Here is a 115,077-nt window from a genome sequence, read left to right as displayed (position 1 = left end):
AGCAGGAGCGTTACACGCAGGTTGGCGTCATCAAAGACGAAACCATTGCTGCGCTGCTGGCTGAAGATGAGACGCTGGATAGCGCTGAAATCAGCGACATCGTCCATAGCCTGGAAAAGAACGTTGTTCGTACCCGTATCCTGAACGGCGAGCCGCGTATCGATGGCCGTGAAAAGGATATGATCCGTGGTCTGGACGTGCGTACTGGCGTGCTGCCACGTACTCACGGTTCATCCCTGTTCACCCGTGGTGAGACGCAGGCACTGGTAACGGCAACGCTGGGTACCACCCGCGATGCGCAGAACCTGGATGAGCTGATGGGCGAGCGCACTGACAGCTTCCTGTTCCACTACAACTTCCCTCCGTACTCTGTCGGTGAAACCGGCATGGTCGGTTCGCCGAAGCGTCGTGAAATTGGTCACGGTCGTCTGGCGAAACGCGGTGTGTTAGCGGTTATGCCGAAAGCGGAAGATTTCCCTTACACCGTGCGTGTGGTGTCTGAAATCACCGAATCTAACGGCTCCTCTTCAATGGCCTCTGTCTGCGGTGCCTCACTGGCGCTGATGGATGCAGGTGTACCAATCAAAGCCGCTGTTGCAGGTATTGCAATGGGTCTGGTGAAAGAAGATGAGAAGTTTGTGGTTCTGTCTGACATCCTGGGCGACGAAGATCACCTGGGCGACATGGACTTCAAAGTGGCCGGTAGCCGTGAAGGTATCACCGCGCTGCAGATGGACATCAAAATCGAAGGCATCACGCGTGAAATCATGCAGGAAGCGCTGAACCAGGCTAAGGGTGCGCGTCTGCACATCCTGGGCGTTATGGAACAGGCTATCAGCACGCCACGTACTGAGATTTCTGAATTCGCACCGCGCATTTACACCATCAAGATCAGCTCTGACAAGATCAAAGATGTGATTGGTAAAGGCGGCTCAGTGATCCGTGCACTGACCGAAGAGACCGGCACAACGATCGAAATCGAAGATGACGGCACCGTGAAAATCGCTGCGACCGATGGTCTGAAAGCGAAAGAAGCGATCCGTCGTATCGAAGAGATTACCGCAGAGATCGAAGTGGGCCGCATTTACAGTGGTAAAGTGACCCGTATCGTTGACTTCGGTGCCTTCGTCGCCATCGGCGGTGGTAAAGAAGGTCTGGTTCACATTTCGCAAATCGCCGATAAGCGCGTTGAGAAAGTGACTGACTATCTGCAGATGGGTCAGGAAGTGCCGGTGAAGGTGATGGAAGTTGATCGCCAGGGCCGCGTACGTCTGAGCATCAAAGAAGCGACAGAATCTAAGCCGCAGGCTGAAGAAGCTGCAGCGGTGACCACACCTGCCGCTGAATAAGTCGTTGCTGATTTGCCCCTCTTTGCCTGGCAGAGAGGGGCGTTTGTGTCATCGCGAGGGCGGGAATCCTTGTGCACAGCAGGCGGATGACAGGATGGTTATCCCAATGTTTGTATTCGGGAGTGGGAAATGAAGCCTTTTCTGCGCTGGTGTTTTGTTGCGACAGCTTTAACGCTGGCAGGATGCAGCAACTCCAATTGGCGTAAGAACGAAGTTCTTGCAGTGCCGTTACAGCCCACACTGCAGCAGGAAGTGATACTGGCGCGCATGGAACAAATACTTGCCAGTCGCGCTCTCACCGATGATGAACGCGCACAGCTGTTATATGAGCGCGGAGTGTTGTATGATAGTTTAGGTCTGCGGGCATTAGCGCGGAACGATTTTTCGCAAGCGCTGTCTATAAGACCAGATATGCCCGAAGTGTTTAACTACTTAGGCATATATTTAACGCAGGCGGGCAACTTTGATGCCGCCTATGAAGCGTTCGATTCTGTACTTGAGCTTGATCCAACTTACAACTATGCGCATTTAAACCGTGGTATCGCCCTCTATTACGGCGGTCGATACAAGTTAGCGCAAGATGATCTGCTGGCGTTTTATCAAGACGATCCTAACGATCCTTTCCGCAGTCTGTGGCTCTATCTGGCTGAACGTGAGATGGATGCCGACAAGGCAAAAGTCGCGCTTCAACAGCGTCATGACAAAGCGGTCAGAGACCAATGGGGATGGAATATTGTCGAGTTCTACCTTGGAGATATCAACGAGAAAACGTTGATGGAAAGTCTCAAGGCGGACGCAACGGATAACACCTCGCTCGCTGAACATCTCAGTGAAACCAACTTCTATTTAGGTAAGTACTACCTAAGTCTGGGGGAGAAGGACGACGCGAAAGCGTTGTTCAAACTGGCGGTGGCCAACAACGTCAATAACTTTGTTGAACACCGATACGCATTGTTGGAACTGGCGCAACTCGGCCAGGCACAAGACGATTTATCAGAATCTGACCAGCAATAGCTGACGAACTAAATTTGCCCGTAACACCTGTAAAGTCATCATCTTCAGGGATGAGGGCTTTTCTGTTCGTCAAAACTTCTAATTTGAGCCGGTTCACACTTTTTGATGAAAATGACTGAAAGTTTTCACGACGAGTTATGTAGACTGGCCGCCGCAATCTAAGAGGCACGTGTACTACATGACTGATATTCAAACCACTTTTGCTGACCTTGGCCTGAACGCCGACATCCTTGAATCACTGAATGGCATGGGCTACGTAAAGCCTTCCCCAATCCAGGCTGAGTGTATTCCTCACCTGCTGGCGGGCCGTGACGTGTTAGGTATGGCGCAGACCGGGAGTGGTAAAACTGCGGCGTTCTCTCTGCCGCTGTTAAACAACATTGACCCTTCTGTAAAAGCACCTCAGATCCTGGTGCTGGCACCGACCCGCGAGCTGGCGGTTCAGGTTGCTGAAGCTGTCACCGAATTCTCTAAACACATGCGTGGCCTGAACGTGGTTGCCCTGTACGGCGGCCAGCGTTATGACGTGCAGCTGCGTGCACTGCGTCAGGGACCACAGGTTGTTGTGGGTACGCCAGGCCGTCTGCTGGACCACCTGAAACGCGGCACGTTAGACCTTTCTAACCTGCGCGGCCTGGTGCTGGACGAAGCAGACGAAATGCTGCGTATGGGCTTCATCGAAGACGTTGAAACCATCATGGCGCAGATCCCGGAAGGTCATCAGACCGCTCTGTTCTCTGCCACCATGCCAGAAGCGATTCGTCGCATCACGAAACGCTTCATGAAAGATCCACAGGAAGTGCGTATTCAGTCAAGCCTGACCACGCGTCCTGACATCAGCCAGAGCTACTGGACCGCTTACGGTCGTAAAACTGACGCACTGGTTCGCTTCCTGGAAGCGGAAGATTTTGATGCGGCGATTATCTTCGTACGTACCAAAAACGCGACCCTGGAAGTTGCAGAAGCGCTGGAGCGCAGTGGCTACAACAGCGCCGCGCTGAACGGTGACATGAACCAGGCACTGCGTGAGCAGACGCTGGAGCGCCTGAAAGATGGTCGTCTCGACATCCTGATTGCGACTGACGTTGCGGCCCGTGGCCTGGACGTTGAGCGTATCAGCCTGGTGGTTAACTACGACATCCCGATGGATGCAGAATCTTACGTTCACCGTATCGGCCGTACCGGTCGTGCCGGTCGTGCTGGCCGCGCGCTGCTGTTCGTTGAGAACCGCGAGCGTCGTCTGCTGCGCAACATCGAACGTACGATGAAGCTGACTATTCCGGAAGTTGAACTGCCAAACGCAGAGCTGCTGGGTCAGCGTCGTCTGGCGAAGTTTGCCGCGAAAGTTCAGCAGCAGCTGGAAAGCAGCGATCTGGATCAGTACCGTGCTCTGCTGACTAAAATGCAGCCAGAAGACGAACTGGATCTGGAAACGCTGGCCGCGGCACTGCTGAAGATGGCACAGGGCGAACGTCCTCTGATTCTGCCACCGGAAGCGCCACGTCCGCCACGTCGTGAATACCGCGATCGTGACGATCGTGATGGCCGTCGTGACAGCCGCGAAGCGCGTGGTCCACGTGACAGCCGCGATGGCGACCGTCCACGTCGCGAACGTCGTGACGTTGGCGAGATGCAGCTCTACCGCATCGAAGTGGGTCGCGATGATGGTGTTGAAGTTCGTCACATCGTTGGCGCGATCGCTAACGAAGGCGACATCAGCAGCCGTTACATCGGTAACATCAAGCTGTTCGGTAACCACTCGACTATCGAGCTGCCGAAAGGCATGCCAGGCGATGTGCTGCAGCACTTCACCCGTACACGTATTCTGAACAAGCCGATGAATATGCAGTTACTGGGTGATGCTCAGCCAAACGAAGGTCGTGGTGACCGTCGTCCGGCCGGTGGCGATCGTCGCAATGGCCCAGGCGCTGGCAACCGTGAAGGTGGTCGTCGCTTCTCTTCTGAGCGCCGTGACGGTGGTCGTGAAGGCGGTCGCAGCTTTAACCGCGAAGGCGGCCGTGGTCCACGTCGTGAAGATGGCGCAGCCGCACCACGTCGTCGTGACGCATAACGACCTCATGTCGTAACAAAAAGGGAAGCCACTGGCTTCCCTTTTTTTATGCCGATCAGGCTCCGCCGCTGATGATGACGCGCTCGCCGCTGACCCAGGCGGACTCCTCCGAGGCCAGAAACAGCGCCACCTGTGCCACATCTTCCGGCAGACCAAAACGCCCCAGCGGCGTGGCGGCCAGCAGTTGCGCTTTAAGCTGCGGGCTCATCCTCTTCGCCGCCAGCAATCCCTCTGTCATAATCATTCCCGGTGCCAGGGCATTAACCCGAATGTTTCTGGCACCCAGTTCGCGCGCCAGCCCCTGTGTCAGCGTATCCACCGCGCCCTTGGTCGCCGCCCAGAGCACGGAACCCGGCGTGCTGTTCTGGCTGCTCAGGGCGCTGAGGTTGATAAGGGTACCGCCGTGGGCAGGAAAGTGATGAATTGCCTGCTGACAGACTAGCAGCGTGCCAAGCAGGTTAACGTTGATCTGCTGCTGTATCTCCTCCTGGGTCAGCGCCTCAAAAGCGCCGTGATGAAAGCGGCCCGCGTTATTCACCACAATATCTGGCGCGCCGAAACAGGCGACGGTGGTTGCAAACAGCCGCTCCACGTCCTGCTGCACAGAGATATCCGCCTGCACCGCCACCGCGTCACTGCCCAGGGCAAGAATGTCGCTGACCACGTCAGCCGCACCCACCTCGTCCTGTTGATAATTGACGATTACCCGTGCGCCCGCCGTCGCAAAGGCGATGGCGATAGCAGCACCAATGCCTTTTGATGCTCCCGTTACCAGCGCGATTTTATTCTGTAGTGCCTTCATTATCCTGATCTCCGCCGTAATGATTGCGTTGACAGACTATGCGCGCCGGTGACCCATCCGGGTAGCGCAATCCTGCAAGCTTTTTGCCCGATCCTGCAAAAGTGTCGCTGCGACACAGGCATGGCGCACCGGCTCAGGTAATATCGGCTGAGATGATGAAGGGAGATGACCTGGTGACAGAGAATGATACGTGGCAGGCGCTGGCCCGGTTGATTGCGCGGCATGCGCCGGAGGATGGACGGCACGCGAGTGCCATTGACTACCTGTTCTTTGGGCGCAGCTCCGCACCGACAAAGCCCGCGCACTTTGCCCAATGGGCCAGTTTCGCGCTGGTCGCACAGGGCAGCAAGGCGCTGCACATCGGTGATGAGGTGCTGCATTATGGCCCGGGCGATCTGCTGCTGGTGACGCTGGATATGCCGGTGCGCGCCTGCGTCACGGTCGCCACGCCGGAAAAACCTAACCTGGGGATTGGCATCGCCATCAATGAATCCCGGCTGATGCGCTACCTCGACCAGTTTCCCCCGACGCTGTCACCCGCCACGGCCCGCAACGAACGCGGCATTACCGTGCACAAGATGTCGCCGTGGCTGGTGGAGGCGGTAACGCGGCTGGTGCGGCTGCTTGACCATCCTGAGGATATCCCGGCGCTCGCCCCGCTGATCGAGCAGGAGATTTTCTACCGGCTGCTGACCGGACCGGAAGGGTCGCGCATTCTGAATATGGCGCTGGCTGAGCGGCCGGGTAACCGGGTGGCGCAGGCGGCCCGCTGGCTGCGGGAGAATTTTCATCAGCCGCTGAAGATTGACCAGCTCGCCAGCAGTGTCGGCATGAGCATCTCTTCGCTGCATCATCACTTCAAAGCGGTCACGGCAATGACGCCGATGCAGTATCAGAAACAGCTGCGGCTGAATGAGGCGCGACGGCTGATGATGGTGGAAAAGCTGGATGCCGGGACGGCAGGTTATCGGGTAGGGTATCAGAGTGCGTCACAGTTCAGCCGGGAGTATCGCCGCCTTTACGGGCAATCCCCGGCCAGGGACAGTCGTCAGCTGGCGGTGAGCGCGGAGACCGTGCCCCCACCGCAGAACTGACTACAGGCTGCTGGCGGCTTCCATCGCAATGGCGAAGGAGCGCAGGCGCGCCGCGGAGTCAAAAATCTGGCCGTTGACCATGATCTCATCCGCCTGGGTTTCACGCATCAGTGACGCCAGCCCGTGGCGCACCTTGTCCCCATCGCCGACCAGCGACATGCTGAGCGCCTGCTGAACCCCATACTGCTCTGACGGTGACCAGAGGTTATCCATGTTCTCAACCGGCGCCGGTAACGGGCCCGGTTTGCCGCGGCGCAGGTTGATAAACTGCTGCTGCTGCGAGGTAAACAGGAAGCGTGCCTCACGCTCGCTGTCAGCGGCGACCACGTTGATGCAGACCATGGCATACGGCTTGTCGAGTCGCGCCGAGGGCTGGAAGTTTTCGCGGTAGACGTGCAGCGCCTGGAACAGCTGATCCGGCGCAAAATGTGAGGCGAAGGCAAATGGCAGACCCATCCGGGCTGACAGTTGTGCACTGTAGAGGCTGGAGCCGAGCAGCCAGACCGGGATCTTCAGGCCGAGGCCCGGCACCGGTTGCACCGGCGGCTGTGCATCCGCGTCCGCATCAAACCAGTTAATCAGTTCAGCCACATCTTCAGGAAAGGTGTCGGCGTGCATGCTGGCCTGATGACGACGCAGCGCCATCATCGTGCGCTGGTCAGAGCCGGGCGCACGACCCAGGCCGAGATCGATACGGCCGGGATAGAGAGAAGCCAGTGTGCCAAACTGCTCGGCAATGACCAGTGGCGCATGGTTAGGCAGCATGATGCCGCCCGATCCCAGCTGCAGCGTCTCGGTATTGGCCGCCAGATAGCCGATCAGCACCGACGTCGCAGCACTGGCAATCCCCGTCATGTTGTGATGTTCAGCCAGCCAGTAGCGTTGGTAGCCCAGTTTTTCAGCCTGGCGCGCCAGCGCCAGCGAATTGTGGAACGCATCCCGTGCGGTCGCACCCTGAGGGATCGGCGCGAGATCCAGCACGGACAGGCGAAGAGGTTTTTTATCAGACATGACTACTCCCGTTGTATGGCGCAGGCATTAAAGTCTGCATCATTTAGTATTACGCATCATTCCTTATATTAAAACTGCTAACCTCAGCAGGAATATAGCCGGTATGTGCTTTTACTCAGGATGCCAGCGTCATACCCGCCAGTTTGCGCCAGTAACCATTGCAATCGCAGCCTTTCGCGACCATTAACGGAGCCTGACCATTCTCATTGGCCCGGAAACGGTCTATCTCTGCCAGCGTGGTGCTGTCCTGCGGAGAGAGCCGGACGCAGTCGACCCACTCCCGCATCCCCGCCAGATCGTTCCCCAGGTTGTAACAGTAGCCGCTCATGGTCTGAATGCCGTTGAGCACGAACACCGGCTGCCCCTCCTGCGAGCTGACGCGGCGGCCTGTCGGATAGTTGATGCAGCAGGTTTCGCAATCGTCCTTCGCGCGGTTTTCCGAGCGGGCGGTAAAGCAGCGCGCCGAGAGCGCCAGCGGCAGATGACCGTAGCCCATCACCTCCACCTCAAACTGCTGCCGGATACCGCGCGTTTCGCACTGTTCCAGCAGCTGCAGCAGCCAGTCGCGTGACATCTCAACCGGCATACACCAGCGCGTCATTCCCTCCCTGACCAGCAGTTGCAGGGTGTCAGCGTTGTAGACGTTCAGCGTCGGGCCTGCCACAAAGGGCAGGCGGCGCTCAGCGGCCATGTTAACCGTGCCGATATCATTCGCTTCAATCAGGAACTCGCCGTTTTCGACATAACGCTGCAGCTCTTTCAGTTCAGAGGGGGACTGCAGCAGCGCCAGGGTGCTCAGCACCACCTGTTTGCCGCTGGCCGCGACGTCACGGGCCATCTCCATCCAGCGGCCATAAGGCGTCGCGCGGCGTTTACTGCACACCGCTTCGCCGAGGTAAATAATCTCCGCGCTACTGCGGGCAGCCTGCTGGTAAAACTCCTCCAGCGTGGGGGTTGGCCAGTACCAGAGCACCGGCCCGACGGCATATTGCATCATGACTCCTTATTGCCATTCACGGTGATAAGCACCCAGCGTGGTTTGCGTGCCTTCAGAGAGATCGCCCAGCGTCTGCATCCACGGGGGCGCCACCTCAAACTGTTCCGGCCGGGCCTGACAGCGGTCGATCGCCTGACGCCAGACGCGCGCGACATCAGCAACATAGGCGGGACTGCGCTGGCGACCCTCGATCTTGACCGAGGCGACCCCGGCCCGCAGCAGTTCCGGCAGCAGCTCCAGCGTGTTCAGGCTGGTGGGCTCTTCCAGCACGTGATAACGCTGGCCGCTGACCTCATACCGTCCTTTGCACAGTGTCGGGTAACCCGCGCTTTCATCCGCCGCGTAGCGATCGATCAGCACTTCGTTCAGGCGGGATTCCATACCCTGCGGCGTCTGCTGCCAGCGCACAAATTTCGCCGGAGAACAGGCACCGGCGCTGTTAGGCGACTCACCGGTCAGCCACGAGGAGAGGTAGCAGCGGCCTTCCGCCATAATGCACAGGCTGCCAAACGCGAACACCTCCAGCGGCACCGGCGTGCTGCGCGCCAGCTGCTTTACCTGATGCAGAGAGAGCACCCGCGGCAGCACCACACGCTGCAGGTTAAAATGGCGATGATAAAAGCGAATCGCCTCCAGATTGGTGGCTGACGCCTGCACGGAGAGATGGCGCTCCACCTGGGGATAGTGCGTCGCCGCATACTCCAGCGTGGCGATATCGGCGAGGATCAGCGCGTCGGCCCCGTTCTGCGCCGCCACATCAATAGCCCGCTGCCAGCGTCCCATGCCGTCCGGATGGGCGAAGGTATTGATTGCCACATGCAGTTTGCGGCGATGCTGATGCAGATAGCGAGCCGCTTCGGCCAGCTTTTTGTCGGTGAAGTTCAGGCCCGCGAAGTGGCGGGCGTTGGTGTCATCTTTCAGCCCCACATAGACCGCATCCGCGCCATTCTCGACGGCGGTGCGCACTGCGGGCAGGTTGCCTGCCGGGCAGAGCAGTTCCATAGGTGTTCCTCTCAACATGCAGATGGGCGTCGAGTCTAGGCATCTGCGCCGGGAGGCGTATTGATTTGGGGCAGTGAATTTTCCGTTCCTCCCTGCCGGCGCGGCTTTTTTTTTCCTCCCGGGAGCGCGATTTTTATTGATCCCGGATGAGGTGTGTCGAAACGGATATGGCAATATACGTAAAATTTTCTGAAGGGAGGGACAAAAGTGTTAAAGCGGATTCATGCCCATTTTGTAAAAAAGGCTCCGGAAATCTTAGGTTTACCCGCAGCGCTTACCCCATTCCCGGTCAAGAAGCGGCTTCTGCAACAACTCTTAAACTGGCAATTTCGTCATGCTTTAGCTGAAGGTGAGTTAGACTTTCTGGAAGGTCGCCTGCTGGGTATCGGGATTGCCGATCTCAATCTGCAATGGATTACCACGCTGCAGGACGGCCGGCTGGTGGTATTGCAACAGTCCGAAGCGGATGTCTGGTTTCGGGGCAATGCCAATGATTTGTTGCTGGTGGCAGCACGTAAAGCAGATCCCGACATGCTCTTCTTTCAACGCCGTCTGGTGATTGAAGGGGACACTGAACTGGGACTTGAGGTGAAGAACGTAATGGATGCTATTGAACCCGAGGCTATGCCCACCGCGTTACGCACGGCAATTCAGCAGATGGCGGCCTTTGTCGACGCCGGGATGAAACAGGACGCGAAGGCCGGACAGGCTCGCGCAGGTGCCCTATGTTGATCCGTAGCGAAATTGGCGTGGATGCCGCAGGCATCGACACGCTGCTCAAACGCTGTTTCACGTCGCCCGCCGAGGCGGAACTGACGCAGTCGCTGCGCGAAGATGGCCTGTTAACCTTAGGCGTGGTCGCCACTGATGATGAGGGACAGGTGCTGGGTTATGCTGCATTCAGTCCGGTCAGCGTTAAAGGTGAAGATCGTGGCTGGGTGGCGCTGGCCCCGCTGGCGGTGGATGAGACGCTGCGCGGGCAGGGCATTGCCAGCAAACTGATTTATGAAGGACTGGATACCCTCAACGAGTTCGGTTACAGCGCGGTGGTCGTGCTGGGCGATCCGGCGTTCTTCAGCCGCTTTGGCTTTGAACCGGCAGCCCGCGTCGGCCTGCACAGCCGCTGGCCGGACAGCGAGGCGACGTTCCAGGTCTATCGCCTGGCAGAGACGGCGTTTGAGGGCGCAGACGGGGAGATCGACTTCGCCGAGCCCTTTAATCGCCTGCTGTAATACCCAGCCAGCTCTCCAGGCTGACCGGCTGACCCGCCACTAACTGTAGTTTCTGCTGACGGGTCAGCTGCTTGACCTGATACTCCAGTCTGGAGGCGCTGGCACGGTCACCTGCATCACAGTGAAACACCAGCGCCAGTGGACCTTTGCCGCGCAACGCGCGGGCGCCGCGTCCGGTCTGGTGCTGATCAAACCGGCGCATCACATCCGTGGTGATGCCGGTGTACAGGCTCCCTTTCGCCGTACGGACGATGTAGAGTTGCCACTGCTGACTCATTCGCAATCATTTCCCAAAAAAAAGTGCCGGGCAGTGTAGCGCGCTTCACGCTCCGGTGCATCGCCAGGAGTTTACCTTGTCCGATCACGCCCATCTGGTTCGCTATCTCCGAAAGCAACATGTGCTTTCTCTCTGCTCTGCCGCCGACGATCAACTCTGGTGCGCCAACTGCTACTACGTCTTCGATGAAGCGCGCATGGTGTTCTGGATTATGACTGAGCCTGACACCCGTCACGGGGCATTGATGCTGAAGAACCCGCAGGTCGCGGGCACCGTCAATGGCCAGCCCAGAAGCGTGCTGCTGATAAAAGGGGTGCAGTATCGTGGCCGGATTGTGCGGCTGGAGGAGGAAACGGAGAAGGTCGCCAGAGCCGCCTATCAGAAACGGTTTCCGGTGTCGCGCAAAGTCTCAGCACGGCTGTGGGAGATTCAGCTTGATGAGGTGAAGATGACCGACAATGCGCTGGGATTTGGTAAGAAGATCAGCTGGCTGCGGGAAAGCTGAAACGCCCTTTTCAGCGAAAAGGGCGCAACGGATTTACAGTGCTTCGAGGATACGCAGAGATTCGCGATTGAAGGCAGGTAAATCGGCCGGGGTGCGGCTGGTCACCAGCTTATCGCCGTCAACCACCACTTCCTTATCATGGAAGTCGGCACCGGCGTTGATCAGGTCGATGGCAACGGCTTTTACGGTGGTCATCTTGCGACCACGCACGCCATTGGCGCTGATCAGCAGCTGGGGGCCGTGGCAGATAGCAAAGATAGGCTTGCCGCTGGCAACGAACTCTTTGGTGAAGGCGACAAAGCGGTCATCGCCACGCAGCGAATCCGGTGAATGACCGCCTGGCAGCAGCAGCGCATCAAACTCAGCCGGGCTGACGTCGTCAATGCTGCGATCGATGGTCACTTCGGCTTCGCCTTTTTTGCCTTTTACGACATTTCCGGCCTGGTGCTCAATGGTCACTACCTCAAACCCGGCGCGTTTGTAGACCTCAGCAGGTGACGTAAATTCTGAGTCTTCAAATTCATCGGTAATCAAAACCGCAACTTTCTTGCTCATTTTGTTTCCTCCTTAAAGCAGTGGAGCGCGAGGCGCGCTTTCCGGATCAGGATTTAAGCCTGGTCGCTATGGGCGAGAACGCAAGCCAGACCGTTAAGATCAGCTATCTTTTAAGCTGTCAGCAGTGAAATAAGGATGAATCTGAGATGAATCGCGTATTACTGACCGGAGCCACCGGCTTAGTCGGGTCGCATCTGCTGCGCTTACTGATTGAGGATCCGCGCGTCGATGAGATCATCGCGCCAACCCGTCGTCCGCTGCCTGTCCTGCGTAAGGTCGTCAACCCGGTGGAGGCCGACCTGACCGATGTACTCGGGCCATTGCACTCTTCGCTGGATACGGTGTTCTGCTGTCTGGGCACCACGCGCCGGCAGGCGGGCAGCAAAGCGGCGTTTATTCACGTCGATTACACCCTGGTGGTGGACAGCGGATTGAGCGGACTGCGGCTGGGGGCAAAACAGATGCTGGTGGTGAGCGCCCACGGTGCCAGCCGTCACTCACCTTTCCTGTACAGTCGCGTGAAAGGCGAAATGGAAAACGCATTGCGCCATCAGGGCTGGCCGCACCTGACGCTGGTACGGCCTTCGTTACTGCTGGGCGAGCGGGCGCAGACGCGTCCGGGGGAACGCCTGATGGCCCCGCTCTTTTCTCTGCTGCCGGGTCACTGGCGGGCGGTGAACGCACGCGACGTGGCCCGCTGTCTGCATCAGCAGGCGTTCACGCCGGCGGGCGAAAGCGTCACTATCATTGAGTCGGGCGACATCCCGCGTCACTCAGCGTAACTGCCAGAGGATCTGATTGCGGCTGCCGCGCCAGGGCAGCGAGACATCCTTCTCCTCTTCGACAAAACGGCCATCAATCAGCACGTCGAGATAGATCAGCACGGCGCGCTGCGCGGCATTCAGCTCCTGCATCCGGTAACCGGTCCAGAGCCAGATATCTTTACCGGGACAGCTCTGGCGCACCCGCTTCACCAGACGGCGAATGTGTGGCACGTTGTGCGGATGCAGCGGATCGCCGCCGCTCAGCGACAATCCCTGACGTGGAATGCGCGTGTCCTGCAAATCCGCCAGCAGCTGCTCCTCCATCGCCAGCGTGAAAGGCACGCCCGAGTCGGTTCGCCAGGTACTCTGGTTGTAGCAGCCGCGACACTGATGTTCACAACCGGCGACAAACAGCGTGCAGCGGGTGCCGGGGCCATTAACGATATCCACATCGTAGTAGCGATGGATATGCATCATCCCAGCGGTCCTTCTGCCAGATGTTTCACCCGGCGCTGTACTTCCTGCTGTTTTCCGGCGTTAAAGGGCCGCGCATCCGGGCTGCCGAGATAGCCGCAGACCCGCCGGGTGACGGAGACGCGCGCCGGATCGTGATTGCCGCACTGCGGACAGGTAAAGCCGCGGCTGGTGCAGGTGAACTCGCCGTTGAAGCCGCAGTCGTAGCACTCATCAATCGGGGTATTGGTGCCGTAATAGGGCACGCGGTCGTAGCTGTAGTCCCAGACATCCTCCAGCGCCCTGAGGTTGTGCTGCACGTTCGGGTATTCGCCGTAACAGATGAATCCGCCATTCGCCAGCGGTGGATAGGGCGCTTCAAAGTCGATTTTATCGTAGGGATTCACCTTCTTCTCAACGTCGAGATGGAAGCTGTTGGTGTAGTAGCCCTTGTCCGTCACGCCCGCCACCAGACCAAACTGCGCCGCGTCCAGACGGCAGAAGCGGTCACAGAGATTCTCACTCGGCGTGCTGTAGAGGCTGAAGCCGTAATGGGTTTCGGCTTTCCAGCGATCGGTGGCAGCGCGCAGATAGGCGATGATCTCCACCCCTTTGGCGCGCAGCGCCGCGTCATCATAGGGGTGCTTCTGGCCGCCGCTGAGGGCATTCAGGGTTTCATGCAGGCCGATGTAGCCCAGCGACAGGGAGGCGCGGCCATTGCGGAAAATCGGCCCCACCTCATCATCGGCGTTGAGCCGGACACCGCAGGCCCCTTCCATGTAGAGGATGGGGGCCACGCGCGCTTTGGTTTTCTCCAGCCGCGCCACCCGCGTCATCAGCGCCCGCTTCGCCAGCAGCAGACGCGCATCCAGCAGTTGCCAGAAGCGCGCTTCATCGCCGCCCGCTTCCAGCGCGATGCGCGGCAGATTGAGGCTGATCACCCCGATATTGTTGCGGCCTTCATGGATCTGTTCGCCGTTCTCTTCGTAGACGCCAAGAAAACTGCGGCAGCCCATCGGGGTTTTAAACGAGCCGGTGACTTTCACCACCTGATCGTAGTTGAGGATGTCGGGATACATCCGCTTGCTGGCACACTCCAGCGCCAGCTGTTTGATGTCATAGTTAACGTCACCTGCACGCCGGTTAACGCCTTCGCGAATGGTGAACACCAGTTTGGGAAAGACGGCGGTTTTACGGTTTTTACCGAGTCCGGCCAGGCGGTTGCGCAGAATCGACTGCTGGATCAGGCGGGCTGCCCAGTCCGTTCCCAGACCAAAACCAAAGGTGACAAACGGAGTCTGTCCGTTGGCGGTGTGCAGGGTATTCACCTCATACTCCAGCGACTGAAAGGCGTCATAGCACTCTTTGTCGGTGCGCTGGCGCGCATACGCTTCTGCCTGCGGGATCTGCCACTGTTCCGCGATCGCCAGATGCCGGGCATAGCTCTGCTTAACAAACGGCGCCAGCACCTCATCGATGCGATTGATGGTGGTGCCGCCGTAAATGTGGCTGGCGACCTGCGCGATGATCTGGGCCGTCACGGCGGTGGCGGTGGCGATCGATTTGGGCGGCTCGATCTCGGCATTGCCCATTTTGAAACCGTTGGTCAGCATGCCTTTGAGATCGATCAGCATGCAGTTGAACATCGGGAAGAAGGGGGAGTAGTCGAGATCGTGGTAGTGGATCTCGCCGCGCTCGTGCGCCAGCACCACATCGCGCGGCAGGATCTGCTGCTGCGCATAGTGCTTCGCCACGATCCCGGCCAGCAGGTCGCGCTGCGTCGGGATCACTTTGCTGTCTTTGTTGGCATTCTCATTCAGCAGCGCGGCGTTGGTCTGATCGACCAGCCCGCGAATGGCGTGATGCAACTGGCTCTGCCGATCGCGGGCCACATCGCGATCGTGACGGTATTCAATATAGGCGCGAGCCAGTTGCGGCCAGGGGCCCGCCATCAGCGTCTCTTCGACCGCGCACTGAATCTCACCGATATCCACTTCCGGACGATTGGCCAGCTGCGCCGCGACGCGCTCAGCGACCTGCGCGCACCAGGCGCTGTCATCGACCTTTACGGCCCGTGCCGCCGCCAACACCGCATGCTCAATACGCTGCGCATCGAAGCCTGTCCGGCACCCATCACGTTTGATTACCACCGTCGCCATTTTTCTCTCCATGAACCACATATTGGGGTTCTGAGAATTCTATTCCCTACATGTAGTGATTTCCGGAAATTAATGCGCGCGGTTTTGACCTGAAACAAAGAAGGCTCTACATAGTGGATCGTGCTGGCGGGTATAAAAAGAGAGGGCAGGTTATCGTCTGGTGCGGGGGAGCGGCGGGGAGCGCGGATGCGCCGGACCCGCCGCCGTGACGTCAGGCGGGGCCGCTTACCGAATGGCGGCGCACCAGCGTCGGGCTGAACATATGGGTGACTTCCGGCAGCGGCTGGTCGTTGGCCAGCGCCAGCGCCAGCTGAGCCGCCTGCTGCGCCATGGTGACAATCGGATAGCGCACGGTAGTGAGGCGGGGACGCACATAGCGCGACACCAGCACATCATCGAAGCCAATCAGCGACATCTCTTCCGGCACGCGCACGCCGTTGTCGCTCAGCACCGCCAGCGCGCCTGCCGCCATGGAGTCGTTGTAGCAGGCGACAGCGGTAAAGTTCCTGCCGCGCCCTAACAGTTCCGTCATCGCCTGCTCACCGCCCACCTCATCCGGTTCGCCCCAGGTGACCAGCCGATCGCTGCAGGGCAGGCCATGCTCCTTCAGCGCATCGTAGTAGCCCTGCAGGCGATCTTCGGCATCAGAGATGGTGTGGGTCGAACAGATAAAAGCGATATTCTGGTGGCCAAGCTGGATGAGATGGCGGGTCGCCAGCCAGGCGCCGTAGCGGTCGTCGAGCGCAATACAGCGCTTTTCAAAACCTTTTATCAGCCGGTTCAGCAGCACCATACCGGGCACCTGCTTCATCAGCACTTCCAGCTCCGCATCGGGAATTTTCTTGGCGTGAACCACCAGCGCCGCACAGCGGTGGCGCATCAGCTGTTCAATTGCCTGCCGCTCTTTTTGCTCATTATGGTAACCGTTACCAATCAGCAGAAAGTTACCGGTGTCGCCTGCGACCTCATCCACGGCTTTCACCATGGCGCCAAAAAAGGGGTCGGAGACGTCGCCCACAATCAGACCCAGCGTTTCGGTCGATTGCTGCGCCAGCGCGCGTGCGTTGGCATTCGGGTGATACTGAAGCTGCTCCATCGCCTGGCCTACGGCCTGTCGGGAGCTGTCGCTGGCTTTGGGAGAATTATTGATTACACGGGAGACTGTGGCGACAGAAACGCCAGCCAGTCGCGCAACATCCTTTATGGTAGCCATGCGTTGACCTGTCCGGGGGAAAACGTTTACACATCGCATCAGTGTTACGGAAAAGGGCAGACACATCAACCCGACAGAATGCCAGCGTCGTCGCAAAAAGGGGCAAAATCGGACCCGCAGGCACATCTTCTGCTGAGAGGCCGCCCCATGTTATGCTCCCTGTCCCCCCTGGCTACCGTGAAAAACAACGATGAAAACCAAAGTGCCACACCTGGCGCACTGGGGCGCCTTTACCGCCGTCACTGAAAACGATCGCCTGACGGGCTGCGAACCTTTCTTCGCCGATGCCGATCCGTCACCGATGATCCACACCATTCCAGAACTGGTCTATTCCGACAAACGCATCCGTCAGCCGATGGTGCGGCGCTCGTGGCTGAAGTCACGCGAAAACAGCGACCGCACGCTGCGTGGCCGCGAAGACTTTGTTGCCGTTGACTGGGAGACCGCGCTGGACCTGGTGGCGGAAGAGAATCGCCGCGTCCGTGAGCGCTACGGTGCCTCAGGCATTTTCAACGGTTCCTACGGCTGGTCATCGGCCGGTCGCGTTAACCACGCCCGCACCCTGGTGCGCCGCTTCTATTTTCAGGGCGGCGGCGGCGTCGATCAGCAGGGCAACTACAGCTGGGGAGCCGCGCAGTTCTTCCTGCCCTATGTGATTGGCACCTACATGCCACTGACCGGCCGCGTGACCGAATGGCCGCAGGTGGTCGAACATGCTGAGATTTTTGTCGCGTTCGGGGGACTGGCGCTGAAAAACGCTCAGGTCGCCTCCGGCGGAGCGGGGCAGCACAGCCTGAAACCGGCGCTGCAGCAGCTGGCGGCCAGAGGCACGCCGGTGATTAACATCAGTCCGATGCGCGATGACTGCCCGGAATTTGTAAACGCCGAGTGGATTCCGATTCGCCCTAATACCGACGTGGCACTGATGCTGGCGCTGGGGTATGAGATCAACCAGCGTGGCGCAGTGGATGAGGCGTTTCTCGCCAGTCACTGCACCGGCTGGCCGCAGCTGCGTGCCTATCTGCTGGGCGAGACGGATGGCGTGGCGAAAACCGCCGGCTGGGCCAGCCGCATTACCGGCATTCCGGCCGATCGTATTGTGCAGCTGGCGCAGCAGCTGATCGGCAAGCGCAGCTTTATGACCTGCTCCTATTCGGTTCAGCGCGCCCATCGCGGCGAGCAGCCTTACTGGATGATGATTGCGCTGTCGTCGATGCTCGGTCAGCCGGGTCTGCCGGGGGCCGGTTTCTCATTTGGTCACGGCTCGATGAACAGCGTCGGTAACCCGCGTCAGGAGGGGCCTGCCCCGATGATGAGCACCGGTCCTAACCCCGCCGGGCTGTCGATTCCGGTGGCCCGGATCAGCGATATGCTGCTCAATCCCGGTCAGCCTTACCGTTTTCAGGGCGAGACGCTGCACTATCCCGACATTCACATGGTGCACTGGGCGGGCGGCAATCCTTTCCATCATCATCAGCAGCTGAACCGGCTGGTGGCGGGCTGGCAGCGGCCCGATACGGTGGTGGTGCAGGATATCGTCTGGACGCCTGCCGCCCGGATGGCGGATATCGTCCTGCCCGCGACCACCACGCTGGAGCGCAACGACATCGGCGGCTCTTCACGCGACCGCTTTGTGCTGGCAATGCATCAGGCGATTAAACCGCAGCATCAGGCGCGTAACGACTTCGATATCTTTGCTGACCTGGCGGAGCGCCTGGGCTACCGCGACACTTTCACCGAAGGGCGCAACGAGATGCAGTGGATTGCGCATCTCTATCAGCAGTGCGCCACGGCACATCAGCGTAAAGGGATCGATTTTCCGGAATTTGATGAGTTCTGGCAGCGCGGATTTGTGGAAATTCCCGAAGGCGGCAAGCCTTATCAGTTTATGGAGGATTTCCGTGCCGATCCGCAGGCGAATCCGATTAAAACGGCCAGCGGCAAAATCGAGCTTTTCAGCCAGACCATTGCGGATTATCAGCTGGACGATTTCGCCGGGCATCCGGAGTGGCGTGAGCCGCAGGAGTGGCTGGGATCGCCGGTCAGTCGCGACTATCCGCTGCACATGATCTCCATTCAGCCTGCCGACCGGCTGCACAGTCAGCTGGACGCCACCGATACGGTGCAGAGGAATAAAACCGCCGGCCACGAAACGCTTTACATGCATCCGCAGGATGCGGCGGCACGCGGGCTGGCAGAGGGCGATGAGATCGAGGTGAGCAACGCTCGCGGGGTGATGCTCGCGGGTGTGCAGATCACCGACGGGGTTACGCCGGGCGTGGTGATCATCGCCACCGGGGCCTGGTTCGATCCCGGCTTCGGCCAGGCGTGGCAGCCTTACGATCGCGCAGGGAACCCTAACGTCCTTACGCTCGACATCGGTACCTCGTCGCTGACTCAGGGGCCAAACGCCATGAGTTGCCTGGTGGAAATCAAAAAACATCAGGATTGCAGAATAGCGTAAAGATCTCATGGCTGGTTACATTTTGCCGGTAACTGTTGCGTTTGAGTGATGGCAGCCGATCAATCGCCTTTGCTACAGTCAGGGTCCCAGAGGTATTGATGGGTGAACATCAATAGATTTTCTTGATTACACCAACCTGCGCAGATGCGCAGGTTTTTTTTTGCCGCCAACCGGTGTCCGATAACGAACTGATACACAGTTTTCCTGTTATCCGGACCGCGCTTTCTTTATAACTGCTGGCTTAGCCCCTTTTCTTTATTTTGCGCAGCGGAACGCCATGCCCCGGATTAAAAAACTACTGGGAAAAGACCAGATAAAAGCCCCCTTTAACCCTTTCCGATTCCGGCTGATCTGCCTGGGTGTGATGACCTGTCTGGTGGTGCTGCTGGCGCGCGTCGCGGACCTGCAGTTCCTGAATCAGCCGATGCTGGAGCACGAAGCGGATCAGCGATCGCTGCGAACCGTCACGCTGCCCACCAGTCGCGGCACCCTGCTGGATCGTAACGGCGAAGCCCTGGCGCTCAGCGTGCCGTCGCGCGATGTGATCGCCGATCCGCAGCGCGTGCTGGAGAGCAACCCCGATTTTACCAGTGCCAAATGGGCCTATCTTGCCGCGGCGCTGAATACCCGTCCCGAAGTGCTGGCCGCGCAGATCACCGCCAACCCGAAACGCCGCTTTCTCTACCTGGGGCGCAAAATCGAACTGGGGATCGCCAAAGATATTAAAGAGCTGAAGCTGAAGGGGATCAGCGAAGTCTATGATGACAGCCGCTTCTATCCGATGAGCGAAGCCTCTGCGCCGCTGATCGGCATCGTCGGGGCCGATAACGTCGGTCTGAACGGGCTGGAAAAAGGCTTTGATAAGGTGCTGCAGGGCGAGCCGGGCAAAGAGGTCTATCGCCAGGATGCGGCGGGCAACATTATCTCGATGATTAACTATCAGCCGCCAACGCAGCCGCCAACGGTGCAGCTCAGCATCGACAAATACGATCAGTACACCCTCTACAGCAAACTGCGCGACGGCGTGCTGCTCAACAAGGCGGATTCCGGCGCCGCCGTGCTGGTGAAGATCGACACCGGCGAGATTCTGGCGATGGCCTCCTATCCGTCGTTCAACCCCAACAACTATGAAGGGGCAACGCCGGCGCAGATGCGTAACTCGGCTATCAACGACAGCTACGAACCGGGGTCGACCGTCAAACCGTTAGTGGTCATGGAGGCGCTGGAGCGCCATCTGGTGCGGCCTGACTCGGTGATCGACACCACGCCTTATCGGGTTAACGGGCACCTGATCCGCGACGTCGGCCACTGGCCGCGCCTGACCATGACCGGCATCCTGCAGAAGTCGAGTGACATCGGCGTCTCGCATATGGCGCTGGCGATGCCCGCCGAAGCGCTGGTCAACACCTATCATGCGTTCGGACTGGGTAAACCGACCGGCTTAGGCCTGACCGGCGAAAGCGTGGGCTACTTCCCGCTGCATCGCGCCCGCTGGGCCGATATCGAACGTGCCACCTTCTCGTTCGGGTATGGTCTGCGCGTCACGCCGCTGCAGATTGCCCGTGAATACGCCACGCTCGGCTCCTATGGCGTCTACCGTCCGCTGTCGATCACCCGCGTGACGCCGCCGGTTCTGGGCAAACAGGTCGCGAATCCGGAAACGGTCAAAGAGGTGGTGCATATGCTGGAGAGCGACGTGCTGCCGGGCGGCACCGGGGTGAAGGCGGCGGTGCCGGGCTACCGGCTGGCAACCAAAACCGGTACGGCGGAAAAGATGGGCACCAGCGGCAAATATGATGGCGGCTACGTCAACTACACCGCCGGTCTCGCGCCCGCCAGTCATCCTGAAGTGGCGCTGGTGGTGATGATTAACCATCCGACGGCGGGCGATCACTTCGGTGGCTCGGTGGCCGCACCGGTGTTCGGCAACATCATGGGGCCGGTGCTGAAGCACATGAACATCGCGCCGGACGCAATCTACAGCAAGCCGGTCACCGGCGCTTCAGATAAATCCTAGAAAAATCAGAGTGTAAGCGCGGGGTGGCTAATTTTCACACCTCGTTGCACTTCCCCGAATTCGGTTGCGTTTTCACGCTGTCACCGCAGGGCAAATCAGTGCGACGATAGCGATCCCAGAGGTATTGATGGGTGTGAAAACAACACCGCTTCGGCGGTGAGACCCTGTTATTACACCAACCCACGCAGAAGCGTGGGTTTTTTTTTTGCCTGTCCGGCGTGCCTCTGACGGATATGGTCAGGCACGCAGTGGGCCGCCCTTGGCGGCGGCTGGCAGGCACCCTGATGCGGTGTCGGTGTGGCGATAATTCTGTTGTCGAACTGCCTCAAATCCTGCATCGTGAGGGCCTATTTTTCCCCAATGCTAAGGAGCCGGCATGGTTTTCACACTCTTGCGCCTCATCTTCCGCCTGTTATGGCGGGTCGAACTGCGTGGCGACGTCGCCGAACTGCATAAACAGAAGGTATTGATCACGCCGAACCATATGTCGTTTCTCGACGGCATATTGCTGGCGCTATTTTTGCCGGTCAGACCGGTCTTCGCCATCTACTCGACCATCGGCGAAAGCTGGTTTATGCGCCTGGTCAGGCCGTTTATCGATTTTGTGCCGCTGGACCCGACCCGGCCGATGGCGCTGAAGCAGCTGGTGCGGCTGATCGACAGTGGCCGTCCGGTGGTGATCTTCCCGGAAGGGCGGATTACCGTCACCGGCTCGCTGATGAAGATCTACAGCGGGGCGGGCTTTGTCGCGGCCCGCTCGGGTGCGAACGTGGTGCCGATGCGGATTGAAGGCGCAGAGTTCACGCCGTTTGGTCGCCTGGCGGGCGTGTTTAAACGCCGCCTGTTCCCGCGCATCACCCTCTCTGTGCTGCCCGCCACCCGCATTCCGATGCCGGAGGCGAAACGGGCGCGCGACCGGCGTATGCTGGCCGGGGAGCATCTGCACCATATCATGATGGAAGCGCGCATGGCGGTGCGTCCGCGTGAAACCCTGTTTGAGGCGCTGCTCTCCGCCCGGACCCGCTACGGCGCGTTTAAGCGCTGCATCGAAGATGTCAGTTTCAAACCTGACAGCTACAACGGACTGCTGAAAAAGTCGCTGGGCGTGGGCCGGATTCTGGAGCGCTACAGTCAGCCGCGTGAAGTGGTGGGGCTGCTGCTGCCGAATACCACCGTGACGGCCGCAGCGATTTTCGGTGCCTCACTGCGTGGTCGCGTTCCGGCGATGCTTAACTACACCGCAGGCGTGAACGGCATGCGGGCGGCGCTGACCGCCGCGCAGATTAAAACGGTCTTCACCTCACGGCAGTTCCTGGAGAAAGGCAACCTGTGGCATCTGCCGCAGGGGCTGGACGATGTGCAGTGGATTTACTTGGAAGATCTCAAAGATACCGTCACCAGCAAGGACAAGCTGTGGATCCTCGCCCATCTGCTGATGCCGCGCCGCGCCCAGCTGCCGCAGCAGCCGGAAGATGCCGCGATGGTGCTGTTTACCTCCGGCTCGGAGGGCAATCCCAAAGGGGTGGTGCATTCGCATAAAAGCCTGCTGGCGAACGTCGAACAGATCCGCACCGTGGCGGACTTCACGCCGCGCGATCGCTTTATGTCGGCGCTGCCGCTGTTTCATGCCTTTGGCCTGACCGTCGGCCTGTTTACGCCGCTGATGACCGGTGCGCAGGTCTTTCTCTATCCCAGCCCGCTGCACTATCGCATCGTGCCGGAGCTGGTCTATGACCGCAACTGCACCGTGCTGTTTGGCACCTCCACCTTCCTGGGCAACTATGCGCGCTTTGCCGCGCCGTACGATTTTGCCCGCCTGCGCTATGTGGTGGCGGGGGCCGAGAAGCTGCAGGAGAACACCCGCCAGCTCTATATGGAGAAGTACGGCATCCGCATCCTTGAAGGCTATGGCGTCACCGAGTGTGCGCCGGTGGTCGCCATCAACGTGCCGATGGCGACGAAGGCGCACACCGTCGGACGGATTCTGCCGGGCATGGATTCACGGCTGATGTCGGTGCCGGGCATCGAGAACGGCGGACGGCTGCAGCTGCGCGGGCCAAACGTGATGAAGGGTTATCTGCGCGTCGAAAACCCTGGCGTACTCGAAGCGCCGGTTGCCGACGATGGTGAAGGCAATATGGAGGCGGACTGGTATGACACCGGCGATATCGTCAGCTTTGATGAAGGCGGTTTCTGCCAGATTCAGGGCCGTGCCAAACGCTTTGCCAAGATTGCCGGTGAGATGGTGTCGCTGGAGATCGTTGAGCAGATCGCCCTGAAGGCGTCGCCGGACAAACAGCACGCCGCCTCACTGCGTCCCGATGGGCAGCGCGGCGAAGCGCTGGTGCTCTTCACCACCGACGCTGAACTGGCGCGCGACACGCTGCAGAAAGCGGCACGCGAGCTGGGCGCGCCGGATCTGGCGCTGCCGCGCGACATCCGGGTGGTGAAACAGCTGCCGCAGCTCGGCAGCGGGAAACCTGACTATGTGACGCTGAAAAAGATGGCGGAAGAGGAGCAGACATGAGCCCTGATCGCACTGCACCGCTGATGTCACGCGGCATGATCGCCGTGATTGTCGCCCAGTTCTTTTCCGCCTTCGGCGATAACGCGCTGCTGTTTGCCACGCTGGCGCTGCTGAAAAGCCAGTTCTATCCCGACTGGAGCCAGCCGATCCTGCAGATGCTCTTTGTCGCGGCCTACATTCTGCTGGCGCCTTTTGTCGGTCAGGTGGCGGACAGCATGGCAAAAGGGCGGGTAATGATGCTTGCCAACAGCCTGAAGCTGCTGGGGGCGCTGACCATCTGCTTCGGCTTCAATCCGTTCATCGGCTATACCCTGGTCGGCGCGGGGGCAGCCGCCTATTCCCCGGCCAAATATGGCATCCTGGGTGAGATTACCCACGGCGAGAAGCTGGTGAAAGCCAACGGGCTGATGGAGGGCTCGACCATCGCCGCCATTCTGCTCGGCTCGGTGGCGGGCGGAATGCTGGCGGACTGGCATCTGCTGGCGGCGCTGGGGATCTGTGCGCTCACCTACGGTATTGCGGTCGCCGCGAACCTCTTTATCCCGAAACTGCAGGCGGCGCGGCCAGGCCAGAGCTGGCGGCCGGGCGTCATGGTGCGCCGCTTTTTCGATGCCGTTGGGCTGCTGTGGCGCGACGCAGAGACGCGCTTCTCGCTGCTCGGCACCAGCCTCTTCTGGGGCGCTGGCGTGACATTGCGTTTCCTGCTGGTGCTGTGGGTGCCGGTGGCGCTGGGCATCAGCGACAACACCACTCCCACCACCCTGAATGCGATGGTGGCGATCGGGATTGTGCTGGGAGCGGCGGCGGCGGCGAAGCTGGTGACGCTGGAGACGGTGCGCCGCTGCATGCCCGCGGGCGTCCTGATTGGCGTGATGGTCGTCGTCTTCTCGCTGCAGCATTCGCTGGTCAGCGCCTATCTCCTGCTGATGCTGATTGGCGCGCTGGGCGGTTTCTTTGTGGTGCCGCTGAACGCGCTGCTGCAGGCGCGGGGCAAAGAGAGCGTGGGTTCCGGCAACGCGATTGCGGTGCAGAATCTCGGTGAGAACAGCGCGATGCTGGTGATGCTGGGGCTCTATACGCTGGCGATAAAGGCGGGTGCGCCTGCTGTCGCAACGGGCGTCGGGTTTGGCGTACTGTTTGCGCTGGCGATAGCCGTACTGTGGCTGTGGCGACCGGCTAAGCGTTAAGCGCGTCACCGCCTCTCTCCGGCCTGCGCGGCGGAGAGAGGCGGATGGACGAATCAGCGACGGACCGCGATCGCTTCGATTTCAATCTTCACATCCTTTGGCAGACGCGCCACTTCGACACAGGAACGCGCCGGGAAGTGTGCGTCATGCTCGGTGAAAAACGCCTCATAGGTGGCGTTGACCGTGGCAAAATCATTCAGGTCCTTCACGAACACCGTGGTCTTCACGATATCGCCCACCTTCAGGCCCGCCGCTTCCACAATCGCCTTCACATTCTCCAGCGACTGACGCGCCTGTGCGGCAATGTCATCCGCCACCTGGCCGGTGACCGGATCGACCGGGATCTGACCTGAGGTGATGATCATGCTGCCCAGATCGACACCCTGAACATAGGGACCGATCGCGGCAGGGGCTTTCTCAGTACTGATTTCACGGGACATCATGGCTCCTTTAATTATGTCGTCAGGCGGCGGTGCCGCCGGTGTTGCCCATTATAAGGTCGGGCAGGGCGATTACCAGTGACCCAGCACCACGTGGCGGGCGAACTCTTTTTCGCAATATTTGCATTTGAGATGCACATCGTCGGCGCGCTGCTTCACGGCAAAACTGGAGAAGACCGGCTCGCTGCGGCTGATGCAGTTGCTGTTGGGACAGGTCAGCACCCGCTCAATGCGATCCGGCAGCGTCGGGGCGATCTTGGCCACCACTTCATAGTCGTCGATGCGGTTAACCGTGGCATCGGGCGCATAGACCGCCAGCTGATTGATCTGATCGTCGGTGAGAAAGGTGTTTTCAATCTTGATCAGATCTTTGCGGCCCATCTCGCCCGACGGCAGATTCAGGCCGATGGTGATGCGCTGGTCGGTTTCGGTCAGCCGGAACAGAGAGAGCAGCTTAAAGCCGATCTGTGCCGGAATGTGGTCGATGACCGTGCCGCATTTGATCGCTTCGACCTGCAATTTGTTGTCCTGCGTCATGATGAGATCTCCTTACAGGGCGAGTTCGCTGTTTAAAACCAGTGCCAGCAGAGCCTGGCGTGCATAGATGCCGTTACCCGCCTGCTGGAAATACCAGGCGTAAGGGGTGCTGTCGACATCGGTGGTGATTTCGTCGATGCGCGGCAGCGGGTGCAGCACTTTCATGTTGTCCCGCGCCGTGGCGAGATCGGCGGCGCGGAGGATGAACTGCGCTTTGACGTTGGCATATTCAGACGGATCGAGCCGCTCTTTCTGCACCCGCGTCATGTAAAGAATATCGAGCTGCGGCATGACCTCTTCAAAGCTGTCGTGACGTGACCAGGGGATACTCTTCTCGTCCAGCATGTCGGTGATATAGGCGGGCATCGCCAGCGCATCGGGCGCGATAAAGAAGAAGCGGTTGCCATCAAACTTCGCCAGCGCCTGGGTCAGGGAGTGCACGGTACGGCCATATTTCAGATCCCCCACCATCGCCACGTTCAGGTTATTCAGGCGGCTCTGGGTCTCCTGGATGGTGAAGAGGTCGAGCAGGGTCTGGGTCGGATGCTGATTGGCCCCGTCACCGGCGTTCAGAATCGGGATGCCGCCGGAAAACTCCGTCGCCAGCCGCGCCGCGCCCTCCTGCGGATGACGCATCACAATCGCATCCACATAGGTGCCGATGACGGAAATGGTGTCGGCCAGGGTTTCGCCTTTTTTGCCCAGTGACGTGTTGCTGCCGTCAGCAAAGCCCACCGCTGAGGCACCCAGACGGTGAATGGCGGTTTCAAACGACAGGCGGGTGCGGGTCGAGGCCTCAAAGAAGCAGCTGGCAATCACCTTGTGCTTCAGCAGTTCCGGCTGCGGATGGGCTTTCAGCTGAGCGGCGGTGTGCAGCGCCAGCTCCAGCTCTTCACGACTGAGGTCGTTAATTGAAATGATGTGCTTGCGGTATAGCGGGTTAGCCATAACTCTCTCCTCTGCGCGGCCGGATTGCGGACAAAAAAAAGCCCCTGCTTAAGGGGCTTTTTTATGATCGGGTCGATGACCGAAAGAAACAGCAGCACCGCCTGCGGTCAGGCGTGATGGCGCGTCAAATTGTCCGCTGTGCTGTCGCATATTTCCTCCGGCAAATTGGGGCGCATTATACCCGTTCGCGGTGGCGCAGCAAGGGAAAACGTTTGCGCTGCGTAGAGGGCCGGGGCGGCAGGCGGGCGACAACCTGTGGCGTCAGTCCGCCTGCCGCCGGACGATCAGCGCTGGCCCAGCGTGGCCACCATCACCGCTTTGATGGTGTGCATCCGGTTCTCGGCCTGGTCGAAGACAATGCTGTGCGCCGACTCAAACACCTCGTTGCTCACCTCCATGCCGTTAGGCAGATCGTACTGTTCCGCCATCTGCTGACCCAGCGTGGTCTGATCGTCATGGAAAGCGGGCAGGCAGTGCAGGAATTTCACCTGCGGATTGCCGGTCAGATCGAGCATCGCCCGGTTAACCTGATAGTCACGCAGCAGGGCGATACGCTCTGCCCAGACCTCTTTGGCTTCGCCCATCGACACCCAGACATCAGTGTAGATGAAGTCTGCGCCTTTGACGCCGTCGGCAATATTGTCGGTGAGGGTGATGGTACCGCCGGTCTGACGGGCGACCTCACGGCACTCTGCCACCAGTTGCGCCTCGGGCCAGCAGCTTTCCGGGGCCACCAGGCGCAGATCCAGTCCGGTCAGCGCCGCCGCTTCCAGCATGGTGTTACCCATGTTGTTGCGTGCGTCACCGACATAGACCAGCGTCATGTCGCTGAGTTTTTTGCCCGGCAGGTGCTCCTGCATGGTCAGCAGGTCGGCCAGCAGCTGGGTCGGGTGAAATTCGTCTGTCAGGCCGTTCCAGACCGGCACACCGGCATGTTCCGCCAGCGTTTCAACCAGCGCCTGACCGTAACCGCGATACTGGATGCCATCGTACATCCGGCCCAGCACCCGCGCCGTGTCGCGCATCGACTCTTTATGGCCGATCTGGCTGCCACTCGGGCCGAGATAAGTGACGTTAGCACCCTGATCGTAAGCGGCAACTTCGAAAGAGCATCGGGTACGGGTCGAGTCTTTTTCGAAGATGAGCGCGATGTTTTTGCCTTTCAGGTACTGCACTTCGCTGGCGCTTTTTTTCGCCTGCTTTAATTCAGCGGAAAGGGTAAGCAGGTGATCCATTTCGGCGGGGGTAAAATCCAGAAGCCTGAGGAAATGGCGCTGATACAGCTGACTCATACAACACTCCGGTAATCATTAAAGTGAATTAAAATTCAATCTAACCGTATGAATATGCATTTTCAAGAGCGGGTGCCAATAAACTTGTCGTTTTGTGTAGTGGCGCGACAGGCAGTGTGGGAAAATAGCGGTTTGTTGCCGAACTCAGAGAGGAACATCGTTATGGCATATGAAGCATTGCTGGAAGAGCAGCGTGAAGAGACGCGGCAGATTATCGAAGAACTGCTGGAGGATGGCAGCGATCCCGATGCGCTCTATACCATCGAGCATCATCTCTCATGCAATAATTTTGATTCGCTGGAAAAAGCGGCCGTTGACGCCTTTAAGCTGGGTTATGAAGTGACCGAGCCGGAAGAGCTGGAGCTGGAAGATGGCACGACCGTCATGTGCGTTGACATCCTCAGCGAATCGGCGCTGAAAGCGGAACTTATCGATGTGCAGGTTGAGCAGCTGGTTAACCTGGTCGGTAAATACAACGTCGATTATGACGGCTGGGGCACCTATTTCGAAGATCCCGATGCCGAAGAGGAAGATGACGACGCTATCGACGATGAAGATGATGATGGTGTTCGCCACTAAGTCGCCCGGGCGGAGCCCTCTCCGCCTCTTACCTTCTCCTGCTCTGTTCTGACATCATGAATTACGCACCGCTACTCGAACCGATCTGTCAGTTTCTGCACTGCCGCACGCCGCAAGCCTGGATTGATGAGGCGCGCAAGCCGGAAAACCTGACCCTGCTGCTGACCGACCATCTGGTGTGCGAACTGAAAGCCGCGCAGACCGCGGTGTGGTTAATCCGTAAGTATGTGGCCGACAAGCCGAGCGGCGAGGCAATTCTCGCCTGGCTGAAACCCTATGAAGACTTCATCTTCCGCGAAGATGGTGACAGCGACTTTATCAATGCCCATAAAAATCTGACGAAACGCATCATCGTGCGCAATGCACTACCCTGGGCCGATGAGCTGGTGGAAAAGATGGTGCTGCTGATTAAAGAGGAGCTGCATCACTTCTATCAGGTGTGGGAGATTATGCAGTCACGCGGCCTGGTCTATCAGAAGATCACCTCCAGCCGCTACGCAAAATCCCTGCTGCGTGAGGTGATCACCCATGAGCCGGAAACGCTGGTGGATAAGCTGATTTGCGGCGCTTACATTGAGGCGCGCTCCTGCGAACGTTTTGCCAGTCTGGCTCCCTGGCTGGATGATGAGCTGGCGAAGTTCTATCTGTCGCTTCTCCGCTCCGAGGCGCGCCACTATCAGGATTACCTGACGCTGGCCGCGCAGATCGCGGCAAAAGATATCGCGCCACGGGTGCAGGCGATTGGCCGGGTCGAGGCGAAGCTGATTAGCGAGCCGGACACGGAGCTGCGTTTTCACAGCGGCGTACCCGCCTGGTGAATCCCTGTGGGCACCCTGATCGGGGTGTCTCTTTTTCTGGTTGGGTGATCGCGTTTATATTTTCTGCGTGGCGCTGTTTTAAATAACGCGCTGTGTAACGCTTTATTTTAAATCACGCTGGCAGACAAAGATATTTTGTGCCACCTATCACATAACGGCTTTTTTACGCTGACTTTGCATCCTTAAATAAATATAGTCCCGGAGTCAGTGCGGGATTGTTATTTTTTTAAGCAAAACCCGACTCGCTGCCCTTTTTAACAGAGGGCAGTGGGTCGGGTTTTTTTATGGGTTAACGGCACCAGGTCACCCTTATTGTCATGGGGTGACGGATTTTTAATATCGCCAGGTGAGGGACTTCATAATGAAAGGAAAACGTTATTCTCTGTTATTTGTTTCGCTATTTTTGACCCTTTGCTGGGGAAATGTTAATGCGTCCGGCATTCAGACCTCCTCCGGATTATGGCGTGACGCTGCGCTCGATCTCAGACTGCGCAACCACTGGAAGTATCTCAAGGAGAACGAAGCGCAGCCCACAGCGGTTCACAACGCCTGGGGCCAGGCCGCGACGTTCGATTTTCGTTCCGGTTATCAGTGGGACCTGCTCGGGTTTGATGCGACCTATACCCGCGCCGTACGCCTGGGCGCCAGCGACTACTTCTCCACGCGTGGTCTGCTCTATGACAGCGGCGGGAACATGGAAAAGCGGGATGCGCACGGCTTCAGCAAGTTCAGTCAGCGCTATCTTAAGCTGAAGCTCGGCAACCGCGCGCTGCGGTTCGAGGGGAAGGCAGGCTGGCAGGAACTGAAAAATATCGGTGTGCTGACGACCACGGATCGCCTGTCGCGCAACAGCTATGCCGGCTACAGCGGTGCCGTGACGTGGCAGAATGCCCGGCTGGATCTTGCCATGGTTAACAAAGCCATACGGCACGACTCAGGTAAAACGCTGGCGCTGCAAACCCAGGCCCGGCAAAAAATCGACGCCATTTACACCGCGGCGCTGAGCTACAAAGATAGCGGTCACGCGCTGGCCTATGCGTTTGGTGAGGCCGAACGCTATCAGCGCCGCCATGTCATTGAGGCAGGCTATTCCCTCTCGCCACACTGGTCACTGGCTTCGCAGATCTATGGCAGCCAGGCGCTGGAAAAGTATAAAAGTATGCCCGCCAGCAAAAGAACCTTTGATCACCAGGCATGGCACTATGTCGGGGAGGCCATCTGGAAGCAGGGCGCCTGGACGCAGAGGCTGGCTGCTGGCTGGACCTCCGCCCCTAAAAAGCAGGCGGTGGGATATTATGCCCGACCCCTGACTAAAAATACCCGGGGACGTTTCACTTCACTGACCTCCGCGGGCAAAGATTATATGCGTGACAGAGAGCTGGCGCTGGTCTCTCTGAGTCAGTATGAAATTGCAAAAGGGATCAGCAGTGGAATACAGCTTAATTATGGTCAGTTCCATTATCGTAATAATCTTGTACGAACCGGCGAGGTTTCATTAATTAATCAGTTCAGTAATCAGCATCCTTCCTTTAAAAATCTGACGCTGTTTACGCTGACCGGTTATGGCTGGTCATATAAAAACAGTAAAGAGACTCCGCGCCTGAATAGTCAGGGAAAATTTCAGCGCTCCCGCAGTTTATCCGCCGAAGTGGTCATTCAATATAAATTCAATCTTTTTTAACCCGGAGAGTAAAATGAAAACGAAACTGAAAACCCTGATGTTAATTGCCCTCATCTCCGTCAGCACTGCCGGCTCCGCCTGGGCCGCGGATGTGATGCTCTATGTGACCCGGCATGGCAAGACCATGTTTAACACGGTGCATCGCGCCCAGGGATGGGCCGATACGCCGCTGACCGCTTCCGGCGCCGCGGTTGCAGAGCAACTGGGGCGGGGTTTACAGCCGTTGCCCTTCGTCGCGGCCTGGTCCAGCGATTCGGGTCGGGCGAGAGAAACCGCGCAGCTGGTGATGAAGAACTGGAAAAATCCGCCTGTACTGAAAGAGATGAAAGGGCTGCGCGAGGTGGGATTTGGCCTTTATGAAGGCGATCTGGATAAAAATCTGATTACCGCTGCCGCCCTTCAGGCGGGTTACCCCTCCGACACGGCGCTGCTGGAGGCATTCAGCGCCGGTAAAATTCAGATGGACAGGATGATCGATGCGATTCATGAGGCGGAAGCCGCAGGCACGCCATCGCTGCCAGGGGTTAAATCCTCCGGCCAGGCCGAAACCTATCAGCAGGTAGCTAAGCGCATGGTGGAGAGTATCACGGCAATCGCGAAGCAGGCGCAGCAGCAGGGCGGAGGCAATGTGCTGGTGGTCAGTCACGGTATGGCTATCACCACGCTGCTGCAGGCGCTGGGCGATACTTCGTTACGCGAGCAGCTTAAGAATGCCAGCGTGACGCTGCTGCGCTACACCGATAACGGGCAGTTCAAAATCGAGTCCATCAACGATATGCGTTACGTGGAGCGCGGTTTATAAAGTCTTCAGCATGCGTACTTCGCAATCCACATGGCCGGTGCAGCCCATCGCGCCTTCGATGTGCGCAAAGCCCAGCGACTCATAGAGTCTGATGGCGCGGGTGAGGCTGGCGGTGGTTTCAAGGTAGCAGCGACGGAAGCCGTGGCTGCGTGCATGATCCATCGCCCGCAGCGCCAGCTCGCGCGCCAGGCCCTGGCCGCGCACCACGGGCAGGAAGTACATTTTCTGCAGTTCGCAGATGTCTGGCGCACTGCAGGCGAGAGGCGCCACGCCTCCGCCGCCCACCACCCTGCCCTGATACTCAACAATCCAGTAGGCGCTCTGATCGGCACTGTAGAGCTCAAACAGCTGGTCGAGCTGGGGATCGGAGACGGTATAGCCCTTGTCAGCCGTCAGCCCAAATTCCGCCGAAACAACGCGGATGACATGAGCGATATGCGGATTATCGGCGGCAGTAATCGGCCGCACCTGGAGGTCAAAAAGCGGAGTGGCGCTGGTCGTCATCATCTCTTCCGGATTTGTACGAGAACAATAAAAAAGCCGGGCAAGCCCGGCTTTATGAATAAGCTGTCAGCTAAGACGCTTACAATGCCGCAATGACCGCCTGCTGTTCAATCAGTTTTGCTTTTGATTGTTGCAGGTCTGCCACGCGCTCGCGCTCTTTCGCCACCACGGCTTCCGGCGCGCGTGAAACAAAGCCTTCGTTCGCCAGCTTGGTCTCGATCTTCTCGATTTCCACATCCAGCTTAACCAGCTCTTTCGCCAGACGCTCCAGCTCAGCGGTTTTGTCGACCAGATCCGCCATCGGGATCAGCAGCTCTGCGCCTTCCACAATTTTAGTGACCGAGACCGGACCTTTCTCGCCTGCCGTCAGAATGGTCAGGCTTTCCAGACGCGCCAGGCGTGACAGGAAGTTACGGTTCTCTTCAACGCGGCGCTGGGCAGCCGGTGAACAGTCACGCAGCAGCACGTCCAGCGGCTTGCTCGGCGCAATGTTCATCTCTGCACGGATATTACGCACGGCAACGATCGCCTGCTTCATCCACTCGATATCGGCTTTCGCTTCCGCATCTTCCTTCGCGGCATCAAACTGCGGGAACGGCTGCAGCATGATGGTGTCATCGCTGATGTTTTTCAGGCCTTTCACGCGCTGCCAGATGGTTTCCGTGATAAACGGAATGATCGGGTGCGCCAGGCGCAGCAGCGCTTCCAGTACGTGAACCAGCGTGTGACGGGTGCCACGCAGCTCCGCTTCACTGCCACTGTTCATGACCGGCTTGGTCAGCTCCAGGTACCAGTCACAGAACTGGTTCCAGGTGAAGTCATACAGGATGTTCGCCGCGATATCGAAGCGATAGGTATCCAGCGCTTCACGGTAGGCTTTCACCGTGTGGTTGAACTCGGTCAGGATCCAGCGATCCGCCAGCGACAGCGTCATCTCGCCGCCATTCTGTCCGCAATCCTGCTCTTCGGTGTTCATCAGCACAAAGCGGCTGGCGTTCCACAGCTTGTTACAGAAGTTGCGATACCCTTCCAGGCGCTTCATGTCCCAGTTGATGTCGCGACCGGTTGAGGCCAGTGCCGCCAGCGTAAAGCGCAGCGCATCGGTGCCTGATGGCTCGATGCCGTTCGGGAACTGCTTCTCGGTACGTTTGCGGATCTTTTCGGCCAGCTGAGGCTGCATCATGTTGCCGGTACGTTTTTCCAGCAGCGCTTCCAGCGAGATGCCATCAACCATATCCAGCGGGTCAATCACGTTGCCCTTGGATTTTGACATCTTCTGACCCTCTTCATCACGGATAAGACCGGTCATGTAGACGGTTTTAAACGGCACCTGCGGTTTGCCATTTTCATCTTTGATGAAGTGCATGGTCAGCATGATCATGCGGGCAATCCAGAAGAAGATGATGTCGAAGCCGCTGACCAGCACGCTAGTCGGATGGAAGGTGCGCAGCGCTTCGGTGTTCTCCGGCCAGCCCAGGGTAGAGAAGGTCCACAGGCCTGAGGAGAACCAGGTGTCCAGCACGTCATCATCCTGACGCAGCGCCACATCGGCGGCCAGGTTGTTTTCCGCGCGCACTTCGTCTTCAGTGCGGCCGACGTAGACGTTGCCGTCGTTGTCATACCACGCCGGAATGCGGTGACCCCACCACAGCTGACGGGAGATACACCAGTCCTGAATATCGCGCATCCAGGAGAAGTACATGTTTTCGTACTGCTTCGGCACGAACTGGATATCACCGTTCTCAACGGCTTCAACCGCCACTTTCGCCAGCGGGGCGGTACGCACATACCACTGGTCGGTCAGCATCGGTTCAATCACCACGCCGCCACGGTCACCGTAAGGAACGGTCAGGTCGTGGGGTTTGATCTCATCCAGCAGGCCCAGTTCATCCACCGCGGCGACAATTGCTTTACGCGCGGCAAAGCGTTCCATGCCCTGGAAGGCGGCCGGGATGTCGTCGGAGCAGACATCGCTGGCTTCGCCGTTGGTGTCATACACCTGAGCGCGGTCGCGGATATCGCCGTCAAAGGTCAGGATGTTGATCATCGGTAAGCGATGACGACGGCCGACTTCGTAGTCGTTGAAGTCATGAGCCGGGGTGATTTTGACGCAGCCGGTGCCTTTTTCCATGTCCGCGTGTTCGTCGCCGACGATCGGGATCAGGCGGCCAACCAGCGGCAGCATCACGAATTTGCCGATCAGATCTTTATAGCGCGGATCTTCCGGGTTCACGGCCACGCCGGTGTCGCCCAGCAGGGTTTCCGGACGGGTGGTGGCGACGACCAGATAATCTTTGCCGTCAGCGGTTTTAGCGCCATCCGCCAGCGGATAGCGGATATGCCACATCGAGCCTTTGCTCTCGCGGTTTTCCACTTCCAGATCGGAGATCGCGGTGCGCAGTTTCGGGTCCCAGTTCACCAGGCGTTTGCCACGGTAGATCAGGTTCTCTTTGTAGAGGCGAACAAACACCTCTTTAACGGCGTTGGAGAGGCCCTCGTCCATCGTGAAGCGCTCGCGCTCCCAGTCAACGGAGTTACCGAGGCGACGCATCTGGCGGGTAATGGTGCCGCCGGATTCCGCTTTCCACTCCCAGATTTTTTCGATGAACGCATCGCGGCCATAATCCTGGCGCGTTTTGCCCTCTTCAGCCGCAATCTTGCGCTCAACCACCATCTGCGTGGCGATGCCCGCGTGGTCCGTTCCCGCCTGCCACAGGGTGTTTTTGCCCTGCATGCGCTGGTAACGGATCATGGTGTCCATGATGGTTTGCTGGAAGGCGTGACCCATGTGCAAGCTACCGGTGACGTTCGGCGGCGGGATCATGATGCAAAAGCTTTCCTGGCTGGTGTCGCCATTCGGTTTGAAGTAGCCCTGCTTTTCCCAATGCTCGTAAAGCGGCTGCTCGATATCTTGCGGGTTATATGTCTTTTCCATTTCTGCTATGTCGTTTGCGGCTGTGGTGGCGCTGCCGTATTCAATTGGAAACCCACGCTGCGATACGCTTTGTAGCGGTCGCGCGCGAGTTGTTTGAGAGCGTCTTCGTAAGGAACGAAGTCTATCACTTCATGGAAAGCAGTAGCAAAATCTGCGAAGTGGGGCAGCAGGCTAATCAGCAGGTCGCGCGGTGAACTGCCGCGACGCTGTGGCCAGGCCAGCTCAACCGGCGCCCCGTAGCGCGGGCCTTCACCCGCCAGGTTGTGCGGCACGAAGGCATTGGCCGGTCGTTGCCACAGCGCTTCGTCGAGACGAATGGCTTGCTGTTCATCTTCGCAGGCAATCAGCACCCGCTTTCCGGCCCGCCAGCGTGTTTCCGCCAGATTGCACACCAGCGCTTCAACAGCGCTCAGGCCATCCTGGGTGGCATCGGTTTCCAGCACGTAGAAGGTTGCGTTTTTCATCGGTTTGCTCATCAGAAGATCAAGGGCGGAATCAGATCCGCCCTTGCTGTCAGAAAAGAGGGCGCTTAATCGTCGCCGTTCAATCCTGCCCGATTCAACAGAAACTGTGACAGCATCGGCACCGGACGACCGGTGGCGCCTTTGGCCTTGCCGGAGCGCCAGGCGGTTCCGGCGATATCCAGGTGCGCCCAGTTATATTTGCGGGCGAAACGCGCCAGGAAGCAGGCGGCGGTGATCGCGCCGCCCGGACGGCCTCCAATGTTGCCCATATCGGCAAAGTTGGACTCCAGCTGCTCCTGGAACTCATCCGCCATCGGCAGACGCCAGGCGCGATCGCCGGACTGCTCGGACGCGCTGATCAGCTCATGCGCCAGCGGATTGTGGTTCGACAGCAGGCCGCTGATGTGATGGCCCAGCGCAATCACGCAGGCACCGGTCAGCGTCGCGACGTCGATCACCACTTCCGGGTCGAAACGCTCGACGTAAGTCAGTGCATCACAGAGTACCAGACGGCCTTCGGCGTCGGTGTTCAGCACTTCGACCGTCTGGCCTGACATGGTGGTCAGCACGTCACCCGGACGCATCGAACGGCCATCCGGCATGTTTTCACAGCCCGCCAGCACGCCGACCACGTTCAGCGGCAGGTTCAGCTCGGCCACCATACGCATGACGCCATAGACCGCGGCGGCGCCGCACATGTCATACTTCATCTCATCCATGCTGTCGGCAGGCTTGATGGAGATGCCGCCGGAGTCAAAGGTCAGCCCTTTACCCACCAGCACAATCGGGCGCGCTTCGGCGTCCGGATTGCCTTTGTATTCAATGACCGACATCAGCGACTCATTCTGCGATCCGGCGCCGACGGCGAGATAGGCGTTCATGCCCAGCTCTTTCATCTGCTGTTCGCCGATCACGCGGGTGGTCACATTTTTGCTGAAGGCATCGGCCAGCTGGCGCGCCTGTGACGCCAGATAGGCGGCGTTACAGATGTTAGGCGGCATGTTGCCGAGATCTTTCGCCGCTTTCATACCGGCGGCAACCGCCAGCCCGTGCTGGATCGCCCGCTCGCCGCTGGTCAGCTCGCGACGGGTCGGCACGTTGAACACCAGCTTGCGCAGCGGGCGACGTGGCTCGGCTTTGTTGCTCTTCAGCTGATCAAAGTTGTAGAGCGCCTCTTTTGAGGTTTCCACCGCCTGACGCACTTTCCAGTAGGTATTGCGACCTTTGACATGCAGCTCGGTCAGGAAGCAGACCGCTTCCATGGAGCCGGTGTCGTTCAGCGTATTAATGGTTTTCTGAATGACCTGCTTGTACTGGCGTTCGTCCAGTTCACGCTCTTTCCCGCAGCCAATCAGCAGAATACGCTCAGACAGGATATTTGGCACATGATGCAGCAGCAGTGTCTGGCCCACTTTTCCTTCCAGCTCGCCGCGGCGCAGCAGGGCACTGATGTAACCGTCACTGATTTTATCCAGCTGTTCGGCAATCGGTGACAGACGACGCGGTTCGAAAACGCCAACGACAATGCAGGCACTGCGTTGTTTTTCCGGGCTTCCGCTTTTTACACTGAACTCCATGCACTCTCCTGAATCTTAAAGACAACGGCCGCTGCTGCCGCTAGAATGTAGCGCGCTCATGACCCATTTATTCATTGTCGCAGCATGACATTCTGCTGCTGGAGGTCATAATGAATCAGGGTGACAAGATGTTGTTTTTTCACCACCCGGACGCGTTTTTCATACAATTTTAGCTACGACGACGGCCATTGATGAAGAAAAATGGCTGATAAGCGTTGAAACTAGCGATTTTCCTGCAAAAAGACAAGTTTTCACAGGCGTACTAAGCGTGATCATCATTAGATATCTGGTTCGGGAAACGCTCAAAAGCCAGCTGGCTATCCTGTTTATCCTGCTACTCATCTTCTTTTGCCAGAAGTTAGTCAGGATCCTGGGAGCCGCGGTGGATGGCGAAGTGCCGACAAACCTGGTTCTGACACTGTTAGGACTCGGCGTGCCTGAAATGGCACAACTTATACTGCCCTTAAGTCTGTTTCTGGCGATCCTGATGACGCTGGGACGGCTTTACACGGAAAGTGAAATTACCGTGATGCACGCCTGCGGCCTGAGTAAGGCCGTGCTGGTTAAAGCGGCGATGGTATTGATGCTGTTTACCTCGCTGGTGGCGGCGGTGAACGTTATCTGGCTCGGCCCCTGGTCATCCCGTTATCAGGATGAGGTAACGCAGAACGCCAAAGCGAACCCGGGAGCCGCGGCGATGGCCGCTGGCCAGTTCCAGACCTCCAGCGACGGCAGCGCCGTGCTGTTTGTCGAGGATGTGAAGGGCAACCAGTTTGGCAACGTTTTCCTGGCGCAGCTGCGGCCTAAAGGCAATGCGCGTCCGTCAGTGGTGCTGGCCGACAGCGGCCACATGGAGCAGCGCAAAGATGGTTCGCAGGTGGTAACGCTGGATAAGGGCACCCGCTTTGAGGGCACGGCCCTGCTGCGTGACTTCCGCATTACCGACTTCACCAACTATCAGGCGATTGTGGGCTATAAGGCGGCGACGCTCGATCCGAATGATGCAGAGCAGTCGAGCTTTACCGGCCTGTTCAGCAACAACACGCCTGAGTTTAAAGCCGAGCTGCACTGGCGTCTGACGCTGGTGTTCGCGGTGCTGGTGATGGCGCTGATGGTGGTGCCGCTCAGCGTGGTGAACCCCCGTCAGGGACGCGTGCTGTCGATGCTGCCCGCGATGCTGCTCTATCTGATCTTCTTCCTGCTGCAGAGTTCGCTGAAGTCGAGCGGAGCAAAAGGCCGCCTCGATCCGGGTGTGTGGATGTGGGTGGTGAATATCAGCTATCTGCTGCTGGCGATAGTGCTTAACCTGTGGGATACGGTGCCGATGCGTCGGGTTCGCGCCCGCTTTACACGCGGAGGGTCAGTCTGATGTTTCGCGTTCTTGACCGTTATATCGGTAAAACGATTTTCAATACGATAATGCTGACGCTGTTCATGCTGGTGTCGCTTTCCGGCATCATCAAGTTCGTCGATCAGCTGCGTAAGACCGGGCAGGGGAGCTACAGCGCGCTGAGCGCCGGCTATTACACCCTGCTGAGCGTGCCCAAAGATATTGAGATTTTCTTCCCGATGGCGGCCCTGCTGGGTGCTCTGCTGGGACTGGGCGCGCTGGCGCAGCGCAGTGAGCTGGTGGTGATGCAGGCGGCGGGCTTTACCCGCATGCAGGTGGCGCTGTCGGTGATGAAAACGGCGATTCCGCTGGTGCTGCTGACCATGGCGATCGGGGAATTTGTGGCGCCGTCAGGTGAGCAGATGGCGCGTAACTACCGGGCGCAGCAGCTTTACGGCGGCGCACTGGTGTCGACGCAGAATGGTCTGTGGGCGAAGGATGGCAACAACTTCATCTTTATTGAGCGCATTAAAGGCGACAATGAGATTGACGGTGTCAGCATCTATAACTTTACCGATCAGCGCCGTTTACAGAGCGTGCGTTATGCAGCGACGGCGACCTGGGATAAAGACAAAAAGCGCTGGATACTGTCACAGGTCGATGAGTCGAACCTGACCGATCCGAAGCAGATTACCGGCTCACAGAGTCTGAGCGGCGAGTGGAAAACCAATCTGACGCCCGACAAGCTGGGCGTGGTGGCGCTCGACCCGGATGCGTTATCGATTCGCGGTCTGTACAATTACAGTAAGTATCTGAAGCAGAGCGGCCAGGAGTCAGGACGATACCGGCTGAATATGTGGAGCAAGATTTTCCAGCCGCTGTCGGTGGCGGTGATGATGCTGATGGCGCTGTCGTTTATTTTCGGTCCGCTGCGCAGCGTGTCGATGGGGGTACGGGTCGTGACCGGTATCAGCTTCGGCTTCCTGTTCTACGTGCTGGATCAGATTTTCGGCCCGCTGAGTCTGGTTTACGGACTGCCGCCGGTGCTGGGGGCGATCCTGCCAAGCTTCGCGTTCTTTGCGATCAGTATGTTTATGCTGATTAAGCGGCGCTAAGCACCGTGAATGAAAAAAGGCCGCGCAAGCGGCCTTTTTTATGGCGGTCTCCGTGCGCCCCTTTGTTCGTCCAGCCGTCTGAGGCACCCCTCTATGACCTCATCCAGTCGTTAATCAACGCACCATACAACAGCTCCGCTTCCGCTAACCGGCTCAGCAGGCAATATTCATCGGTCTGGTGTGCCATGGATGGCTCGCCGGGACCAAGGATAATGCAGGGCGGCGTACCCAGTGCGGGCAACAACAGTGACGCATCAGTAAAGTAGGGCACAATGCGCGGCGTCAGCGGAGCGTCATGTAACGCCTGACAATGCTGATAAACAGAATGAATCCAGGCCTGATTCTCTTCGCTCAGTACGGCCGGCAGATCCACCAGCGTCGTCACCGTTACGCTCTCTCCCAGTAAGGTTGTCAGTTGCTGTCGAATGGTGGCGTGCTGCAGATTGGGTGCGCTGCGGATATCCACATCAAATTGGGTGCGATCGGGCACAGAGTTAATGTTCAGGCCGCCTGAAATGCGTCCGACGTTAACGGTCGGCTGCTTCATCAGCGGATGTGGCGCGCCAGGCGAGAAGTGCTGGATCCTGCCCAGAGCCTCCGCCGCCAGATAAATGGCATTAATGCCCAGTTCCGGCATCGCGCCATGGGCCGTTTTCCCGCGCGTTTCACAGCGTAGCCAGAGTGCGCCTTTGTGGCCGATAACCGGATAGTTGGCGGTGGGCTCGCCGACAATCAATGCGCCGACATCGGGCAGGTCAGCGTCAGCAATCAGCGCCCGCGCGCCGTCACAGCCCGTCTCCTCCCCGCCGGTGATCACCAGTACAACGCCGGAGCCCTGCTGAATCGCCTGCTGATGCGTCACGCAGGCCACAGCAAAAGCCGCGACAGCGGCCTTCATGTCACTCGAACCGCGACCGTAAAGCCGGTCACCCACGATTTCACCAAACGGATCGAACTGCCAGTCAGCATTGCCGAGCGGGACCGTATCCAGATGGCCGGTAAATGCCAGCTGCGGGCCGGGCTGACGGCCAGGGAGACGGGCAATCAGGTTCAGGCGATTTTCACCGAAGGGGGACAGGGTGACCTCAAAGCCCCGTTCCGCCAGCCACTCTGCCAGAAAGTGCATGCAGGCCGCTTCGTTGCCCGGGGGATTAATGGTGTCAAAGCGCAACAGCTGCTGCGCCAGCGTCTGGCTCTGGCTCATCATCCGCGCACCGTTAACCAGTCCAGGCAGTTGATCCACAGCTGGCGGTAACCCGGCCACTGAGCAAATTCCTGCGGCAGCCAGTGCGCAGACATATCGCTGGTCCAGACCAGTGAGCGACCCTGCTGATACTCGCGCACCGCCAGCAGCGGATGTGAGGTGCTGGCGATGGTCGCCAGCAGTTTACCTTCCGGGTGCATCTCCACTTCGTTATAGCCCAGTAGCCATGGCCAGTCGTCTGGCATACCGGCGAACAGCGCGTGAGATTCGGTCACGCAGGGATAAACGCCTTCGGGCGTTTCGATGCGGTCATCCCAGGCCAGGCAGCGCACCGGCAGGACTTTCTCGACCGCCGTGTTGCGATAGCGCGCGCCGCCATTGATACCCTGAAAACTGAAGTAGCCGCCAATCATCATCAGCGCGCCGCCCGCCGCCACATAGTCGTGGATCAGCGTCAGGCGATTTGCCGTGCGCTGGCTCTTCAGCCAGGTATCCGGGTGCAGCAGCAACGTATTGGCGCCGATGTCGGACAGAATGATCGCATCCCACTGCTGAAGCCCGTCCGGGGTTAAAGGAAAGTCGGTGGCGGCAGCATGGGCGGGCATGTAGGTGATGGCATAATCGCTGTCGGCCAGCGCCGCCATAAAGTCGGTCGCGCCATTATGCCAGGTGGCGGTGGCAAACTGATCGAAGCCTTTGACGTGAACAGACGTGCTGGTCCAGGACTCGCCGACCAGTAAAATTTTCTTCTGCATTCAGGTTCTCCCTTACCCACCAAAAACGCGCTGTGGGTTAGCAATCAGTAAGGTTTCAAGTTGTTCGCCGCTGACGCCGTGGCGTTTCAGGCGCGGGACAAAATGTTTAAGGATGTAGCCATAGCCGTGACCGCCGTAGCGGGTCAGCATGGTTTTCAGGAACACGTCCTGCGACAGCAAAATCTGTTCGATAAAGCCGTCATCGATCAGCTCACGAATGGCGCGGGCATTTTCCTCATCGGACGGTGACTGCGCGGTCTCATCGGCGTAGTAATAGCTCATGCCGATCATGTCATATTCCAGAAAGGCGCCGCGCTGTGCCAGATCGCGCTGGTAGCGCTTATCGGCAAAGCTGGGGTTCATGTGGCACAGCACCACATGACGCAGGTCAGCGCCTTCTTCTTCCAGGATATCCAGCACCCGATGGCCTAAGCGCTCCCAGCCGGGCAGATGCACCTCAACCGGCACACGTGTCGCGGCACTGGCGCGGCCCGCCGCCCGCAGGGATTTCTCCTCGTCAGGGGTAAAGCGGCTGGACACACCGATTTCGCCGATCAGGCCAGCCAGCACCTCGGGTTTCTCCTCTCTGCCGCCCAGATCGTAAATCAGCCTGTCAGCAAGCGCGTCGATGCTGATCGTTTTGACCCAGTCGGGATGTGAGGGCTCCAGATACAGCCCGGTGCTCATGATGATGTTCAGCCCGGTCAGGCGCGCGATGCGCTGCAGCGCTTTCGGGTCACGGCCAATGCCGATATTGGTGGGATCCACCACCGTCTCGCCGCCCAGTGCCCGGAACTTCATCAGCTCTTCAATCGCCAGATCCACATCAAACAGCTGACAGTTATCGCGGCTGATCAGCGGATTAAGCGAAAGCTCGCCCAGGTTTTCGATGCTGACCGGCATTTCCGCCAGGTGACGCTCGCCACAGCAGCAGGGCGGTACCCACTTGCCGGAGGCATCCAGCAGAATGTGCTCGTGCATCAGCGTCACGCCCATCTCACTCACCGGCAGCGGGCCAAGGACGGTCATCACATAGCCGCTGTTGCTGCCCAGCGGCAGCGGATCGGGATGACGAAAAATAGAGTGTTTCATCAGCTATCCTTTCGCCGCCGATCGCGTCGGGTTGAGAATGCGGGTGTTGAGCCAGATGGCCAGCAGGATAATCGTACCGGTGGCGATCTGCGTGTAAAACGGGGAGATATGCGACAGAATCAGGCCGTTCTGGATGATGGCAATCGACAGCGCGCCGAGCAGCGTGCCGATAACGGTTCCGAAGCCGCCAAACAGACTGGTACTGCCCAGCACCACCGCCGCGATCACCTGCAACTCGAAGCCTTCGCCCTGGTTGGAGGAGCCGCTGCCCAGACGCGCGGTGATGATCATGCCCGCCAGCGCCGCCGCCATACCGCTGAGGATGTAGACCTTCATGGTCACGGCTTTAGTGTTAATGCCGCTCCGGCGCGCGCCTTCCGCATTCGCGCCAATCGCCGTGACATAGCGACCAAAGCGCATATGATTCAGCGCGATATGGCCCACGATCAGCGACACGATGCCTATCAGCGCGGGCATCGGCACGCCCAGTACCCAGGCGCGGCCCATTAAAGCGAACGGGCTGTCGGCAGGGATGGGAATGGAGTAGCCCTGGGTAATCAGCAGCGCCACGCCGCGCACCACCGCCAGCGTCGCCAGCGTGACGATAAAGGCCGGAATGCCTTCGTAAGCGATAAAGAAGCCGTTAATGGCCCCCACCAGCGCACCCAGCAGCAAGCCGCCCAGCAACACCACCGGCCAGGGCAGGCCCCAGTTATTCAGCGCGATAGCGGAGAGGGCGCCGACCAGCGCCAGCGTCGATCCTACGGAAAGATCGATCCCGCCCGTGGTGATCACCAGCGTCATCGCCGTGGCGACAATCAGCAGCGGCGCGCTCTGGCGAATGATATTCAGCCAGTTAGCACTGCTGAGGAAGTTGCCGGTGATCAGGGAAAACACCACGCAGCAGAACACGAAAAACAGCGCGATGCTCACCACGCCAGAGTGGTTGTGCAGCAGACGACGCGGCAGCGAGTGCTGTGTCATACGGGAACTGCTCAGATTCATAATAGTCATCCTGTTACCTCGCTCAGTGCGCGGCGGCCGAGCGGGCGACAAACTTCTCACCCACGATCAGATTGACGATCTCGGTCAGATCCGTTTCGGCCACGCGGCGCTCCGCCACATTGGTGCCCTCGTACATCACCATGATGCGATCGCACACCAGGAAGAGATCCTGTAAGCGATGGGTGATCAGGATGACGCTCACGCCCCGTGCCGACACCCGGCGGATCAGCTCCAGCACCGCCTCCACTTCGGCGACGGCCAGCGCGGCGGTGGGTTCATCCATAATCAGTACCTTGGGATCGAAGGCGGCAGCGCGTGCAATGGCAATCGCCTGGCGCTGCCCGCCGGATAAGTTGCGCACCAGCAGTCGGGTATCCGGGATAGAAATCCCCAGACCTTTCAGCATTTCCCGCGCGTCAGTGTGCATTTTTTCTTCGTCCAGAAACGGGATGCCGAAAATGGACTTCATCGGTTCACGTCCCATAAACAGGTTGCCTGCCACATCGACGGTGTCGCACAGCGACAGATCCTGATAGACCATCTCGATATGGCAGCGGCGCGAATCCGCCGGGTTAGAGAAATGCTGCTCTTCACCATCAATACGAATCGTGCCGCTGGTCGGGACGACCGCACCTGACAGCACCTTGGTCAGCGTGGATTTTCCCGCACCGTTGTCGCCTACCAGACCCAGCACTTCACCCGGAGCCAGTTGCAGGTTGACGCCCTGCAGAGACCGGATCGCGCCATAGGTCTTGGTAATATTCACCATCTCTACCCGTGCCAGGGCAGTGTGTGCCTGCTGCATATGATTACTCCCATCACCACTAACGGGACCGTTACTCTGCATGTAAAAAGGGGCTATCCGGCACGGTTTACGCCCTTGTAAACCGGTTTACCTGCAGGATAAACCCTTTGTCACAACACACAGAACAACACGCTACACGATATTTGTTTGCCGGGTGAGACAGTGCAGCTTCCGTGCCAGTCTGCGACCCGGCGTGGCACTTGTGTTCTAACTCACTGTAATACAGCACATTTGCCGTTTGACTTCAGGTAAACCGGTTTACTGAACAGAAACCGGCAAAATAAAGGCGCTCACTTTTTGCGCCACTATTGTGCGCTTTTGCGCCATTCTGGGTCGTGGTTAACGGATCCGTATCGAGTCGCGTGCCACCCATTCAACCTGCAGACGGGTTTCGGCGGGGACGGGGAGGTCATCATTCAGGATACGCAACATGATCTCTACGGCCGTGCGGCCCAGTTCACGTGCGGGCTGGCGGATGGTGGATATACGGGGCTGGGTGAAGTCAGCATAGGTGGCGTCATCAAAGCCCACCAGCGACAGCGCGTCGGGCGCACTGAGCCCACGCGCGCGCAGGCCATCCATCAATCCCAGTACCAGAAAATCGCTGGCGGCAAAGACGGCGGTGGGGCGCTCTGCGCGGCTGAACAGCTGTTCCAGCGCCTGTTTACCGAACTCACGCTGGTATTCGCCGTACATCACCCATTCGGGCGGGACACGCAGGCCAGCCTGCTCCATTGCGGTGCAGAACCCCTGGTAGCGTTCGCGTACACTCATCAGTTCCGCCGGGCCGCCGACAAAGGCGATATCCCGATGACCTGCAGCAATCAGATTTTCGGTAGCCATCCGCCCACCCTGAACGTTGTCGGCAAACACTTTGGGCACGACGCTGCCAGGGATGTCCTCATCCAGCAGCACGATGCGCTGGTGGCGATTAATCTCTTTGCGTAACAGACCGTTATCAGGATGGTTGGTGGTAAACAGCAGGCCATCCACCTGGCAGGTATCCAGCCAGCGGATAAACTGACTCTCTTTGTCCGGATGGTTGCGGGTAATACAGAGTACCAGGCTGTAGCCATGGGCAGAGGCGGCTTCTTCGGCGGCATCTGCCAGTTCGGCAAAGAAGGGATTGGTAATATCGGGCAGCACCAGCCCCAGGGTTTCGCTGCCGCCCTTGCTCAGGCGACGCGCCAGGCTGTTACCGCGATAATCCAGCTGACGAATCGCCGCTTCAATGCGGTCAATCGTCTCCTGCGGCAGCATAATGCTTTGATTCATATAGCGGGATACGGTCGCTTTAGAGAGTCCGGCCTGCGCTGCCACATCCGATAACAGCACCCGTTTTTTACTCATATCACCTGCCATCTTGCCCGGAATCGGCTATCAGTAACACAGTTGCGCGCAGCGGAGACAGCTTTTCCATGCCCGCTGACGATAAAATAATCGCTTGACAAAATTTAGCCAGAAGCGAATGTTAAAGGCAGTTTACCGCACGACCCGGGAGTCACTCCCAAACCCGATTAATTGCTTTCACACGTGCACCATAATGGACGGTGTGCAGAAAGTCGATTATTCAGGTTCTGGCTGAAGCAGCCATTCAGACGATATTTGCCCGCCAACATTATTCCCTCTGCATTTGAATGCGGAGATCGACTGGTTATCGCTCATTCCCGACGAGGAATTTTAAGATGATGGCATTTAACACCAGAAAACTGCGTGCTGTTGCGCTGGCAACCGGCTTACTGTCTGCGGGTTCATTATTTTCACTGGCGAAAGCCGCAACCACTTATGCGCTGGTTCAGATCAATCAGCAGGCCCTGTTTTTTAATCAGATGAATAATGGCGCCCAGGAAGCAGCGAAAGCCAGCGGTAAAAATTTAGTGATCTTTAACGCCAACGATAATCCAGTGTCTCAAAACGACGCCATTGAAACCTATATTCAGCAGGGTGTGAAGGGCATTATGGTGGACGCGATTGACGTCAACGGCATTATGCCAGCGATTAAAGAAGCGGCCGCCGCCAGAATACCGGTTATTGCGATTGATGCGGTATTACCGGCAGGCCCACAGGCGGCACAGGTGGGCGTGGATAACCTGGAAGGCGGCAAAATTATTGGTCACTATTTTGTCGACTACGTGGCGAAGAATATGGGCGGCAAAGCGCGACTGGGCATTGTGGGCGCGCTGAATTCGGCCGTGCAGAACCAGCGTCAGAAAGGGTTTGAAGAAACTCTCAAAAGCAATCCGGGCATCACCGTCGCGGATGTGGTTGATGGCCAGAACGTGCAGGATACGGCGATGACGGCGGCAGAAAACCTGATCACCGGCAACCCGGATTTAACCGCTATCTACGCGACCGGCGAGCCGGCACTGCTGGGCGCGATTGCGGCGGTGGAAAACCAGGGCCGCCAGAAAGAGATCAAAGTCTTTGGCTGGGATCTGACGTCCAAAGCCATCAGCGGGATTGATGGCGGTTATGTCACGGCTGTCCTGCAACAGGATCCGAAAAAGATGGGTGAAGAGGCGGTAAAAGCCCTGAACGCGATTACCGCAGGCAAAACCGTGTCGAAAACCATTCTGGTCCCGGCCACGGTGGTGACCAAAGCCAATGTGGACAGTTATCGCGCAATGTTTAAATAACCGCTGGCTCGCCGCCTGACTGGAGCAGCGCGGCGAGTTCCTCTGCGGTGGGGAAGGCCTGACGTGTCCCGTGACGGCTGACAGTCAGCGCCGCAGCCTGACTGGCATGCGTCAGTGCTAAAGCATCGATTTCCCCCCCGCGCCGGATCGCGGAAGCCAGCATCACGGCAAGAAAGGTATCGCCTGCGCCGGTGGTATCGGCGGCATTAACGGGTTGCGCCGGACAAAACGTTCGCTGGTCGCCCTGCGTCAGCCAGGCGCCCGCGCTGCCCAGAGTGGTCACTAACGTTTTCACTCCGCGAGGCTGCAGCTGCTGCGCTTCGTGCTGATTGACCACGGCGATATCGACCAGCGACCAGCATGAGGCAAAAGCGGCGTGCACGGGTGAGGGGTTAAATACGGTTATCAGGCCGCAGGATTTGGCCAGGCTGAACAGCGCCTGGGTTTTTTCGGGCGAGAAATTGCCCTGCTGCACCAGCAGATCGCCCGGACGCGCGCTGGCCAGATGGTGGCTAAGCGTAGTGATATCCAGCGCATCTGCCGCCGATGTACTGGTAATAATGGCGTTATCGCCATCGGCGCTGTGCAGAATAAGCGAGGTGTCGCTCAACGCAGTCATGGGCTGCGTGGGCAGTAACGTCACGGGCTCGTTCATGAGCTGCTGACGGATCCATTTTCCTTTGCTGTCGTGACCGGTCGCGGCAATTAAACAGGTTTCAATGCCGCAACGGGATAACACTATCGCCTGATTCGCGCCTTTTCCGCCGATATCCTGCGATCGCTGATAACCGTGAACAGAGGCGCCCTTAGCCGGAATATCTGTAACAGACCAGGTTTCGTCGACAGTAATATTTCCAGCCACATAAACACGCATAGTGTTTTCCCGAACAGGATAAAGAAGCGATGGTTGCTATATCAGCAGGAAAAATTGATGCAATACAAGCGATATTTTCACGCCCTAAAGCGGTTATTGGCGTCATTCATTGTGACCCCTTCCCGGGCTCACCAAAATATCGGGGCAAACCTGTCAGCGCGATAATTGATCGCGCATTACGCGATGCGGAAAATTATATTGCTGGCGGGGTTCACGGCCTGATTGTGGAAAATCATGGCGATATTCCTTTTTCAAAACCTGAGGATATTGGCCCGGAAACGCCGGCGCTGATGGCGGTGATTACGGAAAAAGTGCGGGAGCGTTTCGGCGTGCCGCTGGGCATTAACGTGCTGGCGAATGCCGCGCTGCCTGCCTTTGCCACCGCGCTGGCGGGCGGGGCGGATTTTATCCGCGTCAATCAGTGGGCGAATGCTTATATCGCCAACGAAGGCTTTATTGAAGGGGCTGCCGCGAAAGCGCTGCGCTACCGTAGCCAGCTGCGGGCCGAACATATCCGGGTATTCGCCGACAGCCATGTTAAACACGGCAGCCACGCGATAGTGGCCGATCGCTCCATTCGGGAACTGACCCGCGATGTCGACTTCTTCGAAGCGGATGCGGTTATCGCCACCGGACAACGCACCGGCGACAGCGCCACGCTGGAGGAAATCGACGAGATCCGCGCTGCCACCACCTTACCGCTGCTGGTGGGGTCGGGCGTGACGCCCGCCAACGTCTGCCAGATTCTGGCGCGCACGCAGGCCGTGATTGTGGCCAGTGCGCTCAAAGTCGATGGCGTCTGGTGGAACGATGTGGATCGGGAGAGGGTAAAAGCCTTTATGGCGGTCGCGCAGCCTGCGCTGGAGCAGCCATAACCGCCCTTTATTGCCAGATGCAGAGAACAAAAGCCCCGCAGGGAGGCGAGGTTTTTTGGTTACGTCAGCCCAGCCAGCCTTTCACCACCGGCAGTACGGCGGGGAGCTGCGACAGCAGGTAGAGGATCAGCCCGATAGTGCCGCCTACCAGCGTCCCGTTGATGCGGATAAACTGCAGATCCTTACCGATGTTCAGCTCTATCTGCTGCGACATATCCCGCGCATCCCAGCTTTTCACCGTGTCGCTGATATGGCGCGTCAGGAAGCGGGCAAACTCCGGCGCGACGCTGCGGGCGGCCTGCTCCAGGTGCTGATTCATTGAGTCGCGCAGCGCCGGGTCGGCGGCCAGGGTTTCGCCCAGCCAGCGTGCCGCATCGCCTATTTTCTCCTTCACGCGTGAATCTTCGCTGCTGAAATCTGCCTTGAGCCAGCTGCGCATATCATTCCAGAGCTCGCCGATGTAGCGGTTAAAAGAGGCATCCTCTTTCAGCCAGCCTTTGATCTCGTCGGCGCGGGCCGCCATTTCCGGGTCACTCTGCAGCTTCACGATGAGCTTCTCAACCGCCCGGTTAAAGCCCAGCCGCAGTTCATGGCCCTGATCCAGCGCCACATCATCCAGCAGGGAATCCACCGCGTTCGCCACCAGTTCTGCGCTGTGCTCGCCCAGCCACTCGGTCGGCAGCATTTTCGCCTTGATGGGATGCTCGCGCTTCAGCCAGCGCACCAGCTGGTTAGCGATAAACTCCCGGGTGGTGGGTTTGTGCAGCAGCTTCAGCAGCTGGTCGATTGCCGCGTCCAGCAGCGCCTGGTGACGATTGTTCTTCGTCAGGCTCTCCAGCACCAGGGCGCTGGTCTGGCTGAGATCGACTTTGTCGATAGCGCGATGCACCGCACGACGCATAAAGGTCTGGATGCGGGTGTCATCGGTCAGATCCAGGAAGCCGCGCATCACCTGCAGCAGATGGCGGCCCACGCGGTCGGCGTTACCTGGCGCATTGAGCCACTGCGCCAGCAGGGTGGAGGGATCGTAACGGCGGATCAGATTCAGCAGCGAATCGGTATCCAGAAACTTCTCCTGCACAAAGCGCCCCAGATTCTCACCGATGCGATCTTTGTTGCGCGGGATAATGGCCGTATGACGGGCAATAAACGGCACCGGCACGCGGCGAAACAGCGCCACCACCGCAAACCAGTCGGCCAGTGCGCCGACCATCGCGGCTTCCGCTATGGCTTTGATGCCGCTGACGTAAAAGCTGGGCGGCAGAAACAGTGTGATGACAAAGGTGAGGGCGGCCAGCAGCAGCAGCGAAAGCGCCAGGCGTTTGGTCCGTTTGAGTTCGCGTTGTTTATCCATATCCTGATCTTAGCAGTTTGCCTGCTTAACAGGTCAACGTTCTCCTCTCCCGGTCGAAAAACACAGTTAAGTCTGGCACGGATTTATGCGGTCTTAACCGGACGGATGAGGCGCTGACCAGACTGTTCCTAAAAACTAATCACCTTAAAAATTACCACTCTGATAAACAGTTACGGCGGTGTACATTCCGGAGGCAGTCTCCTTACGTTGACGCACCCTATCCATGGAACCAGACCAGGAGAATTCACGTGAAAGCAATCGCAACGGCAACCGCCAGTCTGTTGATGTTAATGAGTGGTATCGGCGCGCATGCCGAAGGGCTGACCACCTCTGCTGATGGAAAAAATCTGACCGTCAGCTTCGGCAAGCCCACCATTAAGCAGGTCCTGCATTACCGTAAAATGTACGACAAAAAACCCTTTCCCGATGCCGAAATTTATTACTACGACAACGGCACCTATAAAATCATCTCGCAGGGTGAAAACCATTACGGCGTCTACGTGATGCAGGGCAAATTCGATGATGAGACCTTCACGGTGCGCTTTATCTCGCTGCCGTCCAGCGACTGGGGTAACAAGACTGCCTTCCATCAGCTGACCTTTGTGCGCGGCGATAAGCAGAACGTGTTTATCCAGAACGCGATTGTCGATACCGGCGAAGCGATTGCCCAGCAGAACGGCACCTACACGCAGGAAAAGAACACGGTCACCAACCCGGTCTCCACCCACTGGAAACATCAGTAGCGTTAAGGTGGCAGCCCGGCTGCCACCCACCTTTAGCGGCGACGACCGCCAAACAGGCTGCCCAGCACGCCGCGAATAATCTGGTGAGTAATCTGACGCCCGGCGCTCTTCGCCATGGTCTGCACCACACCATCCCGCTTGCCGCCGCGCGGACCGGTGCTGCCAAACAGGATCTCTTTTAATCCCCCCAGAATCCCGTCATCAACCGCCACCGTGTTGCCTTTAGCTTCAGGCGCATTGGCCTTGTCACTGGCGGCCTGCACGCCCTGTTGCAGCCGTTCATAAGCCGATTCCCGATCGATTTCCGTGTCATATTTGCCATACAGCGGCGAATGGTTGATCAGACCGTTGCGCTCATCGCCTGTCACCGGCCCCATGCGTGAACCAGGCGCAATCACCATGGCGCGCTCGACGACCGACGGACTGCCTTTGGCATCCAGGAAGGAGATGAGTGCTTCGCCGGTGCCGAGCGCCTGAATGGCCTCTGCGCTGTCAAAAGCCGGATTGGCGCGCAGGGTCTCTGCGGCGGTTTTCACCGCTTTCTGATCTTTGGGGGTGAAAGCGCGCAGGGCATGCTGTACGCGATTGCCGAGCTGGCCCAGCACCCGATCCGGGATATCCGCCGGGTTCTGGGTAACAAACCAGACGCCGACCCCTTTGGAGCGGATCAGGCGCATCACCTGTTCGATCTTCTCCAGCAGCACCGGCGGCGCGTCGGTAAACAGCAGGTGCGCCTCATCAAAGAAGAAGACCAGCTTAGGCTTATCCAGATCGCCCGCTTCCGGCAGACGCTCATACAGCTCTGACAGCAGCCACAGCAGGCTGGTGGCATAGAGTTTCGGCATCTGGTAGAGCTTTTCAGCGGAGAGGATGTTGATGACGCCTTTACCGCTGCTGTCGACACGCATCCAGTCGGCGATATCCAGCATCGGTTCGCCAAAGAAGTGCTCTGCACCCTGTTGCTCCAGCGTCAGCAGACCGCGCTGAATCGCGCCGATCGAGGCGCTGTTGATATTGCCATACTGGGTCTGGAAGCTCTTCGCGTTGTCACCGATGTACTGGGTCATGGCGCGCAGATCTTTGAAGTCCAGCAGCAGCAGCCCCTGATCATCGGCGATGCGGAAGATAATCTGCAGTACGCCGCTCTGCACCTCATTAAGGTTCATCAGGCGCGCCAGCAGCAGCGGGCCGAGATCGGAGACGGTTGCCCGCACCGGATGGCCTTTCTCGCCGAAGATATCCCACAGCACCACCGGATTGCTCTGCGGCTGCCAGTCGGTGACGCCGATCTTCGCCAGTCTCTCCTGAAGCCTTTCGCCGGACTGACCGGCCATCGCCACGCCGGTTAAATCGCCTTTCACGTCGGCCATAAAGACCGGCACGCCGCTGGCGGAGAAGGATTCGGCCAGCTTCTGCAGCGTGACGGTTTTACCGGTGCCGGTTGCGCCGGTGATTAAGCCGTGGCGGTTCGCCATTTGCGGTAACAGATGGAGTTCGACGTCAGGCGTCCGGGCAATCAGTAGCGGAGATGTCATGATTTTCCTCTCTCGGGCAACGGGTTATGCCTGAAGGATAGCAAGCGAAGGGCAGGGAAGAGGAGAACAATTCGTCAAAAGCGAGGCCGTTGCGCTGTGACGCAACGGCCTCGCTTTTACTGGCGTCATTTCAGGCAGGCTGCCATCCCTGCCGGGTTTTCTACTTCTGCACCTCTTCAAAATTGAGCAGGCTGACGCCGATACCCTGCTGCAGGCTCTTCAGGTTGCTGCGCACGGCGACCTGAGTTGCGCCCTGCAGCAGCAGAACAAACGGCGAATCCTGCTGGACGCGGGTCTGCAGGGCCGTATAAAGGCTGCGACGTTTTGCGGCGTCACTCTCTCCGGCGGCGGCGCGGGTCTGCGCGCTGAGTTCAGGGATCGTCCAGCCGACGCGCCAGGCCAGGGTTTTGCCGCCGCCGGGCACGTTATAAGCAAAGGCGCTGGCGTTGGTGTTGGGATCGATGTAGTCCGCGCCCCAGTAGGAGAAGATCGCCTGGAAGTCACGGCTGCGCATTTTGCTCCACAGCTCCGATTCCGCCACCGGCTGAAGATCGAGTTGCACATCGGCTTTAGCGAAGCTCGCCTGCAGCGCCTGCGCCACGTCGATGTAAGGCGGCTGATTGACCACCGTCAGCGCGATATGCGTGCCCGGTTTAATGCCGCCTTTCTGCAGAATTTCCTGTGCCTTTTTCAGATCGTAGTGGAACGGCGTGGTATTCAGGGTGCCGTCAAATCCGTCCGGCAGGAAGCTCTGGTGAATACGGTACTGACCTTTCAGCAGCTGGTTCGCCAGGCTCTCATAGTCCACCAGCCAGCGCGCCGCCTGCCACAGCGCCGGATTGCCCAGCGCCGGTTGCTGCGGACTTTGGGTGTTAAAGCCGAGGTAGTAAACCAGGCTCGACGGGAAGGCCTCGACGCGCACCCCCGCCGTGTTCTTCAGCGCGGCGATCTGGTCCGGGCCGAGCTGATAGGCGACATCCACGTCTCCCTGCTGGATCAGCAGCCGGCGGCTGCCCGGATCGGCCACCCCTTTCAGCAGAACGCGCTTCAGATGCGGTTTTTGGGTGCTGTAGGGATTGGCCTCCAGCACCAGCGCCTGCAGCGGCACAAACTGCCTGATGGCGTAGGCGGTGCTGCCTGCCGAGTGCATCTTCAGCCAGCCGTTGCCGTAGTCATTGTTATTGGCGTGCTGCCGGACCAGCCTGCTGTCGACAATTGAGGCGACCGGCGCGGTCAGCAGGCGCAGCGCCAGGTCGCGGCCAATCTCCGCCGGCCAGCGCAGCTCAAGCTGGTGGTCGCTGATCACCGTGAACTGCTGGTCGATATTTTCTGGCGTCCAGCCAAACTCGCCCAGAATAAAAGAGGGCGCTTTATTCAGCTTCACCGCGCGGGTTAAGGAGAACACCACATCCTGAGCGGTCAGCGGATTACCGCTGGCAAAGCGGGCCTGCGGATTAAGATCAAACACCAGACTGTGCGGTGTTTTGCCCGCCTGCCAGCGGGTCGCGGCCAGCGGTGAGAGCTGCTGCGGATTGTGATGATCCGGCTCCAGCAGCATCTGGTAGATATTGCGCAGGCTGCTGTTGCTGACCGTTTCGAAACTTTCCGCCGGGTCAAAACTGATGATGCCATCCAGCGGAACGGCCACCACCAGCGTATCGGCGGGGGTGGCCGCATGTGCGGAGTGAACCAGAGTTAGAGCCGTTAACAGGGACAAAAGCGTTTTTCGCATAGAGGGTTATCCTGAGTCGGTAATGGCTCTACTCTAGCGGGCGTCCGATAATCTCAAAATGCCGGTTTGTTCTGAGCTTTGCACAAATATTCGCGTCAGGTTCAGACGGACAGAAAGGCGAATATAATGGCGGATTGTGATTATTTCTTTAAGACTCTTTTCGGTCCGGAAATATTATTCCTGCTCACCGAAGCAAAAGCCTGTTATCTGTAACTGACCACCTGAAAAAAGCGGCCTGTTTAAAGCGTGGCGTGCAGGAAAGACAGCGAACAGGGAAGCGTAATCTTTTTTAACGATCGATGAGCGTGATAATGACAATATGAAAACATCCCGCTGCATAGCTGCCGGGTAATGGCTAATTAACCGATTTTTATCGCTTTTTCCCGGCATTACCCCTTCCGGTTATGCTTTTTTCTGCCCGCTGAATGGGTGCCGTCTGATAACCTTTTTCGGCTGTGACAGCGCGTAAATTTTAAATTTACATTCAGACACATTTATATCCCTAAGATTGTCAGGTCTTTAACCGATATATTTTCTTTGTCACCGATAGATAATTCTACCCGCCCTTAATCGTTCTGCCGTCGTCTGTGCCGTGTGCGTGAATACCGGCGGGGAATACCCCTCTGCGCATCGCCTTTCAGCGTCATCAGCGATTAAGAGGGGTATTCAGCAGATGAGAGTCGTGCGGATATGCTTTTAGAAAAACCCACCACCAGGCGTAAATTTTTGCTCGGTTCACTGCTGGCGCTGCCATTAAGTGAGCTGGTGTTAAAGGGCATCACGGCGGCACAGGCGGCAGAGATGGCGGCCCCCGAGTTAGCCGATTACAGGCCGATCTTTTTCAGTGCCGACGAGTGGCAGTTCATCCTGGCGGCCACCGATCGTCTGATCCCGGCAGGCGGCAAAGGCAAAGCGCCGGGCGCGCTGGAAACCAATGTGCCGATCTTTATCGATCAGCAGCTGCACAGCGAAGCCTTCGGCAGTGAGATCTATCTGCAGGGGCCTTTCAATACCCAGGCTCCCGCGACGCTGGGCTATCAGATCCCGTTCCGTCCCCAGCAGATCTACCAGACCGGCATAAAGCTGCTCAATCAGTGGTGCCATGACACCCATCAGAAAGCGTTTGCTGCGCTGACGCTGGAGGAGAAGGATGCGGTGCTGACGCAGGTGAATAAAAACCAGATCGACTTTACCGCGCTGGGCGAAGCCGATCTCAGACCGTCACATTTCTTCAGCCAGCTGCTTTCCGATACCAAACATGGCTATCTGGCCGACCCGATGTATGGCGGCAATAAAGGGATGAAAGCCTGGATCGCCATCGGCTTCCCCGGCGCGCGTGCCAGCTTCACCGAGTGGGTGAAACAGCACAATGTGCCTTATCCGCTCGGCCCGGTCAGCATCAAAGGTGAACGCGCCTGAGGCGCTTCCACATCAGGTAAACAGGATTATCATGGCACAGGTTACTAAAAAAGAAGTCGACGTCGTGGTCTGCGGCCTCGGCTGGGCCGGCTCACTGATGAGTATTGAGCTGGCGCTGGCAGGACTGGAGGTGCGCGCCCTGGAGCGCGGCGGCGATCGCGATTATGACGAGTTCGCCTATCCGAAACCGGCAGATGAATATGCCTATGCGGTGCGCAACAAAGTGTTCGCCACCCCGGCGGAAGTGGCGGTCACCGTGCGCTACAACAGCAGCCAGACCGCACTGCCTACCCGCAAATGGGGCGCATTTGCACCGGGCACCGGCGTCGGCGGCGCAGGCATGCACTGGACGGCGGTACTGATCCGTCCCACTCCGACCGATATCAAACTCAAAACCTATGTCGACGAGGCGTACAAGCCCGGCATTCTGCAGGAAGATATGCGGGTGATGGACTTCCCCTTCAGCTGGGAAGAGATCGAGCCTTACTACTACAAATTCGAGCTGATCTGCGGCCAGTCGGGCAACACCGGCAACCTGCGCGGCAAAATCCTGCCGGGCGGCGATCCGTTTGAAGGGCCACGTTCTGAACCTTATCCGCTGCCCGCGCTGGAAGACACGCTGAACAATGTGATGTTCAAAGAGGCGGCGCAAAAACTGGGTTACCACCCGTTCCCGAACCCGTCGGCCTGTGTGTCGCGGGCGTGGAAAAACCCCTACGGCAACCAGATCGCCCCCTGCAACTACTGCGGCTACTGCAGCAAATATCCCTGCCTGAACTACTCCAAAGCGTCGCCGCAGACGGCGGTGATGGACGCGCTGAAGCGCATGCCGAACTTCTCTTATGAAGTGAACGCGGAAGTGATTAAGGTGGTGCTGAACGATGATAAGAAAACCGCCAAAGGGGTGATCTACATCGATGCGCAGGGCAATGAGTGCTTCCAGCCAGCGAAAATCGTAGTGCTGAGCAGCTTCCAGCTCTACAACGTGCGGCTGATGCTGCTCTCCGGCATCGGCAAGCCTTACAACCCGATAACCGAAGAGGGCGTGGTCGGCCGTAACTACGCCTTCCTGTCGAACGGCGGCGCGACCCTGTTCTTCAAAGATAAAAACTTTAACCCCTACGCCACCGCAGGCGCGACCGGGCAGATGTTTAACGATATCTCGCCAGGCAACTTCGATGGCCCCGGGCTGGGCTTCCTGGGCGGCGCGAAGATCCACAGTTCACAGGCGACCGGCACGCCCATCAGCACCGCGCTGCCAAAAGGCACGCCCTCCTGGGGCATGGGCTACAAGGAAGGCCTGGAGGAGTGGTACGGTCATTCGATGAAGATCAGTATCACCACCACCTGTCAGTCCTATCGCGATATCTATCTGGATCTCGATCCGAACTACAACGATCACCGCGGGCTGCCGCTGCTGCGTATGACCTTCAACTGGAAAGAGAATGAGCTGAAGCTGCAGCAGCATCTGAAAGGGATCGTCGGCAATATTGCTAAAGAGCTGAACCCCGACAGCATGAGCATGAGCTTCCTGCCGATGGGCGCGGATTTCGATATCACCAAATATGTCTCGACCCACAACGTGGGCGGGGCGGTGATGGGCGATAACCCGAAAACCTCGGCGCTGAACAAATACCTGCAGAGCTGGGACGTGCATAACGTCTTTGTGCCGGGCGGCAACGCCTTCCCGCAGAACTTCCAGGCGAACCCGACCGACACCATCGGTGCGATTACCCTGATGGCCGCACAGGCGATCAAAGATCACTACCTGAAAAACCCCGGCCCACTGGTACAGGCATAAGCGCATGAATAAGCTGAAACTTAACTCTTTTATCGCCAGCAGCACGCTGCTGCTGGGCAGCCTCTCTGCGCTGCCGGTTCACGCCGAAGATGAAGCACAACTGATTAAGCAGGGTGAATACCTCTCCCGGCTCGGTGACTGCATGGCGTGCCACTCGCTGCCGGGCAAGCCTGACTATGCGGGCGGACTGGCGATTACCTCGAACCTCGGCACCATCTTCTCCACCAATATTACGCCCGATAAGCAACACGGCATCGGTAACTACAGCGAGCAGCAGTTTGCTGACGCGGTGCGTAAAGGCATCCTGCCGGACGGCTCCCGTCTCTATCCGGCGATGCCTTATCCCGATTACGCCAGAATCAGCGACGCCGATATCCACGCGCTCTATGTCTACTTTATGAAAGGCGTAAAGCCGAGCGCAGCGCAGCCACCGGAAACGGATCTGAGCTTCCCGTTCAGCCAGCGCTGGGGCATGCGTTTCTGGAACTGGGCGTTCACGTCCGATAAGCCGTTCCGGCCAATCGGTGGCGCATCAGCCGAGGTTAACCGCGGGGCCTATATCGTGGAGAGCCTGGGTCACTGCGGCAGCTGCCATACGCCGCGCGGCCTGGGCATGAACGAGAAAGCCCTCGACAGCGGTGACGATCAATTCCTGGCAGGTGGCAGCCTGAACCACTGGGCAGTGCCGTCGCTGCGTGGCCTGCCGCACTGGAGCCAGCAGGAGATCGTGGATTATCTGCAGACCGGGCGTAACGATAAGGCGGCGGTGGGCGGCGAGATGACCTCTGTGATTGAGCACAGCAGTTCGCACATGACCGACGCCGATCTCAACGCCATCGCCGCTTACCTGAAGTTCCTGGGCGGCAATCCGCCCCTGCAGGCGTTTAACGTGCAGGCGCAGCAGGCTACGGAAGCGAAACTTACCGCGGCGAAAAATCTCAGCGAAGGTGAGCGTCTCTATCTGGATAACTGCGGTGCCTGTCACTTCGTGACCGGCAAAGGCGCACCGGGCGTCTTCCCGGAACTGGATCAGGCGACGATCGTCAACGCCAGCGACCCCACCGGACTGATCCATACGATCCTGGCAGGCGCACAGCAACCCTCTGTCGCTAAGGCCCCGTCAAAACTGGCGATGCCTGGCTTTGCCGGACGGCTGAGTGATGATGAAGTGGCGCAGCTGGCGACCTTTATTCGTCAGGGCTGGAGCAACAGCGCGCCAGCGGTGAGTAAAGATCAGGTGGCTGAGGTGCGTAAAACGCTGAAGTAACGAAGAAGGGCTTCCCCTCTGCCGGTCTGGAGAGGGGAACGCCCGGATCAGTGGAAGGTGCGCGCCACTTCCAGCACGCCGTTAATCACAAACTGCACGCCCATGCAGACCAGTAAAAATCCCATCAGGCGCGAGATCGCCTCAATGCCGCTCTTGCCGACCAGCTTCATGATCGCTCCGGAGCTGCGCAGCGAGACCCACAAAATCACACTCACCAGCAGGAAGGTCAGCACCGGCGCGACGCTCAGCACCCAGGCGGGAAAATCGACGCCGCTTTTCACCGTCGAGGCGGAAGAGATAATCATCGCAATGGTTCCCGGCCCGGCCGTGCTCGGCATCGCCAGCGGTACAAAGGCGATGTTCACCGGCTCTTTGGCCTCGTCCAGCTCATCCAGTTTCTGCTTTGCTTCCACCGAATGGCTGGCAGGCTTCGCCGGAAAGAGCATCCGGAAACCGATAAAGGCGACAATGAGTCCACCCGCAATACGCAGGCCGGGAATCGAGATGCCAAAGGTGTTCAGCACCGCATTGCCCGCGTACCACGCCACCAGCATGATGGCGAACACGTAGAGTGACGCCTGCCGCGCCTGACGGTTGCGCTCCTGGAAGTTCATGTCACCCGCCAGCCCTAAAAACAGCGCCACGGTGGTGAGCGGATTCGCCAGCGGCAGCAGCACGACCAGCCCCAGGCTTACCGCTTTGATCAGCTCCAGCATGTCAGATCCCCCTGATTAATGTTTCGGGCGCTCCAGCGCTTCCAGCAACTCGGGGAAGAAGTCCTGCAGGATTTCAGGCGTCATCAGTTCGGGATACTGCATCAGGTGTTCGCGGATGCGTTCGTTGACTTCCGGCAGCAGTCGCTGGGCCGCGGCGCTGGCGGTGATTTTATGCTTCCTCATGGCGCGCAACAGATCGCCCGGCAGAGCGTCTTCGTCGTCGCCGTCATCGACCATCTCCAGCGCGTCCAGCTCGTCGAACATCTCCATCAGCGCTTCGGTCTGCGGCGTGCGGGACTCATATTCGCGCGGATGCTCCTCCTCCAGGAAGCGCAGCATGGCGCGCATCGGCGTGCCGTCAGGGGAAGCAGGGGGTTCGGCTGCGAACCAGCTCAGCAGCTGGTGCATGGTGACCTGGTGAACGCGATAGCCGCTGTCGACCAGCTCATCGGCCAGCAGTTCGGCGGTTTCATTTTCTATCAGACAGATATGCGTGCGGTTGGGTTCGTACTGATCCAGCCACTGATAGATCTCTTCAATCACGCCATCGTCATACTCGAATTTTTTGCTGAGATAGCTGCCGTCCTGCTGGTGGACGCAGGCCTGGATCTGATCGGGGTCGAAGTAAAGTGCGATGTTGATGCCTTTCATGCGTGCTGTCCTGTAGAAACCAAAACAACACTATAGCGCTCAACCCCAGGTTAAGGGAATGTCAGGCATCACAGCACGGGGGAGTTTCCCGCTCCCCGCTGAACCGCGAGGAGAGGGAGGCAGAGAGGGGATCAGGAGATAAAGTTTTTGCCCTGCTTCAGGACCACGTCGCAGGCTTTGGTTTTGAGTTTCTCACCCATTGGCGAGTTGCTCAGGCTCTGCAGATTGAGCTGCTGACCGTTACCGGTGTTCAGCAGGCCTGCCAGGCCCTGGGTGTAGTCTGTCTGCTGCTGTTGCGCGGCGGGCGTGGTCAGGCCCAGCTTGCTCAGCACCTGATCTTTCACCGACTGCACATTGTTTTTCACCACGTTGTGCTCGACGCAGTACTGCATCACGCCGGCCGCGTTCGTCATGCTACTGGCGCTGACCGCTTTATCGCCGCCGCCCAGCATGCTGGTAATGGAGGAGAGCGACAGCCCGCCATTCTGCTGCGTGGTGCTGGTGGTGTTACCGCTATTCTGCTGGCTGAGCTGCGACGCTGCACTGCTCAGCTGATCCTGCCAGCTTGCTGCTGATGCACTGCCTGCGACCAGAAGCGCGGCCAGTCCCCATCCCCACACACTGCGTTGTGCCTGTTTCATCTCAACCTCGGTATCTGCGTATTCAGTTTTGCTAAGAGAGGCAGAGGCACAGAAAGTTCCTGAATTTTTTTATTTAATTCGACTTTAAGACTCTTCTGTAATCATGGCGCTGAATAATGGAGTAAAGCGCGGTCTGGGTTATTTCCCGGCGCAATGTTATGGCTGTGTAAATAAAGATCTGGCGCTGAAACATTATTTAATATTCTCGCCCATTATGGCAGGAATATTCCTGGTTGCCGCGAATTTTTGTGGCCTTTTTATCGGCATAATTCCTGATGCAACCTGCCGAAAGGTAACTATTTACCAGTGCAATCAGTTCTTTTCAGGTTTCTGTTTTTACAGGTTTTTCTATTTTTAGCGCAGCGGTAAAAACTGAGGTTTTATTTTGATTGATGTTAATCGAGGGGGCTGAATATAAATTTCATTCGCCGGAAATTTTATTATTCCGGCTTGCGAAATCAGCGAGAGTGTTCATGCTTAATCACTGTGTCAGGCAGTTGTGGCAGATATTTAATCTTAACGGGAGAATCAATATGGCTGGGCAGCCAGAACACAATAACTCTGCAGAAGTCGCGCTTAAACTCGCTGAAGAGAAAATAGCCCTGACGAAGCAAAAGATTGTGGATGGACATGTCCGGGTTACCCGTTCCACAACCGAGCATGACGAGGTCATCAGTACACTACTTAACCGGGATAAGGTTGAGGTTGAGCATGTAGCAAAAGCACAACCCGTAGAGATGATGCCCGATATCAGGGAAGAAAACGGTGTACTGATTGTCCCGGTAGTTGAAGAAGAAATCCAAATCGTCAGAAAACTGGTGCTTAAAGAGGAAATCCACATCCGAAAAGTGCAGGAACACGTTCCTTTTCAGGAAGTGGTGACCCGACGTGAGCAGCAGGTGAACGTTGAGAGAGATGACGATCAAACCCGCTAACAGAGAGGAACCTATCATGGCACAGGAAAAAATCGTAACACTGTTCGATTCTGCAAATCAGGCAGAGGCCGCGAAAAGAAATCTCGTGAAAGCAGGCTTTTCCGATCGGGACATCAGTCTTATCAGTGGAGAGCGTTTAGAGCAGGAAGGGCAGTCAGTCCGCCATCCGAGCCTGTGGCAGCGCCTGTTTGGCCATACCGTCGATAAAGATCAGGCGGATGTCTATACCCGGGCGATGGATAAAGGCGGCGTGGTTCTGACGCTGCGCACCGAAGAGGAGAAGCTGGCACGCGCCATGACGATTCTCCATTCACATGACTCGGTGGATGTCCCGTCACGTATGCAGAGCACCCTGGATAGCGGCACAACCGCGCCGGGCGTAAACCCGACGGCCGGTAAACAGTTTGCCGGTGAGACCAACGACCGTCAGGTAGAGCCGCGACGCACCTCGCTGACCGGTGATGAGAGCGAGGCCGATATTCTGCGTCTGGCCGAAGAGCAGATTGAAGTGGGTAAACGTCTGGTCAGCGAAGGCTCTACCCGTGTACGCCGCTATACGGTGACCGATACCGTTTCTGAAGAGATTTCGCTGCATGAGCAGCACGCTGACATCTTCCGCCGCTCGGTAAATGAACCCGCGCTGGCCGGAGAGGTGGACTGGTCCGAGAAAACCGTCGAAGTGGCGGAGACCCATGAGCAGCCAGTGATCAACAAAACGGCTCATGTGAAAGAAGAAGTGGTGGTGCGAACCGATGGCAGTGACCGCACCGAGACCATCAATGACACGGTGCGTCGTCAGGAAGTGGATATCGACCACGCCCGTGGCGGTCTGGATAGCGAACTGCCGGGTTCGGCGGCACGAGGCAAACCGGCAACCGCAGGCACGGCCTCACCCGGCGTGCAGAACCGCGACCACAAAGAGAGCCTGACGGAGAAGGTGAGCGAGAAAGCCAGCGAAGTGAAGGATAAGGTTGAAAACAAGCTGCATCATCGTGATTACGACCATTCGCACTGAGGCGCCAACCCTGACAACAGGCGCTGAGGGCAATGCCCGATGCTGAGCATGCACGAAGAAGCCAACCGCAAGGTTGGCTTTTTTGTGGGGGCGAAACCCCGCCTGAGAGGCAGAGAGGTCAGCTTAACGTTTTCCTGAGAATCGCATTCAGCCAGATCTCATCGCCCCGGCCGGCACGTAAATCACTGGTCTGCCAGAGGTGTGCTGTCTCAAGAGCGAACCTGTTCTCCCTGGCGCCCGCTTCTGTTGTTGTCAGCGGCTTATTTTCTGCCAGCGTCTGAGCGCCGTGAGCATTAACGCCATCAATCAGCTTCTGCAACCCGGCCACATCCATATCTGTAAATCTGCGGCCGTCCTTTTCCCGCTCGCCGCGACCATATTTGAACGAGAGATACCAGACGCCGTTTGGTTTCAGTGCGATGGCCAGCCTGGTCATGACGCCAGGCAGCTCCGCTTCGGAGATATGCAACAGGGAGGCGCAGCACCAGATCCCGTCGTATGTTTCAACCGCATCAACCTCCTGAAAACGCTTCTGCACCACCGCGTTCCCGGAAAACTGACGGGCCAGCGCAACCAGTTCGGCGGAAGCATCAAAGGCTTCGACGACAAAGCCCATGTCACTAAAGGCTCTGACGTCACGCCCTGAACCGCAGCCTGCATCCAGAATGCGTGCGCCGGACGGCAATTCCCTGATAAAAGGCCGGTAAAGTGCCGACATATCCACGTTGGCCGTATCGCGAAAAAACCGCTGAGCGTGCTCCCGGTAATACTCTTCGTTGCTCAAAACAGGCTGTCTCCCTGCGCCGCTGGCTGCCACTCGTGCAGCAGGGCAAATTTTGCCCTGTTCCAGCTCGTCTGCAGAAAGCTGTGCCGCTGTTGAGGCGTTTCGCCGGTCTGGCGGATTAACGTTTCCCGCAGTGGCAGGTGGCTGTTAATAAAGTATTCGTTTCGATCGTTCAGGCGCTGCAGCAGCGCGATTGAGGGAATACGAGCAAACTTACCCTGAGCACCGCGATTACAGGTCTGGCAGGCCAGCACCAGATTCCAGACGCCGTTGAGGTTGCCGATCTCTTCGCTGAGCATCAGCGGCAGGAAGTGATCGACATCAGCCAGGTTCTCCTCACCGCCCGTCACGCCAATCGGCCGGAAGCAATAAAAGCACCGGCCTTTCTGGTAGCCGTTCAGGCTGCTGCGACAGCTGGTAATGGTGACGCGGCGACCACTCTGACGGCTGAAAAGCATCTTGTCGTTATCGTCATAATCAACCGCAATCAGGTTACGTGAAACGTTCATCGCCCAGGCTTCTTCAACCAGCCGCCATCTGGCCTCTGTTTCCGCGACCAGACTGGCAAACTGATCATTTTCTGTCAGCTGGTAAAAGTTATCCGTCAGCCGGATGCCTTTATGGCTGCGCCGTTCATCCAGAAAGAAACGTTTGTCGATCTCCGCGTAATTCACGTTATGAAAGGCATCAATGACATTCGCAAAGCCGCGCTTCACGGTAATGGCAATCAGCTGATCTTCGGTGATGTCGCCCGCATTGAATTGCCTGCACGCCTCCAGAAAACCGCTGCTTTTGCTGGTGATTTGTTTAGGGGCATCCCGCAGGTGAGCACATAAATGACGCGTAAAGGGCACGGCCAGCGCCTCCAGCGTAATCAGATCGTTGTCTGGCTGCTTCAGGTCATAGAGCGCATGGGCCAGGGCAAACTTATAGGAGGCGACATTTTTGCCAAAGAGAATAACGCCGCGCCAGTAGTTTTCAAGGCGGGGATCGGCCTGGTAAAAGCGCATGCAGGTTCCTGTTTTGCGAGGCAGCTCGAAAATTCACGTAACAGGATCAGATAACAAACACAGGTAAATGTAAACCGTAAAGGGCGGGAGGAGCAGGGCGCGCTTTCAGGGATAAAAAGGCGTTAAAAGGTCATAAAGAGATTATGATAGCCGCTGTTGTCGGGCTCATCAGCAGGGACGCCCTCTGCTTAACAACAGATTGTCATTTCACTCACCTCACATTCAGGGAACAGGAAGCAGCGTGACGGTTATTCAGAAGCGGGTAATGCTAGTGGCAGCGCTTGCCACCCCGGTTATCGCCCAGGAAAGCGGCGTATCTTTTAATCACAAGGCGTGGTCAGTCGCCTGCGATAACACCTTAACCTGCCGTGTCGGCGGGCAAACCACAGAAGAGAATCTGGGCGGCGTGTTGCTGACGCGCGCAGCGGGCGCGGATACCGCCACCTCTGGCGAAATCATGCTGCCTGAGGATGATGAAAATCAGAAGCAGTTGACAACGCTTACGCTCTGGATCAACGGCCAGCGTGTGGGTGACGCGACGCAGAAAGCGCATCGCTGGTGGTTGTCAGATGCGCAGTCGCTGGACCTGATTCAGGCTATCAAAGGCCGCGGCACGGTGGAGTTCAGAGGGGATAATGAGACCCTCCAGCTTCCGGTGATGGCGCCTATGCAGCCCTGCTGAAAGTGGATGACGTGCAGGGCCGCATTAACACGCCGGGTGCCTGGGTGAAAAAAGGCGACAGGCCCGAAAAGAGCGTCGCGAAAGCCGTGGCTGTTCCGGTTATCCGGGCGGGACAGATCAGTCACTCCCAGCCCTCTGTTCCGACAAAAGAAGAGGCGGCAGCGCTCAGGCCGCAGCTGCTTGCCGCATTAACCCAGGATCAGGAATGTGATTATCTGACCGCAGTCGGAGAGAAGGACGTCAACGACCATATTATCAGCGGCGATATTACCGCCACGCCACTGGATGCAACGCACACGTTGCTCTCCACCCAGTGCTGGGGCGCAGCCTATAACCAGGGATACGGCTTCTGGGTCACCGACCCGCAACGCAAAGCGAAGCCGGTGGCCGTCACCACCGACGCACAGACCTGGGAAAAGGGTGTCATCACCAACGTTTCGCTGGCAAGCAGTGCCGGCAGCTGCGTGTTTAAAGAAGAGTGGGTCTGGGATGGCAGGGCGTTTCGTCAAAGCCTGGTGGAAATCAACGACGGCTGCTGGTTTCCACGTTCCCTCGGTGACAGAGTGATACCCACGCTGATATCTGACGTAAAACATGAGGGAATAAAGTGAACCGTAAACCGATGCTGTTCGTTCTGGCGATGCTCTCCCTGTCTGCTCAGGCCAGCCAGAGCGGCACTACTTTTGAGCACAAAGACTGGGAAGTCGCCTGTGATAATACGCTGACCTGCCGCATTGCGGGTTATGGCAAAGAAGAGGACCCGTCCGGCTCCATCCTGCTCACCCGTGCCGCCGGACCCGGAACAGAGACGGTCGGAGAGGTGACGCTGGGCGACACCGAAGATGACAGCGAACCGGCGGAAAAGCTGACGCTGTGGATCGACGGGAAATCAGCCGGCGATCTGGTGGCGGCTGACGACAACTGGCGCATGTCGGCCAGTCAGACTTCTGCGGTCATCAGCGCCGTCAAAGGCAACGGTAAAGTTGAATTTAAAGGTGGCACAAAGCCTTTCCTGCTTTCCGGCGAAGGCGCCTATGCCGTGCTGGTGAAAGCGGACGACGTGCAGGGCCGGATCGGCACGCCAGGCGCGCTCACCAAAAAGGGCAATAAGCCGGAGAGCAGCGTGGCTAAGGCTGTACCCGCACCGGTTATCCAGACAGCAAAAACCGTCAGCGGCGAACCCCGTCTGCTGACCGATGAGGAAATCGACGCGCTGAAAACCCGACTGCTTTCAACCGTCAATCGCAATGACGATGACACGTGCGACAGCCTGTACTCACCTGCCGAAAACAGCGATCCGGAGACCGACGGACTCACCCTTACGCCACTGGATGAGACACATGCCTTGCTTTCGGCGCTCTGCTGGCGAGCGGCTTACAACGAAGGCTATGGCTACTGGGTGATTGATAATCAGCTAAAAGGCCAGCCGGTGCTGGTAACCGTGTCCGGGTCGGATTACGACAAGGGCGAGATCACCAGCGTGCAGAAAGGCCGGGGCATCGGCGACTGCATGAACCAGGAGAGCTGGGTGTGGGACGGTCAGGCTTTCCGCAAAAGCTATGACGGCGGAACCGGGATGTGCCGTTATATCCATGCGGGCGGCACCTGGGATCTGCCCACGCTGGTAGCGGATGTGAAGCCTGTTTCGGGTTAGCGCTTTGGTTACGCCTGGAAACCATGAGGTCTGGAGGAACCGCTGCAGAGCGGGTGAGGGGAGTAATCAGCGTCAGCAAGGCTGTCATCTGATGAACGTAAAATCTGAAAAGACGGTTTTTTCAGCAGTTGTATCTTAGCCTGCGGATAAGGGTTGCGGAAACAGGGGGTAACGGTATAATCCCCAACGTTTTCCGCATCCCTTCAGTGCCGAAGTGGCGAAATCGGTAGACGCAGTTGATTCAAAATCAACCATCGAAAGGTGTGCCGGTTCGAGTCCGGCCTTCGGCACCATTGAGATATACGAGAACATCCGGGATAGTCCATAATTCCCTGAAATTAAAGCCGAAAGGCTTTTTTTTTGGTCCAAATCTGTCCGGGCACATCCGTTGACATCCAACATAGTTGGGGGTCAAGATAGGGGTCACTTCGCTTCGATAAACTTTTGACCCCCAAATCATGCCTATAACTGACGTTGCGGCCCGTACCGCAAAGCCTCGCGAAAAAGAATACAAGCTCACGGATGGTCATGGGCTATACCTTCTTATCAAACCAAGCGGATCTAAACGCTGGTATCTTAAATATCGCTTTGAAGGCAAAGAGAGCAGAGCTGCACTCGGCGCATATCCTCTGATCACGCTGGCTAAAGCGCGCGAAAAACGCGATGAAATTCGACTTCTACTTGCTGATGGCATCAGCCCCAATGCCAAAAAAGAAGAAATTAAACAACAAGAGCAGGCTGCGCTTAACACTTTTGAGAAGGTAGCTCGCGACTGGCATGCGAGTAACAAACGCTGGTCGGATGGCCATGCAGAGAGAGTATGGCGGGATATGGAGCGCAACATACTTCCAGCTATCGGAATGCGGAACATCGCCGACTTAACGACACGTGATCTACTGCTCCCCTTGCGTGAAGTAGAGCAAAGCGGTCGGTTGGATGTGGCCTCGCGTCTACAGCAGCGTGTTACGGGCATAATGCGTTATGCCGTTCAAAGCGGTCTGATTGAAAGAAATCCAGCTCAAGACCTTGCTGGAGCAATCGCAACCAGAAAAGCGACTCACCGCCCAGCTTTATCACTGGAACGCCTGCCTGAATTTCTTCAGCGTGTTGAAGCCAGCAGGGGACGCTTACTTACCAGATTGGCCCTGAAACTCAGCCTGTATGTATTTATCCGCTCCAGTGAACTTCGGTTTGCGCGGTGGGGAGAAATTGATTTTAAAAAAGCACTCTGGACTATTCCTGCCGAGCGTGAAGCTATTGAAGGGATTAAACACTCTCATCGAGGCTCTAAGATGGGTACCGTCCATCTTGTTCCGCTTTCGCAGCAAGCTCTGGCGCTATTGGAAGAAATCAAAGAATTGAGCGGCAATAGAGACCTTATCTTTCCAGGTGATCACCGCCCGACAAAGCCCATGAGCGAAAACACCATTAATAATGCTTTGCGAGTAATGGGTTACGACACTAAAACGGAAATATGCGGCCATGGTTTCCGGGCCATGTCGTGTAGCGCTTTAGTTGAGTCGGGGCTTTGGTCACGCGACGCGGTTGAAAGGCAAATGAGCCATCAGGAAAGAAATGGTGTGCGAGCTGCGTATATCCATAAAGCTGAGCACCTTGAAGAGCGCCGTCTTATGGTGCAATGGTGGGCAGATTATCTAGATAGCAACAGTGGATCACATGTAACCCCATATGAGTTCGCAAAGCGCTTTACAAAATAAAAAGTTTTAATGACAAGTGTTCATACTATTCACCTTGCATTATAAGTGTTTAAAATCAGTCTTTTAGGTGGTGATCGGTTGTGGGCTGCGTGTACACGGATGTTCATGTGGAGTGATCACTCTGTGCTGGGTCGTAAAAAAACCGGCCTGAGCCGGTTCGTTTGCTGTGGGGGTTATTTACTGCATGCAGGAAGCCAGTCGGCCTCACTGTCCTCATGCAGCGTGAGATTGGTTTGGACGCCGTTATTCGTTCTGCGCTTCAGTAGAATGCGCTCATACTCTTTCAGCGTCTGTGGCACTGCCTGGCCGAATGCCGTCAGGCTGAGCGGGTGCTGATGGCCGCGTGACTCCATGAATGACAGGTAGGCATGATAGAGATAGCGCTTCGGATTCAGCGGGCGAATATTGGCGTTACCAATAAACAGCCCGTTTGGCGTGCTCAGCGGCATCAGGTATCCACAGAAATCAACCAGCGGATCGGCCTGTCTTTTGATATCCAGCGCCTCACCGGAAGTCTGCTGCGCCTGCAACAGCTCGCGCGCTTCGTTTGGTGATGAGAAGCGCTGCATCAGGTGACGAACAATCACGGCCAGCTCGGTGCTGATTTTGTCCAGCAGTTGCGGGTCACGTTCTTTTGCCGGTATGACTTCCGGGAACGTCAGGATAACCCGGCGGCGCGATACGCCGCCGCTGCGGTCGCTGAAGCGCATCGGGTTGTTGTTCACCGCCAGAATCACAGCCGGGATATGCGTTGAATAAGCGTCACGGTATTTCGGATCGATTGCTACCGCATCGCCGCCGGTAATCGCCTTGATGCCCGCACCGTCGCCGCTCCATTTCTCCTGGTCAGGAAGAATAATCAGAGAGAAGCCCACCACGCTTGCGCGCTCGCGGGAGGATTCCAGCGTGTCGATGGTGGCTGACGTGGTGTTGTCTTTTCCGGCCAGCAGAGTGGCTATCGAGGCCATGACACTTTTACCGCTGCCGCCGGGGCCGGTGACTTCGAGAAACATCTGCCAGTCATAGCGGTTTGCCAGCACCATAAATAACGCCGCGAGAATACGCTCCTGCTTGTCGTGATTGTGTCCGGCAGCCCGCGTTAACCAGCGGTAAAAGTGCGGTGCGTGGTCTGCGAGATTTTCGCCGGGACGCGGCGCGGAGTAGTCCACGCTGTTGACCGTGCGCAGCCAGTTTTCGCGGCGATGCGGGTCGAAGGTGCCTGTTGTGGTGTCATACACGCCGTTACGGAAACCAATCAGGCGGCGGGACGGTTCACCCATCTGCGGCACCATCAGCTTGAGCGTGTCCAGCACGCTGCCGATACCGGCGGCCGAGAACGGTGCGCGTACCTTATGAAACAGCGCGGCGATTTCCCGGCGCAGCGTCTTCGCCTCCATCACCTGCCATGCGCCGTTCTCATAGCGGCAGATTTCCTCCCCGACCGGCGGCACGGCCAGCGCCTCCCCGTAGTGGGCGACCAGCAGCTCCGCTTTCTGGCTGGCGCTCATGGCCTTCAGGTCTGCCTCGCTGACGGATTCAAACGGGCTGAGTGGCTGCGGCTGCGTAAAGGCGGTGAGCTGCGCCAGCGTGGCGATATCGCCCTGCGCCTGCCACACGTCGTTCCAGTCACCCGTAACCGGCGGCAGTGCGGCTTTGCCGCTACAGGCTCTGGCCGCTTCCTCTGCCTTTAGCTGGCCGGTGCCGTTGTCGTCGCGGTCGGCGGCAATCAGCATCATCGCGCCTGGGTATGACTCACGCAGCCGCTTTGCCAGTGAGGGCAGGTTATTGGCGCTCAGCGCCACGTATACCGCCTGGCCGGTCAGCCGGTGCACGGTCAGGCCGGTTGCGTATCCTTCAGTGAGCCACAGCGTTTTGCCATCCGGCTCACCGGCCAGCCAGTATGTGCCTTTCACCTGTCCGCCGGGCAGGGTGCGCTTGTCGCCTGCGGCGCTGATGAGCTGCACGTTTACGGCCGTACCGTTTTCGCCGGTCAGCGGGATGAGCACATCCCCGGTGGCAAAGCTGATGCCACCACAGCGCAGCGCATCAGCAAGTGTGAGCGCCTGTATACCGTGCAGCCCTTTTGATGAAAGGTAGGCGTTGTCCGTGCGGCTGACGGCGGCGGTGATAAGGGCCTGCGCCCGTGCGGCTGCGTCTGCCTGTGTGCGGCTTTTGTCTGCGGTTTCATCATGCATAACCGGGGCTGACTCCGGTAGCGAGCCAAGCATCCCGGCAACCTTCATGGCGGCCTCTTTAGCGCTGAGACTGAGCGCCTTTTCCACCAGGTTAAGGCCGTCACCGGCCCCGCACTGATTACAGAGCCACGTTCCGCGCCCGTCCTGATTGTCGAATCGGAAACGGTCTTTACCGCCGCACGCCGGGCAGGCTCCGTGCCGCCCCCCGGCGTGCACGCTGATACCGAGGGCAGGCAGAAGCTGCGGCCAGAATCCGGTGGCCGCCTTTACGGTGTCAGAGACGATATGTTTCATGTGCATGTTCTCCCTCAGTGCAGCGTGATGCGGCTGGCGGCCGCAAGCTGGCTGCGGAACAGCTCATCCATCATGGTGACGCCGAGCTGCGTCAGCCGCGGCGGCGCGGTCAGCAGGTCCGGCTCAACCATATCGCCCAGCATCGTGCAGGCCATCTCCATGCCTGCGTCCGGGCCGTGGCGGCGCACATAGAAGCCCTCCAGCTCAAGGGCAATGGTCATCTGAAGCTCATCAATCGTCGCTGACACGGTGATGCCGAGGCCTTTGCAGGCGTTCAGGTAGCCCTGCGCCAGCGCGCGACGGTAAACGGCGGTGCGTACCTCAACGGGCAGGCAGGAGTGATTAACGGTCATCATGGCGGGCCTCCGTGGCTAACATGCGGGATTCACAGGTTTCAACAACTTTACCGAGCTGGTCGGTGAGCAGGGCAACGACCGAGGCAAGCGCCGCGCCGTCCGGCACGCAGCCGCGCGCGCTCATGCCGTTCACCGAGTCGAACATATCGAGCACGGTCACGCCGACCGCGTGCGCGTGCAGCAGGCGCAGGTAGTCAGCGTGTGGAATAGGGTAGGTCTCACTGTTATTCAGGCGTTTTGTGAGCGTGTTCATGCGACTACCGCCTTAACCGGCAGACGACCGGCAAAGGACAGGACGTAATCGCGGGCGAGGCTGGCACGGGCGCTGCGCTCATCGCCTGCTACAGTGCGCAGCATGCAGGGACGGGCGGCGGCATCAGTGCGACGCACGGCGGCAAAAATAAAGGTGAATTCGGGGTGAGCGGCAGTAAGGGCCGTTGTCATGAGGACAATCTCCATCGAGTAGCGGTTAACGCCACCACCGGAGCTGCAAATCTCATGGGTGGTGGCCCGAACGGGGTTTGCAGTACCGGCCTCAATGGATACCGGCCAGCCCGAAGGCTGCCCCGCCCGGGCCACCATTATTTGACAGCGACTGCGGTCTAAGAACCACAGCCTGAAAAATGGGTAAGCCAGAGCAATGACACAAAAAAACACGCTTGGCGCGTGTTGTGTCGCCATTGAGTTACACGGGCTGCAAATCCCGGCTGCCGATTTTGCGGCAGCACAAAAACTGTATAACGGCCGCTCGCCAGAGAAAAGCCTTTTTTCACACATCGGGGCGTTTTCCTCAGCAACCGGTCAGGACGTGATCGGATTGCGGCGGATTTGATCGGTATTTCCCGTCCTCTTTTTTTACCTTCTGCTTTGCAGACTTCGCTTTTTGACTCAGCATGGAGATATGGGCGTGCATCCCGCTGGTAAAAGCTGATGCCGTGGCTGGTTTGCCGCTGACCGATGCCGTTAAACTTTCCGCGACAAATGCGGCTTCTTCGCGGGTGAAAGGAAAGGTTTTCGTGCCAAAATTCAGCGAAATCACGCCGCACCTCCGGCACGCTGTGCGATGCGGGCCTGCATCCAGCCGTCAATCTCTGACGCCAGCCAGGCGACGTTTTTACCGCCGAGGGAAATCTGCGACGGGAACTGCTCCCGACTGATTAAGTCGTAAATGGTCGAGCGTGACAGACCGCAGGTACTGATCACCTCCGGCAGTCGCATAAAGCGGTCACGCGGGTAAACGGCATCGCGGGTTACGGGAATGGCAGGGGCTGTTAAGGATGAAACTGCGTGCATGGTGTTACCTCATTATGAGTCCGGCCGGTGCTGTCCGGTTCCGGTGGTGTCTTCAGGTAACCCCCTATTCTGGTTATATTTCTGGTGAAGTAAACAACCCCATGATTGCTGAAAAATGAGCAAAAAGCACTTCTGTTACCTCCTGTTTGCCTTTGTTTGCCAACATTTGCCATCGTTTGCCTTTTAAGAGCTTTCAGCGATTAAAAAGCTTTAATTAATAGGATTAAAATCTGAAAAAGGCTCGCCAGAAAAAAAGCTCTTATCTGAGGTTGCGTGAAGACAGGTGAATACTGAGTGAAGACTTAATTTTAAAGTGTTCACTATTTTAAGTGTTGTATTTATTACCTTTTTTATCTTAGTGAATACCAGTGAACAGTTATATGAGAAATATCACCAGTCAAGGGGCCATCCCGTACTGGTTTTGCCTTTGTTTGTTCATCGACAGGCGGAAAGCAATGAAATGCGCTGTCCTGTGGTAAACGACAGAATGACCTCATCCTTTACAGACGATGAGAGACAATAATGACCACCCCGGAACAGAAACCTGCATCACAGGAACGCTTCGAGAAAGCCCGCGCTGAACATACCGAAAGGATGAAAGCCTATAACGGCATCTGCGCCGATATCGCCCGCTGTGAAAAAGAGCAACAGGCAGCCATCGAGGCAGGAAAAGAAGCCGAGAGCAACTGGCGCACGAGCTTTCGCAACCTGCGAGGCAATCTCACCGACGAGCTGCGCACCGAACATTCTCAGCGCATCGCCAGCCGTGAACTGGCCGATGAGTTCGGCGGGCTGCTTAAAGAGCTGGCGCTGGATAAGCAGGAGGCGATGCTGAAATGCTGCGGCAGTGGTAAAGAGTATGTTGAATCGCACCGGGAGGCTTTTACCGGGTTCGCGGATGCGCACTGGCAGTCAGCCCTGCGTAACGTAAGTCCGTCGCTGCTGTGGGCCATTAAGCTACGTCTCCGTCGCGAAGAGCTTTCCCCGACGTTTGCCGGAGACGACCGGGATAGTATTAAGGACGTGGCTTATCTGGTCGGTGAAGCGCTGACGCGGGCGGCTGCTGCTCTGCCAGACAGCATACTAAATGAGGCTCCGCTGCTGGAGAATATTGGTCTGTATCGTCCGCCGCTTACCGGTATTGATATGGAGCTTTACCGCCATCCTATGCGCCGCCAGAAGCTGGCTGAAACAATCCGGGCGCAGCGTGCAAAACTTCAGGAGGGCAGCCAGAAATGATGCACTGTCCCTACTGCAAAAGCGCGGCACATACCAAATCGAGCCGCTATATGTCAGAGCAGGTAAAAGAGCGTTATCACCAGTGCACTAATCTCGACTGCTCCTGTACTTTTAAGACGAATGAGAGCATCACAAAGGTCATCACCGCACCGCCACAGCCGGAAAACGTACCGGAAGCACCACCGGAACCGGCAAGAGAACGTCAGACGCTGGGCCGTTATGGCTCTTCATTCCGCCAGGTTCATTAATCCCGCACAGCCGCTGCGCGACCAGCGGCTTTTTTGTGCCTATGCTTTGTCTTTCTGATGCCCTTTTTCTGGCCAGCCGCCTTGTTGAGAGCAATGCATGCATAGCGTGCATGGATCTGCATGCAAAAACATGCATCGCTTTGTCTCGTTCAGGCCATGCCGGGCGCGGCCTGGCCCGTAGCATGCACCTGCATGAAAAGTGATGCATAAAGTGGGCAGGCGTGGCGGGGATAGCATTGCGCGCTGGGGCGTATTTAATTGAATACTCAGAATGGGGTAATTCGCACCAGTTACGATCCAGAAGTAATCACTTCGAGTAAACTGCGACTAAATTGCAGTTCAAAAAACTGTTAAAACTAAATTAAAGTTATTTTATGCTTTTTTATTGCCCGCTTAATAGAGTGGAGCTCTTGTTTTTTTACAATAAAATGATTTATATGGGTATTTTGTTATTTTTTTAAGTGGGTTTTTTGTCAAAAACTCAAAGCGCCCATCTTACTTAATCTTTTCTTATGTGATAAAAGTATTTCAAAACATTAATGCATATTGAAATTTTTTATTGTTAAAAGGTCATCAAAATTAAGGAAATTGAGGGTGTGTGAAAATATTGAAGACGTAGCGAAACTGGCGCAAAGATTTTATAGCTTATTCCCAACAATAATTCTAGGCAGCGGCGCTTCTGCGGCATTTGGTATGTCAGGAATGGGAAAGCTCGCAGAATGCTTAATAAAGGAGGTAACTGTAGAAGAAGAACATTCAGCTTTATGGGGGAGTTTTTGTGATGAGCTGTCATCTGGAACAGATCTTGAAAGCGCTCTTCATAAACATGACCTACCCGAACTAGTTACTTCAGAAATAATAAATAAAACGTGGCTCCACTTATGCCCACAAGATTTAGGTATATTTAAAAAAGGAATTTCAAGTAAAAAAGAATATCCTTTATGTGTGCTATTAAAGCATATGCTTAGAAGTACAAAAGATAGAATAAACATTATAACTACAAACTACGATAGGATCGCAGAGTATGCATGTGAGCAAGCCCGAGTCCATCATTATACTGGTTTTGCTCACGGTTACAGAAAATTCCCAGTAGATATGAATTATTTAACCTGCCAGAGGCAGGTTAATATATGGAAAGTTCATGGTTCACTGGATTGGTTTTTATCACCAAATGAAGAAATATGTTCATTTGGTAATGTTAGTGAGATACCAGATAATCATATACCATTGATTGTTACCCCCGGTCTTGCGAAATATAGAAGCACTCACAAAGAACCATATAAAACAGTAATACATGAATCCGATAATATACTAAAATCATCCCCATCATATTTATGCATTGGATATGGTTTTAATGATGAGCATATTCAGGAGAAATTAGTAAATAAGTGTGTGAATGAGGATTCAAAGTTAATTGTTATAACGCATAAACTAACTGAATCTACCAAGAAAATCCTTTTTAAAGGAAACTTAAAAGAGTTTCTTGCAATTGAATCCGGAGAGAGTGAGAGGGAATCTTATATTTATACTTCAACGGAAGAGAAAAAAATTATCATTCAAGAGGATTATTGGAGTTTGAATGGTCTGTTAAAATTAATTATATAGGTGAGCCATGACAATATTTAATTATAAAGATGATGAATCATTAGGCAAAGTTATATCAGTAGATACTGTTACTGTTATAATTGAAATTAAAGATGCAGAAAGCCTCAGAAAACTTCAGGTTAATAGATTAATTGCTTTGCAAAGTAGTAAGCCAGGACAGCACTTGGTTGGCTTAATCACTCAAGTTACACGTAAAAAAATCATCAGTGAAGATGCTGAGCTGGATGATACTGAAAAAGTTGAGCTAAATCTATGTAAAGTCTCGCTAATTGGCTCTTTACTCGATAGAGTTGGTATGCAAGTAAATGTGTTTAGGCGCACAGTTGAAAGTGTTCCAGAAATTGATGCAAACTGTTTCCCTATAGAGGGAGACTACCTTACAAACTTCATGAGAGTAATTTCTCAAGCAGTAGGTGATGGGTCTTCTCTAATACTGGGTAATTACACTCTCGACGAAAAGGCTATTGCATATCTAAATGGGAATAAATTTTTTCAAAGGCATGCCTTTATTGGGGGGAGTACCGGCTCTGGAAAATCTTGGACTACTGCTAAAATAATCGAACAAGTTTCAACGCTTGACAATTGTAACGCAATTTTATTTGATCTTCATGGTGAATATAAACCTTTAAATGGAGAAGGTATAAAGCACTATAAAATAGCAGGGCCTTCTGACACTGAGAGTGGAAGAGGTTTAAGTGAAGGTGTGATATTTTTACCGTACTGGTTGTTAACTTACGAAGCTCTTGTTTCTTTTTTCATAGATCGTAGTGACTTAAATGCTCCTAATCAAGCTATGGTTATATCAAGAGAGGTTAACTCTGCTAAGAAAGAGTATCTTCAGGAGAAGGAACTTAATGATATTTTAAATAATTTTACGATTGATAGCCCCATTCCTTTTAGTATTGAGAAGCTACTGGTGACTTTAAATTCATTAAATACCGAAATGGTACCCAGTACGCGAGGAGAGAAACAAGGAGAGTTCTATTCCAAGTTTAGCCGAATGATAGCTCGCCTAGATAATAAAATTAGCGATAGAAGATTAGGTTTTATGTTTCAGGGCGGGGAAGATACAAAAAACTTTGACTGGCTTAATAAATTATCTAAGGTCGTGTTAGGAGGAAACAAAGAAAAAGAAGGTGGGGGCGTTAAGATAATAGATTTTTCAGAAGTTCCATCAGATATTCTACCTCTTATAGTCTCATTAGTTGCTAGGTTGGCATTTTCAGTTCAGCAATGGACTCCAAATAATATGCGTCACCCAATAGCTTTACTGTGTGATGAGGCGCATTTATACATACCTAATAAAACATCCTCTACAGGAGCAGATGATGTTTCAATAGAAATATTTGAAAGGATAGCTAAAGAAGGTAGAAAGTATGGTGTCAGCCTCGTTGTAATAAGCCAGCGACCATCAGAAGTAAATAAAACGATACTCAGTCAATGTAGCAACTATATCTCAATGAGACTCACAAACGCTGATGACCAAGGAGTTATTAAAAAATTACTTCCAGATAATTTGGGTGGACTAAGTGAGCTTTTGCCCACTCTAGACACAGGAGAAGCTTTGGTCGTAGGCGATGCAAGTTTGATACCAAGCAGGATACGAATTGCTGAACCAAAACAGAAGCCAAATAGCGGCACAGTAGATTTTTGGAATCGTTGGCAGGAAGATTCTCAATCCAGCAGAATTGACATTGCTATAGAAAATTGGAGAAAACAGAATATTAGCTGAATTAGCTCAAATTATGACCCCTGGCAATTAATATTAATGGGGGTCAATTTTGAGGTCATTTCACGGTTATTATATAAAATAAATCAATTTTTTCAGTTGCTTGTGATTGGGTTTTGAGTCCGGCCTTCGCACTAAACATGCAAGTTCAAGTCACTTAAGGACGGCTTTTTTTATCTGAGTTTTTGCTGAAAAAAGCGCTCACTAAATTAATCCCAAGCTTATTCTCTTATAAAGCAGAAAAGAAGTCTGGTACTGATAATATAATGATTTCATCAATATCCAGAATAATAATAAACCCTCAATTTTCGAAAGAACTTTTATATCAATAGGATACGTAATAAATAGACTACCATTCAGCATTCCAGCTTTTGAAAGAGAGCTTTAATTTTTCAATGGTATGGCGCCATTTTGGCGTTGTAGGTTTGCAGACGGTATTTTGATTGCCGAAAAAACCAACCTCATTGATGGCGTCCTGCTCGCTTCTGGTCTCCAGCCATTTCACAGCAACAAAATACTCGGACTTATCGGGGTCATCAGCATTCTTACGATAAAGCTCTCTGAACTTCAGCACATCCATAGCCAGCTTTTCACCCTCTTCGGTATTTACAGTGAAGCTGCTGGCAGGCTCAACGCCACTCTGCACAATACCTACACCGACATAACCCGTTGCAGGAATTTTTACCCATACACGATTACCGGGCTGAAGTTGTTTTAAAGTCTGACTATACCAGCTTCCGCCACCCGCGCTGATAAAACCGTAACCGCGAGCCTCGTCCCAATTGCGACTATGTGGGTCGCCAAACGAGACGTAAAACTCACCGTTCCAGGGTTCCTTTGCACTGGCGCCTGAAGCCGTGGCCTGTGCGGCGTTGGTTTGTGTTTCACTCGGATCGATAAGCCAGGCACGGCTCAGGAACTGATCGCCGCCGTGCTGAAATACTTTGAAGAAGAGAACGTTTATGGAGATTCCATTCTTACTAAGGTAGTCAACGATTCGTTCGGTTGATGGGTCCAGCTCCGCCGCGACAATAATAATCTGATGTGACTGATTCAGAGACTCTTCTTCCAGCTCAGTATTAAAGCGCTGCCTGAATGCGTCGCCGAGCTTACCTCCGCCTGAGAATTTTTCATAAATCTGCGACAAACGGTCGGCGGTCAGATCATCCACCCAGGAAGCGTAATCCAGCGCCTGCGCGACCACCTCCCGCGGTGTGCGGTCGCGTTTAAGCTCAATCAGGATCAGTGAAGCATCGGGTGCTATTGCCAGCAGATCGATCCGCCCTTTATCAAGCGTATTTTCCTGATGGCCAATGATCATCCACTGATCGGAGAGGATGGTGGGATCGTTTAAGATCATCTTCTCCAGCAGTTGCTCACTGGCGAGTTTACTAATGGTTAACGGCTGTGGGTTATCGCCCACCCGCCAGATAGCATGATGAACCGGCATCATCTGATCCTTAGTTTAATGCTGCATCTTTTAGCGCGTCCGCCAGATGGAGCTGAGTGCTCAGGTCGGATTGTAGAAAGCCACAATTAACACTAAATCTCCTAATTTTGCTAATAATTTTCTTCTGTTATTTGATCGGTTTTAACAGCAAGATAAAGCTTCTGTCTTTGTTTGTATTGGACTCTTTCAAAGTTAATATTGATTATGTTTTCATATGGAGCTATATATGCCAGCGTTAAAATCTACAGCCTCCCTGCTTGCCTTAGGCCTGTTTTCCACTGCTGTTTTAGCTGATGAGGCACACGTATGTCGTTCGGCCTCATTGCCCCAATCCAACAGTGCAGCAACATTGTCTGATAATACCCAGTTTACCTGTGGTGGTGATATCTCCGGCACCGTGTCTGTTTTGTCCAAGGCAGGCTGGAAAGTCTCTCATGTTCTGGAACAGTCAGATATGTCAGCTTTGTCCTCTATGAAATCTGGTAAAATGCCGCCTAACCCGGAGGATCTAACCAAAACTTATTGGATTATCATCATTCAAAAATAATTTATCAGTATTAAAAATAAAAAGTATATTCGAGATGTATTGTGTTGCGAATATATAATGTCGGGAGTATATCAATGTTAACTGTTTGAATGTACTGCTCCCTTCAGGCTTTTTTACCTGCTCCAGATTGTTTTATGCAGCGTAAAGTCAGCCATGCCTGATAAGCCACGTGAGGATGCTTAAATAAAATTTTTTACGAGTTAGTATTCTCTGCTATATCGAAGCTGAAACCAGATTTGCTGAAAAGAAACTCTGTCTTGAATACACTATCTTCGCTGTGAATATTTTCACTTTACGTAGGTTATCTGTCAAAAGGATTATAAAGGGTTTCACTTACATGCAGCGCTAATTTATAGATTCCCATTGGTGGTTATAGCAATTTAGCGAATCAGGAAGACAGTGTTTAAGAAGGGTATCACTAAATTATGATTGTGTAGAATATCGAAGGAAGATCAATTTCTTTTCATGACGAGGCATTATGATAAATCACGTTCTTGGATAAATTCATTAAAAAAAAAGGAGCCAGAAATGGCATTAAAAGGAAAATTCACTGTTAATGATGCAGATTACTCCCCTTTACTCATCTATGGAATAGGCACGTTTATGGCGTTTTCTGGTAACAGGGAATATCGCAATCGTGCAGGATGTATTGCAGTCCCGGACAACGGGCCGATACCTGAGGGGGTATATCACATCGTTAAACGCCCTACGGGGGGCTGGAAAGGCATAATCAGGACAGACATGCACGATTTCTACTCTTGGCCGGGATCAACGCCAGTCATCAGGTATGAATGGTTTGCTTTGTATCGTGATGATGAAAAGATAGATGATCATACGTGGGTAAATAACGTAAAGCGAGGTAACTTCAGGCTACATCCTCGCGGCCCACTGGGTGTCTCTTTAGGCTGCATCACATTGCAGCACAAAACTGATTTCATCGCGATTCGGCAGGTTTTACTCTATACACCACAGGTAAAATTACCTAACGGGCTAATCTCTTATGGAACAATTGAGGTGGTTTTAAATGGAAGCAAAACGTGTCCCGGCGGGGTTTAGAATCCTTATCGCAGCGTCCTTGTTTGTCATTACTTTTCTTATTGCAAGGCCATCAGATCCCTCGACAGAGGGAGAGCAGCAGTTTTGGACAGCGTTAGCAAAGCTATTCAATCAACGTGATATTGAGGGGTTTGTGGGGATTGCATTATTAGTGATATGTACAATAGTAACGGTAGTCGGTTACCTGGTAATAGTAAGGATTGTTGAGAAGAAAATTAAAGCTAAGGAATGACTTTTGTAGTGAGTAGGTCAAAGATGAAAATAGCATCCTTTTTATTCGCGCTATTTCAATTTGTTCGCGGATTAGATACAACGGTCAATTAATCATGTTGCTTTGTAAAAAATTAAGCTTTCTGCTTTTCGGGACTGCCTGAATGATGAGATGTGGTGCACTCGCTTCTATCACCGCGCTTACTTTTGGCGGCTTGTTACTCTGGCTCGTAATTTCAGGCTCTGATAAAACGACAGTTTACACGGAAAAGGATTTCTTTAGCTATCACACGCTCACGCAAAAATACATCGAAAACGCCCCGCGAATAACGGACAACTACTATTTTGAGGCGCACCCCGGAGACGGCTATTCTCCTTCAAATAGCATCATATTCAAAGGCGCTACAGATACGGCTGCACTCCACGCTTATCTCGAAAAGCTGGGATACGTGAAGCAAAAACGCAGTCTGGGGGAGAAGGAAATATGGGCGAAGCCCGATCAGCTGGATGGTGATCTGTTCTATCTTTACTTTAACCCTACAACCCATGAGATTGAGCTGACCAGGGTTTTGAATAATTGAGACGCCTGAACAAAAAATCGTTGTGGCGATGCCGGCCTCTGTCGCTGGTCATCGCGCTGCTACTGGTGGGATGCGCCCGCTCTGATGCGCTGTGGACGGTCACGCATGACCTCTGCATGAATAACTACCACTACCGTCGCGATCCGGCACCCTGCCAGCAAATCTATCTGCCGCAGGACAACACTCAGGGCTACAGCATCATCCAGAATCCTCGCCACAGGCTGCACTTTATTCTGGTGCCCACGGTGGCCATGTCCGGTATTGAAAGCATTGCGCTATCACGACCCGGACGTCCCGATTATTTCGGCTACGCCTGGTTAATGCGTTATCGTCTGATGGCGGCCTATGGTGCTGCCGTGCCTGAAGATCGGCTCGGCATGGCGCTCAATTCCGCTTATGGCCGCAGCCAGAATCAACTGCATATTCATCTGACCTGCCTGCGGGAAGATGTCTATCGTCAGCTTCAGGCCGAGCGCCCCTTTATTCATGATGACTGGCGACCCTTACCCGATCGTTTGCTGAATCACACCTACTATGCCCGTCGCGTCATGCAGCCGACGGCGATGGGGATCTATCCTGTCTCCTCCGTGGCACGCCATTTCCATCTCTCCTCGCCGCAGCTGGCGGAGTCGGGCGTGGCGCTCATCCCGACGACGTTCTCGGGAGAAAAAGGGTTTATCCTGCTAACCACCCGGCGCGGCTGGGATAAGGGCAATCGGGCGTCCGTTGAGTCGCTACTGGATAAACGCTGCGCTATTCTTTCAGCGCCGCCCGCTGACGTTTCAGCCGCAGAGTAACGAAACCTCATCCCAGCCATCCACCACCAAACCCTTACCGGTACAGCGCCGCTTTCCCCACCGAACTGAACAGCGCCATCTTCGCCGCGACGACTTCACCCGCCGCCTGCATCGGTTTTACAAACAGCGCATTGGGTTCATGCCCGCCCTGTTTCAGCTCCTGCTCCAGCGCCACGAAAAACGCCTTCTTCATGTCGCTGGAGATATTGATCTTACCGACGCCATAACGAATCGACTCCGCCACCTCGCTGTCTTTATTACCCGAACCGCCATGCAGCACCAGCGGGATATCCACCACCTTCCGGATCTGCTGCAGACGCTCGATATCCAGCTTCGGCTGCTTGCCTTTAGGGTAGAGACCGTGCGAAGTGCCGATAGCGACTGCCAGCGTGTCGGTGCCGGTCTCGCGCACAAAGGTCTCAGCCTGCTGCGGATCGGTATAGAGAATCTCATTACTGCCGCCTTCGCCGCTGCCTTCTGCCACCCCGATGGTGCCCAGCTCCGCTTCCACGGAGACATTCACCGCGTGGGCGATCTCCACAATCTTCTTCGTCAGCGCAATGTTCTGCTCAAAAGGGTGAGAGGAGGCATCCATCATCACCGAGGTAAAACCGGCGTAAATCGCTTTCATCACCTCTTCCAGCGTGCGGCCATGGTCCAGATGGATCACCACCGGCACCCGTGCCTGAATCGCCAGCGTCCGCAGATAGCCGATGAACTCCGGGCCGGTAAAGGCCATCTCATCAGGGTGGATCTCCAGAATCAACGGTGAATCCAGTCGCTCGGCCGTCTCAACCGCGACGCGTCCAAACTCAGCGCTGGCGATGTTAAACGCACCCACGCCAAACTGATGCTGACGGGCCACGCTGAGCAGGTCTTTCATGTTGTAAAGCATAGGTTTTATCCTTGTTTTGCAGGAAGAGAGATATCTTTTTTCAGGAACAACAGGATCAGCGCCGTCAGCAGACTGCCTGCGGCAATCGCAAACAGATAACCCATAACGTTGCTGATCACGTTAGGAATGAAGATGACGAAGATGCCGCCATGCGGAGCGCGGGACGCGCAGCCCAGCATCATCGACAGCGCGCCCGCTAAGCCGGAGCCCGCGACAATCGCCGGGATAACGCGCAGCGGATCGGCGACCGCGTACGGTATCGCGCCTTCGGTAATGAAGGAGAGACCGAGGATGTAGGTCACCTTGCCGGTTTCCCGCTCCTGCTCGGTAAACTTGCGGCGGAAGAGGGTGGTCGCCAGCGCGATGCCCAGCGGCGGCACCATGCCCGCCGCCATACAGGCGGCAATCGGGCCATAAATGCCGCTCGACATCAGGCCAATCGCAAACATACAGACGGTTTTGTTCAGCGGGCCGCCCATATCAAAGGCCACCATCATGCCGAACAGCAGGCCCAGAATGGCCGCATTGGTGTTACCCAGCGAACTGAGGAAGGCGGTCAGCCAGCCGAGCAGCATCTTGATCGGCTCACCAATCAGCAGCACCATCAGTGCGCCGGTCAGCAGCACGCTCAGCAGCGGCACGATTAAAATGGGCTTCAGCCCGGCGACCGCTTTGGGCAGGTGGATATGGTTGTTGATGAGCAGCGTGATGTAGCCCGCCAGGAAGCCGGCAATCAGCGCACCGAGAAAGCCGGAGCCGGTGTGGATCGCCATCATCCCGCCCACGGCCCCCGCCACGATGCCCGCTTTACCGCTGATCGACTGGCTGATGCCCAGCGCAAGAATCGGCAGCATCAGGGCAAAGGCCGAGCCGCCGCCGATGTCAGAAAGCATCTTCGCTATCGGGCTGAAATGTGCGTCCCCTGGTGTGGCCGCCGTAATCCCGAAGGAAAAACTCAGCGCGATCAGAATGCCGCCCGCCACCACAAACGGGATCATCAGGTTCACACCGGTGATGAGGTGGACATAAATCTCCGACGCCCAGGAGCGGGAAGCCGATGCCTCTCTGACCGCAGAAACCGGTTCAGCAGCGCCGGTCGGTGACGCAGATTCGACCAGCTTCGGTGCCAGCTCGCCGTTGACGATGGCGCTTAACAGACCTTCCGCATCTTTCGCCGCACGGGTGACGGGCACTTCAATCACGTTTTTGTGCTGAAAACGTGCCATCTCGACTTTTTTATCTGCGGCAATCAATACGACATCAGCCTGATGAATATCGTCGTCGCTGAGAATATATTCGCTTTCTATGGCACCCTGGGTTTCCACTAATACATTCAGCCCCAGTTTTTTCGCCGCTTTTTTTAAATTACTTTCGGCAAGGTAGGTGTGGGCAACACCTGTAGGACAGGCGGTAATGGCAATAATGTTCATAAACGTTCTCCGGTAAAAGGAAACGATTTTATTTTTATCTTTTTAACGACGGATGAATGGCGACTGTCTGAAAACCTCCTTACTGTTTTATTTTTTCACGTTCTCCCTGTTATTCAGGCTCCCGAGCGGGACAGGAGTAAATGAAACATCTCTTCGCGATGTTCTGTATTCAGTAATTGTTCAACCACCTCTTCGTCACCGAGGGCAATGGATATTCTGGCGAGCATTTTTATATGGCCGACATCTTTATCGGACTCTTTAACCGCGAAGAGGATCACCAACCGCACCCGGGTGCCGTCGATGGTCTCCCAGGGAATATCCTGGCGCAGGCGTCCGACGGCAATCCGGGTTTTAACGACGGCAGCCGATTTACCGTGCGGAATGGCAATATGATTTTCAAATCCGGTTGAGCCTAACTCTTCGCGCAGATAAACATCTCTCAGAAAAGCGGCTTTATCCGTGACCGCACCGGTCTGGCAGAGCAGGTCGGTTAGCTGAGAAATAATCTGCTCTTTGGTCTGGCAATCGACATCGAGAATAATGCACTCTTCTTTAAGCACTTCATTAATCGCCACGGCTGTCGTCATTTTATTTCTCCATCATTAATTAATTGAGTTCGATACCAGACATTCGGTAACCCTGGCGATATCTTTCGCCGAAAAGAGGGCGGAGACATACACCACCGGCTTTTCCAGCGGTTCCAGCCGGATAGTCGAGATCACCACGTCGCACGCCTGTCGCTTCAGGGAGTCCGCGATATTTTTACCGGGCACAATGTCGATAATCTGCCAGTCAGGAAAGGCGCGCAGGATCCGTCCGTAAAGCAGCTGCGAGGTACCCAGGCCGCTGGAGCAGACCAGCAGCACCCGCTTTACCTTAATGCTGTTTTCGATGGCCGCCTGAATATGCACGGTGAGATAGGCCACCTCATCGTCACTGATTTCATCCAGCTGATACTCCTGCGTCAGCTCCCGGATCACCGCTTTGACGGCGGCGAACACGGTGCCCAGTTCGGTCTGGATATCGTGCAGCAGCGGATTTTTAATCCGGATGTGATATCTGAGGCGGTTCAGCATCGGCTTGATGTGTGAAGTCAGCGAAGCCTGCAGCTTCGGATCGGTGGTGATGGCGATGTTGATCCGCTGCGCCACCCGGTCGATCAGCGCCGCAGCAAAGCGGGTTTCCCGTTCTGAAATCAGCGCGTCATCGTGCAGATCGGCATCGCCGCCCGCCTTACCGGACGACACCAGATACTGATAGATGGAGTGCGCCTCCTCGGCGACCAGTAGCGTGTTGTAAGCCGTCTCGATGCGCTCTATGACCGCCAGTGAAACCTGCCAGGCGTGTGGGTCGCTGACCCGGTTCATGACCACGGCGCGGGCGTCCGGGCTGTGCATCGGCGAGTGGCTGCGGTGAATCAGCACCAGAACGTGGGTAAACAGATTAATGTAGTAAGGATCGCTTATCGTATAGTGCAGCTGCTGTTCAATAAAATTGATGAGCTGCAGGGTGAAATGGACAGCCTGCTGACCAAACTTCTCTGAAAGCTCCTGCAGCGTGCTTTCATCCAGGCGGCTCTCCATCATGTCCTGACGGTTGTAGATCGATTTTAAGACCAGCGCTTTCATCGCCAGGCGAATATTCTGGTCGCTGCCTTTGATGCTGGTGCCGGTACGACTTTTTAATAACGTTAAATTAAACTGATGTAACCAGGTGTCTAATGTTTTTAAATCATTCACTATTGATGCGCGGCTGATAAAATATTTATCGGCCAGCTCACTGATTGACGAACTTCGGGGTGAGAGCATTAACAGATCGGAGGCTATTTTCAGCATCCTGACGTTACTGCTGAAATCATCCACCTCTGCAGAAAAAATCCGACGGGCCGCTATTTCGGATGTGGCGTCAGCAAATTTAATTGTGATGCCTCTCCCACTTTTACCGCTCAGTGTGATCCCCTGGTCAGCGAGTTTTTCATTAATATCGGCAATGTCGCGGCGTAACGTTCTTGGCGTGATGGCCGTTTTTTCTGAAATAGCGCGCAGGCTCACATAACTGTTATGAGAAATAAGCTGTCGCATAATGGTCAGTTGCCGTTCTGTCAGCGCCTTCATCATCTTCAGGTTCCGCTTAATCAGTTATTCGCCTTTGGGAGTTATCATCTAAGCAAAGGCACCAGACCCTGTAAATATTAAAACATGGCCACAACCCGGGGGGCTGGCTGACCACCTGACAGCGGGTTCTGGAATAACAGAGACGAGATGAACGGTCAGGGAGAAGGCTGATTGGGTGTGATGCAATGATTAAAGATGTCAGGTTGCTGCTGATGGCATGCAGGGGGGGCTGAAGCTTTATTTTTTAGCGGATGACAGAATAAAGCAGACTTGTGAGAGAAGGTTATATGACTGCTCACTGACCGGTTATTGTCACTATTTAAACGCTGTGCACGAACGCCGAAAAAGCCCGGCATCCGCCGGGCCCGATAACATCTTTACGCCATCTTCAGCCGCTGCAGTCGCTTCTCGCGGCGAATCTTGCGCTCCTCCATCACGGCGACCATCGCCATCAGACAGATACAGGCGATAGCGGCGGTATCCAGTGCGGCAAAGGTGCCTGCCCAGCCGGTCAGGCCGAAGATCGGGGTGCCGTCTGCGATCATGCCCAGGCCCAGCTTGGCAAAGCTGTCGCCAATCAGGTAGGCGAATGTGCCTTTAATACCGTCGGCGGCGCTAATCGCTTTTTTCGGGACGAAGCCCACGGCGGCCACGCCGATCAGTAACTGCGGGCCAAACACCAGAAAGCCCAGCGCAAACAGCGAAGCCAGATAGACATACTGGTTGCTGGCATGCTGATAGATCCCCAGCGTGGCGATAATCAGCGCTAACGCGACGCAGGCCACCAGCGCACGACGGCCATTGGCCAGATCGGATAACCAGCCCCACAGCAGCGTCCCCACCAGCGCACCCGCTTCAAACAGGGTAAAGCCCTGAATCGCGATCTCTTTTGAGAGCTTCAGTTCCTGAAAAGCATAAACCGTTGACCACTGATCGATACCGATGCGCACCACATAGAGGAAGATGTTGGCGAAGCAGAGCAGCCAGATCACCTTATTCTTCAGTACGTATTCAACAAAGATCTGCCATTTGGTCATCGACTCATCTTCGGCCTCTTTATCCTCTTCGCTCAGCTCCTCGCCGAACAGCTCTTCGGCTTTGCCCAGACCATAGGACTCCGGCGAGTCGCTGCCGTAGCGCAGGCCGATAAAGCCGACAATCAGCGCGATGATCGACGGGAAGATAAACATTCCGACCACGTGACCGTCGAACAGCACATTGGCACCAAACAGTGCGACGCCCGCGGCACCGGCTCCGCCGAGGTTGTGAGAGATGTTCCACATGCCAAGGTAGGAGCCTCGCTTACGGCGCGGTGTCCATTTGGTGATGGTGGAGTAGCTACAGGAGCCGCCGGTGCTCTGGAAGAAGCCGCTCAGGGAGTAAAACGCGATCATCAGGAACAGGCTTATCGAACCGCTGCCCATGCTGGCGCTGAACCCCAGCATACAGATGGCCGAAAGGATCAGCATAAACGGCAGAAACTGCTTGGTGTTTTTACCGTCCGCATAATAGGAGACCAGGGTTTTCCCGACGCCATAGGTGATGGAAAAGCCCAGACCAATCATCCCCAGCTGGGTCATGCTCAGCCCGTAGGTGGTGATCATATCGTTCTGCGCGATATTGAAGTTTTTGCGGATCAGATACATGGTCAGGTAGCCGATAAAGACCACCAGATAGGACTGCATAAAGGGCTTGAACCACATCTTGCGCCGCAGTTCGATTGGCAGATCCAGCGTGGGTCTGCGCACCTGTTTGAGGAAGGCCAGCATGGAAGGGGATTCTCCTGGTTGGAAAACTGCCATCGGCAGCGAATGGCTGGCATTGTAAAAACCGCTGACCAGACCGGCCTGAGACAGCGTCCAGGCGAAACCAGGAAAATGTCTTAGTTTTGCCCGACTCAGGGCAAAAAAGAGAGGCGTATCACGCTTCAGGCTGAGGGCGCGGCGCCTGCGCATTCAGAAACGGCAGCAGCAGCAGGGCAGAGATCCCCGCAGCCGTGGCAATCACCGCAAAGAAGCCGCTCCAGTGCCAGATGTCGATCACCCACGCCAGCGGCCAGCCGGAGAGCGACGCGCCAAGGTAGGCAAACAGGCCGACAAAGCCGGTTGCCGCACCCGCCGCGTCTTTGTGTGAACACTCCGCCGCCGCCATGCCGATCAGCATCTGCGGGCCGAAGACAAAGAATCCGGTCGTGAAGAAGCAGGCTGCCTGCATCACATAGCTGGTAAAGGGCATCAGCCAGAGTGAACCCACGGAAAGCAGAATGCCGGCGGCGAAAATCAGGTTCATCGGGCCGCGATTGCCGTTAAACAGCCTGTCTGATCCCCATCCGGCCACCAGTGCGCCCATCACGCCGCCCAGCTCGAACAGCGTAATGGCGGAGTTCGCCGTCACCAGGTCGACGCCCAGCGTCTCCGAAATGTAGAGATTGCCCCAGTCATTAAGCGCGGCACGGACGACATAGACCAGCACGTAGCAGAGTGACAGCAGCCAGATGTAGGGGTTGAGCAGCACGTAGCGCGTCAGGATCGCCTGGCGGCTCAGGCCCGCACCTTCCTGCTGCTGCGCCATCTCCATCTCATCCTGTCGCCAGTCGCCCACGGCAGGCAGGCCCACGGTCTGAGGCCGGTCGCGCAGACGCCAGCAGAGAAACAGCCCGGCAAGGATCGCCAGACTGCCCGCAATCATCATCCCGGTTCGCCAGCCATACTGCAGCGCCACCGCGCCGATAATGATCGGGATGAGCGCGCCGCCCACGTTGTGAGCGGTGTTCCAGAGTGCCCACCAGCCGCCCCGTTCGTTACGCGAATACCAGCTGGTGAGCAGGCGGGCGCAGACCGGCGCTCCCCAGCCCTGGAAAAAGGCGTTGAGGGTCCAGAGCAGCGCAAAGGCCCACAGCGAGGTGGAGAAGCCAAACAGGATATTGACCACGCCAGTGGCGATCAGGCCCAGCCCCATGAAGTAGCGCGCATCAGAGCGGTCGCTGACGATGCCGGAGAAAAACTTCGACAGGCCGTAGGTTATGTAAAACAGCGTCGCCAGCAGGCCGATATCGGTTCGCAGCATGACATCGCTGGCGATCACTTCCGGGGCTGCCGCGTTGAAGCTCTTGCGGGTAAAGTAGAATAGCGCATAGCCGATCCAGATGGTCGCCATGATGTGGCGGCGCCAGTAGCGATAGCGGCTGTCAATCTCACGTTTATCCTGCAGCGGCGCCGCGTCAGGAGGCGTTTTCAGAAAGGTAAACACGGCAGTTCCTCAGACAGCCCGCAGCGGCAGATGGACGCTGACACGGGTTCCATGGGTGCAGGAGAGGGTCAGCGACCCGCCCAGCGCGGTGACGCGTTCGCGCATCCCGACCAGCCCAAAACGCTGCTGACCGGAGCCTGGCGGCAGACCGCAGCCATCATCTTCAATCACCAGCAGCAGGCGATCATCCTGCTGCCAGCCTTTGATTATCACGGCGCTGGCGCTGGCATGTTTAACAACGTTGTTCAGCGCCTCCTGGCAGATGCGAAACAGCGTGACGCGCTGCGCTTCACTCAGCAGCGTCTCATCAATGCGCCAGTGAAGATGGCTGACGATGCCGGCATCTTCCAGCTCCATCTCCCGCATCAGAGAACGGATCGCCTGCTCCAGCGAAAGGTCATCCAGCTGCCGCGGCCGCAGACGCCCCAGCAGTCGCCGTACCGCGTCATAAACGCCCAGCGAGAGTTGTTCAATGTGGACGCCACTCTGGATCACCCGGCTGTTGTCCGGCGCCACGCGCTGCACAATGCCCGCCTGTGTGCGGATCGCCGTGATCGTCTGCCCGATATCATCGTGCAGTTCACGCGCCACTTCCTGACGCACGCTCTCCTCCGTCTCCACCAGGCGTTCCGCCAGACGCCGGTTGCGCGCCAGCTCACTCTGCAGCGAGTGGTTCAGCTCGCGCAGCCGCTGGATACCGGCACCCAGCAGCAGCCCGGTCAGGCTCTGGGCCAGCAGGGAGAGCAGCAGATCGACGGGATGATCATGCCAGGTCTGGCTGGCGATCAGCGCGATGGCATTCATCAGCGTGGCGATCAGTGCACCCTGCCAGCCGTAGTGCCAGGCCAGCGCAATGATGGGCAGCGCCAGACAGAAAGGGGTAAAGCGTGACAGCTCTGCAGGCAGGCCAAGCTGCAACCAGAGGCTGATGACAAACAGCAGCAGATACCAGACAAGATGCCGGGCGCGCCAGTTGACCGGCTGCGAAATCAGCGACGGCCCCAGCGGCTGCCAGCGGGTTCGGGTGAGGTAGTGCCAGAAGACCAGGCAGGTCGGGGCCAGCGTCAGGCCGCCGGTCAGCGTCAGCAGCAGGGTGTTGAGCATCTCCGCCTGACCGGCCCAGGGCAGAGACTGCAGCAGCGCTGCGGCGATCAGCGCCGCGCCCTGACTCAGCAGCGTGCGCCAGTCACGCTGGTGGCGGAAACGGGAGATCAGCGCCACCGGCAGCAGCGTCAGCACGCCGCCCGCCATCAACAGCGGCAGATGCGCCAGGGAAACGGCCTTCGCCAGCCAGAGCAGCATGACCCACTCAGCCGCCAGCAGCACCGGCCAGTAACTGCGCGGGCATTGCAGCATCAGCCCCAGACGCAGGCCAAACGGGAAGAGCAGCACCGCCAGCTCCGGGCGTTCAACCAGGTGCAGGCTGATACTCCACAGGCAGAACCAGGCTGCCGAGAAGAGGAAGAAGCTGGCGACCACTGAGATCAGCCGGGAGAAGAGAGGGCTCATTGCCAGCCATCAAACATGCGGCGCGCCAGCTCCACATCGTTGCTGACGCCGAGCTTCTCCATCAGGTTGGCGCGATGGACATGCACGGTTTTTGGTGACAGGCCCAGTTCAGCCGCGATCTCTTTGACCGCCATGCCCTGAGAGAGCCTCTCTGCGACCTCACGTTCGCGGCGGGTCAGCGGGTCCTGACGTCCGGCGGCCAGTTTAACCGCAATCTCTGGCGTCAGATAACAGCCGCCGGTGGAGACGGCGCGCACCGCCGCGATCAGCTCATCGGGGCGACAGCGTTTGGAGAGAAAGCCACGTGCACCGGCATTCAGCGCCTGTTCAACCAGTGCCGGGCTGTCGTGTACAGAGAGCATGATCGTGGCCAGCCCCGCCGGAAGCTGGCTCAGTAACGCCAGCCCGGAGAGGTCTGGCATGGAAATATCGCAGATGCAGACCTGGACGCCCCGGCCCGGTAACCCTGCCAGCGCCTCACGGCCGGAGCCGAACTCCGCCACCACCTGAAAATCAGGTTCCAGGGCGAGCAACTGGGCAAAACCGGAGCGGACGATAAGGTGATCGTCGATCAGCGCGAGGGTAATCATGGCGTTTCCTGGCAGGTAAAATCGCGCTTACCTTAGCGATAAGCGTGAAGCTGTTCAAGTCGTGACCACTCTACAGGATTGCGGGGGCGGGCGGGGTGACAGCGGTCAGATCGCTGGCGATCGGCAGATTAAATCGGCCGGGCAGAACCCCACCCGGCCGATCAGAACGCACTCCGTTCGATCAATGCAGACAGCACTGCTTATATTTTTTGCCGCTGCCGCACGGGCAGGGATCGTTGCGGCCGGGCTGCTTATCGACGGTCACCGGCTGTTGCGGCACCGGCACCGCCTCGGGCTGCGAGATCCAGTGATCGTGCAGCGCCAGCGCAGCGGGGCGGATAGCTTCGATGCTGGCTTCCATCTCTTCCGGTGTCATGGCGTCGAGCTTTTCGAGGTTCTCTTCGGTGCCATGCAGGGCGATAGCGTCCAGCGCAGGCTGCAGATCCGCGGGCAGAGCCGACCAGTCGGTCAGTGCGACGCCACGCATATAGCCGAAGCACCACTCTTCCACCACGGTAAACTCCAGTCCTTCCATCTCCCGGATGCCAAACAGCGGTTCAAACTGCTCCGGGAATTCCGCTAAGCGGTCCGCCACGTCATTCATATGCTGGAAGCAAAGCGACATAAAGCGCGTCATTTCGCGCTCGTTGCTCCATTTCGGAATCTGTTTCTCGCCACCCCACAGGGCCACCAGCCACTGGCTCGGTTCCACGGTTACGGGACCGGAGAGGATCGCCGTCAGCAGACCATCGAGTTCGGAGACATCGAGAATCGACGCTTCGCTGCCATACTTTTCCAGCATATCTTCCAGCCATTGCAGCTCTTTTTCGGTCAGTGGGCCTTCTTTCATGCGGTTGCCTCCCGGGCATATCTAAATTTCAGCGCGGCGTTGAGCCTTAAAACCGCAGCAGTGTACACCCTTGCGGGCAGCAACACAGCTAACGCTGTCCGGCATCAGCAGGGTTAACCTGCGTTTAACCCCCCTTTTACCCCATTATGCAGGCGATAGCCCGCCGCACTTTATGGTATCTTTTTGCGCTACGGCCAGCCTGCTGCGCGATAACACTACTTAACTGAATGATTACTCTATGAAAAAGGAATTTTCTGGCAGCCGGATCGCTGCGCTCTGCCTCAGACGGCTGGCTCAGGTCGCTCAGCGGATCGGCAGACCCTGCGGGATCCCGGCGGCGATCGTTCTGCTGACCGGCTGTGGCACCCTGTCGCAAACCTCCGCCCCGGTCAGCGATCGTGTCTACCTGACGCATGCCACCTTCAACGAAAATGTCGATGACATCGTGCAGCACTACATGCAGCAGAAGCAGGTTCCCGGCATCAGCATTGCCGTCATCCATCATGACGAGCCAACATACTACTATTCATTTGGCGTCACTGACCGGGTGCATCGCTATCCGGTGACCCCGGACACCCTGTTTGCGCTGGGATCGCTGAGTAAGGGCGTGACGGCGGAGGTGATTATCCAGCTGGTGGATCAGGGCAAACTGCACTGGAGCGACACGCTGGCCGATCTGCTGCCCGCGGGCGTGCCGCTGAGTCGTGACGCACGCCGCATCACGCTGCTGCAGCTGGTGACGCACACCTCCGGTCTGCCGCGGCAGGATATGGATCTGCCGATGCTGCACCAGTTCATCCGCTATCTCGGCACGGGCGAGAACTTCTACGGCAATCTGGACAGCGATAGCGTGCTGAGTTACCTGGCGGATTTCTCTGCTCCGGCGGTTCGCAGGCCTTGCTACTCCAATCTCGGCTATGCGCTGCTGGGCTTCATTCTGCGCGAGCGCTTTCATCAGGATATCCAGACGCTGGCGTCCCGGCTTATCTTCGCCCCGTTGAAGATGGATAAGAGCAGTTTTGAGCCGGAAACGCTGGCGGGCTATCCGTGGCGCGCGCTGGGCCACGCCGGCGATCAGCCAAAATTTATCCGCCGCGGGGCGCTAACGCCTGACTGGCATTTTCACGGCAACATGGTGGCGGCGGCCAGCCTTTACAGCAGCGCGCGCGATCTGAGTCGCTATCTGCGCGCGCACCTTACGGCTACCGGTGATGCAGAACGGGACAGGGCGTTTGCGGCGGTGAACCGTGCCTGGTACCGGCAGGGCGCACAAACGCAGAATATCGCCTGGGTCACCGAGACGATAGACGGGCAGCCGATCACCTATCAGGTGGGCTACATCGGCGGCTACGCGAGTTTTATCGGCTACGATAAAGGTCACGATAACGCGATTGTGGTGCTGCAGAACGGTTTTAACTGGAGTAACTATTTAGGCATTGCGCTGTTGGTCGATCTGGCAACTCAGGATAAAGTGGTCGCACAGCGATCCGTTACCGCTGACCAGGGCGCCATAAAGTGAATTGCGCTGTGTTGCCTGGCACATAGCGTCATCGCGCCGGAACTGAAGTGCGATAAATTTAGCCTGACTGTCAAAATTCAACGTGGAAATCATTATGCGCAGGACTCAACGTGTACTTTTATCAATGGGATTACTGGTTGGCTCACTGAGCCTGATCCCTGCTGTTCAGGCGGCTGGCGAAGCCACCGACAGCGTTCCGCCTCCGCCGCAGATCCAGCCCGCTAACCCGGATGCCCAGCCGCAGTCTGGTGCAGGCAGCGCCCAGCCGGACAACGGTGCCGCGCAGAGCCAGGCACCGACCAGCTCACCGTCTAACGATGGCATTACGCCGACGACGCCCACCACGCCGTCAACGGCCAACAGTGCGCGCCCGAATTACGATCTCAGCACCATCATCATCGATTACAAACAGTACAACATCGGTGACACGGTGCCAGAGAAGTACACGGATAAAACCTACACCATTGTTGAGTGGCAGAAACGCAATCTGCCTGCCCCGCAGGAGAACACCCACTGGGCCTACATCAACGCCAACTACATCCTGATTACCAATGACACCGGCAAAATCGTCATGGGGAAATCGGGTGATATCTTCTTCCGTGGCTAAAATAATCAGCCGGTCGTGATGACCGGCTTTTTTTCAGCCGAAGCGCTCAGCCCCAAAACTGGCCAGCATCGGATGCTTTTCACCGGTCACGATCTCCTCCGCCAGCAGCTCGCCGACAATCAGCGCCAGCGTGGCACCCGAATGGGTGAAGGCCACATAACAGCCCGGCACCTTCTGCAGTTCACCCAGCACCGGATCGCCATCGCCCGGAATCGGCTTCAGGCCAATCTTCCAGCTCTGCACGCTGAGCGGCTCGTCGCCGCGTAACAGCCGGCTCGCCTCCGCGGCCAGCGTGGCCACGACATGTTCATCAATATGGTAATCGCCGTCGGCCAGCGGCTGGATATCCGCCTCATACCAGTCATGGTCCAGCGCGTAGCGGTTGCCGGGATTTGGTCTGATGGCGGCGCGCGGGGTGTTGAGCACCGCTTTCAGCTGATGCCCGGCCGGTTCCGTGATCACCAGCATCGAGACCGGCGAACCATTGGGGATCGTCACGCCCAGCGGGGCGACCACGTCCGGGGTCCAGGGGCCGCAGGCGACCACTACCGCATCCGCCCGCATCTCCCCCTTGTCACTGCGGATGCCGCAGGCCCGGCCCTGGTCGGTGATCACGGCGGCTTTACCGGCGTGTTCGATCACTTCGCCGCCGCGTGACCGGAACTGGTTCAGCAGATAATCCACCAGGTGCGGCAGGCTGACCCAGCCTTCACCCGGATTAAAGATCGCCTGCGACGGCAGCGCATCGGGATCGACCGTCGCATCCGCCAGCGCCACGTTATCGGCACTCATGAGCTGAGAGTCGTAGCCGTGCGCCTTCTCATAGGCGTGTCGCGCCTGCGTCCCGGCCACATCGTTGCTGAACCAGCAAAGTCCGCCATCAAAACGCAGCCAGTCGAGGTCAGGGTGCTGCGCAAACAGCGTGCGATAACGATCGATGCCCGCCATGCGCAGCGCATGATAGGGCCGGGAGCGCTCACCCGCCGAATTGAGCCAGGAGAGTGAACGTCCCGACGCGCCGGAACAGACCTCCGCCTCGGTCACCAGCGTCACCGCCGCCCCGCGTTTTGTCAGCTCCAGCGCCGTCGAAACACCCAGCACGCCACCGCCCAGTACCACCACCTTCATTTCAGTTTTTACCGCCATTGTCAGGTTCCTTGCTCAGTTACAGCACTTCAGAGAGAAAACGTTGCAGGCGCGGCGACTGCGGCGCGTCAAAAATGGCGTCTGGCGGCCCGGCTTCCACAATCTCGCCTTCGTCCATAAACACCACCTGATCCGCCACTTTGCGCGCAAAGCCCATTTCATGTGTCACCACCACCATCGTCATGCCGCGACGACAGAGATCCGCCATCAGCGTCAGGACCCCTTTCACCAGTTCGGGGTCAAGCGCGGAGGTGGCCTCGTCGAACAGCATCACCTCCGGATCCATCGCCAGCGCCCGGGCTATCGCGACCCGTTGCTGCTGCCCGCCGGAGAGATCGCGCGGCCGGTGATCGGCGCGCTGACCTAAACCGACCTCTTCCAGCCGCTGACGCGCAATCGCCATCGCCTGCGCCTTGGGCAGGCCTTTGACACACCAGGGGGCGAGGGCGACGTTCTCCAGGGCAGTGTGATCGGGGAAGAGATTGAAGTGCTGAAACACCATGCCAATCCGCAGCCGCAGCGCATCAGGCTTGTCGCGCAGCACGGAGCGGTCGGCCAGCAAAACATCCCCCGACTGCGGTTCGTGCAGCCGGTTGATACCGCGCAGCAGGGTCGATTTACCCGATCCTGATGGCCCGATAATGCAGGTGGTGGTGCCGGGGGCCACCTGCAGTGAGACCTTACGCAGCACTTCAATCGGGCCATAGGCGAGGGTCAGATTGCGCAGCTCCAGGCTGGCGCCGCGCCAGCTCGCGCCATTCAGATTATTCATGGTTGCCTCCCATCCGGGGGTGAGTGACCAGAACGGCGCCGCCGGACGGTCTGACCTCATCCACCTCTTTCAGACCGCTTTGCGGGGCCGTCAGACGACGGCGTCCGGTGCGGTAGCGCACATCGACATAGTTGACCATGTGCGTCAGCGGCACCGTGATCATCAGATAGAAGAGTCCTGCCAGCATCAGGGGCGACAGGTTGCCGGTCAGCACCGCCGCATCCTGACCCACGCGAAACAGCTCACGCTGCTGCGTCATCAGGCCGAGCAGATAGACCAGCGACGAATCCTTGATGATGGCGATGAACTGGTTAACGATGGCGGGCAGCACGCGACGGATCCCCTGTGGGATGATGACCCGTCGCATGGCCCGGCCATAGCTCATCCCCAGCGCACGGCACGCTTCCAGCTGGCCGCGTTCCACGCTCTGGATACCGGCGCGAAAAATCTCGCCCATGTAGGCGCTGGCGATCAGGCTGAGGGCGAAGATCCCCAGCGGATAGGGTGTCGGGCCGAACAGCTGATAGCTGAAGCGCGCCAGACCCTGACCAATCAGCAGAATGGTCAGAATGGAAGGCAGACCGCGAAACAGATCGGTATAGAGCCGGGCAGGCACCCGCAGCCAGCGCGAGGGCGAGATGCCCATCAGCGCCAGCAGCAGGCCAAACAGCGTGCCGAGCAGCGTCGCCGCCAGTGAGATAATCACCGTGTTGACCAGCCCGGTGGTCAGCATCTGCGGCAGTACTTCCCTCATTGATGAAAAATCAAAGAAGGTGCGGGAAAGAATCGTGAGCAGCTCCATCGCCGTCTCCTTGCAGAGCGGGGCATCCCCCGGTTAACTCAGGACGTAAACGTCCACCTCTTTACTGACCGCCAGGCAGATACTGTTTTGGCATCGGCGATCCGGGGAACCACTTCTGATAGAGCCGTTGCCAGGTGCCATCCTGCATCGCAGCCTTGATGGCGTTATCCAGCGCGGCCTTGAAGGCGGGTTTACCTTTGGCAATGGCAATGCCCGCCGGTGCATCAAAAGAGGGGATATCGGCGGCAGAAACCAGCTTAAAGCGTTCGGCGTAGCTTTTGGCCGCCTCGTAGTCGAGGAAGACGGCGTCGAGCGTGCCGTTGTTGAGCGCAGAGACCGCGCTGTTGTTATCCGGGAAGCGCACCAGATCGGTCTGCGGGAAGTGCTCCACGGCATAGTTCTCCTGGAGCGTGCCCTGAACCACGCCGAGCCGGTGCTTTGCCAGCGTGGCGACATCTTTCACGCCGCTGTCATGACGGGTCAGAACGGTGAGGAATCCGGCCAGATAGCCGGTGGAGAAATCGACCGTTTTTTCCCGCGCCGGGGTGATGCCAATCGCCGCCACCGCCGCATCGTACTGACCGTTGGCGACCGCGGGCATGATGGCCGAGAAGTCCTGACCAATAAAATCGACCTTATCGATGCCCATGCGGTGGGCGACATTTCTGAAAAATTCGACGTCGAAGCCGGTGAACTGACCGCTGGCGTCGGTGAAGGTGTAAGGCTTTGAGTCGCCGACGCTGGCGATGCGAAGCTGACCCGGTTCGATCAGCCCATAGGGATTGTTGTCGCTGGCGGCCAGAACAGAGAACGACAGTGAACAGAGTGCGAGTGCGGTGCCGAGCAGTTTGCCCAGTGTGATTTGCGATTTCATAGCTCATCCGTTTTTGCAGGTTTAAACATCAGAGACTGTTGAGCCAGTAATTCTGATTGAGACCGGTCTCAACGCAGGTGGCACCTTAAGACAGAAACATTGTGAGACCGGTCTCAAGGAGTTACAATGAGTTTAAGCACAGCCTTTTTTCGGCGTCAATATTCCTGTCATCAACCTGTGATTCGAAATAATTATGACCAGCCAGAACAGACGATCCAAAGCGCCGACCGTGGCAGATGTGGCGCGCGCAGCAAATGTTTCCAAAGCCCAGGCGGCGCGCGCGCTGGGTGGCTATGGCGCGGTCAGCGATGAGGTACAGGAGCGGGTCAACAGCGCCGCCTCCGCGCTGGGCTACCGGCTCAATGCGCTGGCGCGCAGTATGAACACCGGCCGCTCCAATACTATCGGGGTGATTGTCGGCGATATTGAGAATCCTCACTTTGGTCTGGCCCTGCGTGGCATGGCGGACGTGGCGCGCACGGCGGGTTACCATCTGCTGCTGAGCAACAGTGATGAAAAGCTGCAGGCGGAGCAGGATGCGGTGCGGGTGATGCTGGAAAAGCGGGTCGATGGCATTATCGTTGCGCCCTGCTGTTCAGCCCTGGAGCAGAACGCGCATCTGATACAGGTGCAGGAAGAGGGCAGAGCGCTGACGCTGTTTGATCGCGCGGTAACCGGTCTTGATGTGGACGCGGTCTGCTGTGAATTTACCGACGTGGCCGCAGATGTCACGGCCCGGTTGCTGGCCGCGGGTCATCGCCATATCGCCTATATCACCAGCATGGCGCTGACCACTGACTACAGCACGCCAGACGATTTTGGCCTGACGCCGGTTGCCCAGCGCGTGGGCGGCATGATGCAGGCCTTTGCTGACGCAGGCGTGCCGTTTGATCCATCGCTGGTGCAGGTGAACGCGCTGGACGAGGCATCGATTAGCCGTATCGTCGCGGCGCTGTGGCAGCGTCCGCAGCCGCCCACCGCGCTGGTGGCGTCTGACAGCGTGGTCGCCATGTGGCTGCTGCGCGAAGTGACGCAGCGCGGGCTGCGTATCCCGGCCGATCTCTCTTTTGTGATGTATGACAATTTCCCGTGGAGTGAGATTGTGACGCCACCGCTGACGGTCATTGCGCAGCCGGTCTATGAAATGGGCCGTGAAGCCGCACGACGTCTGATCGCCGCCATCCGCGGCGAGGCACCTGGCCCCGTGCCGCGCTTCGACGCCCATCTGATGATCCGCCACTCGATTGCTGCGCCGGCCTGCTGAAGAGCAGCCCGGCGCGTCAGACTGTTTACGGGCAAGGGATCCGGGATGTTGCCTGAGGGCCAGGCTTTTTAAGTGGCCGGGAACGTGGCACTCTGCTGACACTATCTGCAGCCGGGAGGCGATATGTCACAACACCTTAATCACTATGGTCAGCCGGTCGGCCAGCCTTTGCCAGACTGGCAGCCGCGTCCTCTGCCACAACATCAGGTTTTCACCGGTCAGTCGTGTCGGCTGGAGCCCTTCAGCGCCACGCGGCATGGAGAGGCCCTGTCTGACGCCTGGGCGCTGGCGGAAGATGGGCGCGACTGGACCTATATGTTTATGGGGCCGTTCGATGATCCCCAGGCGTGGCAGGATTATCTCCGGCAGCTGGAGGCCAGCCGCGACCCGCTGCATTTCGCCGTGATCGACCTCGCCACCGGAGAGGCGGTGGGCAGCCTGTCGTTAATGCGTATCCAGCCTGAACATGGGGTGATGGAAGTCGGTCATGTCGCTTTTTCGCCCCGTCTGAAGCAGACGCGCATGGCAACAGAGGCGCATTTCCTGCTGATGCAGTACGCCTTTGACACCCTGGGTTACCGCCGGTATGAGTGGAAATGCGACAGTTGCAATGCGCCTTCTCGCAGAGCCGCGGCACGCCTCGGTTTTCAGTATGAAGGTGATTTCCGCCAGGCCATTGTCTACAAAGGTCGCTCGCGCGACACCAGCTGGTTTTCGATCATCGATCGCGAGTGGCCGCAGGTGAAAAGGGGGCTGCAGCGCTGGCTGGCGGAGGAGAATTTTACCGCCGATGGTCAGCAGCGTGAGAAGCTGGAAGCGCTGCGCGGCAGGCCCTGAAGCGGTGGCGACAAAGTAAGAGGCCTCTGCAAAACAGGCAGAGGCCTGAAGAGAAAAGAGGGGATTAAGGCTGGGGCACGATTTTAAGTTCGACCATGCCAATGCCCAGTTTGCGCGGGTCCTGCCCCGTGATATTGCCGGTGTTGCTCAGCTGAGGTTCAGGCGGGGCGATCACCAGCTGGTGGCTGGCGTCCGGGTTATCAAAATGCAGCGTATGGGTCGAGATCGCTTCGCCCAGCGACAGCAGCTGCTGTTGAGTGCCCACGCGAACCGGAATCGGCCGGTGCACATTCGCGCCGTAAGCCCGCGCCGTGATCACCAGATCAAACTTCGCGGGCAGGGCTTCGACGTAGTCGATATGCACCTCAGGCGCGAGATTGGCATTTGACCAGCGTCCCCAGCTCTCCGGGCGTGAGATGCCGCTGAAGCTTTTCACACTCAGCGGCGCGCCGGGGATATCAAGCCGGAAGCTGTCAGCGCTGTAGCGGATATTGTTATCTTCGATACGGATCTGCGCCAGATTCTGCTGATAACGTGCATCGCTGATCGGCCCGTCCGGGAACTGCACCCGGCCTTTCCATTGCGGTTTATCGATGTGAGTAACGGACGGTGTGCCGCCGGTTTGCCCCATCGCCACACAGAGATCGCCGGAGAGGGCCAGCGACGGCTGCCAGAGTCGCGCCATTTTAAAACAGCGATCGACCCAGACGAATTTATCGGCTGCCGCGAAATCGGCCAGCTGATAGCGCAGCGGTGCCGAATATTCCCCTTCCGGCATCGGCTCAACGTGTTTGTCGCTGATGCGGAACAGAATCGGCAGCTTAAAGGTGGTCCCGGAGAAGCTGAAGGTATTCTTCGTCTGATCGACGGTGAAGTTCTCCATCTTATTCGGGAAGTTCCAGAGCTGAATGATATCGGGCTTCCAGCTCATGACCTTGCTCTTCATATCGTCAAACTGCGTTGAGAGCGACAGCGAAGAGAGGCTGCTGCGGCCCAGACCTATCGCATTATCGCCGCCGAGAATATCCAGCAGCGTAGCGCCATTATCCAGCGTGCTGCGCTTTGCCTCCAGCAGCTCCGCCTGCGGTTTATCCCCGCGGATCACCATAAAGAGATTGCGACGCGGCTGTTTGATCAGCCAGGGATGTGCAGTGTTGTTCATCGCCAGATGATCGGAACTCACCACGATCACGGTATTTTTAAACCACGGTGACGCTTTGATGCGTTCGATCAGCCGCGCGACGTGCTCCTGTGAACAGGCGACCGCGCTGAAGGACTGGTTAGGTTTTCCCTCAATGCTGTAGCTTCGGCGCTGACAGCTGCGCGAGATAAATCCGTCAGGATGGTGAGTGTCGACGGTCAGCGTAAACAGCGCAAAAGGTTTACCGGCCCGGGAGAGCGCCTGATACTTCTCAAAGACTTCGTCCAGCACCGTGTCGTCATAATAGCCCCAGTTATTGCGGTAGCTGGGATCGGCGACGCGGCTTTTCAGCTCCTGCGAACCATAGAGGTTGGCAGGATCGAAGCCGTGCGATTTCAGGAAGACATCCTTACCGGCAAAACGCAGATCGGCACCCTGAATAAACCAGTTCTCATAGCCGGAGTTTTTCAGGATGTCGCCCAGACAGACATTTTGCGGATAGAAGCTGGAGAGTGACGCCGACGCATTGCCGTCAAACGGGGCAAACAGCGGAATGCCGCACTGTGAGGCGACCATGCCCGCGATCGTGTAATCGGTGCCCGGCAGCTGTTCAGTCTGGCTGAAATCGATACTTTGCTCTTTCTGACGGCTCAGCTCAGGTGCCAGGCCGGGGAAGGCAATCGGATCAAAATAGGTGCGCTCTAAACTCTCGCCATAGATATAAACCACGTTGAGACGCGGCTGTTCAATGCGGTTACGCGGCACTTTGTAGAAGGTGTCGAAGTCAGAATCGGCCAGCTGGGTATGCGACACGATCAGCGTCGCGACCTGACGAAAGGCGGGGGTGGTCTGCACCGAGCCAATCGCGCAGGCGGCCGCCAGTAGCGACCAGCCCAGATGATGAGGACGCTTACGCCGCCGCAGCACCCAGGAGAGCAGGCAGAACAGCAGAAACAGCACGATGATCAGCCCGATGGCCGGCACCACATATTTACTGACGCCCGCGCCGGTCAGGCTGTTAGTCAGGGTATAGATCACCGCATCGTTAATGCCGTCGCCGGTGAAATAGTTGCTGGCGTAGAGGGTGGCGTTCAGCACCACAAATATCACCAGCAGAACAAGAACAAGCATAAACCAGAATCTGTTACGCCCGGCTTTACAGGAATAGATAGCAATAGCAGCCAGAAACAGCACGACTGACACAAATTCGGACAACGGGAAATCCTCTCTCTGCAGGGGGGGCGCGGGGCGTCACGCAACCGGCCATCGTCGGGGGATGGTTTTTCGACAATCTATATTGGCTGTCATCGGGCTGCAACATATCCGGCGGATTTGTGCGAGGAAGCGCAGAGGGATTTTGTGTCGTGCCTGCCGGGCGTTCAGCAGACGTGACGGTGGCTGGCGCGCACCGTCAGCAGAGCAGGCGTCCGGGCCGCTTTTCAGAGTTTGCCGGTCAGATACTGCGCTTCCCCGTCGGCAAAACTCCAGTCGCCTTTGTCATTGGTGATAAAGCTGATCATCAGATCGTTGCCCTGCACGCCGCAATGCTCACGCAGTTCGCGCGCCAGCTCCGCCATAAACCGCTGTTTCTGTTCGCTGCTGCGCGGACTGGTAAAGACCCGCACCATCACCAGATTATCGCTGCGGCTGAATCCCAGCCCGGTGTCCTGAAACACCATCTGATAGCGTTTGTTTTCATGAACAATCTGATAGCGATCCCGTTCCGGCACGTTAAAGGCGGTCAGCACGGCCCGGTGCGCGGCATCCAGTAATGTACGCAGCTCTGATTCTGAACGACCCTCAATAACATCAAATTGCAGCAGTGGCATAGCGGTTTCTCCTGAGAAATAAGAGGCCTATGGTGACGGCTTTATCCGGCGGGAAAAAGCGCGTAGCCTGAAATGATTATTCATTATTGTGAACAATGCTGATGAAAGAGATGAAGACGGACACCCTGTGGGAGCATCTGCACTGGCTGACGGTACTGGCAGAGCAGGGCAGTTTCACCCGTGCGGCAGCGCGGCTGGATGTCAGCAAAGCGGCGATGAGCCAGAAGATCAAAGAGCTGGAGGAGAGAGCGGGTCTGATGCTGGTGCAGCGCACCACGCGCAGCGTGCGGCTTACCTCCGCCGGTGAGAAGCTGGTGGAGGAGCTGCGCGAGCCTTTTGCCCGCATCGAACAGAGTTTTTTCAGCGTGCGGGATACCGCCGGGCCGGTGCGGGGTCTGGTGCGCATCACCGCACCCGTGGCGTTTGCCCGCCAGCAACTGGTGCCGGTTATCGGCGAGTTTCTGCACGACTATCCGCAGGTGCGCCTGCAGCTGGATGTGACGGATCGCCTTGTCTCGCTGAGCAGCGAGGGGTTTGATCTGGCGATTCGCCACTGTGACACGCTGCCGGAAACGCACGTGGCGCTGCCACTGTGCGACACGCAGACCGTGCTGGTGGCCTCGCCAGCCTATCTCAGGGCGCAGGGGGTGCCGGAGAGGCCGCAGGCACTGGCGCAGCACAACTGCCTTTACTACCCGCGCGGCGTCGAGTCACCGCGCTGGCGGTTTGTCGCGCCGGGGGAGAGCGAAACGGTTCAGGTGCAGATTCAGGGCAGTTTTGCCACCAACAACAGTGAGTCGATCCGCGATGCGGCCCTGCAGGGTCTGGGCATTGCCATGCTGCCCGACTTCAGCGCCCGTGAGGCGCTGTCAGCGGGATCGTTACAGTGGGTGTTGCCGGAGTGGCAGCCGGTCGGCGCTTTTGCCGCCCGCCTGTGGATCGTGCGACCCTGGGCGGCACAGGTGCCGCGCGCGGTCACCACCTTTACACACTGGTTACGCGCCCGCTTTAACCACTGAGGGCAGTGCCAGTCCCGGCGAACGGGTATGCATCATCTCCCCAATCAGGCTGCTGCGGTTATAGAGGCCGATACGCAGATTGAAGTCGAGATGCAGCCGCTCATTGCCGGTTAACTTAATAATCGGTGGCGGCGTCTGGGGACGCTGCTGAAACAGCACTGACTGCGCAAAGGCGCTGCTGCTGTCGGCGTGCAGGCGCTGATAATACCAGGCGCTGGCTTCACCTTTACGCAGATAGAGATTGGCCCGCCGGTATTCACGCATCGCCACCTGCTGCGCCAGTGAGAGCAGCTGACGGGACGGGTTATCCATATTCTGCACAAGCAGCGGAAAGTCATCGCGCTTCTGCAGCTCATGAAAATAGTTGCGGATGCCGACATTTTTAACCGGGGCCAGTTGTTTCAGCCATTCACGGATAAAAGGGTTCTGCGCCGGGGCGGCCAGAAACCAGCTTTCAATGACCGGCGCAAGCAGGTTCAGCGTTGACTGCTCACGGTAGTAGCCGATCAGATCCAGAGACCGCGCCTCGTGAACGCGATGCACCCAGGCGAGATCCTCAAACAGCAGAGTGCTGCAGTCAATGCCGATGCCGCCGTAACGGTGAAGCAGTTCCAGCCGGATGATCTCACTTTTATGCGCCAGCGTCAGATCGGCTGAGATAAACCGGAGGTCGGGCAGCCATTGCGACAGGGTGCGCTGTGTCACCAGATAAACCTGGTGATCGGGATTATCCCGCCGTATTTTGCTGATATTGAGCGCCATCGAGGCAGGCAGCTGTTCATTATGCCAGACCATCCAGACAATCTTTGGAATCTCCGGCAGATCTTTCTGCTGAGCGATTAAAACGACATTATCTTCCTGACCCGGATCATATTCCGGCGCCCGACAGAGTCTTTGCTGTTTTTTATTCCATAACATCTGGCTGCTGAACGATATTCTTTTCCAGTTGCGCCAGATTTTATGCGCTGGACGTTGGCGATGTGCAGTCATGATATACCTGTTATTTTTATTTTCCCGTCATAGTGCAGACTCTGCCTGTTCGCATGTGGCGGAAACAGGCGGCATTACAGACTGGCTGCAACCCCGATGCGTGCGGGAATTATTGAAAGGGTTTCCCTGGTGGCGACGCAGTGCCTGAGCGCGCGGTAGTTTCCTCACGGCTATCTGGAATTGCACTGCACCTTTTTAATAAAACATTATTTACTGATTAGCTATGCCTTTTTTTGACTTTAGGATAAAACGGAATCAGGCCGGGCATGAAATAAAAATAAAACTATGGCCGTAATTAATCATTTATTTCATCCCGGCACGCGCCGTTATTAAGGAATATCTGAATCGCGGGACCGGGGTGCTTACGGGGATGAGGGAGCAGGCGCGATTGCGCTTAATGTGTGACGTAAGCCCGGCTCATCAATCCGCCGAATCAGACAGCCTGAAGCGCATTGTCTACGCTTAAGAAGAACTTACTGAGAAAGGAGCGCACATGCAGAGTGAATCATGGGGTTTGCTGGCGGTCGATAAGCGGGGCAATCGCGTCCTGTTTCTTAATCCGGAGACGTTCGCGGTTGAGCGGGAACTGAACGCCTTTCCACCGCGCCCGCATGAACTCCTGATGCTGGCCCCCTGGGGTAAAGCCTATGTGCCGGTCTATGGCGACGGCGTGCATGGCGACAATCCCCATCCGGGTCATAAAGTGGCGGTCATTGATTTAGCGCGTCGGACGATCGGCGGGTTTATCGATCTCTCGCCGCTGCGGGCACCCCACAGCGGTCAGCTGGGGCGCGACGGTAAAGTCTACCTCTGCTGTGAGGAGAGCGCCGCCGTGGCGGTGATCGATCCACAGAGTGACAAGGTCGAAAAAGTTATTCCGATCCCTTCGCACAATGCGCATCGCCTGACGCTCTCTCCCAGCGGCCGCAAGCTCTTCACCGATAACGAAGAGGATGCCACCATCACGGTGGTGGATCTGTGTGAGGCGGAAGGGCGGGTCATCGACACCATTCTGCTGCCTGGCCCGATTGCCGGTATCGCGGCCTCACCGAAACACCCTTATCTGGTCGCCAGCGCGGCTGACGCGCCGCTGCTCTATGTGATCGATCGGCAAAGCCACCGCATCCGTCAGCGCCTGACGCTGCCGGGCCATCAGCAGCCCTGCCAGGTGGTGCGCTTCAGCGACGATGGCGAACAGCTGGTGGCCATAGGGGATCAGGAACCCCTGGTCACGCTGTTTGACGATTTACTGAACCCGCTGGGTGACATCGCGGTGGGTAACATGCCGATGGATGGCTGTTTTACCCCCGACAAAAAGCAGCTGCTGATTGCCAATCAGGATGATGGCACGCTGAGCGTGATCGATCTGGCGCAGCGTAAAGTGATTGCCACGCCGCGTGTGGGAACGGGGTGTGAAGTGCTGGGCTATTTTTCGCTCGATCAGATAAACGGGCGATGATAGATCGCGGAACTCCAGTGGCGGCTGCTGGCATGCTTCTCCGCCTGCCAGCCCCGTTTACGTAATTCCCGGGCAATCATCTTGTTCATGATGCCGTGGCCCAGCAGCAGCACGGTGCCCTGAGCGGAGTACCCGATTAACTTTTCTGCGGCCGCCGCGGCGCGCTGGCGCGCATGAGGCAGCGACTCCGCATCACCCGCATATCCGCAGAACCAGAGCAGCCGCAGCAGCGCCAGCCAGCAGAGGATCGGCAGCTGCATCGCGCCCATTCGCAGCATCGGCACGGCAACTTCGCTGAACAGAGCATTCACCTCATGCGGCTGCAGACCAAGCTGACTCAGGGAGGACTGCGCGCGGGGCAGGGGACTGCAGACAACAACCGCCGCCTGACGGGCAATGTGGACAGTGCGCGGGGGCGGTCCGTCACTGACCTGTGACCGATCGTAGGCTTCGCACCAGTCTGCCAGCGCCTGCACGCTCAGACGGCCTGCGGCCTGATGATCGGGTTTACCGTGTCGCATCAGAATAATGGTCATACATTCTCTGCCTGGCCTTTTTTTCAGGGTAACGCATTATTTGCGCGCGCAGCGATTTTTCAGCCTGAGCCTGAGTGTCATCCTGCGGTCACAGAGCTGTGCGACAACAGAGCCCGATGAAAGCAGCCGCGCCTGTTTATCATGCTTAATGATTAGAGAAAGTGCTGACTTAACGCGAGTGATGACTTTTTTTTGTGCAAAGTGAGGCGCCGTTAACTGGCTGAATTTGCGATAAAAAACCATGATGACGCACTGTGATAGTGAAGTCTGACTAACATTTTGCGTCGGGATCGCTTGATTTATCTACGCGCGTAGATACACTAGGTCCCCAGTGATTGCTCACGGTGCTCGATGCACAGTCGGCTCCATCGATTGTTAAGTTACATTCGCTCAGTTTAAGTGACCGGTTAAAAAAGATCGGCGAAAACGGGCGAGGCAGATGATTCCAACACCAGGGAATCCTTTAACCTTTCATCATGGTTAGTCAACTGAACGTCGCCACCGGGGAATTCCGCTTTTATCAGGGAATCGACCCATGGACGGGCGTTTATCGATCTGCATACGCATTCAGGGATAGGGTTATGACGGCACACAATTCCGTTAAGCAGCAGGCATCACTGTCATCCTCTTCAGCCGCCGATGCGCGGTTTAATACCCCCTCAGGCCGCAAAGATTTCTGGCGCGCCACATTCTCATGCTGGCTTGGAACGGCGATGGAGTACGCGGATTTCGCGCTCTATGGTCTGGCTGCCGGTATCATCTTCGGCGATGTCTTCTTTCCCGAATCGACACCGGCCATGGCGCTGCTCTCCAGCTTTGCCACCTGGTCAGTCGGCTTCGTTGCCCGGCCTATCGGCGCACTTTTCTTCGGCTGGCTCGGCGACCGCAAAGGGCGAAAGGCGGTCATGATCACCACCATCATTCTGATGGGGGCCTCCACCACCTTTATCGGCTTAATTCCCAGCTATGCCACGATTGGCGTCTGGGCACCCGCCTGTCTGGTCCTGCTGCGCTTCACGCAGGGGTTCGGCGCGGGTGCAGAGCTCTCTGGCGGTACGGTCATGCTGGGCGAGTATGCGCCCGCAGAGCGTCGCGGGCTGGTCGCTTCCGTTATCGCGCTGGGCTCTAACAGCGGCACACTGCTGGCGTCGCTGGTCTGGCTGCTGGTGGTGCAGATGGATCAGCAGAGCCTGCTGGCGTGGGGCTGGCGTATTCCTTTCCTCAGCAGTGCGCTGATCGCGCTGGTGGCATTGTGGATCCGGCGTCATCTGCGCGAAACCCCGGTTTTTGAGCGCAGAAAAGCGGAGATGGAGGCGGCGCGCGCCGGTGTGCTGGCGACCCCGCCGGTGAAGGATACACGGCCGTTCTTCCAGCGCACCCGTGCCTTCTGGACGATGGTGGGGCTGCGCATCGGTGAAAATGGCCCCTCCTATCTGTCGCAGGGCTTCATCGTCGGCTATGTCGCGAAGGTTCTGCTGGTGGATAAATCGGTCCCGACCACGGCAGTGTTCCTTGCGTCGCTGCTGGGTTTCCTGATCATCCCTTTTGCGGGCTGGCTCTCTGACCGTTTTGGTCGCCGGATCGTGTATCGCGTCTTCTGTCTGCTGCTGATGCTCTACGCCTGGCCCGCTTTTACGCTGCTGGATACGCGTGAACCGATGCTGGTCATTCCGGTAATTGTGGTGGGCATGGGGCTGGCGTCGCTGGGTATTTTTGGTGTGCAGGCCGCCTGGGGCGTGGAGATGTTCGGCGTGCATCATCGCTACACCAAAATGGCGGTGGCGAAGGAGCTGGGTTCGATTCTCTCCGGCGGCACGGCACCGCTGATTGCGGCTGCTATGCTCTCTTATACCGGACACTGGTGGCCGATTGCGGTCTACTTCTCGGCGATGGCCGCGATTGGATTCTTTACCACCTTTGTTGCGCCTGAGACGCGAGGGCGGGATCTCAATCTGCCTGATGACGCCATCTGACAGGGCAAAACGAAATAAGCAGCAGGCCGTGTAAAGCGGCCTGTTTTTTTAGGGAGGAAAGTGATGTGCCTAAGTCGTTAACGGGAAAAGTGACCCGCAGTGAAGTGGCGAAAGCGGCAGGCACCTCAGTGGCAGTTGTCAGTTATGTCATTAACGACGGGCCGCGTCCGGTCGCCGAGGCGACCCGGCAGCGGGTGCTGGAGGCGATTAAAGCGACCGGTTACCGGCCCAATGCGGCTGCACGGGCGCTGGCGTCCGGCAACACCAAAACCTTTGGTCTGGTCGTGCCGAACATCGGCAATCCGTTTGTCGCCTCCATGGCGCACGTGCTGTTGCAGGAGTCGATGAATCACGGTCATGTCATGCTGCTGGGCGATGCCGGTGACGATCGCCGGCGCGAACTGGAGCTTATTCAGGGGCTGCTCAACCGGCAGGTCGATGGCCTGTTTTATAACAGCGTCGATCGCCATCCATACATCGACCTGATTAAAGCGAGCGGCACGCCCCTGGTGATGCTGGAACGGGTGGAACCTCAGCCGGGCGTGAACATGCTGCGCGTCAATGAGCGCCAGGCGGCCTGGCAGGTCACGGCACATCTGCTGAGCCACGGCTATCAGCAGGTCGGCATCATCACCGGTCCGGTCGATATGCTTAACGCGCAGGATCGTATTCAGGGCTGGCGCGATGCCATGCAGGAGCGCGGCCTGCCGATTGATGAATCGCTGATGTTTCCCGCCAGCTACACCCCACAGGGGGGATATGAAGCGGTGCAGACGATGATTGCCCGTGGCTGCGTGCCACGCGCGCTGTTCACCAGCAACGAAGGTCAGGCGATTGGCGCAGTGCGGGCCTTTTCGGAGCATCAGATCCGGGTGCCACAGGATGTCGCGCTGGTCTGCTTTAACGGCACCAATCAGTCATCGTTTCATGTCCCGACATTAACGACCGTGCGTCAGCCACTGCGCGAGATGGCGCGTGCGGCGATCCACATGCTGAAAGAGGGGCAGAGCGAAGCCCAGTTAAAGGAGTTTCCACACTATCTTGAAATCGGTGAATCCTGCGGCTGCACGCCGCAATCTCAGAGTTAACGAATAAGAAGATGAAAAGAATCATTATTGATTGCGATCCCGGTAATGGAATTGCAGGTGCCAACACCGATGATGGCCTGGCGATTGCGCTGGCCTTAGCCTCACCCGGCCTGTCGCTGGAATTAATCACCACCGTGGCGGGCAATACGCCGAGTGAGGTGGGCGCGCGCGTGGCGAAAGATCTGATTGCCCGGCTGGGACTCACCATCCCGGTGGTGCAGGGGGCGACACAGGCGCTGCAGGAAGATCCGGCGCCGTGGCGCGAGACGCTCGACAACCGGGTTAATCAGCTGGCACTGGCCGATCTCTGGCAGGATGTCCGTCAGCCAGCCGATGTCAGCGCGGACGGATTTGACGCGGCTGACGCTATCGGCAGGCTGATTTGCGACAATCCGGGCGAGATTACGCTGGTGGCGATTGGCCCGCTGACGAACGTGGCGCTGGCGATGCAGCGCTATCCCGCGATGGCCGAATCGGTGGCGGAGATTGTGGTCATGGGAGGCGTCTTTGCGCTGGATGACTATATCAAAGACACCAACTTCGGCCTGGACCCGGAAGCAGCGCACCAGGTGCTGCACAGTGGTGCTGCGGTAACGCTGGTGCCGATGGATGTCACCACGCAGACGCTGCTGACCCAGCAGGATCTGACCCGGCTGACCGCCGTCGATCATCCGCTGGCCGACTTTGTGCGCGACACGCTGCGTCCGTGGATCGACTATTCGATGCAGACCCGTCAGCTGGCGGGATGCTGGATCCACGATGCGCTGGTGGTCGCCTGGCTGCTGAATCAACGTGTCGCCTCAGGGATCGATTACCGGGTCGACATCGAGCTGCGTCCCGGTGCCACGCGCGGCAAGAGCTGGCGTTATCGGCAGCCGCTCAGGCTCTCTGTCGGTGTGCCCGAGCAGTGCGGCGCCTCGGTGCATGTCCTGCATCGCGTCGATAACACGCTGCTGTTATCGATCCTTGAGCAGGCTTTCAGACGCCTGATTAGCTGAGCAGAAGTAAAGGGTCAGATCGCTTCGCAGACATCAATCCAGCGGGCATTCGTCAGTTCAGCCATCTGCTGCGGCGAAATGCGGACGGCGCTATGGATGGCGCCAGCGGCAGGTAAGACTTCTTCAAAACTGCGCAGTGAAACATCACAGTAAACGGTCAGCGGGTTTTCCAGACCGAAAGGACAGACGCCGCCCACCGGGTGGCCGGTCCAGTTAATCACCTCGTCAACGCTCAGCATGCGCGCTTTCGCGCCCAGCGCCGCTTTCAGCTTGCGATTGTCCAGCCGGGCATCGCCTCGCGTCACGATCAGCACCACCTCGTTTTTCACTTTCAGCGACAGGGTTTTTGCTATTTCGCCTGGCGTCACGCCGTGGGCGCGAGCGGCCATCCCGACCGTTGCGGTGCTCTCTGCCAGTTCAATAATTTCAATTTCAGGGGCGTGTTCGGCGAAGAACTGGCGCACAGACTCCAGACTCATCTTTCTCTCCAGGCTGATCGAAGGCGTAAAAATTGCCACAAGCCTCTGTGCCTGTAAACGGGATAAACGGAGAATTCGCGGGAATCGGGTCTGTTTAGCTGCTGCTCAGGGTGCAGTTGCCGCATTGCTGAACATCGGGAATGCGATAGCGCTGGCAACAGCTGCGCCGCACCAGTTCACCGTCACGCGGGATCATGGTGCGATAGAGGGGATTGTCGCTGCCATCCAGCAGCCGCTGGTTAAAGAACAGCGCCTGTTCCAGCTGCAGGACCAGCGTCTCATCTATCTGGCTTTTCAGCTCGCCCAGGAACCACTGGAAGGTGAACCCCATGTTGTTCCAGATCAGGCGGGCGTTGATGTCACCATGCTGCGTAATGCCATTCACGGCCGGGATGAGATGCTGCTGAATCAGGCGGTCGATGCGCTGCAGCGGGTTGAGATAGCGCGCCTCCTCATCCTCCTGCACATCAATCCAGAAGGTGGCCGGATGGCCATGCTCATGAAAACCGACACGAATGTGTTCCGGCGAGCAGTCGAGCGCGCGGGACTCCTGTAGCAGGGCCATCAGCAGCGGCGGGATCAGCAGACCGAAATACCACTGCGCCCAGAGTGAGAGCACGGGTTTCGCTTCACGCACCGCATCGGGATGATCGCGATAGAGGTAGTCACTGTAGCGCCGGATAAGCGGGGCGAAGGCGTCAGCGTGTGACCAGACGGCAAGGGTCTGTGCATCACGCGGGGCTGACTGGCTGAGCCTGGTCGAATCCAGCAGATAGCTGCGCTGCTGTTGCAGCCGTTCATACAGACTTTCTGCCAGTGGACGGTCATTCTGCCGGAAGATCATCGACTGAGCGCTGAAACGCTGTTCCTGAGCTGAAGCGGTTGCCATGACGACTCGCGAAAAGTGTAGATAAGAAAGCAAATGATAATCGTTATTGATTAACTCTACAAGCGGCGTAAAAGCGTGCGGTTGCTGGCGGTAAAAACAGCAGGGGAGGAGAGGAGAAATCAGCCCGGCGATGACCGCGACAGATCGGTCAGATCAACAGGGGCAGACGCCGGTTATCAGCGTGTTATACGGGCTCTTCTGCGGTGTGAGGCGCCTCTCTGGGTAAATCTTCCCAGGCGAGAATGGTATTCCGGCCCTGGTTCTTCGCAACATAGAGGGCGCTGTCAGCATTGGCGACGGCCTGGTCGAACTCGTTGTCGTAAATCGGCGCAATCCCCGCGCTGATGGTGACGTGCGTTGACACGGTCTCATTGAACAGATGGGGAATCTCTAAATCCACCACATACTGACGGATGCGCTCTGCCAGCTTCATCGCAATGGAGCTGTTCACGTTGGTCATCAGCACCAGGAACTCTTCACCGCCATAGCGGGTAACGACATCGCGCGAACGCACCGCATCACGGATCGCTACCGAGACCCGCGCCAGCGCCTGATCGCCCATCGCATGGCCATAATTGTCGTTGTAGGCCTTGAAGTGATCGATATCCAGCAACAGCACAAAGTGGCTGCCGGCGTGGTTTTCCAGAATATTGTCGAGTCGGTTCTTCAGGCCACGGCGGTTATACAGCCCGGTCAGCGGATCGAGCATGCTGAGGTCGCTGAAGGTCTCTTTCTCTTCGTAAAGCTGATGCATCAGACGCAGGGTAAAGTTGTCGGCCCGGCGGCGCATCAGGTGCTGCAATGAAAAACCGATCAGCGGCAGGGAGATGGTCAGCAGAATTAGCGGCAGATGCTGACCATTGTCGAGCAGCAATACGGTCAGAACGGGCGGGGCGACGTGCAGACAGAAAGCCACCAGATAATCGCTCAGGGCGATGGCGCTGATAAATAACACGCTGATCAGGCTGATAATCAGAAAGCCACCATCAAAATAGAACACCAGATGGAAACGATAATTAATATGCCAGGCCCAGAAGATCCCTAATAGCAGCGCAACAGGATTTAACAGGGGGAGTTTAACTTTGGGCCAGATTAAATGGGCAATTAATGTGAGGGAGCTGAAGGCGGCGACACACATAACCGGCAGCGTCGTCTCACTTTTTTCCGTGCTCATTATTGGCAGCAGATAAAAGAGGGAAACGGCGATATTTAAAAACAGGAAAAGCATCACTGAAAGCCGGTATTTACTCTGCTTCAGTTCTTCATATGATTGTAATTTCATTATAAATACTCGTGACGACCCTGAAATACCAAAGCGCAAGCCAGCAGAAAGGAGGGGTCTGCAGGACAATGAGCAAATATTGCTAGTGCTGTTATTAAAGGTGTTATCGGCCGCAATCTAGCATTTTCCAGATGATCTGTCATCTTCAGCGCCGGGCCAGCCAAAAACAGGCTGCAGAACGGGAAAAACTGTCATATGATAATGGGAATGCTTATCATTTGAGGTTGGCGTCATGGGGATAGCGATCGTAGCGGCCTGCGGCCTGTGGGGAATCAGCTGGGCACTGGGCAAAAAACTGGATAGTGCGTGGGGGGTTCTGCTGCCGTGCATAGCGCTGCCGCTGTTTGCCCTATGGGAGCCGGGATTCAGTCAGTGGCGAATGGTGATGATCGTTGCGCTGTTGCTGACGGTGGTGATGCTCTTTCATCAGCGCCTGCGTCACTATCTGCTGCTGCCATCCTGCCTGGCATTAGCGACCGGACTGGCGGCGGTTTCCGTGAATTTTCATCTGAATTAGCAACAGTGCAGGGGTGTCATGCTTACGCAACAGAGAAGGTGTAAAAATCAGAAGGCGAGCCTGAAACGGCAAAGAAACGGTCAGAACAGGAAGAAAGCATGAATGAAGCAGGAGGATGACAACGTTGGTGCGAAGAGAGGGACTTGAACCCTCACGTCCGTTAAGACACTAACACCTGAAGCTAGCGCGTCTACCAATTCC

At 57.0% G+C, this 115,077-nt stretch carries 107 protein-coding genes, 1 tRNA gene and 1 pseudogene (1 of these 109 only partly in view); 50 read left to right on the top strand and 59 right to left on the bottom strand.

The features are described from left to right. The 4 genes from pnp to HFD92_RS09975 all read left to right on the top strand — a co-directional run. A protein-coding gene (pnp, locus tag HFD92_RS09990) for a polyribonucleotide nucleotidyltransferase (RefSeq protein ID WP_058957631.1) crosses the window boundary here: on the top strand, positions 1–1,349 show its 3' portion. The gene continues 787 nt to the left of window position 1, outside the view; 1,349 of the gene's 2,136 nt are visible here — the last part of the coding sequence; its start codon lies off the left edge, out of view; its stop codon occupies positions 1,347–1,349. Between the two features lie 129 nt (positions 1,350–1,478). Further along, complete coding sequence (gene nlpI, locus HFD92_RS09985) at positions 1,479–2,363, top strand: lipoprotein NlpI (RefSeq protein ID WP_009092404.1); 885 nt, start codon at positions 1,479–1,481, stop codon at positions 2,361–2,363. A 105-nt stretch (positions 2,364–2,468) separates the two neighbouring features. Continuing rightward, entirely contained in the window at positions 2,469–2,525 is a 57-nt protein-coding gene (gene yrbN / locus HFD92_RS21900) for a protein YrbN (RefSeq protein ID WP_098053093.1), read from the top strand. A 16-nt stretch (positions 2,526–2,541) separates the two neighbouring features. After that, the gene (locus tag HFD92_RS09975) at positions 2,542–4,434 is read left to right on the top strand and encodes a DEAD/DEAH family ATP-dependent RNA helicase (protein ID WP_009092402.1); all 1,893 of its coding nucleotides are present in this window, start codon (positions 2,542–2,544) and stop codon (positions 4,432–4,434) included. 55 nt (positions 4,435–4,489) lie between these two features. On the opposite strand, the gene HFD92_RS09970 is transcribed toward HFD92_RS09975, so the two are convergent. Then, positions 4,490–5,236, bottom strand: coding sequence for an SDR family NAD(P)-dependent oxidoreductase (locus HFD92_RS09970; RefSeq protein ID WP_167428882.1), 747 nt, complete (start codon positions 5,234–5,236; stop codon positions 4,490–4,492). 173 nt (positions 5,237–5,409) lie between these two features. Between HFD92_RS09970 and HFD92_RS09965 the strand changes: the two genes are divergently transcribed. Next, on the top strand, positions 5,410–6,330 hold the full coding sequence (locus HFD92_RS09965) for an AraC family transcriptional regulator (protein WP_185185202.1): 921 nt from the start codon (positions 5,410–5,412) through the stop codon (positions 6,328–6,330). Here the strand turns inward: HFD92_RS09965 and HFD92_RS09960 are convergent, their stop codons facing one another. From HFD92_RS09960 to HFD92_RS09950, 3 genes are all read right to left on the bottom strand, one after another. Next, entirely contained in the window at positions 6,331–7,341 is a 1,011-nt protein-coding gene (locus HFD92_RS09960; protein WP_167428880.1) for a luciferase-like monooxygenase, read from the bottom strand. A 115-nt stretch (positions 7,342–7,456) separates the two neighbouring features. Next, positions 7,457–8,335 (bottom strand): U32 family peptidase, encoded by an 879-nt coding sequence (locus HFD92_RS09955; protein WP_167428934.1) that lies wholly within the window; start codon positions 8,333–8,335, stop codon positions 7,457–7,459. Between the two features lie 9 nt (positions 8,336–8,344). After that, complete coding sequence (locus tag HFD92_RS09950; protein WP_167428879.1) at positions 8,345–9,340, bottom strand: peptidase U32 family protein; 996 nt, start codon at positions 9,338–9,340, stop codon at positions 8,345–8,347. A gap of 207 nt (positions 9,341–9,547) precedes the next feature. Between HFD92_RS09950 and HFD92_RS09945 the strand changes: the two genes are divergently transcribed. Beyond that, entirely contained in the window at positions 9,548–10,072 is a 525-nt protein-coding gene (locus HFD92_RS09945) for an SCP2 domain-containing protein (protein ID WP_009092395.1), read from the top strand. Beyond that, the gene (locus HFD92_RS09940) at positions 10,066–10,572 is read left to right on the top strand and encodes a GNAT family N-acetyltransferase (protein ID WP_167428878.1); all 507 of its coding nucleotides are present in this window, start codon (positions 10,066–10,068) and stop codon (positions 10,570–10,572) included. The genes HFD92_RS09945 and HFD92_RS09940 overlap by 7 nt, the downstream gene beginning before the upstream one ends. On the opposite strand, the gene HFD92_RS09935 is transcribed toward HFD92_RS09940, so the two are convergent. After that, a complete protein-coding gene (locus HFD92_RS09935; RefSeq protein WP_009092393.1) occupies positions 10,556–10,849 on the bottom strand; it encodes a GIY-YIG nuclease family protein in 294 nt (97 codons plus the stop codon). The genes HFD92_RS09940 and HFD92_RS09935 overlap by 17 nt on opposite strands. Positions 10,850–10,925: 76 nt before the next feature. Here HFD92_RS09935 and HFD92_RS09930 point away from each other — a divergent pair, with 76 nt between their 5' ends. After that, a complete protein-coding gene (locus HFD92_RS09930; protein WP_167428877.1) occupies positions 10,926–11,354 on the top strand; it encodes a YhbP family protein in 429 nt (142 codons plus the stop codon). 33 nt (positions 11,355–11,387) lie between these two features. Here HFD92_RS09930 and HFD92_RS09925 read toward each other — a convergent pair whose 3' ends face one another. Next, positions 11,388–11,909: a type 1 glutamine amidotransferase domain-containing protein gene (locus HFD92_RS09925; RefSeq protein ID WP_167428876.1), complete on the bottom strand. Its 522-nt coding sequence runs from the start codon at positions 11,907–11,909 to the stop codon at positions 11,388–11,390. Between the two features lie 146 nt (positions 11,910–12,055). Between HFD92_RS09925 and HFD92_RS09920 the strand changes: the two genes are divergently transcribed. After that, positions 12,056–12,691 (top strand): NAD-dependent epimerase/dehydratase family protein, encoded by a 636-nt coding sequence (locus HFD92_RS09920; protein WP_167428875.1) that lies wholly within the window; start codon positions 12,056–12,058, stop codon positions 12,689–12,691. Here the strand turns inward: HFD92_RS09920 and nrdG are convergent. The 3 genes from nrdG to galR all read right to left on the bottom strand — a co-directional run bounded on the left by nrdG (position 12,683) and on the right by galR (position 16,498). Continuing rightward, the gene (gene nrdG, locus HFD92_RS09915; protein WP_167428874.1) at positions 12,683–13,150 is read right to left on the bottom strand and encodes an anaerobic ribonucleoside-triphosphate reductase-activating protein; all 468 of its coding nucleotides are present in this window, start codon (positions 13,148–13,150) and stop codon (positions 12,683–12,685) included. The genes HFD92_RS09920 and nrdG overlap by 9 nt on opposite strands. Beyond that, on the bottom strand, positions 13,147–15,285 hold the full coding sequence (gene nrdD, locus HFD92_RS09910; RefSeq protein WP_009092387.1) for an anaerobic ribonucleoside-triphosphate reductase: 2,139 nt from the start codon (positions 15,283–15,285) through the stop codon (positions 13,147–13,149). The genes nrdG and nrdD overlap by 4 nt, the downstream gene beginning before the upstream one ends. Positions 15,286–15,496: 211 nt before the next feature. Next, entirely contained in the window at positions 15,497–16,498 is a 1,002-nt protein-coding gene (gene galR, locus HFD92_RS09905; RefSeq protein ID WP_009092386.1) for an HTH-type transcriptional regulator GalR, read from the bottom strand. A gap of 190 nt (positions 16,499–16,688) precedes the next feature. On the opposite strand from galR, the gene HFD92_RS09900 reads away from it, so the two are divergent. From HFD92_RS09900 to lplT, 4 genes are all read left to right on the top strand, one after another. Beyond that, positions 16,689–18,962: a molybdopterin guanine dinucleotide-containing S/N-oxide reductase gene (locus HFD92_RS09900; RefSeq protein WP_167428873.1), complete on the top strand. Its 2,274-nt coding sequence runs from the start codon at positions 16,689–16,691 to the stop codon at positions 18,960–18,962. A gap of 277 nt (positions 18,963–19,239) precedes the next feature. Then, on the top strand, positions 19,240–20,979 hold the full coding sequence (locus tag HFD92_RS09895) for a penicillin-binding transpeptidase domain-containing protein (protein WP_009092384.1): 1,740 nt from the start codon (positions 19,240–19,242) through the stop codon (positions 20,977–20,979). Between the two features lie 376 nt (positions 20,980–21,355). Then, entirely contained in the window at positions 21,356–23,506 is a 2,151-nt protein-coding gene (gene aas / locus HFD92_RS09890) for a bifunctional acyl-ACP--phospholipid O-acyltransferase/long-chain-fatty-acid--ACP ligase (RefSeq protein ID WP_167428872.1), read from the top strand. Continuing rightward, positions 23,503–24,693, top strand: a complete 1,191-nt coding sequence (gene lplT, locus HFD92_RS09885) for a lysophospholipid transporter LplT (protein WP_009092375.1) — start codon at positions 23,503–23,505, stop codon at positions 24,691–24,693. Before aas ends, lplT begins: the two co-directional genes overlap by 4 nt. Positions 24,694–24,746: 53 nt before the next feature. On the opposite strand, the gene ridA is transcribed toward lplT, so the two are convergent. The 4 genes from ridA to argF form a co-directional block, all read right to left on the bottom strand. Next, positions 24,747–25,133, bottom strand: coding sequence for a 2-iminobutanoate/2-iminopropanoate deaminase (gene ridA / locus HFD92_RS09880; protein WP_058957616.1), 387 nt, complete (start codon positions 25,131–25,133; stop codon positions 24,747–24,749). 72 nt (positions 25,134–25,205) lie between these two features. After that, a complete protein-coding gene (pyrI, locus tag HFD92_RS09875) occupies positions 25,206–25,670 on the bottom strand; it encodes an aspartate carbamoyltransferase regulatory subunit (protein ID WP_167428871.1) in 465 nt (154 codons plus the stop codon). Between the two features lie 12 nt (positions 25,671–25,682). Continuing rightward, entirely contained in the window at positions 25,683–26,618 is a 936-nt protein-coding gene (pyrB, locus tag HFD92_RS09870) for an aspartate carbamoyltransferase (RefSeq protein WP_009092369.1), read from the bottom strand. 284 nt (positions 26,619–26,902) lie between these two features. Continuing rightward, positions 26,903–27,910, bottom strand: coding sequence for an ornithine carbamoyltransferase (argF, locus tag HFD92_RS09865; protein ID WP_046101107.1), 1,008 nt, complete (start codon positions 27,908–27,910; stop codon positions 26,903–26,905). Between the two features lie 162 nt (positions 27,911–28,072). Between argF and rraB the strand changes: the two genes are divergently transcribed. From rraB to HFD92_RS09845, 4 genes are all read left to right on the top strand, one after another. After that, on the top strand, positions 28,073–28,489 hold the full coding sequence (rraB, locus tag HFD92_RS09860) for a ribonuclease E inhibitor RraB (RefSeq protein WP_009092365.1): 417 nt from the start codon (positions 28,073–28,075) through the stop codon (positions 28,487–28,489). A gap of 56 nt (positions 28,490–28,545) precedes the next feature. Then, the gene (locus tag HFD92_RS09855; RefSeq protein WP_009092364.1) at positions 28,546–29,307 is read left to right on the top strand and encodes a tRNA-(ms[2]io[6]A)-hydroxylase; all 762 of its coding nucleotides are present in this window, start codon (positions 28,546–28,548) and stop codon (positions 29,305–29,307) included. A 361-nt stretch (positions 29,308–29,668) separates the two neighbouring features. Next, the gene (locus tag HFD92_RS09850; RefSeq protein ID WP_167428870.1) at positions 29,669–30,988 is read left to right on the top strand and encodes a hypothetical protein; all 1,320 of its coding nucleotides are present in this window, start codon (positions 29,669–29,671) and stop codon (positions 30,986–30,988) included. A 13-nt stretch (positions 30,989–31,001) separates the two neighbouring features. After that, on the top strand, positions 31,002–31,790 hold the full coding sequence (locus HFD92_RS09845; RefSeq protein WP_167428869.1) for a histidine phosphatase family protein: 789 nt from the start codon (positions 31,002–31,004) through the stop codon (positions 31,788–31,790). Here HFD92_RS09845 and HFD92_RS09840 read toward each other — a convergent pair. The 4 genes from HFD92_RS09840 to pepA all read right to left on the bottom strand — a co-directional run bounded on the left by HFD92_RS09840 (position 31,785) and on the right by pepA (position 37,270). Next, the gene (locus HFD92_RS09840) at positions 31,785–32,294 is read right to left on the bottom strand and encodes a GNAT family N-acetyltransferase (RefSeq protein ID WP_167428933.1); all 510 of its coding nucleotides are present in this window, start codon (positions 32,292–32,294) and stop codon (positions 31,785–31,787) included. The genes HFD92_RS09845 and HFD92_RS09840 overlap by 6 nt on opposite strands. 79 nt (positions 32,295–32,373) lie before the next feature. Beyond that, on the bottom strand, positions 32,374–35,229 hold the full coding sequence (locus tag HFD92_RS09835) for a valine--tRNA ligase (RefSeq protein WP_167428868.1): 2,856 nt from the start codon (positions 35,227–35,229) through the stop codon (positions 32,374–32,376). 5 nt (positions 35,230–35,234) lie between these two features. Beyond that, positions 35,235–35,693 carry a DNA polymerase III subunit chi gene (locus HFD92_RS09830; protein ID WP_009092358.1) on the bottom strand — a complete coding sequence of 153 codons (459 nt, stop codon included), beginning with the start codon at positions 35,691–35,693 and terminating at the stop codon, positions 35,235–35,237. Positions 35,694–35,758: 65 nt separating this feature from the next. Continuing rightward, a complete protein-coding gene (pepA, locus tag HFD92_RS09825; protein WP_009092357.1) occupies positions 35,759–37,270 on the bottom strand; it encodes a leucyl aminopeptidase in 1,512 nt (503 codons plus the stop codon). Between the two features lie 268 nt (positions 37,271–37,538). Here pepA and lptF point away from each other — a divergent pair, with 268 nt between their 5' ends. Beyond that, entirely contained in the window at positions 37,539–38,639 is a 1,101-nt protein-coding gene (gene lptF / locus HFD92_RS09820) for an LPS export ABC transporter permease LptF (protein WP_058957610.1), read from the top strand. Further along, entirely contained in the window at positions 38,639–39,715 is a 1,077-nt protein-coding gene (lptG, locus tag HFD92_RS09815; RefSeq protein ID WP_009092354.1) for an LPS export ABC transporter permease LptG, read from the top strand. The genes lptF and lptG overlap by 1 nt, the downstream gene beginning before the upstream one ends. A gap of 91 nt (positions 39,716–39,806) precedes the next feature. On the opposite strand, the gene HFD92_RS09810 is transcribed toward lptG, so the two are convergent. From HFD92_RS09810 to HFD92_RS09785, 6 genes are all read right to left on the bottom strand, one after another. Beyond that, positions 39,807–40,919: a M20 family metallopeptidase gene (locus HFD92_RS09810; protein WP_167428932.1), complete on the bottom strand. Its 1,113-nt coding sequence runs from the start codon at positions 40,917–40,919 to the stop codon at positions 39,807–39,809. Continuing rightward, positions 40,919–41,674: a glutamine amidotransferase gene (locus HFD92_RS09805; protein WP_167428867.1), complete on the bottom strand. Its 756-nt coding sequence runs from the start codon at positions 41,672–41,674 to the stop codon at positions 40,919–40,921. Before HFD92_RS09805 ends, HFD92_RS09810 begins: the two co-directional genes overlap by 1 nt. Before the next feature lie 12 nt (positions 41,675–41,686). Then, positions 41,687–42,766, bottom strand: coding sequence for a phosphotriesterase (locus tag HFD92_RS09800; protein ID WP_009092350.1), 1,080 nt, complete (start codon positions 42,764–42,766; stop codon positions 41,687–41,689). Between the two features lie 3 nt (positions 42,767–42,769). Then, positions 42,770–43,771 carry an ABC transporter permease gene (locus tag HFD92_RS09795; RefSeq protein WP_167428866.1) on the bottom strand — a complete coding sequence of 334 codons (1,002 nt, stop codon included), beginning with the start codon at positions 43,769–43,771 and terminating at the stop codon, positions 42,770–42,772. A 22-nt stretch (positions 43,772–43,793) separates the two neighbouring features. After that, entirely contained in the window at positions 43,794–44,540 is a 747-nt protein-coding gene (locus HFD92_RS09790; protein ID WP_167428931.1) for an ATP-binding cassette domain-containing protein, read from the bottom strand. A gap of 375 nt (positions 44,541–44,915) precedes the next feature. Further along, on the bottom strand, positions 44,916–45,938 hold the full coding sequence (locus HFD92_RS09785; protein WP_167428865.1) for a LacI family DNA-binding transcriptional regulator: 1,023 nt from the start codon (positions 45,936–45,938) through the stop codon (positions 44,916–44,918). A gap of 323 nt (positions 45,939–46,261) precedes the next feature. Between HFD92_RS09785 and HFD92_RS09780 the strand changes: the two genes are divergently transcribed. After that, entirely contained in the window at positions 46,262–47,212 is a 951-nt protein-coding gene (locus HFD92_RS09780; RefSeq protein WP_167428864.1) for a substrate-binding domain-containing protein, read from the top strand. Here the strand turns inward: HFD92_RS09780 and HFD92_RS09775 are convergent. Beyond that, positions 47,205–48,086, bottom strand: coding sequence for a ribokinase (locus HFD92_RS09775; RefSeq protein ID WP_167428863.1), 882 nt, complete (start codon positions 48,084–48,086; stop codon positions 47,205–47,207). The two genes, HFD92_RS09780 and HFD92_RS09775, sit on opposite strands and share 8 nt — an antisense overlap. Before the next feature lie 29 nt (positions 48,087–48,115). Between HFD92_RS09775 and HFD92_RS09770 the strand changes: the two genes are divergently transcribed. Further along, the gene (locus tag HFD92_RS09770) at positions 48,116–48,961 is read left to right on the top strand and encodes a BtpA/SgcQ family protein (RefSeq protein WP_058957603.1); all 846 of its coding nucleotides are present in this window, start codon (positions 48,116–48,118) and stop codon (positions 48,959–48,961) included. Positions 48,962–49,025: 64 nt separating this feature from the next. Here HFD92_RS09770 and HFD92_RS09765 read toward each other — a convergent pair whose 3' ends face one another. Next, positions 49,026–50,315, bottom strand: a complete 1,290-nt coding sequence (locus HFD92_RS09765; protein ID WP_167428862.1) for a DUF445 domain-containing protein — start codon at positions 50,313–50,315, stop codon at positions 49,026–49,028. 248 nt (positions 50,316–50,563) lie between these two features. On the opposite strand from HFD92_RS09765, the gene HFD92_RS09760 reads away from it, so the two are divergent. Further along, entirely contained in the window at positions 50,564–51,058 is a 495-nt protein-coding gene (locus HFD92_RS09760) for a hypothetical protein (protein WP_167428861.1), read from the top strand. A gap of 32 nt (positions 51,059–51,090) precedes the next feature. On the opposite strand, the gene HFD92_RS09755 is transcribed toward HFD92_RS09760, so the two are convergent. Together HFD92_RS09755 and HFD92_RS09750 are read right to left on the bottom strand one after the other, a co-directional pair. Continuing rightward, entirely contained in the window at positions 51,091–52,593 is a 1,503-nt protein-coding gene (locus tag HFD92_RS09755) for a helicase HerA-like C-terminal domain-containing protein (protein ID WP_167428860.1), read from the bottom strand. A 160-nt stretch (positions 52,594–52,753) separates the two neighbouring features. Next, positions 52,754–54,325, bottom strand: a complete 1,572-nt coding sequence (locus tag HFD92_RS09750; protein ID WP_167428859.1) for an ABC transporter substrate-binding protein — start codon at positions 54,323–54,325, stop codon at positions 52,754–52,756. A 690-nt stretch (positions 54,326–55,015) separates the two neighbouring features. Here HFD92_RS09750 and HFD92_RS09745 point away from each other — a divergent pair. From HFD92_RS09745 to HFD92_RS09735, 3 genes are read left to right on the top strand one after another with little or no spacing between them, the layout of a single operon-like run. After that, positions 55,016–55,744, top strand: a complete 729-nt coding sequence (locus tag HFD92_RS09745; protein ID WP_167428858.1) for a gluconate 2-dehydrogenase subunit 3 family protein — start codon at positions 55,016–55,018, stop codon at positions 55,742–55,744. A 31-nt stretch (positions 55,745–55,775) separates the two neighbouring features. Continuing rightward, entirely contained in the window at positions 55,776–57,545 is a 1,770-nt protein-coding gene (locus tag HFD92_RS09740; protein WP_009092335.1) for a GMC family oxidoreductase, read from the top strand. 4 nt (positions 57,546–57,549) lie between these two features. Beyond that, on the top strand, positions 57,550–58,812 hold the full coding sequence (locus tag HFD92_RS09735; RefSeq protein ID WP_167428857.1) for a cytochrome c: 1,263 nt from the start codon (positions 57,550–57,552) through the stop codon (positions 58,810–58,812). A gap of 47 nt (positions 58,813–58,859) precedes the next feature. Here HFD92_RS09735 and HFD92_RS09730 read toward each other — a convergent pair whose 3' ends face one another. From HFD92_RS09730 to HFD92_RS09720, 3 genes are all read right to left on the bottom strand, one after another. Then, on the bottom strand, positions 58,860–59,528 hold the full coding sequence (locus HFD92_RS09730; RefSeq protein WP_140923198.1) for a MarC family NAAT transporter: 669 nt from the start codon (positions 59,526–59,528) through the stop codon (positions 58,860–58,862). Positions 59,529–59,543: 15 nt separating this feature from the next. After that, positions 59,544–60,179: a hypothetical protein gene (locus tag HFD92_RS09725; RefSeq protein ID WP_167428856.1), complete on the bottom strand. Its 636-nt coding sequence runs from the start codon at positions 60,177–60,179 to the stop codon at positions 59,544–59,546. A gap of 131 nt (positions 60,180–60,310) precedes the next feature. Beyond that, positions 60,311–60,820, bottom strand: coding sequence for a DUF2501 domain-containing protein (locus tag HFD92_RS09720; protein WP_009092330.1), 510 nt, complete (start codon positions 60,818–60,820; stop codon positions 60,311–60,313). A 533-nt stretch (positions 60,821–61,353) separates the two neighbouring features. Here HFD92_RS09720 and HFD92_RS09715 point away from each other — a divergent pair. Both HFD92_RS09715 and HFD92_RS09710 read left to right on the top strand, forming a co-directional pair. Further along, positions 61,354–61,755, top strand: a complete 402-nt coding sequence (locus HFD92_RS09715; RefSeq protein ID WP_167428855.1) for a DUF2382 domain-containing protein — start codon at positions 61,354–61,356, stop codon at positions 61,753–61,755. Positions 61,756–61,771: 16 nt separating this feature from the next. After that, positions 61,772–62,770, top strand: a complete 999-nt coding sequence (locus tag HFD92_RS09710; RefSeq protein ID WP_167428854.1) for a YsnF/AvaK domain-containing protein — start codon at positions 61,772–61,774, stop codon at positions 62,768–62,770. 118 nt (positions 62,771–62,888) lie between these two features. Here the strand turns inward: HFD92_RS09710 and HFD92_RS09705 are convergent, their stop codons facing one another. Both HFD92_RS09705 and HFD92_RS09700 read right to left on the bottom strand, forming a co-directional pair. Next, the gene (locus tag HFD92_RS09705) at positions 62,889–63,554 is read right to left on the bottom strand and encodes a bifunctional 2-polyprenyl-6-hydroxyphenol methylase/3-demethylubiquinol 3-O-methyltransferase UbiG (protein ID WP_167428853.1); all 666 of its coding nucleotides are present in this window, start codon (positions 63,552–63,554) and stop codon (positions 62,889–62,891) included. Next, entirely contained in the window at positions 63,551–64,564 is a 1,014-nt protein-coding gene (locus tag HFD92_RS09700; RefSeq protein WP_167428852.1) for an HNH endonuclease domain-containing protein, read from the bottom strand. The genes HFD92_RS09705 and HFD92_RS09700 overlap by 4 nt, the downstream gene beginning before the upstream one ends. A 265-nt stretch (positions 64,565–64,829) precedes the next feature. Between HFD92_RS09700 and HFD92_RS21785 the strand changes: the two are divergent. From HFD92_RS21785 to HFD92_RS09675, 4 genes and pseudogenes are all read left to right on the top strand, one after another. After that, a pseudogene (locus HFD92_RS21785) lies at positions 64,830–65,857 on the top strand (DUF1176 domain-containing protein). Between the two features lie 11 nt (positions 65,858–65,868). Then, the gene (locus HFD92_RS09685; RefSeq protein ID WP_167428930.1) at positions 65,869–66,900 is read left to right on the top strand and encodes a DUF1176 domain-containing protein; all 1,032 of its coding nucleotides are present in this window, start codon (positions 65,869–65,871) and stop codon (positions 66,898–66,900) included. A 208-nt stretch (positions 66,901–67,108) separates the two neighbouring features. Continuing rightward, positions 67,109–67,193 (top strand) — tRNA-Leu (locus HFD92_RS09680). Positions 67,194–67,358: 165 nt separating this feature from the next. Beyond that, positions 67,359–68,618: an integrase arm-type DNA-binding domain-containing protein gene (locus HFD92_RS09675; protein ID WP_167428849.1), complete on the top strand. Its 1,260-nt coding sequence runs from the start codon at positions 67,359–67,361 to the stop codon at positions 68,616–68,618. 173 nt (positions 68,619–68,791) lie between these two features. Here the strand turns inward: HFD92_RS09675 and HFD92_RS09670 are convergent, their stop codons facing one another. From HFD92_RS09670 to HFD92_RS09645, 6 genes are read right to left on the bottom strand one after another with little or no spacing between them, the layout of a single operon-like run. Next, entirely contained in the window at positions 68,792–71,107 is a 2,316-nt protein-coding gene (locus HFD92_RS09670) for a primase-helicase zinc-binding domain-containing protein (protein ID WP_167428848.1), read from the bottom strand. Between the two features lie 14 nt (positions 71,108–71,121). Next, complete coding sequence (locus HFD92_RS09665; protein WP_167428847.1) at positions 71,122–71,463, bottom strand: DUF5375 family protein; 342 nt, start codon at positions 71,461–71,463, stop codon at positions 71,122–71,124. Next, complete coding sequence (locus HFD92_RS09660) at positions 71,450–71,716, bottom strand: hypothetical protein (RefSeq protein ID WP_058781704.1); 267 nt, start codon at positions 71,714–71,716, stop codon at positions 71,450–71,452. Before HFD92_RS09660 ends, HFD92_RS09665 begins: the two co-directional genes overlap by 14 nt. Beyond that, positions 71,713–72,240, bottom strand: coding sequence for a host cell division inhibitor Icd-like protein (locus HFD92_RS09655; protein ID WP_167428846.1), 528 nt, complete (start codon positions 72,238–72,240; stop codon positions 71,713–71,715). The genes HFD92_RS09660 and HFD92_RS09655 overlap by 4 nt, the downstream gene beginning before the upstream one ends. A 13-nt stretch (positions 72,241–72,253) precedes the next feature. Further along, a complete protein-coding gene (locus HFD92_RS09650; protein ID WP_167428845.1) occupies positions 72,254–72,502 on the bottom strand; it encodes a hypothetical protein in 249 nt (82 codons plus the stop codon). Beyond that, on the bottom strand, positions 72,499–72,756 hold the full coding sequence (locus HFD92_RS09645) for an AlpA family transcriptional regulator (protein WP_167428844.1): 258 nt from the start codon (positions 72,754–72,756) through the stop codon (positions 72,499–72,501). Before HFD92_RS09645 ends, HFD92_RS09650 begins: the two co-directional genes overlap by 4 nt. Before the next feature lie 522 nt (positions 72,757–73,278). Between HFD92_RS09645 and HFD92_RS09640 the strand changes: the two genes are divergently transcribed. From HFD92_RS09640 to HFD92_RS09625, 4 genes are all read left to right on the top strand, one after another. Continuing rightward, positions 73,279–73,995: a hypothetical protein gene (locus HFD92_RS09640; protein WP_167428843.1), complete on the top strand. Its 717-nt coding sequence runs from the start codon at positions 73,279–73,281 to the stop codon at positions 73,993–73,995. Continuing rightward, entirely contained in the window at positions 73,992–74,243 is a 252-nt protein-coding gene (locus tag HFD92_RS09635; RefSeq protein ID WP_167428842.1) for an ogr/Delta-like zinc finger family protein, read from the top strand. The genes HFD92_RS09640 and HFD92_RS09635 overlap by 4 nt, the downstream gene beginning before the upstream one ends. Before the next feature lie 594 nt (positions 74,244–74,837). Next, positions 74,838–75,848, top strand: coding sequence for an SIR2 family protein (locus HFD92_RS09630; RefSeq protein ID WP_221412762.1), 1,011 nt, complete (start codon positions 74,838–74,840; stop codon positions 75,846–75,848). Positions 75,849–75,855: 7 nt separating this feature from the next. Further along, entirely contained in the window at positions 75,856–77,580 is a 1,725-nt protein-coding gene (locus HFD92_RS09625; protein WP_167428841.1) for an ATP-binding protein, read from the top strand. A gap of 346 nt (positions 77,581–77,926) precedes the next feature. On the opposite strand, the gene HFD92_RS09620 is transcribed toward HFD92_RS09625, so the two are convergent. Next, the gene (locus HFD92_RS09620) at positions 77,927–79,027 is read right to left on the bottom strand and encodes a nuclease (protein ID WP_167428928.1); all 1,101 of its coding nucleotides are present in this window, start codon (positions 79,025–79,027) and stop codon (positions 77,927–77,929) included. A 226-nt stretch (positions 79,028–79,253) separates the two neighbouring features. Between HFD92_RS09620 and HFD92_RS09615 the strand changes: the two genes are divergently transcribed. From HFD92_RS09615 to HFD92_RS09595, 5 genes are all read left to right on the top strand, one after another. Further along, entirely contained in the window at positions 79,254–79,574 is a 321-nt protein-coding gene (locus HFD92_RS09615; RefSeq protein ID WP_167428840.1) for a hypothetical protein, read from the top strand. A gap of 528 nt (positions 79,575–80,102) precedes the next feature. Continuing rightward, positions 80,103–80,630 carry a DUF2778 domain-containing protein gene (locus HFD92_RS09610; protein ID WP_167428839.1) on the top strand — a complete coding sequence of 176 codons (528 nt, stop codon included), beginning with the start codon at positions 80,103–80,105 and terminating at the stop codon, positions 80,628–80,630. Then, positions 80,599–80,862, top strand: coding sequence for a hypothetical protein (locus tag HFD92_RS09605; RefSeq protein ID WP_167428838.1), 264 nt, complete (start codon positions 80,599–80,601; stop codon positions 80,860–80,862). The genes HFD92_RS09610 and HFD92_RS09605 overlap by 32 nt, the downstream gene beginning before the upstream one ends. Before the next feature lie 142 nt (positions 80,863–81,004). Then, positions 81,005–81,421, top strand: coding sequence for a hypothetical protein (locus HFD92_RS09600; RefSeq protein ID WP_167428837.1), 417 nt, complete (start codon positions 81,005–81,007; stop codon positions 81,419–81,421). After that, the gene (locus HFD92_RS09595; protein ID WP_167428836.1) at positions 81,418–82,218 is read left to right on the top strand and encodes a CDP-diacylglycerol diphosphatase; all 801 of its coding nucleotides are present in this window, start codon (positions 81,418–81,420) and stop codon (positions 82,216–82,218) included. Before HFD92_RS09600 ends, HFD92_RS09595 begins: the two co-directional genes overlap by 4 nt. Before the next feature lie 34 nt (positions 82,219–82,252). Here the strand turns inward: HFD92_RS09595 and HFD92_RS09590 are convergent, their stop codons facing one another. From HFD92_RS09590 to HFD92_RS09550, 9 genes are all read right to left on the bottom strand, one after another. Then, entirely contained in the window at positions 82,253–83,113 is an 861-nt protein-coding gene (locus HFD92_RS09590) for a ketose-bisphosphate aldolase (protein WP_009092306.1), read from the bottom strand. A gap of 5 nt (positions 83,114–83,118) precedes the next feature. Then, entirely contained in the window at positions 83,119–84,543 is a 1,425-nt protein-coding gene (locus HFD92_RS09585; RefSeq protein ID WP_167428835.1) for a PTS fructose transporter subunit IIC, read from the bottom strand. Between the two features lie 113 nt (positions 84,544–84,656). Further along, positions 84,657–85,130 (bottom strand): PTS sugar transporter subunit IIA, encoded by a 474-nt coding sequence (locus HFD92_RS09580; protein ID WP_052722456.1) that lies wholly within the window; start codon positions 85,128–85,130, stop codon positions 84,657–84,659. Positions 85,131–85,145: 15 nt separating this feature from the next. Then, complete coding sequence (locus tag HFD92_RS09575) at positions 85,146–86,660, bottom strand: transcription antiterminator (protein ID WP_167428834.1); 1,515 nt, start codon at positions 86,658–86,660, stop codon at positions 85,146–85,148. 374 nt (positions 86,661–87,034) lie between these two features. Then, complete coding sequence (uhpT, locus tag HFD92_RS09570; protein ID WP_167428833.1) at positions 87,035–88,426, bottom strand: hexose-6-phosphate:phosphate antiporter; 1,392 nt, start codon at positions 88,424–88,426, stop codon at positions 87,035–87,037. A gap of 151 nt (positions 88,427–88,577) precedes the next feature. Further along, positions 88,578–89,906, bottom strand: a complete 1,329-nt coding sequence (locus HFD92_RS09565) for an MFS transporter (protein WP_167428832.1) — start codon at positions 89,904–89,906, stop codon at positions 88,578–88,580. A gap of 9 nt (positions 89,907–89,915) precedes the next feature. After that, positions 89,916–91,415, bottom strand: a complete 1,500-nt coding sequence (gene uhpB / locus HFD92_RS09560; RefSeq protein WP_167428831.1) for a signal transduction histidine-protein kinase/phosphatase UhpB — start codon at positions 91,413–91,415, stop codon at positions 89,916–89,918. Beyond that, a complete protein-coding gene (uhpA, locus tag HFD92_RS09555; RefSeq protein ID WP_009092296.1) occupies positions 91,412–92,005 on the bottom strand; it encodes a transcriptional regulator UhpA in 594 nt (197 codons plus the stop codon). Before uhpA ends, uhpB begins: the two co-directional genes overlap by 4 nt. Before the next feature lie 181 nt (positions 92,006–92,186). Beyond that, positions 92,187–92,855, bottom strand: coding sequence for a YecA family protein (locus HFD92_RS09550; RefSeq protein WP_046101153.1), 669 nt, complete (start codon positions 92,853–92,855; stop codon positions 92,187–92,189). A gap of 238 nt (positions 92,856–93,093) precedes the next feature. Between HFD92_RS09550 and HFD92_RS09545 the strand changes: the two genes are divergently transcribed. Beyond that, positions 93,094–94,374 carry a serine hydrolase gene (locus tag HFD92_RS09545; protein WP_185185200.1) on the top strand — a complete coding sequence of 427 codons (1,281 nt, stop codon included), beginning with the start codon at positions 93,094–93,096 and terminating at the stop codon, positions 94,372–94,374. A 94-nt stretch (positions 94,375–94,468) separates the two neighbouring features. Continuing rightward, positions 94,469–94,981 (top strand): RcnB family protein, encoded by a 513-nt coding sequence (locus HFD92_RS09540; RefSeq protein WP_033736413.1) that lies wholly within the window; start codon positions 94,469–94,471, stop codon positions 94,979–94,981. A gap of 33 nt (positions 94,982–95,014) precedes the next feature. Here the strand turns inward: HFD92_RS09540 and HFD92_RS09535 are convergent, their stop codons facing one another. From HFD92_RS09535 to HFD92_RS09520, 4 genes are all read right to left on the bottom strand, one after another. Beyond that, the gene (locus HFD92_RS09535; protein ID WP_111207675.1) at positions 95,015–96,127 is read right to left on the bottom strand and encodes an FAD-binding oxidoreductase; all 1,113 of its coding nucleotides are present in this window, start codon (positions 96,125–96,127) and stop codon (positions 95,015–95,017) included. Positions 96,128–96,146: 19 nt separating this feature from the next. Next, positions 96,147–96,899: an amino acid ABC transporter ATP-binding protein gene (locus HFD92_RS09530; RefSeq protein WP_009092290.1), complete on the bottom strand. Its 753-nt coding sequence runs from the start codon at positions 96,897–96,899 to the stop codon at positions 96,147–96,149. Continuing rightward, positions 96,892–97,701, bottom strand: coding sequence for an amino acid ABC transporter permease (locus tag HFD92_RS09525; RefSeq protein WP_009092289.1), 810 nt, complete (start codon positions 97,699–97,701; stop codon positions 96,892–96,894). Before HFD92_RS09525 ends, HFD92_RS09530 begins: the two co-directional genes overlap by 8 nt. A 61-nt stretch (positions 97,702–97,762) precedes the next feature. Beyond that, on the bottom strand, positions 97,763–98,575 hold the full coding sequence (locus HFD92_RS09520; RefSeq protein ID WP_058958261.1) for an ABC transporter substrate-binding protein: 813 nt from the start codon (positions 98,573–98,575) through the stop codon (positions 97,763–97,765). 193 nt (positions 98,576–98,768) lie between these two features. On the opposite strand from HFD92_RS09520, the gene HFD92_RS09515 reads away from it, so the two are divergent. Further along, a complete protein-coding gene (locus HFD92_RS09515; protein WP_058958262.1) occupies positions 98,769–99,839 on the top strand; it encodes a LacI family DNA-binding transcriptional regulator in 1,071 nt (356 codons plus the stop codon). 123 nt (positions 99,840–99,962) lie between these two features. Continuing rightward, positions 99,963–100,676 carry a GNAT family N-acetyltransferase gene (locus tag HFD92_RS09510; RefSeq protein ID WP_167428830.1) on the top strand — a complete coding sequence of 238 codons (714 nt, stop codon included), beginning with the start codon at positions 99,963–99,965 and terminating at the stop codon, positions 100,674–100,676. A gap of 64 nt (positions 100,677–100,740) precedes the next feature. Here HFD92_RS09510 and opgB read toward each other — a convergent pair whose 3' ends face one another. Further along, positions 100,741–103,032, bottom strand: coding sequence for a phosphatidylglycerol--membrane-oligosaccharide glycerophosphotransferase (gene opgB / locus HFD92_RS09505; RefSeq protein WP_167428829.1), 2,292 nt, complete (start codon positions 103,030–103,032; stop codon positions 100,741–100,743). Between the two features lie 224 nt (positions 103,033–103,256). Continuing rightward, on the bottom strand, positions 103,257–103,646 hold the full coding sequence (locus HFD92_RS09500; RefSeq protein ID WP_009092284.1) for a tautomerase family protein: 390 nt from the start codon (positions 103,644–103,646) through the stop codon (positions 103,257–103,259). A gap of 101 nt (positions 103,647–103,747) precedes the next feature. On the opposite strand from HFD92_RS09500, the gene HFD92_RS09495 reads away from it, so the two are divergent. Continuing rightward, positions 103,748–104,665: a LysR family transcriptional regulator gene (locus HFD92_RS09495; RefSeq protein ID WP_167428828.1), complete on the top strand. Its 918-nt coding sequence runs from the start codon at positions 103,748–103,750 to the stop codon at positions 104,663–104,665. On the opposite strand, the gene HFD92_RS09490 is transcribed toward HFD92_RS09495, so the two are convergent. Continuing rightward, positions 104,642–105,655: a glycosyltransferase family 32 protein gene (locus HFD92_RS09490; RefSeq protein WP_046101160.1), complete on the bottom strand. Its 1,014-nt coding sequence runs from the start codon at positions 105,653–105,655 to the stop codon at positions 104,642–104,644. The genes HFD92_RS09495 and HFD92_RS09490 overlap by 24 nt on opposite strands. A 493-nt stretch (positions 105,656–106,148) precedes the next feature. Between HFD92_RS09490 and HFD92_RS09485 the strand changes: the two genes are divergently transcribed. Further along, entirely contained in the window at positions 106,149–107,114 is a 966-nt protein-coding gene (locus HFD92_RS09485; RefSeq protein ID WP_167428827.1) for a WD40 repeat domain-containing protein, read from the top strand. Here HFD92_RS09485 and HFD92_RS09480 read toward each other — a convergent pair. Further along, a complete protein-coding gene (locus HFD92_RS09480) occupies positions 107,096–107,650 on the bottom strand; it encodes a histidine phosphatase family protein (RefSeq protein WP_009092279.1) in 555 nt (184 codons plus the stop codon). The two genes, HFD92_RS09485 and HFD92_RS09480, sit on opposite strands and share 19 nt — an antisense overlap. A gap of 581 nt (positions 107,651–108,231) precedes the next feature. On the opposite strand from HFD92_RS09480, the gene HFD92_RS09475 reads away from it, so the two are divergent. From HFD92_RS09475 to HFD92_RS09465, 3 genes are all read left to right on the top strand, one after another. Continuing rightward, positions 108,232–109,623, top strand: coding sequence for an MFS transporter (locus HFD92_RS09475; protein ID WP_167428826.1), 1,392 nt, complete (start codon positions 108,232–108,234; stop codon positions 109,621–109,623). 65 nt (positions 109,624–109,688) lie between these two features. Continuing rightward, the gene (locus tag HFD92_RS09470) at positions 109,689–110,711 is read left to right on the top strand and encodes a LacI family DNA-binding transcriptional regulator (RefSeq protein ID WP_058958268.1); all 1,023 of its coding nucleotides are present in this window, start codon (positions 109,689–109,691) and stop codon (positions 110,709–110,711) included. Between the two features lie 11 nt (positions 110,712–110,722). Continuing rightward, entirely contained in the window at positions 110,723–111,709 is a 987-nt protein-coding gene (locus HFD92_RS09465) for a nucleoside hydrolase (RefSeq protein ID WP_009092274.1), read from the top strand. A gap of 14 nt (positions 111,710–111,723) precedes the next feature. Here HFD92_RS09465 and HFD92_RS09460 read toward each other — a convergent pair whose 3' ends face one another. From HFD92_RS09460 to HFD92_RS09450, 3 genes are all read right to left on the bottom strand, one after another. Continuing rightward, positions 111,724–112,188, bottom strand: a complete 465-nt coding sequence (locus HFD92_RS09460; RefSeq protein WP_046101165.1) for a YbaK/EbsC family protein — start codon at positions 112,186–112,188, stop codon at positions 111,724–111,726. A 94-nt stretch (positions 112,189–112,282) separates the two neighbouring features. After that, entirely contained in the window at positions 112,283–113,077 is a 795-nt protein-coding gene (gene fhuF, locus HFD92_RS09455) for a siderophore-iron reductase FhuF (protein ID WP_033736411.1), read from the bottom strand. 184 nt (positions 113,078–113,261) lie between these two features. Beyond that, positions 113,262–114,359, bottom strand: coding sequence for a diguanylate cyclase (locus HFD92_RS09450; protein WP_046101167.1), 1,098 nt, complete (start codon positions 114,357–114,359; stop codon positions 113,262–113,264). A 232-nt stretch (positions 114,360–114,591) separates the two neighbouring features. Between HFD92_RS09450 and HFD92_RS09445 the strand changes: the two genes are divergently transcribed. Then, positions 114,592–114,876 (top strand): DUF1435 domain-containing protein, encoded by a 285-nt coding sequence (locus HFD92_RS09445; protein ID WP_111207685.1) that lies wholly within the window; start codon positions 114,592–114,594, stop codon positions 114,874–114,876. Positions 114,877–115,077 lie beyond the last annotated feature (201 nt).

The sequence above is a fragment of the Pantoea sp. EKM101V genome, from assembly GCF_011800325.1.
Classification (GTDB): Bacteria; Pseudomonadota; Gammaproteobacteria; order Enterobacterales; family Enterobacteriaceae; genus Pantoea; species Pantoea anthophila.
This window is presented reverse-complemented; position numbering and strand designations above follow the sequence as displayed.

Coding starts and splice junctions, on each gene's coding strand:
- HFD92_RS09895 (WP_009092384.1), top strand. CDS start 19,240: ATGCCCCGGATTAAAAAACTACTGGGAAAAGACCAGATAAAAGCCCCC.
- HFD92_RS09485 (WP_167428827.1), top strand. CDS start 106,149: ATGCAGAGTGAATCATGGGGTTTGCTGGCGGTCGATAAGCGGGGCAAT.
- HFD92_RS09635 (WP_167428842.1), top strand. CDS start 73,992: ATGATGCACTGTCCCTACTGCAAAAGCGCGGCACATACCAAATCGAGC.
- HFD92_RS09540 (WP_033736413.1), top strand. CDS start 94,469: ATGCGCAGGACTCAACGTGTACTTTTATCAATGGGATTACTGGTTGGC.
- argF (WP_046101107.1), bottom strand. CDS start 27,910: ATGAGTCAGCTGTATCAGCGCCATTTCCTCAGGCTTCTGGATTTTACC.
- HFD92_RS09610 (WP_167428839.1), top strand. CDS start 80,103: ATGGCATTAAAAGGAAAATTCACTGTTAATGATGCAGATTACTCCCCT.
- HFD92_RS09590 (WP_009092306.1), bottom strand. CDS start 83,113: ATGCTTTACAACATGAAAGACCTGCTCAGCGTGGCCCGTCAGCATCAG.
- HFD92_RS09450 (WP_046101167.1), bottom strand. CDS start 114,359: ATGAAATTACAATCATATGAAGAACTGAAGCAGAGTAAATACCGGCTT.
- HFD92_RS09850 (WP_167428870.1), top strand. CDS start 29,669: ATGAAAGGAAAACGTTATTCTCTGTTATTTGTTTCGCTATTTTTGACC.
- HFD92_RS09755 (WP_167428860.1), bottom strand. CDS start 52,593: ATGACATCTCCGCTACTGATTGCCCGGACGCCTGACGTCGAACTCCAT.
- HFD92_RS09585 (WP_167428835.1), bottom strand. CDS start 84,543: ATGAACATTATTGCCATTACCGCCTGTCCTACAGGTGTTGCCCACACC.
- HFD92_RS09785 (WP_167428865.1), bottom strand. CDS start 45,938: ATGGCAGGTGATATGAGTAAAAAACGGGTGCTGTTATCGGATGTGGCA.
- HFD92_RS09670 (WP_167428848.1), bottom strand. CDS start 71,107: ATGAAACATATCGTCTCTGACACCGTAAAGGCGGCCACCGGATTCTGG.
- HFD92_RS09725 (WP_167428856.1), bottom strand. CDS start 60,179: ATGAAAGGCATCAACATCGCACTTTACTTCGACCCCGATCAGATCCAG.
- HFD92_RS09615 (WP_167428840.1), top strand. CDS start 79,254: ATGCCAGCGTTAAAATCTACAGCCTCCCTGCTTGCCTTAGGCCTGTTT.
- HFD92_RS09465 (WP_009092274.1), top strand. CDS start 110,723: ATGAAAAGAATCATTATTGATTGCGATCCCGGTAATGGAATTGCAGGT.
- HFD92_RS09810 (WP_167428932.1), bottom strand. CDS start 40,919: ATGAGCCAGAGCCAGACGCTGGCGCAGCAGCTGTTGCGCTTTGACACC.
- HFD92_RS09550 (WP_046101153.1), bottom strand. CDS start 92,855: ATGAAAGAAGGCCCACTGACCGAAAAAGAGCTGCAATGGCTGGAAGAT.
- nrdD (WP_009092387.1), bottom strand. CDS start 15,285: ATGGCGACGGTGGTAATCAAACGTGATGGGTGCCGGACAGGCTTCGAT.
- HFD92_RS09920 (WP_167428875.1), top strand. CDS start 12,056: ATGAATCGCGTATTACTGACCGGAGCCACCGGCTTAGTCGGGTCGCAT.
- HFD92_RS09580 (WP_052722456.1), bottom strand. CDS start 85,130: ATGACGACAGCCGTGGCGATTAATGAAGTGCTTAAAGAAGAGTGCATT.
- HFD92_RS09520 (WP_058958261.1), bottom strand. CDS start 98,575: ATGAAATCGCAAATCACACTGGGCAAACTGCTCGGCACCGCACTCGCA.
- HFD92_RS09605 (WP_167428838.1), top strand. CDS start 80,599: ATGGAAGCAAAACGTGTCCCGGCGGGGTTTAGAATCCTTATCGCAGCG.
- uhpB (WP_167428831.1), bottom strand. CDS start 91,415: ATGAGCCCTCTCTTCTCCCGGCTGATCTCAGTGGTCGCCAGCTTCTTC.
- HFD92_RS09805 (WP_167428867.1), bottom strand. CDS start 41,674: ATGCAGAAGAAAATTTTACTGGTCGGCGAGTCCTGGACCAGCACGTCT.
- nrdG (WP_167428874.1), bottom strand. CDS start 13,150: ATGATGCATATCCATCGCTACTACGATGTGGATATCGTTAATGGCCCC.
- pyrB (WP_009092369.1), bottom strand. CDS start 26,618: ATGGCTAACCCGCTATACCGCAAGCACATCATTTCAATTAACGACCTC.
- ridA (WP_058957616.1), bottom strand. CDS start 25,133: ATGTCCCGTGAAATCAGTACTGAGAAAGCCCCTGCCGCGATCGGTCCC.
- HFD92_RS09530 (WP_009092290.1), bottom strand. CDS start 96,899: ATGAATAATCTGAATGGCGCGAGCTGGCGCGGCGCCAGCCTGGAGCTG.
- pyrI (WP_167428871.1), bottom strand. CDS start 25,670: ATGACGCAGGACAACAAATTGCAGGTCGAAGCGATCAAATGCGGCACG.
- HFD92_RS09700 (WP_167428852.1), bottom strand. CDS start 64,564: ATGCGCTTTTACCAGGCCGATCCCCGCCTTGAAAACTACTGGCGCGGC.
- HFD92_RS09710 (WP_167428854.1), top strand. CDS start 61,772: ATGGCACAGGAAAAAATCGTAACACTGTTCGATTCTGCAAATCAGGCA.
- HFD92_RS09490 (WP_046101160.1), bottom strand. CDS start 105,655: ATGACTGCACATCGCCAACGTCCAGCGCATAAAATCTGGCGCAACTGG.
- HFD92_RS09460 (WP_046101165.1), bottom strand. CDS start 112,188: ATGAGTCTGGAGTCTGTGCGCCAGTTCTTCGCCGAACACGCCCCTGAA.
- HFD92_RS09970 (WP_167428882.1), bottom strand. CDS start 5,236: ATGAAGGCACTACAGAATAAAATCGCGCTGGTAACGGGAGCATCAAAA.
- HFD92_RS09960 (WP_167428880.1), bottom strand. CDS start 7,341: ATGTCTGATAAAAAACCTCTTCGCCTGTCCGTGCTGGATCTCGCGCCG.
- HFD92_RS09685 (WP_167428930.1), top strand. CDS start 65,869: ATGCTGTTCGTTCTGGCGATGCTCTCCCTGTCTGCTCAGGCCAGCCAG.
- HFD92_RS09835 (WP_167428868.1), bottom strand. CDS start 35,229: ATGGAAAAGACATATAACCCGCAAGATATCGAGCAGCCGCTTTACGAG.
- HFD92_RS09855 (WP_009092364.1), top strand. CDS start 28,546: ATGAATTACGCACCGCTACTCGAACCGATCTGTCAGTTTCTGCACTGC.
- HFD92_RS09770 (WP_058957603.1), top strand. CDS start 48,116: ATGGTTGCTATATCAGCAGGAAAAATTGATGCAATACAAGCGATATTT.
- HFD92_RS09720 (WP_009092330.1), bottom strand. CDS start 60,820: ATGAAACAGGCACAACGCAGTGTGTGGGGATGGGGACTGGCCGCGCTT.
- HFD92_RS09575 (WP_167428834.1), bottom strand. CDS start 86,660: ATGATGAAGGCGCTGACAGAACGGCAACTGACCATTATGCGACAGCTT.
- aas (WP_167428872.1), top strand. CDS start 21,356: ATGGTTTTCACACTCTTGCGCCTCATCTTCCGCCTGTTATGGCGGGTC.
- lptG (WP_009092354.1), top strand. CDS start 38,639: ATGTTTCGCGTTCTTGACCGTTATATCGGTAAAACGATTTTCAATACG.
- HFD92_RS09740 (WP_009092335.1), top strand. CDS start 55,776: ATGGCACAGGTTACTAAAAAAGAAGTCGACGTCGTGGTCTGCGGCCTC.
- HFD92_RS09775 (WP_167428863.1), bottom strand. CDS start 48,086: ATGCGTGTTTATGTGGCTGGAAATATTACTGTCGACGAAACCTGGTCT.
- HFD92_RS09745 (WP_167428858.1), top strand. CDS start 55,016: ATGCTTTTAGAAAAACCCACCACCAGGCGTAAATTTTTGCTCGGTTCA.
- HFD92_RS09510 (WP_167428830.1), top strand. CDS start 99,963: ATGTCACAACACCTTAATCACTATGGTCAGCCGGTCGGCCAGCCTTTG.
- HFD92_RS09655 (WP_167428846.1), bottom strand. CDS start 72,240: ATGTGTGAAAAAAGGCTTTTCTCTGGCGAGCGGCCGTTATACAGTTTT.
- HFD92_RS09780 (WP_167428864.1), top strand. CDS start 46,262: ATGATGGCATTTAACACCAGAAAACTGCGTGCTGTTGCGCTGGCAACC.
- HFD92_RS09845 (WP_167428869.1), top strand. CDS start 31,002: ATGAAAACGAAACTGAAAACCCTGATGTTAATTGCCCTCATCTCCGTC.
- HFD92_RS09925 (WP_167428876.1), bottom strand. CDS start 11,909: ATGAGCAAGAAAGTTGCGGTTTTGATTACCGATGAATTTGAAGACTCA.
- HFD92_RS09645 (WP_167428844.1), bottom strand. CDS start 72,756: ATGCACGCAGTTTCATCCTTAACAGCCCCTGCCATTCCCGTAACCCGC.
- HFD92_RS09840 (WP_167428933.1), bottom strand. CDS start 32,294: ATGACGACCAGCGCCACTCCGCTTTTTGACCTCCAGGTGCGGCCGATT.
- HFD92_RS09545 (WP_185185200.1), top strand. CDS start 93,094: ATGAAAAAGGAATTTTCTGGCAGCCGGATCGCTGCGCTCTGCCTCAGA.
- HFD92_RS09955 (WP_167428934.1), bottom strand. CDS start 8,335: ATGCAATATGCCGTCGGGCCGGTGCTCTGGTACTGGCCAACCCCCACG.
- HFD92_RS09950 (WP_167428879.1), bottom strand. CDS start 9,340: ATGGAACTGCTCTGCCCGGCAGGCAACCTGCCCGCAGTGCGCACCGCC.
- HFD92_RS09940 (WP_167428878.1), top strand. CDS start 10,066: ATGTTGATCCGTAGCGAAATTGGCGTGGATGCCGCAGGCATCGACACG.
- HFD92_RS09800 (WP_009092350.1), bottom strand. CDS start 42,766: ATGAAACACTCTATTTTTCGTCATCCCGATCCGCTGCCGCTGGGCAGC.
- HFD92_RS09935 (WP_009092393.1), bottom strand. CDS start 10,849: ATGAGTCAGCAGTGGCAACTCTACATCGTCCGTACGGCGAAAGGGAGC.
- HFD92_RS09675 (WP_167428849.1), top strand. CDS start 67,359: ATGCCTATAACTGACGTTGCGGCCCGTACCGCAAAGCCTCGCGAAAAA.
- HFD92_RS09535 (WP_111207675.1), bottom strand. CDS start 96,127: ATGGCGGTAAAAACTGAAATGAAGGTGGTGGTACTGGGCGGTGGCGTG.
- HFD92_RS09625 (WP_167428841.1), top strand. CDS start 75,856: ATGACAATATTTAATTATAAAGATGATGAATCATTAGGCAAAGTTATA.
- HFD92_RS09665 (WP_167428847.1), bottom strand. CDS start 71,463: ATGATGACCGTTAATCACTCCTGCCTGCCCGTTGAGGTACGCACCGCC.
- nlpI (WP_009092404.1), top strand. CDS start 1,479: ATGAAGCCTTTTCTGCGCTGGTGTTTTGTTGCGACAGCTTTAACGCTG.
- HFD92_RS09715 (WP_167428855.1), top strand. CDS start 61,354: ATGGCTGGGCAGCCAGAACACAATAACTCTGCAGAAGTCGCGCTTAAA.
- HFD92_RS09640 (WP_167428843.1), top strand. CDS start 73,279: ATGACCACCCCGGAACAGAAACCTGCATCACAGGAACGCTTCGAGAAA.
- HFD92_RS09765 (WP_167428862.1), bottom strand. CDS start 50,315: ATGGATAAACAACGCGAACTCAAACGGACCAAACGCCTGGCGCTTTCG.
- rraB (WP_009092365.1), top strand. CDS start 28,073: ATGGCATATGAAGCATTGCTGGAAGAGCAGCGTGAAGAGACGCGGCAG.
- lplT (WP_009092375.1), top strand. CDS start 23,503: ATGAGCCCTGATCGCACTGCACCGCTGATGTCACGCGGCATGATCGCC.
- HFD92_RS09525 (WP_009092289.1), bottom strand. CDS start 97,701: ATGGAGCTGCTCACGATTCTTTCCCGCACCTTCTTTGATTTTTCATCA.
- HFD92_RS09480 (WP_009092279.1), bottom strand. CDS start 107,650: ATGACCATTATTCTGATGCGACACGGTAAACCCGATCATCAGGCCGCA.
- HFD92_RS09730 (WP_140923198.1), bottom strand. CDS start 59,528: ATGCTGGAGCTGATCAAAGCGGTAAGCCTGGGGCTGGTCGTGCTGCTG.
- HFD92_RS09500 (WP_009092284.1), bottom strand. CDS start 103,646: ATGCCACTGCTGCAATTTGATGTTATTGAGGGTCGTTCAGAATCAGAG.
- HFD92_RS09735 (WP_167428857.1), top strand. CDS start 57,550: ATGAATAAGCTGAAACTTAACTCTTTTATCGCCAGCAGCACGCTGCTG.
- galR (WP_009092386.1), bottom strand. CDS start 16,498: ATGGCTACCATAAAGGATGTTGCGCGACTGGCTGGCGTTTCTGTCGCC.
- HFD92_RS09750 (WP_167428859.1), bottom strand. CDS start 54,325: ATGCGAAAAACGCTTTTGTCCCTGTTAACGGCTCTAACTCTGGTTCAC.
- fhuF (WP_033736411.1), bottom strand. CDS start 113,077: ATGGCAACCGCTTCAGCTCAGGAACAGCGTTTCAGCGCTCAGTCGATG.
- HFD92_RS09515 (WP_058958262.1), top strand. CDS start 98,769: ATGACCAGCCAGAACAGACGATCCAAAGCGCCGACCGTGGCAGATGTG.
- uhpA (WP_009092296.1), bottom strand. CDS start 92,005: ATGATTACCCTCGCGCTGATCGACGATCACCTTATCGTCCGCTCCGGT.
- pepA (WP_009092357.1), bottom strand. CDS start 37,270: ATGGAGTTCAGTGTAAAAAGCGGAAGCCCGGAAAAACAACGCAGTGCC.
- uhpT (WP_167428833.1), bottom strand. CDS start 88,426: ATGCTGGCCTTCCTCAAACAGGTGCGCAGACCCACGCTGGATCTGCCA.
- HFD92_RS09620 (WP_167428928.1), bottom strand. CDS start 79,027: ATGCCGGTTCATCATGCTATCTGGCGGGTGGGCGATAACCCACAGCCG.
- HFD92_RS09495 (WP_167428828.1), top strand. CDS start 103,748: ATGAAAGAGATGAAGACGGACACCCTGTGGGAGCATCTGCACTGGCTG.
- HFD92_RS09795 (WP_167428866.1), bottom strand. CDS start 43,771: ATGAATCTGAGCAGTTCCCGTATGACACAGCACTCGCTGCCGCGTCGT.
- HFD92_RS09900 (WP_167428873.1), top strand. CDS start 16,689: ATGAAAACCAAAGTGCCACACCTGGCGCACTGGGGCGCCTTTACCGCC.
- HFD92_RS09790 (WP_167428931.1), bottom strand. CDS start 44,540: ATGGTGAATATTACCAAGACCTATGGCGCGATCCGGTCTCTGCAGGGC.
- HFD92_RS09975 (WP_009092402.1), top strand. CDS start 2,542: ATGACTGATATTCAAACCACTTTTGCTGACCTTGGCCTGAACGCCGAC.
- HFD92_RS09600 (WP_167428837.1), top strand. CDS start 81,005: ATGATGAGATGTGGTGCACTCGCTTCTATCACCGCGCTTACTTTTGGC.
- HFD92_RS09660 (WP_058781704.1), bottom strand. CDS start 71,716: ATGAACACGCTCACAAAACGCCTGAATAACAGTGAGACCTACCCTATT.
- HFD92_RS09475 (WP_167428826.1), top strand. CDS start 108,232: ATGACGGCACACAATTCCGTTAAGCAGCAGGCATCACTGTCATCCTCT.
- HFD92_RS09445 (WP_111207685.1), top strand. CDS start 114,592: ATGGGGATAGCGATCGTAGCGGCCTGCGGCCTGTGGGGAATCAGCTGG.
- HFD92_RS09830 (WP_009092358.1), bottom strand. CDS start 35,693: ATGAAAAACGCAACCTTCTACGTGCTGGAAACCGATGCCACCCAGGAT.